Source organism: Streptomyces sp. NPDC043867, from assembly GCF_056435845.1.
The window spans coordinates 57,672-151,257 of the sequence record NZ_JBWKDS010000020.1; the positions used below are offsets into that span (position 1 = coordinate 57,672).

The 93,586-nt window shown below is 70.0% G+C and carries 90 protein-coding genes and 9 pseudogenes (1 of these 99 running past the window's edge); 58 read left to right on the plus strand and 41 right to left on the minus strand.

Translation table 11 applies throughout. The features are described from left to right. The 3 genes and pseudogenes from AC069T_RS20750 to AC069T_RS20760 form a co-directional block, all read left to right on the plus strand. A protein-coding gene (locus AC069T_RS20750; RefSeq protein ID WP_478784235.1) for a DUF302 domain-containing protein crosses the window boundary here: on the plus strand, positions 1-21 show its 3' end. 366 nt of this gene lie to the left of the window's left edge; only the last 21 of its 387 coding nucleotides appear in the window; its start codon lies beyond the left edge, outside the window; its stop codon occupies positions 19-21. Between the two features lie 251 nt (positions 22-272). Further along, a pseudogene (locus tag AC069T_RS20755) lies at positions 273-332 on the plus strand (hypothetical protein); the annotation flags it as partial. A gap of 46 nt (positions 333-378) precedes the next feature. After that, positions 379-525: pseudogene (locus tag AC069T_RS20760) on the plus strand (DUF4396 domain-containing protein); the annotation flags it as partial. Positions 526-732: 207 nt separating this feature from the next. On the opposite strand, the gene AC069T_RS20765 reads toward AC069T_RS20760, so the two are convergent. Beyond that, entirely contained in the window at positions 733-1,665 is a 933-nt protein-coding gene (locus AC069T_RS20765) for a M56 family metallopeptidase (protein ID WP_478784146.1), read from the minus strand. After that, on the minus strand, positions 1,662-2,036 hold the full coding sequence (locus AC069T_RS20770) for a BlaI/MecI/CopY family transcriptional regulator (RefSeq protein ID WP_478784147.1): 375 nt from the start codon (positions 2,034-2,036) through the stop codon (positions 1,662-1,664). Before AC069T_RS20770 ends, AC069T_RS20765 begins: the two co-directional genes overlap by 4 nt. Before the next feature lie 117 nt (positions 2,037-2,153). On the opposite strand from AC069T_RS20770, the gene AC069T_RS20775 reads away from it, so the two are divergent. The 5 genes from AC069T_RS20775 (at position 2,154) to AC069T_RS20795 (ending at position 6,121) form a co-directional block, all read left to right on the plus strand. Then, positions 2,154-2,822, plus strand: a complete 669-nt coding sequence (locus AC069T_RS20775; protein ID WP_478784148.1) for a DedA family protein — start codon at positions 2,154-2,156, stop codon at positions 2,820-2,822. Next, on the plus strand, positions 2,822-3,427 hold the full coding sequence (locus AC069T_RS20780) for a phosphatase PAP2 family protein (RefSeq protein ID WP_478784149.1): 606 nt from the start codon (positions 2,822-2,824) through the stop codon (positions 3,425-3,427). The genes AC069T_RS20775 and AC069T_RS20780 overlap by 1 nt, the downstream gene beginning before the upstream one ends. After that, the gene (locus tag AC069T_RS20785; protein ID WP_478784150.1) at positions 3,424-4,089 is read left to right on the plus strand and encodes a phosphatase PAP2 family protein; all 666 of its coding nucleotides are present in this window, start codon (positions 3,424-3,426) and stop codon (positions 4,087-4,089) included. Before AC069T_RS20780 ends, AC069T_RS20785 begins: the two co-directional genes overlap by 4 nt. Beyond that, entirely contained in the window at positions 4,086-4,751 is a 666-nt protein-coding gene (locus AC069T_RS20790) for a response regulator transcription factor (protein ID WP_478784151.1), read from the plus strand. Before AC069T_RS20785 ends, AC069T_RS20790 begins: the two co-directional genes overlap by 4 nt. A 95-nt stretch (positions 4,752-4,846) precedes the next feature. Beyond that, positions 4,847-6,121, plus strand: a complete 1,275-nt coding sequence (locus tag AC069T_RS20795) for a sensor histidine kinase (protein WP_478784236.1) — start codon at positions 4,847-4,849, stop codon at positions 6,119-6,121. Here AC069T_RS20795 and AC069T_RS20800 read toward each other — a convergent pair. Then, entirely contained in the window at positions 6,102-6,938 is an 837-nt protein-coding gene (locus AC069T_RS20800; RefSeq protein ID WP_478784152.1) for a COG4705 family protein, read from the minus strand. The genes AC069T_RS20795 and AC069T_RS20800 overlap by 20 nt on opposite strands. 171 nt (positions 6,939-7,109) lie before the next feature. On the opposite strand from AC069T_RS20800, the gene AC069T_RS20805 reads away from it, so the two are divergent. After that, complete coding sequence (locus tag AC069T_RS20805) at positions 7,110-8,144, plus strand: bile acid:sodium symporter family protein (protein WP_478784153.1); 1,035 nt, start codon at positions 7,110-7,112, stop codon at positions 8,142-8,144. Here the strand turns inward: AC069T_RS20805 and AC069T_RS20810 are convergent. Continuing rightward, positions 8,110-9,402, minus strand: a complete 1,293-nt coding sequence (locus tag AC069T_RS20810) for a HAMP domain-containing sensor histidine kinase (RefSeq protein ID WP_478784154.1) — start codon at positions 9,400-9,402, stop codon at positions 8,110-8,112. The genes AC069T_RS20805 and AC069T_RS20810 overlap by 35 nt on opposite strands. Before the next feature lie 182 nt (positions 9,403-9,584). On the opposite strand from AC069T_RS20810, the gene AC069T_RS20815 reads away from it, so the two are divergent. The 9 genes from AC069T_RS20815 (at position 9,585) to lgt (ending at position 19,203) form a co-directional block, all read left to right on the plus strand. Beyond that, the gene (locus AC069T_RS20815) at positions 9,585-10,199 is read left to right on the plus strand and encodes a hypothetical protein (RefSeq protein ID WP_478784155.1); all 615 of its coding nucleotides are present in this window, start codon (positions 9,585-9,587) and stop codon (positions 10,197-10,199) included. Further along, entirely contained in the window at positions 10,199-10,894 is a 696-nt protein-coding gene (locus AC069T_RS20820; protein ID WP_478784156.1) for an ABC transporter ATP-binding protein, read from the plus strand. The genes AC069T_RS20815 and AC069T_RS20820 overlap by 1 nt, the downstream gene beginning before the upstream one ends. Next, complete coding sequence (locus AC069T_RS20825) at positions 10,891-11,601, plus strand: ABC transporter ATP-binding protein (RefSeq protein ID WP_478784157.1); 711 nt, start codon at positions 10,891-10,893, stop codon at positions 11,599-11,601. The genes AC069T_RS20820 and AC069T_RS20825 overlap by 4 nt, the downstream gene beginning before the upstream one ends. Further along, a complete protein-coding gene (locus tag AC069T_RS20830) occupies positions 11,598-14,255 on the plus strand; it encodes an ABC transporter permease (protein WP_478784158.1) in 2,658 nt (885 codons plus the stop codon). Before AC069T_RS20825 ends, AC069T_RS20830 begins: the two co-directional genes overlap by 4 nt. A 116-nt stretch (positions 14,256-14,371) precedes the next feature. Then, positions 14,372-15,136 carry a response regulator transcription factor gene (locus AC069T_RS20835; protein WP_478784159.1) on the plus strand — a complete coding sequence of 255 codons (765 nt, stop codon included), beginning with the start codon at positions 14,372-14,374 and terminating at the stop codon, positions 15,134-15,136. A gap of 301 nt (positions 15,137-15,437) precedes the next feature. Next, the gene (locus AC069T_RS20840) at positions 15,438-16,580 is read left to right on the plus strand and encodes an IS30 family transposase (protein WP_478784237.1); all 1,143 of its coding nucleotides are present in this window, start codon (positions 15,438-15,440) and stop codon (positions 16,578-16,580) included. A 20-nt stretch (positions 16,581-16,600) separates the two neighbouring features. Continuing rightward, positions 16,601-16,909 (plus strand): DF family (seleno)protein, encoded by a 309-nt coding sequence (locus AC069T_RS20845; RefSeq protein WP_478784160.1) that lies wholly within the window; start codon positions 16,601-16,603, stop codon positions 16,907-16,909. 134 nt (positions 16,910-17,043) lie between these two features. Continuing rightward, complete coding sequence (locus tag AC069T_RS20850; RefSeq protein WP_478784161.1) at positions 17,044-17,793, plus strand: transposase; 750 nt, start codon at positions 17,044-17,046, stop codon at positions 17,791-17,793. 495 nt (positions 17,794-18,288) lie between these two features. Further along, positions 18,289-19,203, plus strand: coding sequence for a prolipoprotein diacylglyceryl transferase (gene lgt, locus AC069T_RS20855; RefSeq protein ID WP_478784162.1), 915 nt, complete (start codon positions 18,289-18,291; stop codon positions 19,201-19,203). A 148-nt stretch (positions 19,204-19,351) separates the two neighbouring features. Here the strand turns inward: lgt and AC069T_RS20860 are convergent. The 10 genes and pseudogenes from AC069T_RS20860 to AC069T_RS20905 all read right to left on the minus strand — a co-directional run bounded on the left by AC069T_RS20860 (position 19,352) and on the right by AC069T_RS20905 (position 26,568). Continuing rightward, positions 19,352-21,182: pseudogene (locus AC069T_RS20860) on the minus strand (phosphatidylglycerol lysyltransferase domain-containing protein). 155 nt (positions 21,183-21,337) lie between these two features. Continuing rightward, positions 21,338-21,580 (minus strand): histidine phosphatase family protein, encoded by a 243-nt coding sequence (locus tag AC069T_RS20865; protein ID WP_478784163.1) that lies wholly within the window; start codon positions 21,578-21,580, stop codon positions 21,338-21,340. Further along, the gene (locus AC069T_RS20870; RefSeq protein ID WP_478784164.1) at positions 21,577-22,077 is read right to left on the minus strand and encodes an inorganic diphosphatase; all 501 of its coding nucleotides are present in this window, start codon (positions 22,075-22,077) and stop codon (positions 21,577-21,579) included. Before AC069T_RS20870 ends, AC069T_RS20865 begins: the two co-directional genes overlap by 4 nt. 586 nt (positions 22,078-22,663) lie before the next feature. Further along, positions 22,664-23,866 carry an MFS transporter gene (locus AC069T_RS20875; protein WP_478784165.1) on the minus strand — a complete coding sequence of 401 codons (1,203 nt, stop codon included), beginning with the start codon at positions 23,864-23,866 and terminating at the stop codon, positions 22,664-22,666. 15 nt (positions 23,867-23,881) lie between these two features. Then, positions 23,882-24,256 carry a fluoride efflux transporter CrcB gene (crcB, locus tag AC069T_RS20880; RefSeq protein WP_478784166.1) on the minus strand — a complete coding sequence of 125 codons (375 nt, stop codon included), beginning with the start codon at positions 24,254-24,256 and terminating at the stop codon, positions 23,882-23,884. Continuing rightward, entirely contained in the window at positions 24,253-24,600 is a 348-nt protein-coding gene (locus AC069T_RS20885; RefSeq protein ID WP_478784167.1) for a DUF190 domain-containing protein, read from the minus strand. Before AC069T_RS20885 ends, crcB begins: the two co-directional genes overlap by 4 nt. Then, positions 24,597-25,055 carry a fluoride efflux transporter FluC gene (locus AC069T_RS20890; protein WP_478784168.1) on the minus strand — a complete coding sequence of 153 codons (459 nt, stop codon included), beginning with the start codon at positions 25,053-25,055 and terminating at the stop codon, positions 24,597-24,599. Before AC069T_RS20890 ends, AC069T_RS20885 begins: the two co-directional genes overlap by 4 nt. A gap of 493 nt (positions 25,056-25,548) precedes the next feature. Beyond that, on the minus strand, positions 25,549-25,872 hold the full coding sequence (locus tag AC069T_RS20895) for an ATP-binding protein (RefSeq protein WP_478784169.1): 324 nt from the start codon (positions 25,870-25,872) through the stop codon (positions 25,549-25,551). Beyond that, positions 25,851-26,054: a hypothetical protein gene (locus AC069T_RS20900; RefSeq protein WP_478784170.1), complete on the minus strand. Its 204-nt coding sequence runs from the start codon at positions 26,052-26,054 to the stop codon at positions 25,851-25,853. The genes AC069T_RS20895 and AC069T_RS20900 overlap by 22 nt, the downstream gene beginning before the upstream one ends. Before the next feature lie 169 nt (positions 26,055-26,223). Then, complete coding sequence (locus tag AC069T_RS20905) at positions 26,224-26,568, minus strand: hypothetical protein (protein ID WP_478784171.1); 345 nt, start codon at positions 26,566-26,568, stop codon at positions 26,224-26,226. A 157-nt stretch (positions 26,569-26,725) separates the two neighbouring features. On the opposite strand from AC069T_RS20905, the gene AC069T_RS20910 reads away from it, so the two are divergent. Further along, complete coding sequence (locus AC069T_RS20910; protein WP_478784172.1) at positions 26,726-27,394, plus strand: winged helix-turn-helix domain-containing protein; 669 nt, start codon at positions 26,726-26,728, stop codon at positions 27,392-27,394. Between the two features lie 3 nt (positions 27,395-27,397). Next, the gene (locus AC069T_RS20915; RefSeq protein WP_478784173.1) at positions 27,398-28,774 is read left to right on the plus strand and encodes a HAMP domain-containing sensor histidine kinase; all 1,377 of its coding nucleotides are present in this window, start codon (positions 27,398-27,400) and stop codon (positions 28,772-28,774) included. Positions 28,775-28,945: 171 nt separating this feature from the next. On the opposite strand, the gene AC069T_RS20920 is transcribed toward AC069T_RS20915, so the two are convergent. Then, a complete protein-coding gene (locus AC069T_RS20920) occupies positions 28,946-29,335 on the minus strand; it encodes an ArsR/SmtB family transcription factor (protein WP_478784174.1) in 390 nt (129 codons plus the stop codon). Positions 29,336-29,430: 95 nt separating this feature from the next. Between AC069T_RS20920 and AC069T_RS20925 the strand changes: the two genes are divergently transcribed. The 6 genes from AC069T_RS20925 (at position 29,431) to AC069T_RS20950 (ending at position 35,891) form a co-directional block, all read left to right on the plus strand. Further along, positions 29,431-31,422, plus strand: coding sequence for a heavy metal translocating P-type ATPase (locus tag AC069T_RS20925; protein ID WP_478784175.1), 1,992 nt, complete (start codon positions 29,431-29,433; stop codon positions 31,420-31,422). Continuing rightward, positions 31,419-31,826 carry a (2Fe-2S) ferredoxin domain-containing protein gene (locus AC069T_RS20930; RefSeq protein WP_478784176.1) on the plus strand — a complete coding sequence of 136 codons (408 nt, stop codon included), beginning with the start codon at positions 31,419-31,421 and terminating at the stop codon, positions 31,824-31,826. The genes AC069T_RS20925 and AC069T_RS20930 overlap by 4 nt, the downstream gene beginning before the upstream one ends. Before the next feature lie 112 nt (positions 31,827-31,938). Then, positions 31,939-32,496 carry a hypothetical protein gene (locus AC069T_RS20935; RefSeq protein ID WP_478784177.1) on the plus strand — a complete coding sequence of 186 codons (558 nt, stop codon included), beginning with the start codon at positions 31,939-31,941 and terminating at the stop codon, positions 32,494-32,496. Positions 32,497-32,578: 82 nt separating this feature from the next. Beyond that, on the plus strand, positions 32,579-32,869 hold the full coding sequence (locus AC069T_RS20940; protein ID WP_478784178.1) for a hypothetical protein: 291 nt from the start codon (positions 32,579-32,581) through the stop codon (positions 32,867-32,869). Between the two features lie 638 nt (positions 32,870-33,507). Then, on the plus strand, positions 33,508-34,611 hold the full coding sequence (locus AC069T_RS20945; RefSeq protein WP_478784179.1) for a PLP-dependent cysteine synthase family protein: 1,104 nt from the start codon (positions 33,508-33,510) through the stop codon (positions 34,609-34,611). Further along, positions 34,608-35,891: an MFS transporter gene (locus tag AC069T_RS20950; protein ID WP_478784180.1), complete on the plus strand. Its 1,284-nt coding sequence runs from the start codon at positions 34,608-34,610 to the stop codon at positions 35,889-35,891. The genes AC069T_RS20945 and AC069T_RS20950 overlap by 4 nt, the downstream gene beginning before the upstream one ends. A 22-nt stretch (positions 35,892-35,913) precedes the next feature. Here the strand turns inward: AC069T_RS20950 and AC069T_RS20955 are convergent, their stop codons facing one another. Beyond that, entirely contained in the window at positions 35,914-36,273 is a 360-nt protein-coding gene (locus AC069T_RS20955) for an ArsR/SmtB family transcription factor (RefSeq protein ID WP_478784181.1), read from the minus strand. A gap of 68 nt (positions 36,274-36,341) precedes the next feature. On the opposite strand from AC069T_RS20955, the gene AC069T_RS20960 reads away from it, so the two are divergent. The 3 genes from AC069T_RS20960 to AC069T_RS20970 all read left to right on the plus strand — a co-directional run bounded on the left by AC069T_RS20960 (position 36,342) and on the right by AC069T_RS20970 (position 39,076). Further along, positions 36,342-37,472: a cation diffusion facilitator family transporter gene (locus tag AC069T_RS20960; RefSeq protein WP_478784182.1), complete on the plus strand. Its 1,131-nt coding sequence runs from the start codon at positions 36,342-36,344 to the stop codon at positions 37,470-37,472. 129 nt (positions 37,473-37,601) lie between these two features. Next, positions 37,602-38,045, plus strand: coding sequence for a hypothetical protein (locus tag AC069T_RS20965; RefSeq protein WP_478784183.1), 444 nt, complete (start codon positions 37,602-37,604; stop codon positions 38,043-38,045). Positions 38,046-38,152: 107 nt separating this feature from the next. Next, positions 38,153-39,076 carry a hypothetical protein gene (locus AC069T_RS20970; RefSeq protein WP_478784184.1) on the plus strand — a complete coding sequence of 308 codons (924 nt, stop codon included), beginning with the start codon at positions 38,153-38,155 and terminating at the stop codon, positions 39,074-39,076. A 314-nt stretch (positions 39,077-39,390) separates the two neighbouring features. On the opposite strand, the gene AC069T_RS20975 is transcribed toward AC069T_RS20970, so the two are convergent. The 5 genes from AC069T_RS20975 to AC069T_RS20995 all read right to left on the minus strand — a co-directional run bounded on the left by AC069T_RS20975 (position 39,391) and on the right by AC069T_RS20995 (position 42,484). After that, complete coding sequence (locus tag AC069T_RS20975) at positions 39,391-39,660, minus strand: sulfurtransferase TusA family protein (protein ID WP_478784185.1); 270 nt, start codon at positions 39,658-39,660, stop codon at positions 39,391-39,393. Continuing rightward, entirely contained in the window at positions 39,657-40,322 is a 666-nt protein-coding gene (locus AC069T_RS20980; RefSeq protein WP_478784186.1) for a class I SAM-dependent methyltransferase, read from the minus strand. The genes AC069T_RS20975 and AC069T_RS20980 overlap by 4 nt, the downstream gene beginning before the upstream one ends. 191 nt (positions 40,323-40,513) lie before the next feature. Next, positions 40,514-41,125: a GNAT family N-acetyltransferase gene (locus tag AC069T_RS20985; protein WP_478784187.1), complete on the minus strand. Its 612-nt coding sequence runs from the start codon at positions 41,123-41,125 to the stop codon at positions 40,514-40,516. A 62-nt stretch (positions 41,126-41,187) separates the two neighbouring features. Further along, the gene (locus AC069T_RS20990) at positions 41,188-41,478 is read right to left on the minus strand and encodes a cupin domain-containing protein (RefSeq protein WP_478784188.1); all 291 of its coding nucleotides are present in this window, start codon (positions 41,476-41,478) and stop codon (positions 41,188-41,190) included. 82 nt (positions 41,479-41,560) lie between these two features. Continuing rightward, positions 41,561-42,484 carry a LysR substrate-binding domain-containing protein gene (locus tag AC069T_RS20995; protein WP_478784189.1) on the minus strand — a complete coding sequence of 308 codons (924 nt, stop codon included), beginning with the start codon at positions 42,482-42,484 and terminating at the stop codon, positions 41,561-41,563. 84 nt (positions 42,485-42,568) lie between these two features. Between AC069T_RS20995 and AC069T_RS21000 the strand changes: the two genes are divergently transcribed. Beyond that, on the plus strand, positions 42,569-43,483 hold the full coding sequence (locus AC069T_RS21000; protein WP_478784190.1) for an EamA family transporter: 915 nt from the start codon (positions 42,569-42,571) through the stop codon (positions 43,481-43,483). A 193-nt stretch (positions 43,484-43,676) separates the two neighbouring features. Here the strand turns inward: AC069T_RS21000 and AC069T_RS21005 are convergent, their stop codons facing one another. Both AC069T_RS21005 and AC069T_RS21010 read right to left on the minus strand, forming a co-directional pair. Further along, entirely contained in the window at positions 43,677-44,663 is a 987-nt protein-coding gene (locus AC069T_RS21005; RefSeq protein ID WP_478784191.1) for an amidohydrolase family protein, read from the minus strand. A 50-nt stretch (positions 44,664-44,713) separates the two neighbouring features. Next, a complete protein-coding gene (locus AC069T_RS21010; protein ID WP_478784192.1) occupies positions 44,714-45,808 on the minus strand; it encodes an amidohydrolase family protein in 1,095 nt (364 codons plus the stop codon). Positions 45,809-45,939: 131 nt separating this feature from the next. Between AC069T_RS21010 and AC069T_RS21015 the strand changes: the two genes are divergently transcribed. After that, complete coding sequence (locus AC069T_RS21015) at positions 45,940-46,443, plus strand: TetR/AcrR family transcriptional regulator (protein ID WP_478784193.1); 504 nt, start codon at positions 45,940-45,942, stop codon at positions 46,441-46,443. Positions 46,444-46,699: 256 nt separating this feature from the next. Here AC069T_RS21015 and AC069T_RS21020 read toward each other — a convergent pair whose 3' ends face one another. The 5 genes from AC069T_RS21020 to AC069T_RS21040 form a co-directional block, all read right to left on the minus strand. Then, a complete protein-coding gene (locus AC069T_RS21020) occupies positions 46,700-47,347 on the minus strand; it encodes a CoA transferase subunit B (RefSeq protein WP_478784194.1) in 648 nt (215 codons plus the stop codon). After that, entirely contained in the window at positions 47,347-48,102 is a 756-nt protein-coding gene (locus tag AC069T_RS21025) for a CoA transferase subunit A (protein ID WP_478784195.1), read from the minus strand. Before AC069T_RS21025 ends, AC069T_RS21020 begins: the two co-directional genes overlap by 1 nt. 188 nt (positions 48,103-48,290) lie before the next feature. After that, positions 48,291-49,922: a bifunctional 3-(3-hydroxy-phenyl)propionate/3-hydroxycinnamic acid hydroxylase MhpA gene (mhpA, locus tag AC069T_RS21030; protein ID WP_478784196.1), complete on the minus strand. Its 1,632-nt coding sequence runs from the start codon at positions 49,920-49,922 to the stop codon at positions 48,291-48,293. A gap of 7 nt (positions 49,923-49,929) precedes the next feature. Beyond that, entirely contained in the window at positions 49,930-50,856 is a 927-nt protein-coding gene (locus tag AC069T_RS21035; RefSeq protein WP_478784197.1) for a VOC family protein, read from the minus strand. Positions 50,857-50,889: 33 nt separating this feature from the next. Further along, positions 50,890-51,732, minus strand: a complete 843-nt coding sequence (locus tag AC069T_RS21040; RefSeq protein WP_478784198.1) for a fumarylacetoacetate hydrolase family protein — start codon at positions 51,730-51,732, stop codon at positions 50,890-50,892. 420 nt (positions 51,733-52,152) lie between these two features. On the opposite strand from AC069T_RS21040, the gene AC069T_RS21045 reads away from it, so the two are divergent. From AC069T_RS21045 to AC069T_RS21055, 3 genes are all read left to right on the plus strand, one after another. After that, the gene (locus AC069T_RS21045) at positions 52,153-52,815 is read left to right on the plus strand and encodes a FadR/GntR family transcriptional regulator (protein WP_478784199.1); all 663 of its coding nucleotides are present in this window, start codon (positions 52,153-52,155) and stop codon (positions 52,813-52,815) included. 470 nt (positions 52,816-53,285) lie between these two features. Then, on the plus strand, positions 53,286-54,557 hold the full coding sequence (locus AC069T_RS21050) for an MFS transporter (protein WP_478784200.1): 1,272 nt from the start codon (positions 53,286-53,288) through the stop codon (positions 54,555-54,557). A gap of 73 nt (positions 54,558-54,630) precedes the next feature. After that, the gene (locus AC069T_RS21055; protein ID WP_478784201.1) at positions 54,631-56,232 is read left to right on the plus strand and encodes a carboxylesterase/lipase family protein; all 1,602 of its coding nucleotides are present in this window, start codon (positions 54,631-54,633) and stop codon (positions 56,230-56,232) included. Here AC069T_RS21055 and AC069T_RS21060 read toward each other — a convergent pair. Next, positions 56,233-56,466: pseudogene (locus AC069T_RS21060) on the minus strand (transposase); the annotation flags it as partial. It abuts the gene before it with no gap. A gap of 266 nt (positions 56,467-56,732) precedes the next feature. Here AC069T_RS21060 and AC069T_RS21065 point away from each other — a divergent pair. The 8 genes and pseudogenes from AC069T_RS21065 to AC069T_RS21100 form a co-directional block, all read left to right on the plus strand. Beyond that, positions 56,733-56,849 (plus strand): annotated as a pseudogene (locus AC069T_RS21065) (serine hydrolase); the annotation flags it as partial. Continuing rightward, positions 56,828-57,109, plus strand: a complete 282-nt coding sequence (locus AC069T_RS21070) for a serine hydrolase (protein ID WP_478784202.1) — start codon at positions 56,828-56,830, stop codon at positions 57,107-57,109. The pseudogene AC069T_RS21065 and the gene AC069T_RS21070, both read left to right, overlap by 22 nt. Positions 57,110-57,133: 24 nt before the next feature. After that, positions 57,134-57,505, plus strand: a complete 372-nt coding sequence (locus AC069T_RS21075) for a hypothetical protein (protein ID WP_478784203.1) — start codon at positions 57,134-57,136, stop codon at positions 57,503-57,505. 378 nt (positions 57,506-57,883) lie between these two features. After that, the gene (locus AC069T_RS21080; protein ID WP_478784204.1) at positions 57,884-58,060 is read left to right on the plus strand and encodes a hypothetical protein; all 177 of its coding nucleotides are present in this window, start codon (positions 57,884-57,886) and stop codon (positions 58,058-58,060) included. 178 nt (positions 58,061-58,238) lie between these two features. Further along, the gene (locus AC069T_RS21085) at positions 58,239-59,360 is read left to right on the plus strand and encodes a cation diffusion facilitator family transporter (protein WP_478784205.1); all 1,122 of its coding nucleotides are present in this window, start codon (positions 58,239-58,241) and stop codon (positions 59,358-59,360) included. Between the two features lie 12 nt (positions 59,361-59,372). Then, a complete protein-coding gene (locus AC069T_RS21090) occupies positions 59,373-60,026 on the plus strand; it encodes a class I SAM-dependent methyltransferase (protein WP_478784206.1) in 654 nt (217 codons plus the stop codon). Between the two features lie 756 nt (positions 60,027-60,782). Next, a protein-coding gene (locus tag AC069T_RS21095) for an IS5 family transposase (protein ID WP_478784207.1) occupies positions 60,783-61,627 on the plus strand; the annotation gives its coding sequence in 2 pieces (ribosomal slippage) (positions 60,783-61,113 and positions 61,113-61,627; 846 coding nt in all). Between the two features lie 739 nt (positions 61,628-62,366). Continuing rightward, positions 62,367-62,720, plus strand: a complete 354-nt coding sequence (locus AC069T_RS21100; protein WP_478784208.1) for a hypothetical protein — start codon at positions 62,367-62,369, stop codon at positions 62,718-62,720. A 64-nt stretch (positions 62,721-62,784) separates the two neighbouring features. On the opposite strand, the pseudogene AC069T_RS21105 reads toward AC069T_RS21100, so the two are convergent. Then, positions 62,785-64,019: pseudogene (locus AC069T_RS21105) on the minus strand (IS30 family transposase). 33 nt (positions 64,020-64,052) lie between these two features. Here AC069T_RS21105 and AC069T_RS21110 point away from each other — a divergent pair. Beyond that, positions 64,053-65,528, plus strand: a pseudogene (locus AC069T_RS21110) (ATP-binding cassette domain-containing protein); the annotation flags it as partial. Positions 65,529-66,158: 630 nt separating this feature from the next. Beyond that, a complete protein-coding gene (locus AC069T_RS21115) occupies positions 66,159-66,320 on the plus strand; it encodes a hypothetical protein (RefSeq protein WP_478784209.1) in 162 nt (53 codons plus the stop codon). A 159-nt stretch (positions 66,321-66,479) separates the two neighbouring features. Here AC069T_RS21115 and AC069T_RS21120 read toward each other — a convergent pair whose 3' ends face one another. Both AC069T_RS21120 and AC069T_RS21125 read right to left on the minus strand, forming a co-directional pair. After that, positions 66,480-67,478, minus strand: coding sequence for an alpha/beta hydrolase (locus tag AC069T_RS21120; RefSeq protein WP_478784210.1), 999 nt, complete (start codon positions 67,476-67,478; stop codon positions 66,480-66,482). A gap of 28 nt (positions 67,479-67,506) precedes the next feature. Further along, positions 67,507-68,829 carry an MFS transporter gene (locus AC069T_RS21125; protein ID WP_478784211.1) on the minus strand — a complete coding sequence of 441 codons (1,323 nt, stop codon included), beginning with the start codon at positions 68,827-68,829 and terminating at the stop codon, positions 67,507-67,509. A 102-nt stretch (positions 68,830-68,931) separates the two neighbouring features. Here AC069T_RS21125 and AC069T_RS21130 point away from each other — a divergent pair, with 102 nt between their 5' ends. The 5 genes from AC069T_RS21130 to AC069T_RS21150 all read left to right on the plus strand — a co-directional run bounded on the left by AC069T_RS21130 (position 68,932) and on the right by AC069T_RS21150 (position 73,971). Then, on the plus strand, positions 68,932-69,651 hold the full coding sequence (locus AC069T_RS21130) for a GntR family transcriptional regulator (protein WP_478784212.1): 720 nt from the start codon (positions 68,932-68,934) through the stop codon (positions 69,649-69,651). A 153-nt stretch (positions 69,652-69,804) separates the two neighbouring features. Further along, positions 69,805-70,857, plus strand: coding sequence for a TauD/TfdA family dioxygenase (locus AC069T_RS21135; RefSeq protein WP_478784213.1), 1,053 nt, complete (start codon positions 69,805-69,807; stop codon positions 70,855-70,857). A 2-nt stretch (positions 70,858-70,859) separates the two neighbouring features. Further along, complete coding sequence (locus AC069T_RS21140) at positions 70,860-72,272, plus strand: MmgE/PrpD family protein (RefSeq protein WP_478784214.1); 1,413 nt, start codon at positions 70,860-70,862, stop codon at positions 72,270-72,272. After that, entirely contained in the window at positions 72,269-73,639 is a 1,371-nt protein-coding gene (locus AC069T_RS21145; RefSeq protein WP_478784215.1) for an acyclic terpene utilization AtuA family protein, read from the plus strand. The genes AC069T_RS21140 and AC069T_RS21145 overlap by 4 nt, the downstream gene beginning before the upstream one ends. Further along, the gene (locus AC069T_RS21150) at positions 73,636-73,971 is read left to right on the plus strand and encodes a DUF4387 domain-containing protein (protein WP_478784216.1); all 336 of its coding nucleotides are present in this window, start codon (positions 73,636-73,638) and stop codon (positions 73,969-73,971) included. The genes AC069T_RS21145 and AC069T_RS21150 overlap by 4 nt, the downstream gene beginning before the upstream one ends. 314 nt (positions 73,972-74,285) lie before the next feature. Here the strand turns inward: AC069T_RS21150 and AC069T_RS21155 are convergent. The 5 genes and pseudogenes from AC069T_RS21155 to AC069T_RS21175 all read right to left on the minus strand — a co-directional run bounded on the left by AC069T_RS21155 (position 74,286) and on the right by AC069T_RS21175 (position 80,531). Further along, positions 74,286-75,161, minus strand: a pseudogene (locus AC069T_RS21155) (3-hydroxybutyryl-CoA dehydrogenase). Next, positions 75,158-76,339 carry an acyl-CoA dehydrogenase family protein gene (locus AC069T_RS21160; protein ID WP_478784217.1) on the minus strand — a complete coding sequence of 394 codons (1,182 nt, stop codon included), beginning with the start codon at positions 76,337-76,339 and terminating at the stop codon, positions 75,158-75,160. Before AC069T_RS21160 ends, AC069T_RS21155 begins: the two are co-directional and overlap by 4 nt. 169 nt (positions 76,340-76,508) lie before the next feature. Then, positions 76,509-78,494 carry an acetoacetate--CoA ligase gene (locus tag AC069T_RS21165; protein ID WP_478784218.1) on the minus strand — a complete coding sequence of 662 codons (1,986 nt, stop codon included), beginning with the start codon at positions 78,492-78,494 and terminating at the stop codon, positions 76,509-76,511. Between the two features lie 112 nt (positions 78,495-78,606). After that, complete coding sequence (locus tag AC069T_RS21170) at positions 78,607-79,566, minus strand: VOC family protein (RefSeq protein WP_478784219.1); 960 nt, start codon at positions 79,564-79,566, stop codon at positions 78,607-78,609. Positions 79,567-79,667: 101 nt separating this feature from the next. Continuing rightward, positions 79,668-80,531 (minus strand): fumarylacetoacetate hydrolase family protein, encoded by an 864-nt coding sequence (locus AC069T_RS21175; RefSeq protein WP_478784220.1) that lies wholly within the window; start codon positions 80,529-80,531, stop codon positions 79,668-79,670. Positions 80,532-80,647: 116 nt separating this feature from the next. Between AC069T_RS21175 and AC069T_RS21180 the strand changes: the two genes are divergently transcribed. Continuing rightward, positions 80,648-81,328 (plus strand): GntR family transcriptional regulator, encoded by a 681-nt coding sequence (locus AC069T_RS21180; RefSeq protein ID WP_478784221.1) that lies wholly within the window; start codon positions 80,648-80,650, stop codon positions 81,326-81,328. Positions 81,329-81,501: 173 nt separating this feature from the next. Next, a complete protein-coding gene (locus AC069T_RS21185) occupies positions 81,502-82,845 on the plus strand; it encodes a PucR family transcriptional regulator (protein WP_478784222.1) in 1,344 nt (447 codons plus the stop codon). Between the two features lie 13 nt (positions 82,846-82,858). Here AC069T_RS21185 and AC069T_RS21190 read toward each other — a convergent pair whose 3' ends face one another. Further along, positions 82,859-84,067, minus strand: a complete 1,209-nt coding sequence (locus tag AC069T_RS21190; protein WP_478784223.1) for an acyl-CoA dehydrogenase family protein — start codon at positions 84,065-84,067, stop codon at positions 82,859-82,861. 309 nt (positions 84,068-84,376) lie between these two features. Here AC069T_RS21190 and AC069T_RS21195 point away from each other — a divergent pair, with 309 nt between their 5' ends. Beyond that, the gene (locus tag AC069T_RS21195) at positions 84,377-84,946 is read left to right on the plus strand and encodes a flavin reductase family protein (RefSeq protein WP_478784224.1); all 570 of its coding nucleotides are present in this window, start codon (positions 84,377-84,379) and stop codon (positions 84,944-84,946) included. 107 nt (positions 84,947-85,053) lie between these two features. On the opposite strand, the gene AC069T_RS21200 is transcribed toward AC069T_RS21195, so the two are convergent. Continuing rightward, a complete protein-coding gene (locus AC069T_RS21200) occupies positions 85,054-85,908 on the minus strand; it encodes an IclR family transcriptional regulator (RefSeq protein ID WP_478784225.1) in 855 nt (284 codons plus the stop codon). Between the two features lie 60 nt (positions 85,909-85,968). On the opposite strand from AC069T_RS21200, the gene AC069T_RS21205 reads away from it, so the two are divergent. The 5 genes from AC069T_RS21205 (at position 85,969) to AC069T_RS21225 (ending at position 90,239) form a co-directional block, all read left to right on the plus strand. Beyond that, positions 85,969-86,928, plus strand: coding sequence for an amidohydrolase family protein (locus AC069T_RS21205; protein WP_478784226.1), 960 nt, complete (start codon positions 85,969-85,971; stop codon positions 86,926-86,928). Positions 86,929-86,962: 34 nt separating this feature from the next. Next, positions 86,963-88,390: an amidohydrolase family protein gene (locus tag AC069T_RS21210; protein ID WP_478784227.1), complete on the plus strand. Its 1,428-nt coding sequence runs from the start codon at positions 86,963-86,965 to the stop codon at positions 88,388-88,390. Positions 88,391-88,581: 191 nt separating this feature from the next. Next, complete coding sequence (locus AC069T_RS21215) at positions 88,582-89,163, plus strand: nuclear transport factor 2 family protein (protein WP_478784228.1); 582 nt, start codon at positions 88,582-88,584, stop codon at positions 89,161-89,163. 561 nt (positions 89,164-89,724) lie between these two features. Then, complete coding sequence (locus AC069T_RS21220) at positions 89,725-90,066, plus strand: diguanylate cyclase domain-containing protein (RefSeq protein WP_478784229.1); 342 nt, start codon at positions 89,725-89,727, stop codon at positions 90,064-90,066. Beyond that, on the plus strand, positions 90,063-90,239 hold the full coding sequence (locus AC069T_RS21225) for a hypothetical protein (RefSeq protein WP_478784230.1): 177 nt from the start codon (positions 90,063-90,065) through the stop codon (positions 90,237-90,239). Before AC069T_RS21220 ends, AC069T_RS21225 begins: the two co-directional genes overlap by 4 nt. A gap of 374 nt (positions 90,240-90,613) precedes the next feature. Here the strand turns inward: AC069T_RS21225 and AC069T_RS21230 are convergent, their stop codons facing one another. Together AC069T_RS21230 and AC069T_RS21235 are read right to left on the minus strand one after the other, a co-directional pair. Beyond that, on the minus strand, positions 90,614-91,183 hold the full coding sequence (locus AC069T_RS21230) for a dihydrofolate reductase family protein (protein WP_478784231.1): 570 nt from the start codon (positions 91,181-91,183) through the stop codon (positions 90,614-90,616). Between the two features lie 371 nt (positions 91,184-91,554). After that, a protein-coding gene (locus tag AC069T_RS21235) for an IS5 family transposase (RefSeq protein ID WP_478784232.1) occupies positions 91,555-92,363 on the minus strand; the annotation gives its coding sequence in 2 pieces (ribosomal slippage) (positions 91,555-92,013 and positions 92,016-92,363; 807 coding nt in all). Positions 92,364-93,211: 848 nt separating this feature from the next. Between AC069T_RS21235 and AC069T_RS21240 the strand changes: the two are divergent. Then, positions 93,212-93,438 (plus strand): annotated as a pseudogene (locus tag AC069T_RS21240) (IS5/IS1182 family transposase); the annotation flags it as partial. Positions 93,439-93,586 lie beyond the last annotated feature (148 nt).

Below are 93,586 nucleotides of genomic sequence, written 5' to 3' on the forward strand. Positions count from 1 at the left end.
GCCCTGAGCTCCCTCACCTGACCCGCATACGCCCGCCTCGCGTCCTCGGGGCGGACTCGGGAGACGAAGGGCAAGCGCACGTCTCTCGCACATGCCCGATGGGAGAACGGCTGGGAGCCGCGTCACGCGGCCGGTGGAGTCCTGGCCGGTGCAGTGAGCAGCGGCCGAAGCCGGATCGTACGATGGCCGCATGCCCTGTACCGTCGAGCCGCCGCCCTATCGGGCGCGGGTTCGTGCTGCTGGTCCTGGCAGTGCTGACCGGTGTGCTGGCGATGCACGGGCTGGGCCCGGGGCCGGTGAATACCGCGTCGGCGGGCAGCAGTCATGGGGTGGTGACAGCCCACGAGGAGGCCGTCCAGGCGGGGGACTGTGCGCACGCCGCGCGCGAGGGGCGCCCACCTGTCGGACGCGCTGTTCTGGACCGCACTGCTGGGCGGCTTCGCCGTGGCCTTCTTCATCACGACTCCGGTCAACAAGTGGATGATCGGCCGCGGCAAGGGCCACGCGGTCGTCCACGCCTACCACTGGCCACTGCCGCTCGACACCTGCGCCCGGCCACACCGTGAAGGTGCGGCCGGGCGCGTTCGCAGTCAGGGGCGTTAGCTGGAGATGTACCCGGGGGCTTCGACGGCAGCCGCCCCGGTCGCCGGCCCCGCGGCGTGAGGAGGCACTGATGTCCAGCACCGTAGGCTTCGCGAGTAGCGGGAGGGTACGTTCCTGCGCCGCTGCCGGTCAGTCGCTTTCGGTCTCGCCTTGGGCGATCTCCACGCTGCCGTGGAGACTCGTGAGCCCGGCGGCGGTTCCCGCGCCGGCGAGGGCCGAGGAGGCGAGCAGCAGGCAGGCCGCGGCGGCTGCCGTCCTGTGGCGGGTGGCCGTCGGCTGGAGCAGGGCTCTTACGCGTTGCGGTACGGGGCCTCCTGCGGCTCGTGCGGCGAAGGCGGGGCGGCTGGCCCTCTCGGCCTTCCCTGCGAGGGCTGCGCGGCCGATGGCCCGGGCCGTCAGGTGCCGGTCGCCGACAGTGGTCGCGGCGGCTTCCTCGGCGACGCGTTCGACGGCCAGGCCGATGGCGTCACGCAGGGGCCGCATCGCGGGATGGCAGCGGGCGGCGAGGTCGGCGGCGGCGAGGAAGTAGTGGTGGCGGCCGGCAAGGTGGGCCCGTTCGTGGGCGAGCAGGGCCTCGCGCTCGGGTCCGTCCAGGGCGCGCAGCATGCCGGAGGTCATCACGATGCGCCCCGGGTTCCCCGGGAGCGCGTAGGCGTCGGCGTCGGGGCGGTCCAGGACGCTGAGGTCTCCTGCGGTGGGTGCGTTGCGCACCTGCGCGTGCGCGGTTCGGTACTGGCGGAGCTGACGCAGCGCCGACCGGGTCACGGTGCAGGCGCAGACGGACAGCGCTCCGACGGCGAGGGCGGTCGCCGGATATGTGACCACGGCGGGCGCGACGTTCAGGGGGTGGATCAGGTGGCCGAGGCGGGCCAGGGCGGACACGGTGAGCGCGCCGGCGAGGAGCAGGCCGCCGAGTGCCGCCAGCCAGCCGCCCGCCAGCACGCACGCCGTCGCGGTCAGTGCCCACATCGCGGCCGCAGGCCGCAGGCGGCGAGCGGCCCACCGCACAAGCGCCGGCGCCGCGAGGGGCATCAGTAGCGGCACGAGCAGCGCGGCGATCACCGCCCGCCACCGCTCTCCAGGAGGTCGCGCAGTATGCGCTCATCCTCGGGGCCCAGCTCGGAGACGAACCGTGCCAGCACGGTCTGGCGGTCGCTGTCCTTGTCGAGCTCGTGGTGCATACGCCGGGCGGTCAGGCCTTGGGCGTCCTGGACGGGGAAGTAGGCGAATCCCCGGCCGGATCGTTCCCGGCCGACCGTCCCCTTCTCGAAGAGGCGGGACAGGATCGTCGTCACCGTCGTGCGGGCCAGCTCCACCGGCAGGCTGCGCTGCACCTGTCCGGCGGTCCGGGGGCCGTCCGCGGCCCACAGCGCCGCGAGCACGCTCGCCTCGAGCTCTCCCGCCCCTCTGCGCTCGGCAGCACCCTCCGCCATTACGTTTTCCTCATCTCCTGATCGTCTACAGTTCAGTAGACCGTCTACTGGATTGTAGTCGACCGGTTGTTTCCTCCGGCTGCCCCCTGCCCGCCTTCAGTGAGAGGCCACCCACTCATGGCCGTATCCGTCCTCGCCGCGCCGGCGCTCGCGGTGAACCTGCTCGATGCCCAGTCGTTGCTGGCGACGTTCGGTGTGCTGGGCGTCGCGGTGGTGATGTTCGCCGAGACCGGGCTGCTGGTCGGCTTCTTCCTGCCCGGCGATTCCCTGCTCTTCACCGCGGGCCTGCTGTGCGCGGGCACGGCGGACAAGGCCGCGACGCTGTCGCTGCCCTGGGTGCTGGTCGCCTCAGCGGCGGGCGCGCTGGCCGGCGCCCAGGTCGGCTACCTCATCGGGCGCCGGGCGGGCGCAGCGGTCCTGTCTCGGAGCAGGTTCAAGCGCCTGCACGAGGGCGCCGAGCGCGCCGAGGAACTGCTGGAGCGGTACGGACACGCCAAGGCGATCGTGCTGGCCCGCTTCGTCCCGGTCGTGCGCACGGTCCTGAACCCGCTCGCCGGGGCGCTGAACATCCCGGCCCGGGTCTTCACCGTCTGGCAGGTGGCGGGCGGCCTGGTCTGGACGGTCGGCCTGGTGCTGGCCGGGTACGCGCTCGGCTCCTCCATCCCCAATGTCGACCGCTATCTGCTGCCGATCATTGCCCTGATCGTCGCCGTGTCCCTGCTGCCGCTGGCAGCCGAACTGCTCCGCTCCCGGCGGGCCGCCAAGCACCGTAATGAGGCCCTTTGATGAATCTCGCGTACGACGGCTCGGCCATCGACGGCCCCGCCTACCTCGACGTGGTCGACCTCGCGCACCGCTCCCCGGGCTGGGTGGACAGTTTGATCACCGGCTGGTCGGCCTACGGGCTGGGGCTGTTCGCGGTGCTGATGCTCGCGGCCTGGTGGCCGGCCCGACGCGGCAGCCGTCCGGCGGCGGTCACCGCCCTGGCGGTCCCGGCGATCACCGTCTTCGCCTACGGTGTGAACGACCTGGTCAAGCTGGCCGTCCGGGAGGACCGGCCGTGCCAGAGCCTGCACGTGGCCACCTTGGAGGCGTGCCCCGCCCCGGGCGACTGGTCCTTCCCCAGCAACCACGCCGCGATCGCCGCCGCGGCGGCCGTCGCGCTGCTGTTCGTCTCGCGCCGGCTGGGCGCCCTCGCCCTGCTGTCAGCGGCCTTGATGGCCGTCTCCCGGGTCTGGGTGGGCGCGCACTACCCGCACGACGTCCTGGCCGGATTCCTTGTCGGCGCCGCCGTGGGCCTCCTCGCCACGTGTAGTGTGCGCCGCCACCAGGACGCCCTCGCCGAGCGGCTGGGCCGCGGCCCGCTGCGTCCTCTCCTGGCCGCGCCGTGACCAGCCGCGGGGCCGCCTACCGGTTCGGCTGGGTGGCCCTGGCCGCCGCGGCGGCCCTCGCGCTGCTTACCGCGGGGGTGCTGCAGGCATCGGACGGGCTGCTGCCCGCCGACGCGGCCCTGCACACCTGGTCCCTGCAGCACCGACCCGCCCTCGCCGTGGCCGTGGCGCGCGCCATCACCGCCACCGGCACCGGGGTAATCCCGTACGTCCTGGTCGTCCTGGCGGGTCTGGCCGTGGGCCACACACGGCGCCAGCGTGTCAGCGCCGCCGCCGGGGCCGCCCTCGTTCTCGGCGCCGGCCAGGCTCTGCGGTACGCCGCGATGTCTCTGATCGCCCGACCGCGCCCGCCGGCCGGGGAATGGGTGTCACACGCCTCCCGCTGGTCCTTTCCCTCCGGCCACGCCACCACCACCGCCATGACCGCCGGGCTCCTGATCGCGGCCCCGCTGCTGCGGGGCTCCCGCCTCCCTCGGCTGCCGCTCGTGGTGATCGGATTGTGGGGCGTCTCGGTGGGCCTGACCCGCGTCTACCTGGGCGTGCACTGGTTCTCCGACGTGGTCGGCGGCTGGCTGTTCGCCACCGCCTGGCTGGCCCTGACCGGCGCCGTCTGCCTAGGGCGCACCCGGGCCACCGCGGCCGGGGACGGGAGCGCTCCTTGACCGGGCAGCGCATCCTCGTCGTGGAGGACGACCACGCCCTGCGCGACGTACTGCTGCGGGGCCTGCGGGACGAGGGCTTCGCACCGGTGCCTGCCCAGGACGGGGCGAGCGCCCTGCGCCTGGCCGCCGACGGCTATGACGCGATGGTGCTGGACGTCGGACTGCCCGACGCGGACGGCCGGGACGTATGCCAGGCACTGCGGGCCAACGGCTACCTCGCCCCCGTCGTCTTCCTCACGGCCCACCACCAGATCACCGACCGCCTCGCCGGGTTCTCGGCGGGCTGCGACGACTACCTCACCAAGCCGTTTCACCTCGCCGAACTCGCCGCCCGCCTGCGCGCGGCCCTGCGACGGGCCGGCCCCAGCGCCCCGGCCACGGCGGGGGACCTGGTGCTCGACCCGGTGCGCTTCACCTGCACCGCCACAGGACAGTGCGTTGCCCTCACCCCGACCGAGTTCCGGCTGCTGGCCGCGCTCATCGCCGCGGCCGGCGGCCTCGTGCCGCGCCGGGACCTGGTCCGGGCCGGCTGGCCGGAAGGTGCCTGGGTCAGCGACAACACCCTCGACCAGTATCTGAGCCGCCTGCGCCGCAAACTCCGTACCGCCGGCAGCGCACAGACGATCACGACCAGCCGCGGCATGGGACACCGCCTCTCGTGAGGACCCGCATAGTGGCGGTGCTCCGGTACGGCCCGGGCCCCCGCACCCTGCGCGGGCGGCTCTCTCTGGTCGCCGTCACCGCCGCCGCGCTCCTGATGGCCGTCCTGACCGTCGCCTTCAATGGCGTCGTCCGCCAGCGGCTCCAGCAGCAGGCCGACGACCACCTGCACACCCGGGCCGCCGCCATCGCCGCGACCGTGGACACCACCGGCGCCACCCCCCGCGTCGTGGAGATGCCGAACGACGACCTGCTCGACGCCGACGTGTGGATCTACGCCGGCCCGGTGGCGCTTGAAACCCCGCCGGGCACCGCGCCCGACAGCCGCATCACCCGGGCCGCGGACGCCCTCGCCGGCGCGGGCCGCCGACGCTGCACCACCCTCGACGGCCCGCAGCCGGTCCGCCTGTGCGCCCAACCCGTCACCGGCCCCGGGAACGCCACCGCGGTCACCGCCCTCGGCCTGGCCCCCTACCGAAACTCGGCCGACACCGTGCTGTACGCGTCCCTCGTACTCGACGCGGCCATGCTCGCCTGCACCTACGCACTGACCCGCCTCGCCGTGGGACGGGCACTGCGCCCCGTCCGTACGATGACCGACCAGGCCACTGCCTGGAGCGCCCTGGCCGCCGACGACCGCTTCGGCGCCAGCATCCGACCGGCCGAACTCGCCCGGCTGGGCGCCTCCCTGGACGCCCTGCTGGACCGCATCCGCGCCGGGCTGCGCCACGAACAGCAGCTGACCCGGGAGCTCTCCCACGAACTGCGCAACCCCCTGGCCCGGATCACCGCCGAACTCGACTGGTGGCGCAGCAGGCCCCGCACCGCCGCCGAAACGGAACAAGCCTGCGCGGCGATCGACGACGCCGCGCGGTCGATGCGCACGATCTGCGACACCCTGCTGGACGACGCCCGCGGCGCCGCCCGCGCGCTGCCCGGCACGGCACAGGTGCTGCCCGCCCTGCTCCGCCTCACAAGCCGTTCCACCGGCCAAGTGGAGGTGGAGGTGGAGGTCGAAGCCGCGGACGAGGGCCTTACGGCCGGCGTACCGGCCGCCGTACTCGAACGTACGGTAAGCCCGCTGCTGGACAACGCCCTGCGCTACGCCCGCACCCGCGTGCGGGTGGTGGCCCGCCGGGAGGAAGGGAGCGTGGTCGTCGAAGTCACCGATGACGGCCCCGGCGTGCCCCCGGCCTTCACCTCGGACCTGTTCCACCCCGGGCGGCGGGCCGATCCCGGCGACGGTCACGGCGGAGCGGGCCTGGGGCTGCCGCTCGCGCGACGTCTCGCCCGCTCCGCCGACGGAGACGTCCGCCACGACGCACGGCACGGTCCCGGGGCCCGCTTCGTCGTCACACTGCCGGCCGGGTGACCTGCCCCTGCTCCTGCTGCCGCTCCGTCACATCGCGCCGCGACACGGCCAGGTACACCACCAGGGCGAGGATCACGACCAGGAACAGCACGCTCGTGATCATCGTGCCCAGGCCCAGGCCGCCCTCGTCGGCCGGCTGGGAGAGGAAGTCGCCGGCCGAGGCGCCCAGCGGCCGGGTCAGGACGTAGACCGTCCAGAAGGTCAGCACCGCGCCCAGCCCCAGCCTGAAGTGGGCCAGGGCGACCGCCACGATCACCAGGGCGAACAGCAGCGCCGCCACCCAGTAGCCCAGGGACAGCCGCTCCGCCAGCAGGTCACCGACAGCCGTGCCCAGAGCGAACGTGAGCAGTACCGCCACCCAGTAGAACGCCTCGCGGCGCGGCGTGTCGACGAGGCGGATCGACAGCGTGCCCTCGGTCTTGAACCAGATGAGGAAGGCGGCCGCCAGCGCCACGGCGAATACGGCGGTCGTGGCCTCCAGCGGCACGCCCAGGTTGTCCGTCAGATTGTCAGTGATCAGCGTGCCCACGACGCTGACCAGCACCACGACCGTCCAGTAGATCCCGGGCCGGTAGGCGGAGGTGCGGAACTGCGCGATCAGGGCGACGGCCAGGAGCGCGCCCATCACCAGCGAGGTGCCCGTCAGCCCCATGCCCAGCCGGCCGTTGAGGAAGTCCGCCGCCGTCTCACCCACCGTGGTGCACAGCACCTTGATCACCCAGAAGTAGGCGGTGATCTCGGGGACCTTGTTCCAGCGCACCCCGGCGGTACCGGTACCGGCATCGGGGGCCGGGGACTGCTGCGTCTCGTATGTCATGCCGCCAGACGGTGCCAGGCGCAACCTGAACGCATCCTGAGCGCGTACACCGGCGGCGGCCGTGCACAGCCCGGCGGGTCCGTCCCCGTGGATAGCCTCCCGGCCATGCCGACCGCGACCGAGCCCGCGCCCGTACATCCGGAGCCCGTAGATACCGCTCCCGCACATCCCGTGACCAGGCTCCTGGAGTTCCTGCGCAGACGGCTCGGCTGGGCCTCCTGCGCCGCGTACACCGGCGCCGCGGCCCTGCCCGCGCCAGGTCTGTGGCTGCGCCACGTCCACGGCCTCCCCGTGGGCGCGGGCCTTCGCGCCGACGTGAACACGCCGCAGACCCTGCTCGCCGTCGTCCTCTTCGCTGCCGGGCTCCGCGCCTGCCCGCACGCGCTGGCCCGGATGCTGCGCCGCCCCCGCATCCTGCTGGCCGGCCTCGCCCTCCACCTGACGGCGCCGCTGCTGATCATCCCCGGCATCGCGTTCGCCTTGCGCTGCTCGCCCGACTCCGACGGCGGAAGCGGCATGATCGCCGCGATGATTCTGACCGTCGCCATGCCGGTAGCCGCCGGCGCCACCGTGTGGAGCGGCGGGGGACGCGGGGACGAGCCGACGATACTGGGCCTGGTCCTCGCCTCCACCCTCATCAGCCCGCTCACCGTCCCCGCGACGGTCGCTGCCTTGACCCCGCTGCTCAGCGCGGACTACGCCCACACCCTGGCAGCCGCCGCCCAGGGCGTGGGCAGCGGCTTCGCTCTCACCGGGGTCCTGCTGCCCTGCGCCGCCGGCATCGCCAGCCGCCTACTTCTGCGGCCGGGCCTCCTGACGAGGGCCGCGCTGCCCGTCGCGGCCCTCGGGGCACTCCTCGCCTCACTCGTCCTCACCTACGTCAACGCCAGCGGCGCCATCGGCCAGTTCCTGGCCCACCCCCGCCCGCTCCTCCTCCTGGCGGGCGCCGGCACCGCCGCAGCTGTCTGCGGCCTGTCCTTCGCCTGGGGCCACCTCGCGGTGCGCGCCCTGCACCTGGAGGCCCGCGCCGGCACGTCGGTCACCCTGGCCTGCGGGATGAGCAACAGCAGCGCGGGCGCCGTCCTTATCACCACCGCGATGCCCGACCGGCCGCAGATCCTGCTGCCCGTCCTGGCCTACAGCCTCCTCCAGAAGCTCGCGGCCAACCGGGTCATGCGCGCCCGGACTGTGGGAGCAGCAGCGTGAACCGGGTGGGCGCGGTCCCGCTCAGCGCGAGCCGGGCCCCGGCGGCCCCGGCCAGCTCCCGGGCCAGGGCAAGGCCGATGCCCGAGCCGGGCCCGGTGGTCGCACCGCGTGCGAAGACGGCCTTCGGGTCCAGGGCGGGCATTCCCTCGTCGGCGACGTCCAGGGCGAGCGCGGAACCGAGGTCGCGCAAAGTCACCGTGACGGTTCCGCGGCCGTGTCGGCGGGCGTTGTCCAGCAGGATGTCGAGGATCTGGTCGGTGGTGCGCCCGGGGACGGGCAGCGCGGCCTCCGCCGGATCGACGGTAACCGCGAGGCGACGGCCGTCCTCGGCGAGCGGCCCGTGCCAGCGTCGCTCTGCACGGTGCAGAAGTTCACCGACGGGCTGCAACGAGGCAAGTGCGTCGTTGACAGGTTCGGCCTGGGCTAGCTGGAGGACCTCGTCGATGGTGTTGTTCAGGTGCGTTGCCTGGTCGAGGGCTTCGCCGATGGCGGCGCGCAGGTCTGTACCGGGGCTGGTGAGTGCCGCTTCCAGTGCCAGTTGCAGGCCGGTGAGCGGGGTGCGGAGCTGGTGGGAGGCGTTGGCGGTGAAGTCTCTCTCTCGCCGCAGTAGTTGCGCCAGTTGGTCGACCATCGCATTGTGCGTGGTGGCCACTTGGTCGATCTCGGGGATCGCGCAGGCAGGTGCCCGGGCGCTCAGGTCGCCGTCGGCGACGGCCTGGGAGGTGCGGGAGAGAGCTTCCAGAGGGGTGCTCAGGGCGCGGGCCTGGCGGCGGGCGACGAGGACGGCGGCGCCGAGCGCCGTCAGGCAGGCGGCCAGCAGGACGGCCCACGCCAAAAGGACGCGGCTCCAGACCTTCTGGGCAGGGACGGAAGCACGCACCACGCCGATGACACGTTCGTCGTGGGAGACGGGGACGCCGACCGCCAGTGTGGCGCCGGTGCGCTGCTGCACCACGGTTCCGGCGGTGGCACGGCGGGTGACGTCATCACCGCCGCTGGGGCCGGTGCCGGCGCGCAGGCGCAGTTGAAGGTCATAGACGCCCAGCTGTCCCTCCGCTTGCCCCGGAGGCAGTTCGATGGGGTCGCCGGTGGTGAAGTCGGTGCTGACGCTGGCGGCTGCGGCCATGGCGTCGCGCTGCAGTTCGCCGCGTTCGTCGGCGAAGAAGGATGCCTGGATCACCACGGCGAGGGGCACGGCGAGCAGGACAAGGGCCACCGCGGCGGCCATCAGGGCCACGCGGACCACACGCTGTCTCATGTGCTCATGATGGCCGGGCCAGGGCCTCGGATGATGGCCGCGCCAGGGCCTTGGACTGTGCGTGGCAGGCCCGTGGGGGCGGTTTTGCCGTCGTCTAACCGTGCTCGGGCATCCCTGTTACCGGCTGCTGCCTAGCGTCGCAGGTATGGCAGTCGGCCCCACTCGTGAAGGGCACCACGATCATGCGACGCACACTTGTTCTCTCTCTTGCCGCCCTCGCGCTGACCTCAGGAGTCGTGGCGGGATGCAGCTCCAGCAGCAGCGGTACGTCACCGGGCACCCGTGGCGCGGTGACCAGTTCCGGCACCGTGCCGGGTCCGGCGGAGTCCAATCCGGCCGGTGACATCCCCGACAACCAGGCATACGTCGCCTACCAGCCTGCCCAGGGCGGTTTCACCGTCAAGGTCCCCGAGGGCTGGGCCCAGAGAACCGTCGGCGGCGCGGTGGTCTTCACGGACAAACTGAACCGGATCGAGATCGCCTCCGCCAGCGCCCCGAGCGCCCCCACCGTTCAGTCGGTGAACGCCACCCTCGTGCCTCAGTTGCAGCAGCAGGTGCCCAACTTCACGGTGGGCAAGGCGACTGTCGTTTCCCGCCCGGCCGGGCAGGCGGTCCTGCTCACCTACCAGGGTGACAGCGCCTCCGATGCGGTGACCGGCAAGGTCGTTCATTCCGCGTTCGAGCGGTACAGCTTCTACCAGGGCGGCCGTCAGGTGGACCTGACGCTGTCCGGGCCGGTCGGCGCCGACAACGTGGACCCCTGGCGCACCGTCACCGACTCCTTCCGGTGGCAGTGATGACCACCACCGCGACACCCGCCCCGCCCGCGGACACTGCCGCGCTGACGGCGCGGGACCTGTACCGCTTCTACCGGGCGGGCGAGGAGGAGACCCTGGCGCTGCGCGGAGTCGCCCTTGAGGTGCGGCGCGGCGAGAGCGTCGCGGTCATCGGGCCGTCCGGGTCGGGCAAGTCGACCCTGCTGGCCTGCCTGGCCGGGCTGGACGAACCCGACGGCGGCACCGTCCACATCGGCGGGGAACGCATCAGCCACCGCCCGGAGGCCGAGCGGGCCCGCCTGCGGGCCCGCCGCATCGGCGTCCTGCTGCAGACCGGCAACCTCATCGCCCATCTCGACGTGGCTGCCAACATCCGCCTCGCACGCACCGCCGCCCCCAACGCGAGCAAGCAGCCCGTCACGGAGCTGCTGGAGCAGGTCGGGCTCGGACACCGGGCCCACGCCCTGCCCCAGGAACTGGCCGGCGGTGAACTGGCCCGCGCGGGGCTGGCCGTCGCGCTGGCCAACGACCCGGACATCCTCCTCGCGGACGAGCCGACCGGGGAACTCGACGGCATCACCGAGCAGCGGATCCTGGCACTGCTGCGCGCCCGCGCCCAGGCAGGCGGCGGTGTGCTCCTCGTCACCCACAGCCCCGAGGCCGTCAAGATCGCCGACCGGGTCATCACCTTGCGTGACGGAAGGATCGGGTCATGACCAGCGAACAGGAGGTGCTCGTCCACTGCCAGGACGCAGCCCGCACCTACGGTCAGGGGCCGGCCGCAATCGTCGCGGTGCACGGCGCGACCTGCAAGGTCCGCGCCGGTGACCGGATTGCGATCACCGGCCCGTCGGGTTCCGGCAAGTCCACGCTGCTGCACCTGATGGCCGCACTCGAGGAACCCACCACCGGACAGGTGACCTGGCCTGGCCTCGCCGAAGGACCGGTATCGGGTCAGGTGGGGGTCGTCTTCCAGGGGTCCAGCCTGATCCCGGCCTTGGACGTGGCGGAGAACGCCGCGCTGCCGCTGGTCCTTGCCGGCGTCCCCGAGGAGCGGGCCCGCCGCCGGGCGATGGATTCCCTCGCCCTGGTGGCCGCGGCCGATTTGGCGGACAAGCTGCCCGAGGAGCTCTCCGGCGGCCAGGCCCAGCGGGTGGCCATCGCCCGCGTGCTGGCGTTGGCACCCCGCCTGGTCCTGGCCGACGAACCCACCGGACAGCTCGACCGCACAACCGGCCAGCACATCATCGACGTCCTCCTCTCCGCCGCCGACGACATCGGCGCCGCCCTGGTGGCCACCACCCACGACCCGACCGTCGCCCGGCGTCTTGCCGAGCAGTGGGCGATGCACGAAGGCCGCCTCCTGGCCAGCCACGATCCACGCCCGCAGACGGCGGCGGCACCGCAGGGAGACCCGTCATGATCATCACCTGGATCGGCGGGCTGCTCCGCCGGCGCATCGGACGGCTGATCGCCACCGCGTTCGGCATCGCTCTGGCCGTTGCCCTCGTGGCATCCCTCGGCTCGTTCCTGACCGCTTCGAAGTCGACCATGACCGACCGCGCGGTGCGTTCGGTCACGGTGGACTGGCAGGTCCAGGTCCAGCCCGGCGCCGGCCCCGGCGCGGTCCTCGCCGCCGTCCAGGCTGCGGGCGGCACCAAGAGTGCCGAGAGTGTCGGTTTCGCCCGCAGCACCGGCTTTATGGCCACCGTCGCCGGCAGCACGCAGAGCACCGGCCCCGGCGTCGTTCTCGGCCTTCCCGACACCTACCGGGCAACGTTCCCCGGCGAGATCCGGCAGCTGACCGGCGCCTCCTCCGGCGTTCTGATCGCCCAGCAGACCGCGGCGAACCTGCACGTGGCCGCCGGGGACACGGTCACCATCACCCTGCCTGAGGCAGGGCCGGCGAAGGTGACGGTGGCCGGAGTGGTGGACCTGCCGCAGGCCGACTCCCTGTTCCAGAAGGTCGGCGCCCCGCCCCAGTCCCAGCCCGCCGCCCCGCCCGACAACGTCATCCTGCTGCCGACCGGCATGTTCAACACACTGGCCGCACCCGTCAAGGCCGTCGACCCGGCCGCCGTCACCACCCAGATCCACATCGCCCGAAACGCACCCCTGCCCGCCGACCCCGCCGCCGCCTACACCTCTGTCACCGCCGCGGCCCGCAACCTGGAAGCCCGCACCTCCGGCGGCGCGGTCGTCGGCGACAACCTCGGCGCCGCCCTCGACGCCGCCCGCAAGGACGCCCTCTACGCCCAGATCCTCTTCCTGTTCCTCGGCGTGCCCGGCGCGGTCCTCGCCGCCCTCCTGACCGCCGCCGTGGCAGGCGCCGGCGCCGACCGCAGGCGTCGTGAGCAGGCCCTGCTGCGCACCCGCGGGCTGCGGCCCCGCCAGGTCGCCGTGATGGCAGGTACCGAGGCAGGGATGGTCGGCGTCGCCGGCGGCCTGATCGGGGTGGGCATCGCCGCCCTCGCCGGCCAGGCCGCGTTCGGCATCGCCTCGTTCGGAGCGAGTACCGCCTCGGCCGCGCTCTGGTTCGCCCTCGCCCTGGTCCTGGGCCTCGCCGTCGCGGCCGCCGCCGTGCTGGTGCCCGCCCTGCGCGACCTGCGCACCGGCACCGTCACCGCCGCCCGAAAGGTCGTCGGCCGGGCCCGCTCTCCCCAGTGGATGCGCTTCGGCATGGACTTCATCCTGCTGGCCGCCTCCCTCCTCGTCTTCCGCGCATCCAGCGGCAACCAGTACGCACTCGTCCTGGCCCCTGAAGGTGTGGCAAGCATCTCCGTGTCGTACTGGGCCTTCCTCGGCCCGGCCCTGCTCTGGCTCGGCGCCGCCCTCCTACTGTGGCGCCTGGCGACCCTGGTCCTGGCCCACGGCCGCAAGCCTCTGGCCCGCCTGGCCCGCCCCCTGACGGGAACGCTCGCCACCACCACGGCGGCGAGCATGTCCCGGCAGCGGCGCCCCCTGGCCCGCGCCATCGTCCTGCTCGCGCTCGCCGTGTCCTTCGCCGCCTCCACCGCCACGTTCAATGCCACCTACAACCAGCAGGCCGAAGTCGACGCCCAGCTCACCAACGGAGCGGATGTCACCGTCACCCAGTCTCCGGGCGTCAGCACCGGCCCCGACGAGGGATCCGCGTTGAAGGTGGCCGGCGTACGGCACGTGGAGCCCCTCCAGCACCGCTTCGCCTACGTCGGCGCCGACCTGCAAGACCTCTACGGGGTCCAGCCCTCCGCCATCACCGCCGCCACCTCCCTCCAGGACGCCTACTTCGCCGGCGGCACCGCCAAGAGCCTCATGAACAAGCTCGCCGCTCGGCCCGACTCCCTCCTGGTCAGCCAGGAAACCGTCAAGGACTTCCAGCTCACCCTGGGCGACACCGTCAACCTGCGTCTGCAGGACAACCGCACCAAGGCCCTGACCACCGTCCCCTTCCACTACGCGGGCATCGTCAAGGAATTCCCCACCGCTCCCAAGGACAGCTTCTTCGTCGCCAACGCCGACTACATCACCAAGACCACCGGCAGCAACGCGGTCGGCGCGTTCCTCATCGACACCGGCGGCACCCACCAAACAAGCGTCGCCACCACCCTGCGCGGCCAGGTCGGCACCACCGCAACCGTCACCGACGTCACCCAGAGCCGCTCCAACGTCGGATCCAGCCTCACCTCCGTCGACCTCGCCGGCCTCACCCGCATCGAACTGGGCTTCGCCGTTGTGCTGGCCGCCGCCTCCGGCGGGATCGTCCTGGCCCTGGGACTCGCCGAACGCCGGCGCACCTTCGCCATCACCACCGTCCTGGGCGCCACCCGCCGCCAGCTGCGCGGACTGGTCCTGGCCGAAGCAGCCGTCATGACCGCCGGCGGCCTGGCCGGCGGCGCCGTCATCGGCTGGGCCCTGTCCCAGATGCTCGTCAAGGTCCTCACCGGCGTCTTCGACCCACCCCCGGCCGCCATCGCCGTACCCTGGACCTACCTCGCCCTCACCACCCTGGCAGCCATCGCGGCGATCGCCGCCGCGGCCCTGAACTCCGCCCGCCGCTCCTCCCGACCGGCCGTCGAAGAACTCCGCGAACTGTGAGGGCCACCCCGACGGCCGGGGCGGGCACCGCTATCCCCCCAGCGGCGCCCGCCCCGGTCTCTCCACCCCAGTGGCGCCGCCCGCCCGCGCCTCCGACAGCCCCTACGCTGAGCGGCATGCGCACGCCCGCGCCCCGGGAGGGCACCCACGTCCTAATCGTCGAGGACGACGACACCATCGGCCGCCACCTCGAAGCCGGACTGCGCGGCAACGGCTACCACACCACCTGGTGCCGTACCGGAGTGAGCGCCCTGACCGAAGCCCGCACCGGCGGCTACGACGCCGTCCTGCTGGACCTCGGCCTTCCCGACGCCGACGGCATCGACATCGCCCGCACCCTGCGCGGGCAATTCCCCGACCTGCTCATCGTCATCCTCACCGCCCGCAGCAACGAGATCGACGTCATCGCCGGCCTCGATTCCGGAGCCGACGACTACCTCGTCAAACCCTTCACCCTCACCGTGCTCCTCGCCCGCCTGAGAGCCCACCTGCGCCGCCGCCCACAAGCCCCGGCCCAGCCAGAGGGCCCCCTGCACATCGGCGACCTCACCCTCGACACCACCGCACGACGCTGCCTCCTGGCAGAAACCGAAATCACCCTGCGCCCCAAGGAATTCGAACTACTCGCCACCCTCGCCCAGCACGCCGGCGCCGCCGTCTCCCGCGAAACCCTCATGGCCCAGGTCTGGGACGAGAACTGGTTCGGCCCCACCAAAACCCTCGATGTCACCCTGGCCTCACTACGCCGCCGCCTGACCGAGGCCGCCGCCACCTCACCCACCCCCGTGAACCTCCCTCAGATCACCACCTTGCGCGGCCACGGCTACCGACTGGAGATCCACCCACCCCAACGGGCGCCCGAAGCAGGCACCGACACATGACACGTCCGCGCCGTACACAGCGCAATACAGAAAGGCCGACCGCCCGTTCGATGAGTACACGGCACGGCCCAGAGAGCAGACCACGCCGGTACGGCTGTGTAGGACCTGCTCTGGTTCGGTCTGCCAGTCCTTGAGCCTTTTCAGAGTGGCCACCGATGGGGTGCTTCCGTTCTAGTGGTCGTCGCAACACCCCAGCTCAGGGGATGCGATGGACTTCAAGATCAGAGAGAACCGGGGCAGTCAGGGCCGCAAGCCTCTGGTCCGTGAGCGGGAGGAATACTTCCGGCTCATGGACCAGGGGCTGAGCAGTCGAGAAGCATGCCGTGCGGTCGGCATCAACCTGCGCACCGGGAAGCGGTGGCGAAACGGGCGCGGGGCGACCACCGGGGAGAAGGCGAGACCCAGGGTGCGGCGGCCGATCTCGCCGGACGGTCCGTCGCGGTACTTGCGTGAGGCTGACCGCCTTCACATCGCCGACCGTCTGGTCGAGAAGGCATCCATCCGGCAGATCGCCGCCGAGCTCGGCCGCAGCCCTTCCACGATCAGCCGGGAGATACGCCGCAACGGCATGCCGCTGCGTGGTGACGCGTCCCAGTGGGCCTACCGCCCTCACGCTGCACAGAGCCGAGCAGAGGCCCGTCGGCCCCGCCCGAAGGCCGGGAAGATAGGGCAGAGCCCCGAGCTGCGAGACTTCATCCAGCGCCACCTCGAACAACGGTGGAGCCCGGAGCAGATCAGTCAGGTTCTGCGGACACGCTTCCCCGACCGGCCGGAGATGCACGTGACCCACGAGACGATCTACCAGGCCCTCTACGTCCAGGGCCGCGGAGAACTCCGCCGCGAACTCACCAGCGCCCTGCGGACAGGACGAGCCCGCCGGCGCCCCCATCGCCAGGCATACAAGCGGCAGCCCCGGTTCACCGCCCCCATGGTGATGATCAGCGACCGGCCCGCCGAGGTCGCCGACCGAGCCGTTCCCGGCCACTGGGAAGGCGACTGCATCGTCGGCGCCGGCCACCGCTCCGCGATCGGCACCCTCGTCGAGCGCACGACCCGGTTCACCATGCTGGTGCACCTGCCCAACGGACACCGGGCCGAACACTTCCACCAGGCCCTCACGGCCACCATCAGCCAACTGCCGCCTCATCTGCGACGGTCGCTGACCTGGGACCAGGGCAACGAGATGGCCAGCCACCACGTCTTCTCCACGGCCACCGACATGCCCGTCTACTTCTGCAATCCCGGCAGCCCCTGGCAGCGCGGCTCGAACGAGAACACCAATGGCCTGCTCCGGCAGTACTTCCCCAAGGGCACCGACCTCGCCCGGCACAGCCGCGAGGACCTGGCCACGGTCGCGGCCGAGCGGAACAGCCGTCCCCGCAAAACGCTCGACTGGGAAACACCAGCTCAGCGGCTTGCCGAGCTGGTCAACACCCTGGCTTGACCCAGAGGCATCATGGTGGCGTGGACATCGAACTTCTGTACTTCGCCGGCTGTCCGAACTGGACCGTCGCCCAGGAACGCCTCACCGAGGCGCTCACCGCCGCAGGCCGCTCCAACCTGGACGTGAAACTCCGCGCCGTAGAAACGGATGAAGAAGCCCAGGCACTGCACTTCCCCGGCTCTCCCACGATCCACATCAACGGCCAGGATCTATTCCCCGCCGCCGCTGAGACATACGGCCTGACCTGCCGCGTCTACTCGACGCCGGGCGACCTCGCAGGCGCGCCCACCGTCGAACAGCTCGTCCAGGCCCTGACCCAGACCTCCTAAGATCGCCGCAACACTCAACGGTGTTGCGACGACCCCTAGAATCCGCCGTGACGACGAGGGGGCCGCAACGCACGAGGCACCCGTGCCGTTGAGGGAGGTGTTCGACGTCTCAACTCATCAGCGCAGGTGCCTCGTTGGTTCCCTATCCTGCCGCACTCGACCTGCCGCACGCACTGGTCGAGTGGGTCACCATGCTCATCGTCACCCGCGAGGGTGACCGCCGCTGCAAGCTGCCTCCGCACCAGCGTGCCCTGGTCGGTCTGGTGTACCTGCGCCGGCACGACACGCTCGCGCAGCTCTCGGCAGGGTTCGGCATCTCCGTCGGGACCGCTCACGCCTACGTCAGCGCCGTCATCGACCTGCTCGCCGCTCGCGCGCCAGGCCTGCTGAAGGTACTGCGGGAGACGGACCCCGACTTCGCCCTGCTCGACGGGACCCTCACCGAATGTGACCGCGTCGGCGACGGCCAGGCGGACTACTCCGCCAAGCACCGGCGTCACGGCGTGAACGTGCAGGTCGTGACCGATCCGACGGGCCGACTCCTGTGGATCTCGCCCGCGCTGCCGGGCCGCACCCACGACCTCACCGCCGCCCGCACCCACCGGATCATCAGGATCTGCGACCGCCAGGGCGTCCCGCTCGTGGCCGACCTTGCCTACCTGGGCGCCGGCCCCTGGCTGACCACAGCAGTAAAACGCCGGCCCCACCAAGAACTCACCGACACCCAGAAGACCGTCAACCGCGCGATCGCCCGGACGCGAGTCCCGGTCGAGCGAGGCGTCGCCCGGCTCAAGAACTGGCGGATCTTCCGTCACGCCCGCTGCAGCCCGAATCGAATGACGTCAATCGCCAAGGCCATCCTCACCCTGGAGCGGCAGCGCTGAAAAGGTTCCTTGATGAGGAGCTATACGTGGCACGCCATCAGAGGCAAGGCCCGCTCGACGCGAGGGACCACCGGGCCACCGGTATTCGCCGACCGACGTGCAATCCTTTTCACCGGTGCGGCTGCAGCGGCCGCAAGACGGGCGCCCGATGGTCGACACCGCTGCCCGCGGACACCGCGATCGACCAGGCCGTGCCGTCCTCGTAGACCGACGGCTCCGGACGCTGCCGGGTTGATCGCCCGTGCCGGGACGTCGGCAGGTCTCCGTTCCCGCGAAGGCCCAGTCCTCGGGGGAGCTGATGGCGCCGTCGTCGCGACGGCACGACGGGGCCTGACCGCCTTGACCCGTCTGGAAGGTCTTCCCCCATCACGCGCTCGGCCCGCAGCCCCCGCCCGGCCACCGGGGTGGCCGCAGGCCCGGTCGCCCGGTCGGTAGCCTCGCCCCGAAACCTCCGGCGGGTGCGCCGAGTTCCGCACGCGCTGAAAGGCCGGCTCCATGAATCTGGCGTACTTGCCCAGTCCCTCCCAAGGCGTCTGGTATCTGAGGCCGGTTCCCCTGCGCGCCTACGCGCTGTGCATCATCGCGGGGATCTTCCCAGCCCTGTGGCTCACCCGGCGCCGCTGGGCAGCCCGCGGCGGGCACCGCGACGACATCTCCGACATCGCCATGTGGGCAGTCCCCTTCGGTGTGATCGGCGGCCGCCTCTACCACGTTTTCACCGACCCCGAGCTGTACTTCGCCGCAGGGAAAGAGCCGATCAGGGCCCTGTACATCTGGGACGGCGGCCTGGGCATCCCGGGCGCGGTGGGTCTCGGCGCGGTAGGCGCCTGGATCGGCTGCCGCCTCCACGGCATCAAACTGGCCGACTACGCTGATGCTCTCGCCCCCGGCCTCATCCTCGCCCAGGCCATCGGCCGGTGGGGCAACTACTTCAACCAAGAGCTCTACGGCGGCCCCACCACCCTGCCCTGGGCCCTGCGCATCGATCCCGCCCACCGCCCCGAAGCAACGGCTGACATCGCGCTCTACCACCCCACGTTCCTGTACGAGTCACTGTGGAACCTCGTAGCCGTCACCGTCCTCCTCTTCCTGGACCGCCGCTACCAGCTGCGCCACGGACGGCTGTTCGCCTGCTACGTCCTCGCCTACACCGCCGGCCGGTTCTGGATCGAAGGAATGCGTTCCGACTTCGCCAACACGCTCCTGGAACTACGCGTGAACGAATGGGTCTCCCTCCTCGCATTCACCGGTGCGGTCATCTACTTCTGGGCCTCCCACAACCGACGCTCCACCGGCCCCACGCAGCTGGACACCGAGCGGTCACCGGCCGATCCGGCAGTGGCTCCGGCGTCGGAGCCGGTCACGGAAGACACCGACGATTCAAAGGGCAGTTCGCCACCCCAACAGTGACGATGAGCCCTCGGGGAGGGACCTCACCGCCCGGTACGCTTCCGCCGGCCGCTTCGCGTGTCGGAGGCCCCGTACCCGTGGAGCCGCCTTGGCCTGAAGGGCCCACCAGACTCCGCGGAGCCGGGCTACCCGGCTCCGCGGTGCATCCTCACGGCCGGGACCCAGCCTGCGGCTCGCCGGTCGTGTGGCGGCGGCGGAAGAGGTCGGGAAGGCGTGGAGCGTTGACGAATCCCTCGACTCGCGCACTGGCGAGGGCGATCCGAGGCAGTTCACTGCCTTTGGCGAACAGCAGGTAGCGGGGTTCCCAGATCGGCCGGTATTTGGCGTTCGCCCGGTACAGGGATTCGATCTGCCACCAGCGGGAGAAGAAGCCCAGGATCGAGCGCCACAGCCGCAGTACCGGTGCCCGCACCCAGCCGGGAGCCGCGCTCGAACACGGATCGGAACATCGCGAAGTTCAGCGACACCCGCTCGACGCCAAGCCGCGGGGCGTGCGCCAGCACCTCGGTGACCATGAACTCCAGGAGGCCGTTTTCCGAACTGCGGTCGCGCCGCATCAAGTCGAGCGACAGCCCGCTCTCCCCCCACGGCGCGAAGCTCAGCAGAGCCCGCAACCGGCCGTCGCCATCGCGGCACTCCACCATCACGCAGCGCCCGTCCTGCGAGTCGCCAAGACGCCCCAGGGCCATCGAGAAGCCGCGTTCGGTGGCGCCGTCGCGCCACCGGTCGGCCTTGTCCACGAGGTCAGCCATCTCGGCATCCGGAATGTCCTCGTGGCGGCGGACGCGGACGGTGTACCCGGCTCGCTGCACCCGGTTGCACGCCTGGCGCAGTCCGCGCATCGCCCGGCCCTCCAGCGTGAAGTCGGCCCGCTCGACGATCGCTTCGTCGCCCAGCTCCAGAGCGTTCAGGCCGTGCCGGGTGTAGATGCCGCCCGCCTCCTCGGAGGCACCCATCACGGCGGGTGCCCACCCGTGCTCACGCGCTTCCGCCAGCCACCGCTCGATCGCCCCGGGCCACGCCTCCGGGTCCCCGATCGGATCACCGGAGGCGAGCGTGACCCCGCCGACCACGCGGTATGCCACGGCGGCCTTCCCGCTCGAGGACCAGATCACCGACTTGTCACGGCGCAGGGCGAAGTACCCCAGCGAATCGCGCTCCCCCTGCCTGTCCAGCAGCTCCCGCAGCCGCCGCTCGTCCTCGCCGCCCAGCCACTCCCTGCCACGCGGGGCCCGGAAACACACGTACAGGACCAGCAGGAGCGTCAGCGCGCTCAGCACGTTGATCGAGGCGTCCACCCAGCCCGGGACCGTGATCACGTCCTGTGCCCGCTCCGGCGGCTCCAGCGTGATCATCCGCATCAGCGTGTAGCCGAGCCGGTCCCACCACGATGCACCCGCCACCGTATTGGTCCAGGCGATCAGCGCGGTGCCGACAGCGGCGCTGACGGCCACACCCCCGGCCGCCACACCCGCTGCCAGAGCGATGTTCGAGCGGTCGCCCTTGGCGACGAACTCCTTGCGGCCCGCCAGCAGCATCAGCAAGAACAGGGCGGTCAGCCCGGCGGAGAAGTAGTTGAAGGGATGACGACGGTAACTGTCGCCGGGTTCGGACACGGCCAGCAGCAGGATCATCGAGGTCAGCGTCAGTCCGGCCAGACCAAGGTTGAAGATCCACGCGGCGCGCTTACGCCGGCGCATCACCACCGCGAGGAACAGCGACAGCACCACCGACACCAGACCCGCCGTCGCCAGGTAGGGAGTAAAGTACCGGCCATCGGCATTATGGAGCCGCACCTGCGTTCGGAACGGTACTGACAGGACCGCTACCAGATTCAGCGCGGCGACCAACCGCAGATACCAGACCGAGGCGTCGGCGGCCCGCCGCCGCCAGCCGACAGCCGGGGCGGGCTGGGAACCTCCGCTGCCCGGCCGCTTGTCGGCGGGTGGGCAGCGGAGGTCAGGACGGTTGATGGGCACGAGAACGCGTCACCTTCCGGAGTCTGCGGCATGGCGCGCATGGAGAATGAGAGCGAGAGGCAGCCCAAGGTGCCACAGGGCAGCCCGACGGCATGCGCGCCTCGCGGCGCCGCGCGCCTCCTGGCTCCCATACTCCTACCGCACTGCCCTGATGCCTACAGCACTGTAGACGAATGCGAGGTCGCGCCCAACCTCTGCGGGCCCGGCTGCGGCTGTCCGGTCGCTCCGCCACCGCCTGCACCAACAAGCCCTCGCCGGCGTGCAGCCCGGCCGGTCTGCGCCGCCTGCTTCTCACCGTGTGGTGTCAGCGGGACGTCGGCCCAGCCGGTGAAGCGGCTTACCGCGTTGGTGGTGCCCTGCCCATGGCGGAGCAGAATCAGCGCGCCCGGAGCATTCACGTACGGTCCCCTGCCAGCAGGCCGTCGGCCCGGGTGCGGGATGCCTCGATCTCGGCGTACGCGGCGTCCCTGCCTTCCCAGTGGGAGCCTTCGACGGACTTGCCGGGCTCCAGGTCCTTGTAGACCTCGAAGAAGTGGGTGATCTCCAGTTTGTCGAAGGTGGGGACGTCATCGATGTCCGGCATGCCGGCGTAGCGCGGGTCGTGGGCGGGCACGCACAGGACCTTCTCGTCCGGGCTCTTCTCGTCCGTCATGACGAACATGCCCACCGCCCGGCATTCGATGACACAGCCTGAGAACGTGGGCTCACCGACGAGCACCAAGGCGTCGAGCGGGTCACCGTCGCGGCCACGCGTGCCGTCGATGTAGCTGTAGTCGGCGGGGTAATTGGTCGAGGTGAACAGCAGCCGGTCCAGCCGGATGCGGTGGAGGGCGTGGTCCATCTCGTACTTGTTCCGGCACCCTTGAGGGATTTCCACCGTGACGTCGAAGTTCATGACGGCCTCCTGCTCATGGGATGCGGTTCGGCCCGTCCGGCAGCGCCAGTCGTGGCGTGCCCGCTGCGTCGCATGCATGTGCGGCCTGTTCACCCAGAGGGATGAGGTCCCCGTCCAGGCTCAGGTCGTGCAGTCGTACGGACAACCGGCGGTGGGCCTCGTCGTGCAGCTCGCCGCCCTGCGCGGCAGCACCGGGGATGGGAGCAGCCTCCCCACGGGCGGCGACGGCCCAGTCTGCGAGTGGGTGTGCGGCCGCGGCCTCGTCAAGGAGCGTGGCCAGAGCCGCAAGCCGGGCCTGCCAGGTGGGCGGCGCCGGGGCGGGACGCTTCGGCCACCAGTTGGTGAGGGCGTGGGCGGTTCGGCTGAGCGTACCGGCCTCGTGAACGTGCGCGGGGCGACCGGGTGAACGGGGGCGGTGTCATGGTTCTTCCTGGTCGCAGCTCGACAACCAGGGACCGGCAGCGGCCACAAGCCGCGGTTGCGGTGAGCCCCATCACCGGCACGCTCGGCGCACACCTCCAGTCTGCCCCTCTCCAGCAGCTTCACGGCCGTGACGGCCCCGAGCTGTGACCCGAGCCGACCGCGATCAACGCTGTCGTCGGCGCATGACCGCCAGCAGACCGAGGGCGAGGACCTGGATGGCGATGACGGTCGTGATCAGTGCCGGAATCGAGTAGCCGTAGAGGGCGCCGGTGAGGGCGCCGCCCGCCAGGCTGGCGACACCGACCACCCCGGCAAAGATCCCGTACGCCGTCGCCCGGCGTCCGGTGGGGACGAGGTCCGCGACGGTGGCGCGCAGGGTGGATTCCTGGATGCCGAGCGCGGCCCCCCAGACCAGGGACCCGGCCACCACGAGCGGCACGGTGTCGGTGAAGGCCAGCGCGGGCACCAGGGCCGCGAGGAGCGGAAGTACTACGAGGACGCGGGGGCCGATGCGGTCGTAGAGCCAGCCGGTGGCCAGGGCGGCGGCCGCGTCGAAAGCCATCGCGGCGGCGTAGAGCACCGGTACCCAGGCCACGGGCATCAGTCCGCGCTGGACCAGGTGGAAGGAGAGCACCCCGAAAGTGGCGAACCCGGCCGTGGTCGCCGCGGTGAACGCGGCGTAGGTCCAGAACGCGGCGGGCAGCCGCCCGGCCTCCTGCGTCGAAACGGTGCCGGTGGGGGTGAGGTCTCGTTCGTAGGCTTCGGGATCCGGTACCCGCGAGCGCAGCCACACCAGCAGGCCCAGCACCGCGACGCCCGGCAGGGCCAGGACGCCGAGCGCCGGCCCGTACGCGCCGCCGGTCACGGCCAGCACCCCGGCCACGACCAGCGGGCCGATCAGCGCGCCGATCTGGTCCATCGCCTCATGCACGGCGAACCCGCGCCCGCGCCCGGTCACCGCCGTCGCGTGGGAGAGCAGGGTGTCCTTGGCCGGGCTGCGGACAGCCTTGCCGACCCGCTCGGCGATCACCAGCGCACACGCGGCCCACAGCACTCCGACCACGCCCAGCAGCGGCACCGCGACCACGGTCAGCGCGTACCCGGCGATCGCAAGCCCCCAGAAGCGGCGGGTGCGGTCGGCCAGCGGTCCCGAGACCAGGCGCAGGCCGAGGGCCGCCGCCTCACCCGCCCCGGTGACCACACCGACGACCAGCGCGGAGGCGCCCAGCGAGGCGAGCATCGGACCGGTGACGGCACGCGCCCCCTCGTAGACGACATCGGCGAGCAGGCTGACCGTGCCGAACCAGACGATGAAATGCCAGGCCCCCATCGGCGCGGCCACGCCCCGCGCTGTCCCCCCAGCCATGGACCCTCTTCTCTTCTAAACCCACAGGGCAGTCGCCACGGCGACGCCGAGGAATACCGCGCCCAGCCCGGTGACCACGCTCGCGATCACATTGGCGGCCGCGTAGAACTTCGCGCCGCCCTCGACAAGCTGCAGCGTCTCGTAGGAGAACGTCGAGTACGTCGTCAGTGCCCCGCACAGCCCGGTGCCGACCAGCAGCTGTACGTGGGAGGAGGCCGCTCCGGCGGTGACCGCGCCGGCCAGCAGGCCCAGCACCAGGCAGCCGGTGACGTTCGCGGCGAAGGTGCCCCAGGGGAAGACGGCGTCGTGCCGTTTCTGCACGGCCCGGTCGGTCAGGTACCGCAGCGGTGCGCCGATCGCACCGCCGATGATCACCAGCAGCCAGTTCACTTGTTCTTCTCCCGGCCCACGTAACGGATGACCTCGCAGTCGTCCAGGATCACCAAGCCTTCCACCACCAGCTCGTCCAGTTGCGGCAGGAACGCGCGGACGCGCTCTTCGCTGTCGACGATCACGATGGCGACCGGCAGGTCCTCGCTCAGCGACAGCAGCCGCGCGGTGTGGATCAGGGAGGAGGCGCCGAACCCCTCGATCCCCCTGAACACGGAGGCGCCGGCCAGTCCGGCCTTGTGCGCGCGGTGCACGATCTCCGTGTACAGCGGCCTGTGATGCCACAGGTCGCTCTCGCCGATGAAGATCGTCACCCGTAGGGCCGTGCCCGTCAGCCTCGTCATCGTGCCCTCCATGCAAGGACGCGGCGTGTGGTCCGCACCGCCAGCCATACGGCGCTCAGCGCCGCCAGCAACGTCGCCCCCAGATACGCGAACCCCCGGGCCGCCTCGCCCCCGTCCACCAGACGCTGGATGTCGAGCGCGTAGGTGGAGAAGGTGGTGAAACCGCCGAGGACCCCGGTGCCGAAGAACGGCCGCACCAGCCGGTGCGCCGCCCACACGTCGGCGATCACGACCAAGAACACGCCGATCACCGTGCAGCCCACCGCATTGGTCCACAGCGTCGCCCACGGAAACCCGCCCGCGGCCGTCGGCCATATCAGCGACACCCCGTACCGGGCGGACGCCCCCAGCGCCCCGCCTGCCGCCACCACGGCGATGACAGACCACTGCCCGTGAGACGAGCGCAGCGCGGGGGGCTGAAGATCGGGATCGGCGTCCGAGGGTGCCGGCGTCATCGGCGCCACCTGGTGTTGAGGGGTTCGGTTGGCCATACCTCTCCTACTCGCGCGGCGCCCACGGACAAACGGAGGCGCGTGCCGTCACAAGTAGGGACCGTTGGCGGCACCGGTGCCGCGGTTCGGGTACGGCGGGCCCCACCGCCGCGCGGCGGCCCGACAGGCCGCCACCGTCATCAGGATAGCTCCCCTCCTTGGCTTGCTTCCGGCAGAGCCACGCCCGCGCGATGGTCGCCAGCTCGCCTGGCCCTTTCATGGCCAGCGGCAGCACGGACACGGCGACGATGGCGATCAGCATGAGGTAGTCGGCCCGGCGCTCGCGACGTGGTCCTGGCCCGGCGCCACGCCGAGTCGCCGCGCTCCTCGCGGGCCCAGCTGACGCTGGCCGCACGAAGCGGCCTCAGCCCGGCCCGCGCATCCCGGCCGGCACGCGTGCCCTGAGGTGGTCCCGGCCCGGGCACCGGACCGGACCCCAGACCTGGCCACGGCGTGGTCAAGCCGCAACCCAGCTGGCCCAAGCTTCCAGGACCCGGCCGGACGGTACCGCCGCCCCGTCGGGGACGGACAGACCGACATGGACCGTGCGGCCCCGTGCCGTGTGGCTTACCTCCGTCCACAGTGCGAGGCCCTCGACGATCTCCATCCCCCGGCCGTGCTCGTCAGCGTCGTCACGGCTGTACGGAGGGATGTGGGCTGCCTCTGCTCCGGAGTCGGATACCGAGATGCGGAGCATGCCGGGGTCGAGGCTGACCAGCACCGTCATGTCCGCGTGTCCGTGCTCGGCCGCGTTCGCGGTCAGTTCGTCGACCACCAGCACGGCGGAGTCCTGGACGTCCTGCGGCACCAGTGGCGCAGCAGGTCGGCGGTGAACTGGCGGCAGGTGCGCACGCACTCCGCTTGGGCGGGCAGCGCGAGGAGAACCTGGTACGGACGCCCGCAGGCGAGGCGCCGCCCCAGGGGCTGGCTGGCAAGGGGACGCAGTGCGTCGGAAACCGGCATCGGATGTCCCCTTTCAGCGTTGACGGATCGGGCGGCCCCGGATGGATACCCGGGCCTACGGCACCCGCCGGGCACGGGCCGGTGGCAAGGAGCCGGAGAGCATGGGCAGGCCGCGGTGCCCGCCGGGACCTTGACCAGGTCGCAGGCGGGCGCCACGGCCCGTTCGGGGTTACTCCTTTCCGACGAACTGGTGGTCGACGGAGCTGTTGGCGTCGGCGTGGCCGCCTGGGCCGTCCTCGACGCCGTTCTCCGGGGCCTCACCGGCCCGCTCCTGCTCCTGTCCGTCGCCCTTCATGCCGTTGCCAGGGGCGTTCTGGTCGCCCTGCTGGATGTTGTCGTGGTCCGGGCCGGTGGAGTTCTCGTCCGGGTCCGGTGTCGTCTGCGTGACCGCGGCAGCCGGCACCGCGGCGGGCGCGGCGGCGGTGGCATTCGCCATCGCGATCCCGCTGCCCGCACCGCCCGCGATCAGGGCCGCGCTTGCGATCAGGGCGATCCTGCGTCGGGTGATCGTCATCGTTGTGTCTCCTTCGACTGGTAAGCAGGTGTCCTTGATGGACACCTCCCAGCCTGCGGACCAGGCGCTGAGAGGAGCCTGAGAGCCGGCGCCGCTCTCAGGCTCCTCTCAGCAGGCGGCCCCTAGCGTGCGGCGTAGGGTGAAAAGGGAGGCCGTCATGCGCGTGCTGGTGGTCGAGGACGAACGCGCCCTCGCGGCGGCGATCGCCCGCCGGCTCGCCGAGGAGGGCTTCGCGGCCGACATCTCCCACGACGGCATCGACGGGCTGTCGCGGGCCACCCACGAGACGTACGACGTCATCGTCCTGGACATCATGCTGCCGGGCCTGTCCGGCTACGAGGTGGTCAAACGCCTCCGGGCGGCCAAGGTATGTACGCCCGTGCTCATGCTGACCGCCAAGGACGACGAAGCCGACGCCCTCGACCTCGGAGCGGACGACTACCTCAGCAAGCCCTTCTCCTACGTCGTGCTCCTAGCCCACCTGCGGGCCCTGCTGCGGCGCGCGGCACCGGCCCGGCCCGCCGTACTGACCGCGGCGGACCTCGCCTTGGACCCGGCACGCAGGCGGTGCCACCGTGCCGGGCAGGAGATCGCCCTGACCGCACGGGAGTTCGCCCTCCTGGAGTTCCTGCTGTGCCGCCAGGACGAAGTGGTCAGCAAGACCGACATCCTCACCCACGCGTGGGACGAGAACTTCGACGGCGACACCCACATCGTCGAGGTGTACATCGGCTATCTACGGCGCAAGATCGACGCGCCGTTCGGATGCCAGACGATCGAAACCATCCGCGGGGCGGGCTACCGGCTGCACGGCACCGAGGGGTGAGCCGTGAGCACCCGCATCACCAGGTGGTGGGCCCGAAGGTCGCTGCGATTGCGCCTGACCGCAGCCGCCGCTGCGGTGACCGCGGCCGGACTGGCCGCAGCCGCCGTACTGCTGGTCACCTGGCTCCACAGCAGCCTCATCGGCGGCCTCGACCAGACCGCCCTGCAACGCGCCCAGGTCATCGCAGCCGCCATCGACACCGGCAAACTCACCACCTCCCTCCCCGCGTCCGCCGAAGGCGACACCGCCGTGCAAGTCGTCGACAGCAAAGGCGCGGTACGGGCCAGCTCCACCAACCTGGAGGGCGAACAGCGCCTGTTCACTTTCACCGCCAGCGCCACCGGCGACCCCCAGGCCCGCACCGTGCACGGGCTGCCGCTCGGCGACAACGGAGCCTGGCGCACCGTCGCCATCTCCGCCGGCCAACAACCCGACCCCGTCACCGTGTACGTCGCCGTGCCCACCGCCACCGTGGACCGCAGCCTGGGGCAGCTCACCACCGCACTGGCCACCGCCGTGCCCGTCATCGTCGCCCTGCTCACCGCAGCGGCCTGGCTCCTCACCGGGCGCGCACTCCGCCCTGTGGATACCTTGCGCGCCCAGGCCGCCGCCATCACCGCCCCCGATCTCAGCCGCCGCCTCGACGTCCCGCCCACACACGACGAACTGGGCCGCCTCGCACGCACTCTCAACGACCTGCTCGGCCGGCTGGACGCCGCCACCAGCCAGCAGCGTCAGTTCATAGCCGACGCCGCCCACGAACTGCGCAGTCCCCTCAGCAGCCTGCTCACCCAGCTGGAGGTAGCCGTCCGCCACCCTGACACCGCGCAATGGCACACCCTGGCCCCCGACCTGGTGGAAGAGAGCGAACGTCTCTCCCGCCTCGTCGACGACCTCGTACAACTCGCTCGCCTCGATGCCCGCCCCCGCCTGCGTCGGCGTCCGGTGGACCTGGACGAGATCGTCTTCGACGAAGTACGCCGCGCCCGCCAGCGCTCTCCTCTGGCCATCGACGAACGGGCGGTCAGCGCGGCCCGGGTCTACGGCGACGCCGACGCCCTCGCCCGCGTCGTACGCAACCTCCTCGACAACGCCACGCGCTACGCCACCAGCCGCATCGACATTCAGCTGGCCGTCATCGGCGGCACCGCCCGCCTGGTCATCGCCGACGACGGGCCCGGCATCCCCCCAGGTGACAGGCAGCGCGTCTTTGACCGTTTCACCCGCCTGGACGACGCACGTGCCCGGGACGCCGGCGGAAGCGGCCTCGGCCTGGCCATCGTCCGCGACATCGTGGCCGCCCACCACGGCACCACCCGCATCAATGACAACGCCCCCGACGTCCGCGTCCTCGTACACCTCCCCGCCAACGACAGCTGACCGCTTCCCGATAGCGGCCCGTCCGGCGCAGTCCGCCCCCGCGGCCACATCGCCCATCCATACCCTCCGCGGGGTATTCGGGCTCCGCGCTCACAGTGGGTGGGGTGAGTTGCAGCCGCGGAAGCTACGCATCCCGGCGATCTCGACGGTCTGGGAGGTGATGACGGGCGGCTACAGACGTGCCGCGGCGGACGCCGCCTCAGAGGCAGGTTCGTCACGCAGTCCGAGCCGCAGGTGCTCGACGTGGAACAGGGCCTGGTCGAGGAGTTCGGCGACGTGGTGGTCGTACAGCGCGTAGACGATCGACCGCCCTTGGCGCTCGCCGGTGACCAGTCCGAGGTTGCGCAGGAGTCGGAGCTGGTGGGAGCAGGCGGAGGCTTCCATGCCGACGGCCTCGGCGAGGTCGCCGACCGAGCAAGGGCCTTCCTGGAGGCGCGCGAGGATGTACAGCCGCGACGGCGTGGCCAGGGCCTGAAGGGTCGCGGCGACGTCTGCGCTCCCCACGGCGTCCAGGCGTTCGCGGGTGGTGGCGGTGTTCTTGTCGTCGACTCCGTGGCCCATGGCTCCCATCCTACCCGTGACAAATGAAGACCTGTTCACATGTTCCTGTACGGTGGGTGCGTTGCCTTCCCCTGCCCGTGAAGGGTTGTTTTGTCATGCCTTCTGTTCTGCTCCAGCGTCCCGAAAGGGCGACGTCGGCCGCTTCGGGTACGGCGCCGCGGCGCCGTACCCGGGTGTTCGCGCTGGCCGAGGCGCGCTGGGCCGCAGCCGCCCTGGTGCTGTTCCTGATTGCGCTGCCGCTGCAGCTGACCGGGGCCCCAGGGTGGGCGTGGGGTCCGCTGTACGCACTTGCGTATGTGACGGGCGGCTGGGAGCCGGCCTGGGCGGGGCTGACGGCGCTTCGGGAGAAGACGCTGGATGTGGACCTGCTGATGATCGTGGCCGCGATCGGTGCGGCCTCGATCGGGCAGGTGATGGACGGCGCGCTGCTGATTGTCATCTTCGCGACCTCCGGCGCGCTGGAGGCGCTGGCCACCGCACGGACCCAGGACGCGGTTCGCGGCCTGCTCGACCTCGCGCCGGCCACGGCCACCCGGCTGGCCGATGACGGGAGCGAGGAGACCGTCGCCACCGGGGAACTCGCCGTCGGCGACACGATCCTGGTCCGTCCCGGTGAGCGCGTCGGGGCCGATGGCCGGGTGCTCGAGGGCGCCAGCGAGGTCGACCAGGCCACCATCACCGGCGAACCGCTGCCGGTGGCGAAGGAGGCCGGGGATGAGGTGTTCGCCGGCACCCTCAACGGCACCGGCGCCCTGCAGATCAAGGTCGAACGGGACGCCTCGGACTCCGTGATCGCCCGGATCGTGGCCATGGTCGAGGAAGCCTCCGAGACCAAAGCGCCCACCCAGTTGTTCATCGAGAAGGTTGAGCAGCGCTACAGCCTGGGCATGGTCGTCGCGACCCTGGCGGTCTTCCTGGTACCGCTGGGCTTCGGCGCGGATCTCACCGGTTCGCTGCTGCGCGCGATGACCTTCATGATCGTCGCCTCGCCGTGCGCGGTGGTGCTGGCCACCATGCCGCCGCTGCTGTCCGCGATCGCGAACGCCGGACGCCACGGCTTGCTGGTGAAGTCCGCCGTCGTGATGGAGCGCCTCGGCCAGATCGACGCGGTCGCCCTGGACAAGACCGGCACCCTGACCGAGGGAACTCCGAGGTTGACCGCCGTCCAGCCGCTGGCCGGCTCCGGCCTGGACGAGAACGCCCTGCTGACGCTGGCGGCCGGGGCGGAGCATCCCAGCGAGCACCCGCTGGCCCGCGCCGTCGTCGAAGCGGCACGCACCCGCGGCCTGGTGATCCCGGCCATGCGGGGCTTCACTTCGGCCCCCGGGACCGGAGTTGCCGCCACCATCGACGGCCACACGATCGCGGTCGGAGCCCCCGCACGCCTCCTGGAGGGCACCGACGCGGCTGCCGTCGAAGCCGCGGCGATCGCCGCAAGCATGGAGGGCGAGGGCCGCACGGCCGTTCTCGTCCAGCGTGACGGCGTACCCGTGGGCGTCCTGGGCATCGCCGACCGGCTGCGCCCCCACGCCGCCGCTGCCGTTGCCGCCCTGGCTGCGCTGACCGGCAGGGCGCCGATGCTGCTGACCGGCGACAACCCGCGCGCCGCTGCCCTGCTGGCCGCTCAGGTCGGCATCAGCGACGTCCGTGCCGGACTGCTGCCGCAGGACAAGGTCACCGCCGTCCAGGAGCAGGAGAAGGCAGGGCGCAGGGTGCTGGTGGTCGGAGACGGCGTCAACGATGCCCCCGCGCTGGCCGCTGCCCATTCCGGCATCGCGATGGGGCGGGCCGGGTCCGATCTGGCCCTGGAGACGGCCGACGCGGTGGTCGTCCGCGACGAACTCGCCACCGTTCCCACCGTCGTGGGCCTGTCCAGGGCCGCCCGGCGCCTGGTGGTGCAGAACCTGGTCATCGCCGCGGTGTTCATCTCGGGACTGGTCATCTGGGACCTGGCCGGACACTTGCCGCTGCCGCTGGGCGTCCTGGGCCACGAGGGATCGACCGTGATCGTCGGCCTCAACGGGCTGCGGCTGCTGCGGGACACCGCCTGGAACCGGGCCACGGCACCCGCCGGGGGCGACCGGTGAGCCGCCGCAGCAAGAAGGCCGCCGCCGTCCCGGGGGCGGCACGGCCCACGGTCACCGTCTGCCGGGGCTGCTGCTGCGGAACCGCCGCCAAGGTCCCGCGCCTGGACCACGACGCGCAACTCATCGACTTGCGCACCCTGCTGGCCGGAGTGGCGATGGTGCGGCGGACCGACTGCCTGGACGCCTGCGAGCGCGCCAACGTCATCGTCATCCAGCCCTCCGCCGACGGACGCAGAGCCGGCGGGCGCCCCGTGTGGCTCGGCCAGGTCAACGACCCCGGCGCCGCCGCCGACATCACCGCCTGGGTCAACAACGGCGGCCCCGGCCTCGCTGACCCTCCCGACACCCTCGACCTCTACACCTTCACCCCCTCCCGCCGCATCCGGCACGAACTCGACGACTGAACGCCCCCGAGCTGCCGATGCTGGTCGGTCGTTTCCTGAATGCGTTTCCCGGCCAGCCCCGCTGGGCGATACTTGGACGGACATGCCCATCTGGACCGCTGTATCTCATACCGTGGCCAGCGCCGCTGTTCGCGCCGCGCTGTTCACGGTGCTCAGCAGTGCCATCGCGGCTGTTCTGCACCACGGGACGGCCGATTCCGCCGTCTCATGGCCTGGGCTCGCTCTGGCTGCGGAGGTGATGTTCCTCGGCGCCGTTCCCGCCTTCCTGTTCGGCTCACCCCACGCGATCACGGCCGTCGTGGTGATGGTGCAGGCGGTTCTGCCGGCCCGGCTCAACAGCGTCGAGAGCGTGGTGACGCCGGGCGGCCATCACCAGCTGCCGCCTGTGTGGCACCACAACAGCTCCCTGATGGCTCTGCTGAACATCGCTGCGGCGATGTGCCTGGCCTGGTTCCTCAACGGTGCGTGCGCTCTGCCCGCACAGCTGGTCCATGCCTGCACCGCTCCCGCCCGGCAGCTCACGACGCAGCTGGCCAAGCTGGTCGCGCTGTTCGCGCCCGCGTCGTACGAGCCGCACACACCTGCCCGACCCGTCGTGGTCCTGCGAGCCCTTTCCTCCCAGACCGCGCACCTCACCCTCCGGCATCAGAGGGTGCCCTGCGGGCCGTAACCGTAGACGTCTCTCTGCGACTCCTACGTGCCGCACCCGGCCGTGACGCACCGATCCGTCCGCGACGACCCGGAGTTCCCGCATGCCCTCTCACCTCGCCGAGGTGTGCCGGGCAGGTTCGCCCTGCCCCCTCACCCTGGCGCATCCCGCCGGCCCCCACCCATCGCGCACCGATGTCTACCGGCCGGAGCCTCCCGGCTCCGAGAACGAATTCCTTGAGATCCTGGCCTCCGCTCAGACGCTCATCCTCATCACCATCGCCATCCTGGCCGTCGGACTGCTCTTGACGATCACCTGGTCGAACCGGCGGGAGGCCCGCCGCGCCAGAAGGGAGGGGCCGGCCGCGCGGAGCGCGGAGCGACCCGAACGCTGAACCGTCCGGACAGACGTGACGTCGAACCACCCTGCGCAATGTGACTTTGAGTGGCTGTCGAGATACTTTGTGTGAATGATCGGTTCGGCGTCGCACTCCTTCACGCATCACCGCGTGCGGCGCAGCGGCGTGCTCGTCGTGCTGATCTGGGTGACCTTCCACCTCCTGGACTGCATGCATAGCCACGGAGCGGCATTCGAGGGTCAGCACCACGCGCTGAACACGCTTCCGGCGGCTGCCGCCCCCCTGACCGCACCCGCCGGCGGAGACACTGCCTCGTTGCCGCAGCACGCGCCGTGCTGCCCCGAGACGGGCGACCACACGGTGGACCGCGTCCGCGCCGACGCCCCGCCTGCGCCCGTACTCGGGGGCGCACTCCCGTCAGACGACCGGCCGAACGCCCCCGCCGCGCTCACAGGTGCTGGCACTGCCCGGGCCCCCGGCCACGGCGCTACCGGAGGACGCTGCATTCTCACGGCCCTGTGCGTGGCTCGGACCTGACCGGTCCCGCGCAGCCGCCGTGCCTCACGCTGTCCGGCGACGCCGGAGGGATCCGGTCGGCTGTGTCCGCGCCCTGATCCGCCGATGCCCCGAGCCTGACCATGCCGGCCCGGGGCGAGGAGCCGTGACACCCTTTCATGAACGTTTCCGCGTATGCCCCTGCCCCGACGTCCGCCCGCGGACCCTCCGACCTGGTCGGCAACACCCCGGTCCTGTGGATCGGGGAACCCTTCGCCGACGCCGGCCGCGGTTTTTGGGCCAAGCTCGAAGGCGCCAACCCCGGCGGCATCAAAGACCGCCCCGCCCTGCACATGGTGGCCCGAGCCCGAGACCGGGGCGATCTGGCCGACGGTGCGCCGGTCATCGAATCCTCCAGCGGCACCCTGGGACTCGGGCTGGCTTTGGCCGGCATCACCTACGGACACCCGGTCACCGTGGTCACCGACCCCGGCCTGGAACCGCCGATCCACCGCGCCCTGAGCGCTTTCGGTGCCCGCGTCGAACTTGTCACCGCCGCGCACCCGGTCGGGGGCTGGCAGCAGGCCCGGCGGGAGAAGGTCGCCGAGCTGCTGGGCGAGCACCCGGGCGCCTGGTGCCCGGACCAGTACAACAACCCCGACAATGCCGCCGCCTACGCGCCCCTGGCCACCGAACTCATCGCTCAACTGGGCCGCATCGACGTCCTGGTCACCTCCGTCGGCACCGGCGGCCACTCGGCGGGAATCTCGACCGCACTGCGCCATACCTTCCCCGACCTGGCGCTGATCGGAGTGGATGCGACCGGCTCGACCATCTTCGGGCAGCCCGCCGGGCAACGGCTGATGCGCGGGCTGGGCTCCAGCATCTACCCGGGCAACGTCGCCCACGAGGCGTTCACCGAGGTCCACTGGGTCGCCCCCGCCGAAGCAGTGCACTCCTGCCGCCTCCTAGCCCGCCACCACTACGCCTCCGGCGGTTGGAGCGTGGGAGCGGTCGCCCTGGTCGCCGGCTGGGCCGCCCGCACCTACCCCGCCGGCACCCGGATCGCCGCGATCTTCCCCGACGGACCCCACCGCTACCTCGACACCATCTACAACGACGGCTGGTGCCACGGCCACCACCTCCTGGACACCCCAGTCCCGGACGAGCCCGACGAGATCACCGACCCTGGGGAGCGCACGGTGACGTCCTGGACGCGCTGCACCACGGTCACCGACCCCGCCCTGGCTGCCGCACGCGCCCTGCTGGCCGGTGCCCGGTGAAACGGCTGCGCGCCCAGATGCGCTCCTTCGACCCCAGCCTGCGGCTGCTGATGGTCAACCAGTTCGGCATCAACCTCGGCTTCTACATGCTCATGCCCTACCTCGCCGACCACCTCGCCCACGGCCTGGGCCTGGCCGCCTGGGCGGTCGGCCTGGTGCTCGGCGTACGCAACCTCTCCCAGCAGGGCATGTTCTGGCTCGGCGGCACGCTGGCCGACCTGATCGGCTACAAGCCGATGATCCTTACCGGCTGCGCCCTGCGGACCGGAGCGTTCGTGCTGCTGGCCGTCGCGGACACGCTGCCCGCGCTCATCATCGCCTCCGCCGCCACCGGGTTCGCCGGCGCGCTGTTCAACCCGGCGGTACGGGCCTACATCGCCGACGGCGCCGGTCAGCGCCGGGTGGAGGCGTTCTCCTGCTTCAACGTCTTCTACCAGGCCGGCATCCTGCTCGGCCCCCTCGCCGGACTCGCCCTGCTCGCCCTCGACTTCCGCCTCGTCTGCGCCGTCTCGGCCACCGTGTTCGGGGGGCTGGCCATCATCCAGGCCCGCGGACTGCCCGCCCGGCGCCCGGCAGCGGACCCGCAGCGCACCAACGGCTGGCGGGGGATCACGGCGGACTGGCAGGCGATCGGCCGCAACCGGCCCTTCCTGTTGTTCTCCGCCGCGATGGCCGGCTCCTACCTGCTGGCCTTCCAGACCTACCTCGCCCTGCCCCTCCAGGCCCGCACCCTCCTCGGTGACGGCAGCGGCACCGCGATGGGCATCGTCTTCGCCGTCTCCGCCCTGGTCGCCGTCGCCGGACAGCTGCGGCTCACCGACTGGGCCAGGAAACGCCTGGACGCACCGAAGGCCATCGCGATCGGCCTCGCAGTGATGGGCGCGGCCTTCGTGCCCATGCTGCCCGGCCCCCACGGCCCCGCCCACGGCCTGGGGGCGGCACTTGGCCTCGCCGGGCTGCTGGGGTGCGCGGCACTGCTGGCCGCCGGCTCCGCGCTGCTGTACCCGTTCGAGATGGACACCCTGGTCCGCCTCTCAGGCGAGCGCCTGGTCGCCACCTACTACGGCGCCTACAGCACCGTGGCCGGCATTGCCGTCGCCGTCGGGAACCTCGCCGTCGGCGCACTGTTCGACCTCGCCGCCCGCACCCACGTCCCGTGGCTTCCGTGGGCGGCACTGACCGCGCTCGGGCTCGGCTGCGCCACCGCCCTGACCGGCCTGCACCGCACCGGACACCTCCACCCCGCACCGGCCGCAGCACCAGCCCCGGCCGCGGCGTGAGACCACCGGCCAGGCGCGCACATCACGCGTGGGGTGCGCGCCCGGTCAGCCGGTGATCAGCCACATCGAGCGCCTCCGTGACCAGCCGGCGAAGATGCCCGTCGCTCAGCGCGTAGATCACCCGGCGTCCCTCCTTGCGGGTAGTCACCAGACCCGACATCCGCAGCCGGGCCAGATGCTGGCTCACCGCCGGCCGCGCCGCATCCACCACCTCCGCCAAGGATGTGACATCCGCCTCATCTGAGGCCAGGGCGTGCAGCAGCGCGAGCCGGGTGCGGTCGGCCAGAAGGCCCAGGATCTCGGCCGCGACCCGGAAATGCTCACCGCCCGGGTCTTGCGGGTGCGAACCCTGCGCAAATGATAGGTGCATGCGTGCGTTCATACGCACATAATAAGGGGGTGGGACGTCCCCGCCCACTTCCTTGCCCTTCTGTTGAGAGCGAGCATCTTGTGAGCCAGCAGCACCACCACGGTCACGACGAGCCGGGAACCGGCCACGACCACGGGTCGGGGCACGGCCACGGAGCGGACGCCGGACACGGCCATGAGCACGATCACGATCACAGCCACGAGCATGGGCATGGGCACGGTGCCTCGCGGTGGTCGCGGATCCGGCACCAGGTCTCCCACCTGGTCACCCCGCACAGCCACGAGGCGATGGACAAGGTCGACTCGGCGATGGAAACCTCCAAAGAGGGGATGCGCACGCTGTGGCTGTCGCTGGGCATCCTGGGGCTGACCACCGTGATCCAGACGGTCGTCGTCGCCGTGTCGGGGTCTGTGGCACTGCTGGGCGACACCATCCACAACGCCGCCGACGCCCTGACCGCCGTACCGCTGGGGATCGCGTTCGTGCTGGGCCGGCGGGCGGTGAACCGCCGCTACACCTACGGGTACGGCCGCGCCGAGGACCTCGCCGGCATCGCCATCGTCCTCACCATCGCCGCCTCCTCCGCCCTGGCCGCGTACGAGGCCGTCGACCGGCTGCTCAACCCGCGCGACGTCACCCACCTGTGGGCGGTCGCCGCCGCCGCGGTGGTCGGGTTCATCGGCAACGAGTGGGTGGCCCGCTACCGCATCCGCACCGGCCGCAAGATCGGCTCCGCAGCCCTGGTCGCCGACGGCCTGCATGCCCGTACCGACGGCTTCACCTCCCTCGCCGTCCTATTCGGCGCCGGCGGCGCGGCACTGGGCTGGCGGGCCGCCGACCCCATCGTCGGCCTGCTGATCACCGTGGCCATCCTGATGGTGCTGCGCGACGCCGCCCGGCAGGTCTACCGCCGGCTGATGGACTCCGTCGACCCTGCCCTGGTCGACACCGCCGAAGAAGCGCTGCACGCGGTCGATGGCGTCCGCGGGGTCGGGCAGGTCCGCATGCGGTGGATCGGCCACGCCCTGCGCGCCGAGGCTGACATCGTCGTCGACCCCGACCTCACCGTGGTCCAGGCTCACACCCTGGCCGTCGCAGCCGAACACGCTCTGATCCACGCCGTACCGCGGCTGACCGCCGCCACCGTGCACACTGACCACACCACCCACGAGGGCGACCCGCACGCCACCCTGGCCCACCACGCGGGATGATGCGAGAAGGAAATATCGTGGTGGCCGCAGCCGCTTTGATGCATCGGCGCCGGGTACCGGGCCGGGGTACGGTCGGGACGCAGCGACGGCGCATGGACTGGGTTCGATGACGTGGGGAAGGTAGCGGTGATGGCAGGCAGCGGACAGGCGCGCAGGCGGGGTGTCGCCCGGCTGCTGGCGCAGTGCGTGGTCCTGCTCGGCCTGTTCCTGATGCACGGCGCCCCGGCCACCGCCGCCGAAGGCTGCCACGGGGTGTCCGCGCCTGCGGCCATGCACGAAGACACCGCCGCAACCGCGATGACACCCGCACAGCCCACGACGGCCGCACAGATGGAACATCGCGACAGCCAGCACGCGACGGGCGCCTCAGCGCCCCACGGTGAGATGTGCGTGTCGACCCCCGCACGCGAGAGAATGCCGCTGCCCCTGGGCGGCCTGCTGGCCGTCGTCGTCGGCCTCACGGCCCTCTTCCTCGCGAGCCGGCCCCTGGCCCCCGGCCGGACAGGACGGCGCGGACCACCGCCGTCCCATGGGCGAAGTCTGCTGCTCCAGGTGTGCATCGCGCGGACGTGACAGGACCCGCCGGAACCCGGTTACCACTGCCGGGGCCCGGCGACGAGTCCTGCCCATTCCCGCGCGCCCGCCCGGCGTGGTGCGCCCACCCGGAAAGACCACCTGCGATGTTCCCTTCCTCCCGATCCACTGTCCGCCATCGTGCCCTCGCGGCCGCCGGCACCGCCGCCGTCCTCGGCCTGACTCTGGCCGCCTGCGGCTCCTCCGGCGACTCCTCCATGCCCGGCATGGACCACGGCACCAAGACCTCCACGTCCGCTTCGGCGAGCGCCTCCCGCTCGATGGGTGACATGCCCGGCATGGACCACTCGGCAAGCGGCAACGGCCTGTCCGACAACAAGGACGGCTACCGCCTCACCAGCACGGACACCACCCTCACGGCGAGCAAGCAGACCAGCTACCGGTTCACCGTCACTGGCCCCGACGGCAAGCCCGTCACCGGCTTCGCGCCCGAGCAGACCAAGCAGATGCACTTCTACGCCATCCGCTCGGACCTCACCGGCTTCCAGCACATCCACCCCACCATGGCCGCCGACGGCACCTGGAGCGCCGACCTGACCTCCCTCGACCCCGGCTCTTGGCGCATGTTCACCTCCTTCACTCCCGACAGCGGCAGCGGCAAGGGCAAGGACTTCGTCCTCAGCCGCACCGTCACCGTGCCCGGCACCGAGACGAAGACCCCACTGCCGGCCCCGGCCGAGACCACCGAGGCCGACGGGTACACCCTCACCGTCAAGGGCACGCCGAAGGCCGGAATGGCGGGCCCGCTGACCGTCAACGTCACCAAGGACGGCAAGCCCGTCACCGACCTTGAGCCCTACCTGGACACCTACGCCCACCTGACCGCCTTCCACGAGGGCGACAGCGAGTTCGCCCACCTCCACCCCGAAACCGAGGCCAAGGGCGGCAACGGCGGACCGGACCTCTCCTTCCACGCCGAGCTGCCCACCGCCGGGAACTGGCGGCTGTTCCTGCAGTTCCAGACCGGTGGCAAGCTCCACACCGCCGCCCTCACCCTGAACGTCGGCTGACCCACCGGGCCGGGCGCCTCCCAGCGGCGGCGCGCTCCCAGGACGTACCGCTGCCGAAACTCCAGGAACTATCCACGCCGTACTGCACGCATTGTCGATCGCCGGCTCGGCTACGACACGGCGCGCCGGAGCGGTACCGCGCTGCGGGTGGGGGCCGGGCGTTCGGCCTGAGCGACGGCGCCGCCATGCGCTACGTCACCCGCCCACCCCGAATGCACCGCGAAGCTGTCCCGGTGCGAGCGAGCGCCATGCGGGTTCGGCCGTCAGGCAGGTCATGCGGCGCTGGTCAGGTGTCGGCCGGGTGCCAGGGGGCGTCAGGGTGGGTCCGGCGTGCTCCCCGGAGCGAGTTGGAAGGCGAAGACCCGGTGGTCGTCGTCGGGGACCCGGCCGAGGTAACCGTGCCCAGGCATGTGGCACCAGGCGGGCAGGTCGAGCGGGGCGGCCGGGTCGGTGGCGATGACATGCACGACGGTGCCGGGGCCAGCGCCGTCAATCGGCGCGCGCAAGCGCAGCAGCAGGGTGACGCACAGCAGGCCGGTGCCGGCCACGACAATGTCGGCTGCGGGTGAGGGAGGGGCGGTCATCGCGGCAGGGTCTGGGTGACGTGCCACAGGCGGCGGGGCAGGTCGCCTTCCTCGAAGGCACGGACCTCCTCCAGGCTCCAGCCCTCAGCGAGGGTGTCGACGAGAGCGCGGGAGAAGAAGTGGACGGCGAACCCGCCGTGTTCGTAGATGTCGTCGCCGTGGGCGGTGCCGGTGCCGTAGTGGGCGTCGCCGGTGTGACGGACGGTGTAGACGAAGGTGCCGCCAGGCCGCAGGACACGGCGAATCTCGCCGACGAGGATCCGGATCTCGTCGGCGGACAGGGCCATGCACAGCAGCATGTGCGCGAAGACCGCGTCCACGGAGGCGTCCGGCAGCCGGAGCGGCTCGCGGACGTCGTGCACGGCCGTAGTGACCTGCCCGGCGGTGCCCTGGGCGAGCGCGCCCCGGCGCAGCTGCTCCAGGCCGATCGCCGAGAAATCGGTGGCGTGCACGGTGAAGCCCTCACGCGCGAAGTACAGGGCGTCGCGGCCGTGGCCGGCGCCGAGTTCGAGGACGTCCCTTGCGCCGGCGGCCCGGAAGGCGGTCGCGGCGTGGACGGCCGGTGCGGACGGCTCGGCGCCGTACATGCCCGGGTGGGCGGAGTACGTGCTCTGCCAGTGCGCCCGCTGCACCTCGGCCAGGTCCTGCTCGTCGCCCGTCACGTTCTTCCGCCCTCGCCCTGCTGCTCAGTGGGCCGATCGTAAGCCACCAAACTGAGCACGGTGACGATCCCGAGTCTGAAGCAGTTGCGGCAGGAAGTAGCGCTGAGATTGATCATGATCCTGGGCTGAGGGCCCTTGGCGTTGGCTATTCGGCCGCCGGAGCGTGGTGAGGACCTACCGCCACAGGGCCGTCACTGCCCCGCCGGCCGCCACATCGTGGTGACGACGTGCCCGGTGGCGACGGTGATGGTGTCGCGGGGGATGAAGCCCGCCTTCTCGTAGCGGGCGATGTTCGCGGGGTTGGACGATTCCAGGTAGGCGGGGGCGCCGAGTGCGTCGATGCGGGCGAGGCTCTCGGCCAGCAGACCCATGCCCAGTCCCTTGCCGCGGTGGTCGTCGTGGACGCCGAGCAGGGTGAGGTAGAAGCACGGCTCGGCGGGGTGGGCGGCCTCCAGCTGACTGTAGATCGCCAGGATCGCCTCGGCCGCCTCTGTCCCGGCGGCCTGCGTCAGCAGTTCCTCCAGGCCCGCTTCCTCGTGCGGGGTGAGCTCGGTGCCGTTCGGTGGGATCCACACCGCCGCGGCTTCCAGGCCCGGCGTTACCAGTGTCCATGGGTAGCGCTGTGCGGAGGTGACGTACAGGCGCCACATGGTGGCCGCCTGCAGGGCGCGCCGTGGTGCGTCGCGGAAGGCCGGGCCCCACAGCGGGTCGTGGAAGAAGGCGGTCGTCATCACACTGACGATCGCGTCGAGGTCCTCAGGGGTGGCAACCCTGGCGGGGACGGGAAGGTAGGCGCTGGTCATCGCCGTACCGTAACCGCGCAGTGCCGCTTGACGCTCGACGGATTTCGTCGCCCGGGGCGGGGTTACTTCTTCTTCATCTCGATGTCGACAAAGGCCAGCGGCTCGGTGCCGTCGTTGACGACCTCGTGTTCGCCGCCGGATGGGCGGGCGTAGGACTGTCCCGCCCGCAGCTGCGAGGAGGTGACCGTGCCGTCGGGGGTGATCACGTCGGTCCGGCCGTCGGTGACGGGGACGACGACGTAGTCGTGCTCGTGCACGTGGCGGCCGGTGCTCTGGCCGGGCTCGAAGTCCCAGCGGGTGACCCGCACCCGCTCGTCCTCATGCTGCACGCTCGCGCGGGCCGTACTCGTCATGACCGATCTCTTCTTTCGGGAACCGCACCAGTGGCACGGGCGGGTGGGCAACATCCCCGGTGGCAGGCTAGCTGGCAGGTTTTCACGGTGGCCGGGCAGGGATGTCGCCGGCTGTGGTCGCGGCACGTCGGACGAGCAGATCGGTGACCAGGGTCAGCGGGGGCCAGGTGAGCCGGCCGTGGCGGGCCACGGCGTGGGCCCGCAGCATCACCTTGGGGTCGGTGAGCGGTATCAGGCGGACCTCGGGGAAGGTCTGGGTGCCGATCGGCAGCAGCCCCACGCCCAGCCGTGCGGTGATCATGCCTTGGACCAGGTCGAGGCTGTCGGCCTGGTGGGTGATGCGGGGGGTGAACCCTGCCATGGAGGCCAGGGTGCGGATGGCCGTTTCGTCGGCGGTGTTGCGGGAGTTGACGATCCAGTCGTGCGCACGGAAGCGGGCGAAGACTTCCAGCGTGTCCGCAGCCTGGGGCACATCGGCGTGGTCGGGGATGCCCAGGCCCCACGGGGCTGTCCACAGTGCGGTGGTGTGCACCGCGGGATCGGGATCGGCCGGGGCCAGGTTGTAGTCGTAGGTCAGGGCCAGGTCCGTCTCGTCCGCGGCCAGGAGCTGCAGGGCTTCGGCGGGTTCGTGCTCGCGTACCAGGATGTGAAGTCGTGGATGGGTGCGGGCCAGTTCGGTGACCAGGGGCAGCAGGTGGGCGCTGATGGCGGTGGCGAATCCGGCCACCCGCAGGGTGCCGTTGGGCTCTGCCCCGGGGGCGAGGTCGAGGCGGGCGGTTTCCACCGCGGCGAGGATCACCGCGGCGTGCTCGGCCAGGCGGCGGCCTGCCGGGGTGAGCCTGACCCGCCGCCCGTCCGGCTCGATCAGTGCGACGCCCATTTCCTTCGCCAGGACGCTGAGCTGTTGCGAAACCGTCGAGGTGGTGGTGCCCGTCACGTCGGCGACCGCGCGCATCGAGCCCAGCCGGGACAGTTCCACCAGCAGACGCAGCCGTCGTGTCTCCATGGCCCCATTGTCCAGGTTTTCCTAACGGACTGTCCATGATCGGCACGTGGACGCGAACAATGCCCGCAGCCTCTACTGGAGCCCATGAGTGCGCAGACACCTCCACGCCGGCCGCGACCCAGCGACGCCCGGACCGGGCTGATGATGGCCCTGGCCGCCATGTCCGCCGTCCAGCTCGGCTCCGCGTTGACGGTGCCCCTGTTCGACCAGCTTGGCGCACTGGGCACGGCCGGACTGCGCCTGGGATGGGCCGGTCTGCTCCTGCTCCTCCTCGTCCGGCCCCGGTGCCGCGACTTCACCCGCCAGGACCTGATCGCCTGCACCGTCCTGGGCGTGGCGACCGCGGGGATGATGATGTTCTTCATGCTCGCCCTTTCCCGCCTGCCGCTGGGTACTGCGAGCGCGCTGGAGTTCCTCGGTCCGCTGGCAGTCTCCCTGCTGGGGCCCGGGCGGGGGCGCAAGGTGTGGGCTGCGGCGGCTGCGGTCGGCGTGGTGCTGCTGACCGAGCCCTGGCACGGGGGCCTTGATCCGCTCGGGGCGGGGTACGCGCTGGCCGCCGCGGCCTGCTGGGCCGCATACATCCTGCTGACCCAGCGCGTCGGCGACAGCGTCACCGGCCTGAAGGGCCTGGCCCTGTCCATGCCCGTCGCCGGCGTTCTCGGCATGTTCATCGCCGCGCCCACCGTCTCGGCCCACGTGACCTGGCCGGCCCTGTGGATCATGCTCGCCCTGGCCGCCCTGAGCCCGGTTCTGCCTTTCGCCCTCGAATTCCTTGCCCTGCGCCGGCTGACCACCTCGGCCTTCGGCACCCTGATGAGCCTGGAACCCGCCATCGCCACGCTGATCGGCCTGCTCGTCCTCGGCCAGATGCCCGGGCTGGCGCCCGCCGTCGGCATTGCCTTCGTCGTGATCGCCGGCATGGGCGCAACCCGTACCGGCGCCCGCCCGGTGCCCGACACGCTGCACGCGCCAGAGCCCCGCGTGCAGCAAACGGCGTGAGCAGGGGTCAAGGGGCCCACCCGTCAAAGGCACCAGCATCGATTCAGAGAGCCATGGGCTTTCTATCGTGGCTACTGGTGGCAGAAAGATTGCCGAAGCAGCGTTTGGTGACAAGCCGCCTGCGTCGCTGGTGACAATCGACTCCGATGAGCACTTCATCCGGTTCTGCCGGTGACACCTGCTGAGCTTCGGTTCACCTGTCGGTGCCCGCCTCTTCGGCGAGTGTCGCGAGGCGTGGGAAGAGGCGGTGGGCGTTGTGGGTGGTGAGGTCCTGCCAGGTCGTACCGGCGGGCTGCGGTGCGCTGTTGATGGAGGCGATCTGTGCGTCGACCCCGGGTGCGGGGGTCCAGCAGTAGTCACTGCCGTACAGGAGCCGCTCGTGGCCGAAAGCGCGGGTGAGGGCGGGGATCTGGTGGGGGAAGGGGGTGCCGGCCATGTCGAACCACAGGCGCCCGATCTGTTCGGGGATGGGGTCGAGGTCGGGGTCGCCCTTGGCGAAGACCTTGCGAAACAGCTCCATGCGCTCGCTCAGCAGGGGCAGTGCGCCGCCGCCGTGGGAGAAGATCCACGGAATGTCCGGATAGCGCTGGAAGACGCCGTTGAAGACGAGGTCGCTGACGGTGCGGGTGGAGTCGAAGATGAACTCCAGCATCGGCCGCGGGCGGCCCAGGGCGATGTCCTGGGCGTGCTGCGGTGAGGTGGGGTGGACGAAGACCGGGGTCCGGCGCCGGTTGAGCTCCGCGTAGAGCGGCTCGTAGCGGGCGTCTCCGAGGTAGATACCGTGGGCGTTGGTTTCCACGGTGACGCCGTCGCTGGCGAGGTGGTCCATGGCGTAGACGAGCTCGGCCAGTGCTCCGTCGACGTCGGGCAGCGGCAGGGAGGCGAAGTGTCCGAACCGGTCGGGGTGAGCGGTCCGGACGGCGGCCCCGGCTTCGTTGACGTGGCGGGACAGGGCGCGGGCGTGGGCGTCGTCGCCGAAGTGGGTGCCGGGTGATGAGATCGACAGGAGCGAGGTGGAAACCCCCCAGCGGTCCATCAGCGCGAGGTGTTCCTCGGCGCTCCAGGTGGGCCAGGTGTCCATGCCGTCGGGGTGGGTGTGCCCGGCGCTCTGCGCGGCGTGCACGTAGTGGGGGGTGAGGAAGTGGGCGTGGGTGTCCACCAGCGGGGCGGGGTGCGGCATCGCTCTGGCCTGCCTTTTCGAGCGTGAGGGCCCAATCGTGGGTGCGGTGATTAGGCGGGGGTGTGTTCGGTGCCGCCGCACCAGATGCGGGTGATGTTGCGGGTGGTGCGGATGTCGGTGAGGGGATCGCCGTCGATGAGGATGAGGTCGGCGCGCAGACCGGGGGCGATGGTGCCGCGGTCGGTGAGACCGAAGTGCTGGGCGGGCAGGCTGGTGGCCGAGCGCAGAGCTTCAGCCGTGCTCAGTCCGGCGTCGACGAGGAGTTCCAGTTCGTGGTGCAGGCTGGGCCCGTGGGCGACCTGGAAGGGGACGCCGGGCTGGGTGTTGGCATCCGTTCCGGCCAGGACAGGCACCCCGGCCCGATGCAGGGCCGCCACATTGCGGGAGGCCACCGCGAAGGCGGCTGCCACACCGCGCGCGGCCGTGGTGCCTTCCATCATGGTCAGAGTGGGGATGACCACCCGGCCCCGGGAGAGGGCGGAGCCGATTTCTTCGGGCGTGAGGGGGCAGTCGACCGGGATGTGAGTGATGAAGTCGACGCCGGCGGTAAGGGCCATGGCGAACGCGCCACCGTTGGTGGCATGCGCGACGCTCTTCCTGCCGTGCGCGCGGGCGGCGACGACCAGGGCGTTCATGGTCGCCTGGTCCGGGCCGCCCTGCCCGGGCGCTTCCGCGACGATCTTGATGTAGTCCGCTCCCGCACTGACCTGGCCCGCGACGAACTCACCGGCCTCCTGCGCGTTGCGCACGAAAGCGCTGCGGGCCATGCCGGGAATCCTTGCGTGCGGGCCTCCTTCCCCGATGGCGGGCGTGCCGGCGCTGCGGATATCGGTCGTTCCCACCGCATCGCGCAGGGATGCCAGCAGCTGCGCGGGCCAGGTGCCCATGTCGAGGGCGGTCGTCACGCCGTGGGAGCTCAGCTGCGCCAGGCTCTCAGGTCCGTGCAGATGGACGTGCGCGTCGATCAGGCCGGGCAGGAGAATCGCGCCGCCGGCGTCGATGGTGCGGGCCCCGGCGGGGTCGGTGCCGATCACCGTGCCGTCGATGACCACCGTGGACGGCTCGGTGAGCTGCGTCCCGTCGAAGATCCGGACATGGTGCAAGGCGATCTTGTCGGCGTTTCGGGGGGACGGTGTCTGAGGCATGCGTTGCTCCTGGATGCGAGGACTCGTCCCGGTTCCCGTCTTACGGTCCTGCGGGACAGTGTGAGACTTACAGTACACAGTGTCCTGAAGATAGGGTCGGGTGTGGAGGTGGGGCCGGGATGGATCCTCGTATGGAGCGCACGCGGCAGCATGTTCTCGGGTGCGCCCGGGAGATTTTGGTCGCCCAGGGGGCGCAGGCAGTGACGTTCAGCGCGGTGAGCCGGGCGGCGAGGGTCTCGCGCAACACGTTGTACCGGCACTGGGCCACCAGTGAGCAGCTGCTGGTCGATGTGACCTTGCGCTATTACCTCGATGACCCGTCGCAGGGGGAAGTCGGTGGTGCTGCGGACCTGCGGGCGTTTTTGCAGTCGATCCGGGGCAGTCTCGAGGCGCCGGGTACGACGGCGGTGCTGTGTGCGCTGATTGCGCAGGCCGACCGGGATCCGGTGAGTGAGCAAGTGTTGCGGCAGGTCGCCGGTGTGCGCCAGCGGGCGCTGATCGAGGCGGTGGGTCCTTTGACCGATGCTCAGTTCGCGCGGGTGGTGGGGCCCTTGTTCTACCAGGCGCTCATCGCGCGCCGCCCGGTGGATGACGCGTTCCTCAAGGCGATCCTGGAGGGCTTGTCCGCCTCCTGATGGTCCAGTGGGTGGAAGGGGTCCGCCCCGGCCGGGCAGGCAGGGCAGCCTCGATGGACACATCGCGGCCGGGGCGGAGTTCATGTGGGCAGTACACCCGCGGCTCCCCGCCGGGATGCGTGAGGCGGATGTCGGAGCCGGGTCGGGCGCACCTGTGGCGTCGCCCCGTCCGTACTGCTCCCGCCGGTCCGGTGGCTGTCCGGGACACCGGACCGGCGGGAGGATCTATAGGGTGCGCCGTCGGGTCCGCCGTCCCTCAGCTGAGGGCGGGAGCCTCCACTCGGACGGGGGCGTCCGTGGCGGCGAGGACTTGTTCGACGGTGACGCCGGGGGCGGTCTCCACCAGGACGAGCCCTATGTCGGTGATGTCGAGGACGGCGAGGTCGGTGATGATGCGGTGGACGCACGCCTCGCCGGTCAGTGGCAGGGAGCACTCCGTGACGATTTTGGGGGTGCCGTCCTTGGCGGTGTGGTCGGTCAGGACGATGACCCGGCGGGCGCCGTGGACGAGGTCCATGGCCCCGCCCATGCCTTTGACCATCTTGCCGGGGATCATCCAGTTGGCCAGGTCGCCGATGGCGGAGACCTGCATCGCGCCGAGGATCGCGGTGTCGATGTGGCCGCCGCGGATCATGCCGAAGGACAGGGCGGAGTCGAAGTACGCGGCTCCCGGCAGGACGGTCACGGTTTCCTTGCCGGCGTTGATCAGGTCCGGGTCGACCTGGTCCTCGGCCGGGTAGGGGCCGGTGCCCAGGATGCCGTTCTCCGACTGCAGGACCACGTGGACGCCTGTGGGGACGAACCCGGGAACCAGGGTAGGCAGCCCGATGCCGAGGTTGACGTAGTCACCGTCGTTCAGCTCGGCCGCGGCGCGGGCCGCCATCTCGTTGCGGTTCCAGGCCATCAGGCGCGCACCGTCCTCTTCTCGATCTGCTTGTCGACGGCCTGCTGGGGGGTGAGTTCCACGACGCGCTGCACGAAGACGCCCGGCAGGTGGATGTCGTCGGGTGCCAGGGCGCCGGGCTCTACCAGCTCTTCCACTTCGGCGATGGTGATGCGGCCGGCCATGGCGGCAAGGGGGTTGAAGTTGCGGGCCGTCTTGTCGAAGACCAGGTTGCCGTGCCGGTCCCCCCGCTTCGCCCGGACGAGGGCGAAGTCGCAGGTGATGGCGTGCTCGAGGACGAAGGGCCGGTCGTCGAAGAGGCGGGTCTCCTTCGCCGGGGAGGCGACGGCTACGGCGCCGTCGGCGGTGTGCCGCCAGGGGATGCCGCCGTCGGCGAGCGGCGTGCCGACTCCGGCGGGGGTGTAGAAGGCGGGGATGCCGTGACCGCCAGCGCGCAGCCGCTCGGCCAGCGTGCCCTGCGGCACGAGCTCCACCTCCAGTTCACCGTTCAGGTACTGGCGGGCGAACTCCTTGTTCTCCCCTACATACGACCCGGTGACCCGAGCAATGCGGCCGGCGCCCAGGAGTACGCCCAGGCCGTACTCGTCGGTGCCGCAGTTGTTCGACACCACCCGCAGTCCCTTTGCGCCCTGGACGTACAGGGCGGAGATCAAGGTGGCCGGGATGCCGCACAGGCCGAACCCGCCCACGGCCAGCGAAGCGCCGTCCCCGATGTCGGCCACGGCCAGTGCCGCAGAGGCAGCTGTCTTGTCCATGAGGTCCCTCTGAGTTCCTTCGGTCTTTGGCGTCGGTGGCGTGTGCGCCGTGTGGTGTCCGGGCCGCGCGGCAGCGGCGGCGGGCCCGGACACCGGGCGGTACCCGGCGCCTGAACAGGCGCTTGGGTACCAGCGGTGACGCGGGCCGTGCGGTGACCCGTCCCACCGCGGTCTGCGGCAAGGGCCGACTACTCCACGGCCATCAGCGGCTCGGGTGCGGGGCTGATGGCGCCCGGGCTCTGGGGATGGTGCAGCTGCTCGCGCAGTTGGCCGATCAGCTCATGCAGCTCCGCGCCGGTGGAGGCGGCGCCGAAGAGGTAGAAGTCGGGGCGGACGATCGCGGCGACGTGGCCGTGTTCGCGCATGTGGGGCAGGAAGCCGCCGTCCGCGTCCAGGTAGCCGTCGGAGGGGGCGTGTTCGCTGTACAGGGCCACGGTGGTGGCCTTGATGCTCTTCAGGAACCTGCGGTCGGCATCGTCGAGGGCCTGGGCAGGCTCGTGGCCGTCGGTCAGGAGGGTGAAGCCGCCGCCTGTGAGGCTGTCCAGCAATGCGGTCTGTCCTTGGTGGGTGACGCGGTGCTGGGGGGTGAGGTGGCCGACGTTCGGGGCACGCTTGCCGTCCGCACCTTGGCGCAGGACGCCGTCACCCAGTACGGGCGGCGGGGGAGCGGGCAGCGCGTACCGGGGGTCGGCGCCGGCGGCGATCATGCGCTGGTCGCGGGCGGCGGCCTCTTCGGGGTCCAGGACGCAGATGACCTGGCCCAGGGCCATGGACATGCCGATGGCGTGCTGGACGTGGTCGCTGCGCTCGCTGGTATAGGTGTCCAGGAGCTCTGCATCCGCCTTGGCGTCCAGGACCAGGCTGAGTTTCCACGCCAGGTTCATTGCGTCGCGCATCCCTGAGCACATGCCCTGGCCAGCGAAGGGAGGCATTTGGTGGGCGGCGTCCCCGGCCAGAAGCAGCCGTCCTTCACGCCAGCGGTCGACCCAGCGGGCCTGGAAGGTGTAGACGGTGTGGCGTTCGATCGTCGTGTTCTTCTCGTTCCGCCCCCACGGCTCCAGCAGTTTCCAGGCGGTGTCGAGGGTGTTGAGTTCCTCCACGCTCTCGTGGGGCAGGCGCAGGAACTCCCAGCGGCGGCGTCCGGGCCCGCCGGAGACGATGGTGGTGGGCCGGGCCGGGTCGCACAGCTGCCAGTTCATCGGCGACCAGGTCGCCTGCTCGTGCGGCTGGGTGTCGACGATGAGCCAGTCGTAGAAGAAGCCCAGGTCGGTGACGGTGGTGGACATGCGGGTACGGACGAAGCTGTTGGCGCCGTCCGCTCCGATGACGTAGCGGGCGCGCACCTCACCGGGCCCGCATGGCCCGGAGGTGACCAGGCGGACGTGATCCTGAAGGTCTTGCAGGTCGACGGCTTCGCAGCCGCGGGCGACGGTGACCGTGGGGAGGGCTTCGGCTGCCTTGGCCAGGACGGCTTCGAGCTGGGGCTGGGAGAAGAAGCTGGCGGTGGGCCAGCCGGACGGGCCGTTGCCGGACCAGTCGATACGGACCAGGGACTCGCCGGCGTGGTTGCGCCACTCGTAGTGGTCGGGGACCGGGTCGGTGACAGCACGGACTGCTTCGCCGACGCCTGCGGCCTGGAAGATGCGGCCGATCTCGTCGTCGAAGTGCACGGCCCGGGGGAGGTCGTAGGGCTTGGGCCAGCGCTCCAGGGCGATGACGTCGTGTCCGGCGCGGCCCAGAAGCAGGGCCAGCATCTGCCCGATGGGGCCGAAGCCGACGATCGCCACGTCATGGACGGCGGCGGAGGGCTCTCTGGTCATGTCGGGGTTACCTCGTCTCACTGTGGGTGCCGGTCATCAGCGCGGCGAGATCTTCGGGGGCCAGGAAGGAAGGCGGGGGCGGGGGGCCCCAGTTGAACAGGCCCTTGGCGCCTTCGAGGATCTCCGGGGTCCACAGCTGGTCGTCGACGATGCAGTCCATGTCGGAGTAGTACTCGCTGAAGTTGCCGGCCGGGTCCTTGAGGTACCAGAAGAAGTTCGAGCCCGCGTGGTGGCGGCCCAGGCCCCAGATGTGCCGCTCGGGGTGGTCTTCCAGCATGGCGGTGGCGCCGCGGCCGACCTCGTCGATGTCGTCGACCTGCCAGGACGAATGGTGCAGGAAGGCGACCGGGGCGGCCAGGACCAGAATGTTGTGGTGGTCGGTGGAGCAGCGCAGGAACGCCCCGTGGTCCTTGATGTAATCGGATGCCTTGAAACCGAGGCCGTCGCGGAAGAACGCGGTCGTCGCGTCGAAGTCGGTGGTGCCGACGACGGCGTGGCCGAGCTTGCGCGGCCGTACACGGTCGGTGCGCAGGATGCCGGGTGCGCGGGCGCCGGTGCGCTCGGTGCGTCCGGGCCCGTTGTAGAGGGTGGCCGGCACCGGTTCCTGGACCAGGCGGGGGGCGACTTCCAGGACGGCACGCACGCCGGTGGGCTTGTCGTAGGCGGTCAGCGTGGTGCCCGACATCTCGCTGACCGTTCCGAGGCGGTGCAGGCGTGATGCGGCAGCGGCGAGGTCGTCCGCTGTGTCGGCGCCGATGCGCACCTCGACGAGGCGGCGGCGCGGGGCGAAGACGATACGGAGCTGGCGCCCGCCGTCGCGGGAGGCGAACCAGCCGTCCGTGTCCGAGGCGAGGCCGAAGTCGGTGTAGTACGCGGCGGTCTCCGCCACGTTGGGGACCCCCATGGTGATGGAGGTCAGACGGTGCAGTGCCATGAGAGCAACTCCCTTGTCCGTCGGGCCGGCCGGTCAGCCGACGAAGGTCTGACGCAGCTCGCCGATGCCCTCGATGGCGGAGACGAGTTCGTCACCGTGGGACAAAAACCGTTGCGGGTCGCGGCCCAGGCCGACGCCGGCGGGGGTACCGGTGAAGATGACGTCGCCGGGCAGCAGCGGCAGGACCGCAGACAGGCCGGCGATCAGCGCGGGGACGGAGAAGATCAGGTCACGGGTGCGGCCCTTTTGGACTTCCTCGCCGTTGATTGCGCACCGCAGTTCGAGGTCGTCGGGGTTGTCGAACTCGTCCGGAGTGACCAGCCACGGCCCGATGGGGGCGAAACCCGGGTAGGACTTGCCGAGGCTGAACTGCGGAGCGGGCCCGGCGAGCTGCACGACACGCTCCGAGATGTCCTGACCTACGGCGAGTCCTGCGACGTAGCTCCAGGCGTCGGTCTCGGTGACCTGCTCGGCGCGGGCGCTGATGACGGCGACGAGTTCGACCTCCCAGTCGGTGTGGCCGCCCTCGGGCAGCTTCACCTCGGTGACCGGGCCGCTGATGCTGGTGACGTACTTGGTGAACACCGGGGGCAGGCCGTCGGGGGCGACGAACCCGGACTCCGCGGCGTGATCGCGATAGTTCAGGCCGATCGCCAGCGTCTGGCGAGGCGCGGGAGCGGGGGACCCCAGGTCGGAGGCTTCGAAGGAGACACCGGCCGACAGGTCGGCGCCGGCAGCCCAGGTCCGGAACTCGTCCCACCGCTCGTAGACGGCCTGGGGGTCGGCGGCGAAGGCGCCTCCGCTGGCCTGCTCGACATCGATCGCACGGTCATCGGCGATCAGGGCCAGGCGGCCGGAGAGGTTGGCGATACGCATGGAAGCACTCCTGACAAGGAAAGGCGGGCCCTGAACGTGACGGCTGTGACGTCGAACGGCGGGACCACGGAGCAGCCGGCCCGGAGGAACAGGGAGTCCGCCAGCGACAACGAACCCCTTGTCTCACCCGCCGGGTATTCAGCATGATGATTACCTTGATGTTGCGTCGGCGTTACCCGTGACGTCAAGAGTTGCAGCGATAACCTTCATGATGAATATGACGAACCTCTGGGAGAAGCCTTGACGACCACACCGGACAGCGCAGGGGAAACACCCCAGCGGGCCCTCGCCCAGAGTGGCTCTGACCTGCACTCCTACCCTTCGCCTCGGACCGGGGCCGCGTCCTCACCAGCGACCCGGAAGTCCGGTAACGCCTCCCGGGCTCCTTCGGCAGGCCGGGCCGAAGGAGCGGCCGAGCACGTGGCGGCGCTGGTCAGTGCGGCCGAGCCGGGGGCGCGGCTGGGGACCAAGGAAGAGCTGCGGAGCCAGTGCGGGGTGTCGGTAGGGACCTTCAACGAGGCGCTGCGCCTGCTGCAGTCCCGGGGGCTGGTCACCGTCAAGCCGGGGCCCGGTGGCGGCCTGTTCAGCGCCGAGCAGTCCCCCATGGTCCGGCTCGGGAACTCCGTCCTGGCCCTCGACGCGCAGCAGAGCGACGTCGCGAACGCCGTGCGGATCCGCGACGCCCTTGACCCCCTGCTGATCGAGGACGCCCTGTGGCACGCCTCGCCCGCCGACATCTCCGGCCTCAAGGACCACATCGCGGCCATGGAAGCGGCCGTGGGCACCGCTGACCCGGTGGCGTTCGTCCACGCGAACTGGCGGCTGCACGCAGCCATCGCGGCGATCAGCCCGAACGCCCTCCTCAGCTCCCTGTACTCCAACCTGCTGGACCTCATCGAGGCCCACACACTGGCGGTGCTACCGGCCAGCGAGGAGCCGCTGGAGCACTACATCGCCCACCGGCACGAACTCCACCGCGATCTCGTCGACGCCCTGGAGCGACGCGACCGTGACGCGGCGCTCCGCCTGATCCGTGAGCACAACACGAGTCTCCAGCCCGAGGAGCCCGCCGCAGAGCGCTGAGCAGGCAACTTCACCCACCACCCCACCCTGAGCCCGGTCCTGTTCCAGGACGGGGCTTTCCCTTTTCACAGCTAGCGGGATTGACAGCCGACCGCACGCCCCCTCAACATCACACCCAATCCACCGCAGCCGGTGAACGCACACGGACGACCCCTCAAGCAACGGTCCGGTCCCCGCGTTCACCGCCGCACCGGAGCATGTCCTCGACGACGCTCAGCGACGCTTCCTCGACGACATCGGCACCCCTTTCCCGCCCCCTGGCCACCAGGCGTCGGACAGCGCCGCTTTATCGACTCGACCACCGCCCTGCCCCTGCCGGACGGTGCCGTGGCGCGCCGCGCATCCAGGCCGCCGAACGGTCGCCGGCGGACCCCGCCTCCCGTGACGATCCGCGAAGTTCTACGCGGCCCCCCGCCGCTTAGCCGCGGACTGCAGTCCGCATCCCTTCCCTGCCCCCGAGGAGTCCACCCATGAACAGCACCCTTGGCATGCCCACATCGAAGAAGCGTCCACGCGTCGCGGTGATCCTCGGGCTCGTCATCCTCTGCATCGAGGGATACGACCTCTTCATCCTCGGCGCCGTCGGACCCTCCCTCCTCGCCCACCCCGACTGGGACGTCACCAAGTCCACACTCGGCCTGCTGGGCAGCCTCACCGCCCTGGGCATGCCGCTCGGATCCATCGCCGCGGGCTGGGCGGGCGACCTCTACGGACGACGCCTGCCCATGATCGCCGGGCTCGCGTGGCTGTCGCTGTGGATGCTGCTCAGCGCGGTCGCCGGCAACCTCGAATTCTTCGCCGCCACCCGCTTCGCCACCGGCATCGGACTGGGCGCCCTCATCCCCCTGGTCACCGCCTACGTCAGCGAATCCGTACCCCCCGCCCGCCGCTCCCTGCAGGTCGGCACCGCGCTCACCGGCGTCGCCATCGGCGGACTCATCACCGGCATCCTGGGCCGCGCCCTGCTCCCGGCCTTCGACTTCCACACCCTCTTCCTCTTCGGCGTCCTCCCGCTCGTCCTCGTCCCCCTCGTGTGGAAGCTGGTGCCCGCAGGCGTCCAGGAGCACCCGGCCGAGGCCGACCGCTCAGGCGAGAGCACCGTGCCGGCCAACCGGCTGGCGCAGCTGATGACGCCACAGCACCGGCGGGCGACCCTGCTGTTCTGGGCGGCGACGTTCACCGGCCTGGTCCTCGTCTACGGAGCAGGCAGCTGGCTGCCGACTCTGATGGTGAATGCCGGATACGACCTCAGCTCGTCGCTGGAGTTCTCCATCACCTTCAACATCGGCGCCGTCGTCGGCACCCTCATCGCGAGCATGATCGCCGACCGGGGGTTCATCAAGGCCGCCACCGTCACCAGCTTCGTCCTCGCCGCCATCGCCATGATCGTCCTCAGCACCCCCCAGCCGCGCCCGGTCCTCCTCCTGGCATCGGCCATCGCCGGACTCGGCGCACTGGGCACCCAGAACCTCATCAACATCTTCGTCGCCCGCTACTACTCCGCCCACCTGCGCGGCACCGGCCTCGGCTTCAGCCTGGGCGTCGGACGCCTCGGCGCGATCGTCGGCCCCAGCTACCTCGCGGCCGCCACCGTCCTGATCACCTCACCCAAGGCCGGGTTCTACGCCTTCGTCATCCCCGCCCTCCTCGGCGCCCTGATGACCAGCCTGTTCAAGTCCCCGCGCCAGGCCAACACCACGGACAAGGACGCGGCAAAGGTGGCACAGCCACTGGTCGGCTGAGTGCAACCGCCCGCCGCCTCCGCACCACCGCGCCCACGCCGTCCGGCCATCGCCCACTCCCACGGAGCCGCACATGCATCCACGTGTCATCCGCCCCCTGCGTACTGCACTGGGCGCATCCCTGCTCGCCTCTGTCCTGGTTGCCGGCCCCGGGACGGCCGCCGCCCAGGACAGAGATGTCGTCACCACGGCCTCCGGACAGCTGCAGGGCACCGTGCCGGACGCCAACGGAGTCAGCGCCTACCACGGCATCCCCTACGCAGCCCCTCCCACCGGAAAGCTGCGCTGGAAGTCCCCCCAGCCCGTGCCGCGGTGGAGCGGCATACGTCAGGCCACCACCCCCGGCCCCGCCTGCTACGGCACCAGCCAGCCCGGCGCACCGGCCACGGCGATGAGCGAGGACTGCCTGACCCTCAACATCTGGACCCCGCCCCGGGACAGCCAGCCCAAGGCGGTCATGGTGTGGCTGCACGGCGGAGGCTTCCAGTTCGGCTCCGGCTCCGACCCCAAATACAACGGAGCCGCCCTCGCCGCCCGCGGCGTGCTCGTGGTCAACGTCAACTACCGGCTCGGCGCCTTCGGATTCCTCGCCCACCTCGACCTCGACAAGGAAGCAGGAGCATCCGGCGGCTACGGACTGCAGGACCAGATCGCAGCCCTGCGCTGGGTCCAGCAGAACATCGCCTCCTTCGGCGGCAACCCCGGCAACGTCACCCTCTTCGGCGAATCCGCAGGCGCCCACGCCGTCGGCCTGCTCATGTCCTCCCCCCAGGCCACCGGCCTGTTCAGCAAGGCCATCGCACAGAGCGGCGCCTTCTGGGACAACCAAACGGGCTCTATCCCCACCCACACCGAAGCCCTCACCCAGGGCGCCGCCCTGGCCACACGGCTCAACACCCCCACCGCCGACGGGCTGCGGGCCATACCCGCCACCCAGCTCCACACTGCGAGCACCACAGCAGCCCCCTTCGGGCCCAGCATCGACGGCCACGTCCTCACCGACTCACCCGCAGCCGTCTTCGCCCGCGGACGCCAACAGCGCGTACCGCTCCTGGCCGGCTACACCGCGGCGGAGAACTTCCCCATCTTCGACCCCTTCGCCCTGCCCCACGCCACCCCCACAGAATTCAGGGCAGCAGCAGAAAAGCTCTTCGGCACCGGCCGCATGCCGGAGTTCAACAGCCTCTACCCCTCCACCACCCAAGCCCAGACGGACGCCTCGGCCGGACAGCTCATCGGGGACATGGCCATCACCGAGCAGACCTGGGAGATGCTCGGACTGCACCAGCGCACCAGCGCCCGCGACGTCTACGCGTACAAGTTCACCTACACCTCCCCGTACTCTCCCGCCGCCGCCCATGTCTCGGACGTGCCGTTCGTCTTCGGCGACCTCCTCCCCCAGTACTTCGCCCCCACAGCACCGGCCGCGACCACCGCTGACCGGACCTTCTCCCACACCGTCATGAGCTACTGGGCCAACTTCGCCACCCGCGGCAACCCCAACGGCACGGGACTGCCCGCCTGGCCCACGTACCAAGGTGCAGGCAGAAGCCTCATGAACCTCAACGCCACCTCGGCAGCGGTCGCCGAACCGGATAGCGCACGGCTTCGCTTCATCGCCTCCTTCCGCGAGAACGGACGGTTCCCCTCCGCTTGGCGCACGGCAACCAACTGAGCCGTCGGCTTCCCACTTCGCGTAGTAGTCGTAGACAGTCTTGTAGGGCGGGACGTGCGGCAGGTACTCCGACGGCATGCCGGTGCGGTTGACGTAGAGGATCTCGCGCAGGTCGTGCACTCGGGCTGCCGTTCCGGGGCCGGTCCGTCTCGCCCGCCAGTTGTTGAAGACAGGTTCGATCAAGGCCCAGCGGGCGTCGGACACGTCACTGCGGTACGGACGACGAACACTCACACTTCACCCAACGACCACCAACGCCGCTAGTCACAAAATCATCCCGGGAGTTCGGTGGTCCCGCGGCGGTGGACTCCCAGCAGGAGTCCGCGGGGTCCGTGCAGGATCGCGCCGACCCGAGCGCGGCGTTCGGCTCCGGCGGGCGGGTCGTGCGCGGACGGCTGCTGGCGGAGGTGCGGCTGTGCGCGCGGTAGAGGCGGACGGAGACCGGATGCAGCGCTGACGAGAATCCGATTGTCACCGGCGCACACGACCCCGACAAATACGTGGAGGTCGGGTCCTTCACCAAGTTCATCACCGAAACCATCCGTCAACAACTGGCTGGACAAGGGGTGCTGACGCCTGACGACCCCGTTGAGCGATGGCTCGGCGCCCCGCCCGGAACTGGGATCACCCTGCGTCATCTGGCGGAGCACACCTCAGGTCTGCCCCGGCTCCCCCTCGTACATCCCGCCGCGACCCGTCCCGGACGTTCACCGACGACCGGCTGCGCGAGCTGTTCACCGGCCTCGACCTGCTCGCCGTCGCCCCCGCGGGACAACGCCAGGAGTACTCCAACCTCGGCTATGCCGTGCTCGGCGCGGCGCTGGCAGCGGCGAGCGGGCAGGAGTACGAGGAGCTCGTCGCCGGACTCGTGTTGTGACCCTTTGGCCTGGCGCCGCACGCCATGAGCGCCACACCGCCGCAGCACAGCCGGCTGCTGCCGACCAGGTGGTTCGGCCGCACGGTGAAACCGTGGACCATGACCGGCGCAGTCCTGCCCGCCGGCGGCCTGTGGGCGACTCCCCGCACGCTGGCGCGCGTGCTGACGGCTCTCGTGCTCGATCGTTCACTTGGAGCCCCGGGGCTCGGATGGCAACGCACGGGGTCGCTGCCCGTGGTCTGGCACAACGGGGCGACAGGCACGGCATCCGTCTTAGCCGGCGCCGTCCCGGACGGGCGCTGGACCGTGGTACAGCGTCTGAGCGGTGACTCCGACGTGACGGATCATGCCGGCCTGGACTACCTGCGCACAGCACAGGCGCAGCCGAAGGAGTGAAGCCGTCTTCGGTCCCAGGAGCAGGACGAGCCCCAGGCCGCTGCCACAGGCGAGCACGACGGCACACCATTGGTGGCGGTCGAGCACTGTCTGTTCCATCCGCAAGGTGGCGGTCAGCCGACCGACCGGGTGGGGTGGACGGTCACGAGACCCTCCCCGTGCGGGATCACGACTCCGCGCTGGTCGTGGCAGTGGCCTGCGGTGAGACGGCGCTGCCGGTTTTCTCGGTCGGGCAGCCGACCCGAGGTGGCGGGCAGCGTGCCGGTATTTCTCCAGAAGGAGTACTACGACCAGCACTTTTCGCTATGCGCTCCGAGGTCGTCGTCGTTGACCCGGCCCGTTGGGCAATGGTTGAGCAATCTTCGTCGGCCGGGTGCGTTGGAAGGCCATCCGGAGTGGGAGACGGCACTCAGGGAGATCGAGGAGCACTGGAACCCGGCGTGGCCGGCGGACTGGCAACGCCACTACGCCGCGCTGCGGGAGTGGGTGCCGACGAAGACCAGGCTCTGCAGCGAGGCGCTGCGTGGTTGCGGCACGGGATCCGGCCGTTTCTGAGGTCGCCCATCAGCCGGGCGGACTCTCCCGTGCAACGTAGTGCCGCCCGGTCGGGGCGGTGTGAGCTGGACAATGACGGCCAACTGCCCCCGGCGGGCTGTTGCGCATGCATCGCACCTGGTCACCGGGTGTACGACGGTTGTAGCTGCAATCGAATCCCTGTGCCACGGTGAGCTGTATGGAGGGGAATCAGCACACCCATACACACGATCAGCACGATCACGGACACCACCACGGTCCTGCCGGTGCGGGCCATGGGCATGACCACGGCGCTCCCCGGCCGGCGCGTCTGCGGCATCAACTCGCGCACCTGGTCACGCCGCACAGCCATCAGGCCGCCGACAAAGTGGACGCGGCGATGGAGACCTCCCGCGGGGGCATGCGGACCCTGTGGATCTCACTGGTCATCCTCGGTATCACCACCGTCGTCCAGGGCGTGATCGTCGCACTGTCGGGGTCGGTGGCCCTGCTCGGTGACACCATCCACAACGCCGCCGACGCACTGACCGCCGTCCCACTCGGTATCGCCTTCCTCCTCGGCCGGCGAGCGGCGAACCGCCGCTACACCTACGGCTACGGTCGGGCCGAGGACCTGGCGGGCATCTTCATCGTCGCGACCATCGCCGCGTCCGCCGCCCTGGCCGCCTACGCCGCCGTCGACCGGCTCCTCAACCCCCGCGACATCACCCACTTGTGGGCCGTGGCCTGCGCCGCCCTGACCGGTTTCATCGGCAACGAATGGGTCGCCCGCTACCGCATCCGCACCGGCCGACGCATCGGCTCCGCTGCCCTGGTCGCCGACGGCCTGCACGCCCGCACCGACGGCTTCACCTCCCTCGCAGTCCTGCTGGGAGCCGGCGGCGCCGCCCTCGGCTGGCGCGCCGCCGACCCCATCGTCGGCCTGCTCATCACCCTCGCCATCCTCACGGTCCTCAAGGACGCCGCCCGCGAGGTCTACCGGCGCCTGATGGACTCCGTCGACCCTGCCCTCGTCACCACCGCCCACACCGCCCTGCAAAGCGTCGACGGCGTCCTCGACACCGGGCAGGTACGGATGCGGTGGATCGGCCACGCCCTGCGCGCCGAAGCCGACATCGTCGTGGACGCCGAGTTGACCGTCGTCCAAGCCCACCACATCGCTGTCGCCGCCGAACACGCCCTCATCCACGCGGTACCCCGGCTGACCGCCGCAACCGTGCACACCGACCACACCCCCGTCGAAGGAGACCCCCACGCCACCCTCGACCACCACACCGAACACCCGGCGCGCGCGGCCCGGCTCGCTGTCAGTGGCCGCTGAAAGGATCACCGGATGACGAACTCCGCCGCCATCAGCGCCTACTGGGACGCCGCCGCCGACGCCTTCGACGAAGAACCCGACCACGGACTGACCGCCGAGCGCACCCGCGCCGCCTGGGCATCCCGCCTGAGTTCCTGGCTGCCGAGCACCCCCGCGAGCGTGCTGGACGTGGGGTGCGGCACCGGATCCCTGTCCAAGCTCATCGCCGAAGCCGGCCACCAGGTCACCGGCGTCGACCTCGCACCGAAGATGGTCGAACAGGCGCAGGCGAAGCCGCGGGCGGCCAGCCTGGAGGGCCGGTTCCTGGTCGGCGACGCCGCCAACCCGCCCACCGGCGAGAAACGGTACGACGTCCTGCTCTCCCGGCATCTGGTGTGGACCCTGCCCGACCCCAAGGCAGCCCTTCGCGAGTGGACCGCTCGGCTCCGCCCCGGCGGCCTGCTGATCCTGTTTGAAGGCCGCTGGCGCGAAGCCGGACAGAGCGGCGTCCCCTACGTCGCCGGCGCCGACACCCTGCCCTGGCGCGGCGGCATCACCGTCGAAGATCTCACCGCCGCCGTACGCCCGCTCGTCGTTGACGTGCGCGTTGAGGACCTCAGCTACGACCCCGACCTGTGGGGCGGGCCGGTCACCGACGAACGCTACGCGCTCATCGCTCGCATCTGACCAACCTCGCTGCAGCCCGGTGACCGGGCATCACCGGCGCTGGGCTGCAGCAGTCCCGTCTCCTACGACTCCGCCACTCAAGCAGCTCGGAACGGCTACTGATGGAGATGACCCCGCGGAGTGATCACTGGGCAGCTCCAGCATTGCTTGCCAACAAGCGTGCCGAGTTACCAACTGTTCTGCGTGGTCACAGCCCGCCAGGCGCTGTGGCCGTCGAGCGGGCGCCAACTCTGTCCACAGGCAGGCTTTTCCGTCGTCTGGGGTGATCCCCCAACCGCTCTGCGGTTGAGGGCAGGTCATTGCGCAATGGAAGGGACGGTGGTCGTGGCGCGCTTAGGGCTCTCAGCGAGACACCGAGAGAGGTGGACACGCACTTCGCCGCGTTAACCCCGTGGTCACAGGCAGGATGCAGGTCGCCAGCAGGGTGCCGAAGAGGGCCAGGCGCTCAGTGGTCAGGGACAGACGGGGCATGGGGGAGTTCTCCTGATCTCGGTTCGAGTAGAGGGGGAGGCGGGCCGTCTCGTGCCGATGCTGCGGTCTTTGATCAGACGAGGAAGAAGCCGCTGCGGTCGTCGAAAGAGGCGCATCCCGGGCTGTGCAGGGGGTGCGCCTCTTGGCTTGTGTGATCACCCGTTGTCCGGGTGGAGCGGGCTCTGCAGGATGCTGGAGGGTGCGTCGGCTTGTGACGGAGTTGGCGCACCCGGGACGGCCTGCCCTAGGCAGTTTTGTTTGGATCAGTCGGTCGTTAGTCCGGGTGTGCGGTTGACTGACCTGCAGTGGGCGCGGATTGAGCCGTTGCTCCCGGACCGAACGCCGAAGCGAGGTGGCCGCTGGCGGGACCACCGCGAGGTGATCGACGCGATCGCCTACAAGTTCCAGACCGGAACGCAGTGGGTTCACCTGCCGGAGAAGTATGGCAACTGGCGAGGTGTCTACAACCGGCTGCGGATGTGGGCCGTGGACGGCACCTGGGAGCGGGTGTTCACCGCTTTGGTGGCCCAGGCCGACGCGGACGAGGACCTGAGCTGGGCCGTGTCGGTGGACTCCACGATCGTGCGGGCTCACCAGCACGCGGCCGGGGCCCGTAAAAGGGGGCCCCGGCCGGCGAACCCGGCGACCACGCCATCGGCCGGTCCCGCGGCGGACTGACCACGAAGATCCACCTCGCTGCCGATGCCCGCTGCCGACCTCTGGCGTTCGTTCTCACCGCGGGCCAGGCCGGTGACGCACCCGCTTTCACCGATGTCATGGCCCGTCTGCGCGTTCCTCGTCGGCGAGGACGGCCCCGCACCAGGCCGGACCTGGTCCTGGCCGACAAGGCGTACTCCTCCCGAGCGATCCGCGAGCACCTGCGCAAGCGCGGCATCCGGGCAGTGATCCCCGTCCCCGCTGACCAGCGCGCACACCGGCTACGTCGGGGCAGCCGCGGTGGCAGGCCACCGGCCTTCGACCGCGAGACCTACAAGCAGCGCAACACCGTCGAGCGGTGCATCAACCGCCTGAAGCAGTGGCGAGGCATCGCCACCCGCTACGAGAAGACCGCCACCATCTACCTGGCCGGACTCCACATCGCAGGCATCTTCCTCTGGTCCGCCCGGTGATCCAAACGAAACGGCCTAAGTCTGGCGGTGCACGCACGGGCTAGCGCCGCTTCCGCTTCGTAGTCCCGCGCGAGACGGCGGTGTTCCATCAGTCAGCCGAAGGTCCGCTCGATCACCCTCCGTTGGGGCAGCGGCTCGAAGCCTTTCGTCTGAGTCCGTTGCACGACCTCGACGTCGATGCCGTAGCAGGCGCCGTTATTGAAGTTGCTGCTCTGGAGCCACCGTCGGCCCAGACTTGGTGACACTGGGGTGGTGCGCCGCCAGGTCGTCGAGCAGATGCTTCCCGCCGGATGGTGTCGTGGACGTTCGCGGCGGTCGCCAGGACGGCCAGGACCAGGCCGAGGGTGTCGGTGATCAGGTGCCGTTTGCGGTCACCGACGGCGGAGTGCGATCGGTGCAGGCTGCAAAAGTGCTCGCGCCAGGAGCGCACGCCCGCCGTTGTGCGGAGCGCTGGCCTCGTACAGCGGCGGATTCGGGGGATCGTCGCAACACGTGATCACTGACGTGTGGTGGCGAGCAGTGCATGCAGGCGCTGGAGCGTTTTGAGTGGGCCGTTGTTGAGTTCGGCAGCAGCAGCGTCCAGCTCCTGGCGGCTGCACCCGGCCGATGCGTCTCCAGTTCCTCAACCACGAGCTCACGTTGAAAACAGGTCAACCTCATACAGGGCGCCTTGACGGGGTGCGGAACTCGGGCCCTACTTGTCGGTGCTCACGGCATAATGCCGATCAAAGGGGACCTAATGGGAAAGATCACGCGATCGAGGCGGACTGTCACGCTGGCGGTTGCCGCCGTCGTCGGCCTTGCCCTTCCGGGAGGTGCGGGTGCGGCGGATGGCTCGCCCCAGCTCATGACGAACTCGGCCTGTAACGACGGCAAGGCGACAACGTTCGAAAACGTGGTCATCCGCACCGATACCAGTACCAGTGCCGCTGTCGTGACCACTGCCCTGAAGGGGCAGACGTGGGCCTGTGGCATAAATAGCGTCATTCTGGGCGGCCGGTATACCGCTTGCGGGACATCGAACGGCAACGGTTGGTTCTACGTCTACAACGCCAACTACGCGGGCTATAGCGCGTCAGCTTGTTGGGGATGACGCTACCCGCGTGACACCTCCCACCGCCGAGAGGCGCATTCCGGCGGTCGTCGCGTCACTGTGATCAACTGGCTGTCTCCAGGAGCTTTGCGAGGCGCTCGGCTGGGGTGTCCCAGTCGAGCGTTTTGCGTGGTCGGCTGTTGAGTTCGGCCCGACGGCGTCCAAGTGCGCACGAGTGTGGATGGCCAGATTGGTGCCCTTGGGGAAGTCCTGGCGGAGCAGGCCGTTGGTGTTTTCGTTCGAGCCGCGCTGCCACGGGCTGCCGGGGTCGCAGAAGTAGACCGGGACGTTGGTGGCCATGCTGAAGCCGCGGTGGGCGGCCATCTCGGTGCCCTGATCCCAGGTCAGAGATCGCCTCAGATCGGGTGGCAGGGGGCCGATCGTGGCGATGAGGGCGTCGCGCACGGCTGCTGAGTTGTAGCCGTCGGGCAGGTGGACGAGCAGCAGATAACGGGTGCTGCGCTCGACCAGAGTGGCGATCGCGGAGTGATTCCTGCGGCCGAGGATCAGGTCGCCTTCCCAGTGCCCGGGGACGGCCCGGTCGGCCGCCTCCGGTGGCCGTTGGCTGATCATGACCTTGTCCTTGACTGACCGGAAGCGCCGACGGTCGGCCAGGCGACGAGGGAGCCGTCTGGCACCTCCGGTGCGCAGAGTTCGGGTCAGTTCACGGCGGAGTTCTGTGCGGCCTTGGGTGTAAAGGGCCTGGTAGATGGTCTCGTTGCTCAGGTGCATGTCTGGCCGATGGGTGAAGCGTCTGCGCAGAGCGTGGCAGATCTGCTCCGGACTCCAGCGCAGGCTCAGGTGCGACGGGATGAAGTCGTGCAGCTCCGGGTTCTGGCCGATCTTACCGGGCTTGGGGCGAGGCCGGCGGGCGTCGGCGCGACGCTGGGCGGTGTAGGGCCGGTAGTGCCAGCGGCCATCGGCAAGGAGGGTGCCGTAGCGGCGGACTTCGCGGCTGATCGTCGATGGGCTGCGGCCCAGTTCGACGGCGATCGCCCGGATCGTGGCCTTCTCCAGCAACCGGTCGGCTATGTGGACGCGGTCGGCCTCGCGGAGATAGCGCGAGGGATCGCTCGATTCATCGACAGGTGCCACATTGAGCGGTGGATAGGCCTTGATCCGACCCGAGGCACCTCGCCCGTTGCGCCAACGTTCGCCGGTGCGGGTGCTGATGCCGACGGCCCTGGCAGCCTCGACAAAAATCATTCCTTGATCCACAAGCAGGAAGTATGTCTCCCGCTCTTGGACCAACGGCCTGTTGCCCTGGGGCCTTCTCTTCTCACGAAATTCGACGTCCATCGCCACCTCTGAGCCGAGGTGTTGCAACGATCGCTAGAACCCAGACTCGTCGCCGAGGCCGCGGCGAACAACAAGCCGGGGTACAACGACCAGTACGACATCGCCGACCGCGGCGCGCAGGTCACCGACCTCGTGGCGGAAGCCCAGGACGTGCTGGCCGCCACCGCGACCCTCGCCGCCGGCGCGACCGTCCTCACCGTGATCCACCCGATTCTCCTGCCTCTGCTTCTCCTGGCGTGCCTGTCGCAGGCCGCCGCTTATGTGCGCGCAGCCCGCGTGGTGTACCTCGCGAGCTTGGCGACGTCGGGGGGCCGGCGGATGCTGCACAAGCTGCGCTGGCACATGTCCTACATGGAGTCCAGCGAGGAGATGCGGGCCTGCCTGGCCGGCCCGTTCCTCCTCAACCGCTACCGGCGCCTGGCCGCCTCTGTCAACGTCTCCGAGCGCGAGGCCGCGAACACCGGTGCCTGGATGGGCCTGGCCGGTGCGGCGGCCGGCGGAGTCGCCTCGGCCGCGGTCTGGGCGACCCTGCTGTGGCTCCTGGTCTCCGGCCGGATGGACCTGGCGGCGGGCGGCGGCGCGGTCTTCGCCCTGCAGACGGCGACCGGCTCCGTACGCGGCATCATCAACGGCGGGGCCCGGCTGGTGCGCACCGGCTGGTACGTGCAGGACTGGCAGAACTTCATCGACAACGCGCACGGGCAGGCGATGGTGGCCTCGCGCGGCTCCGAGGTACTGCCGGCGCCGCCGGAACGATTCGAGGTCCGCGACGTCACCTACCGGTACGACGGTGCGGAGAAGGACAGCCTGGCCGGGGTGTCGCTGAAGGTACGACGCGGGGAGATCGTGGCGCTGGTCGGGGAGAACGGGTCGGGGAAGACGACGCTGTCCCGGCTGATCTGCGGGCTGCTGCTGCCGACCTCCGGGGAAGTTGCCTGGGACCACACGACCACCGCGCGGCTGGAGCCGTGGGAGGCGTGGAAGCACGTAGCGGTAGCACCGCAGCGGTTCACCTGCCTGCCGCTGACGCTGCGCGACAACGTCACCCTGGGGCAGGGCGACACCAGCGACGCCGCGCTCATGGCGGCCTGCGAGGCGTCTGGCGCCGCGGACATGCTGCCTGCCCTCCGTTCCGGCCTCGACACCCTCCTGACCAGCGAGTGGTTCGGCGGCCACCAGCTGTCCGGCGGGCAGTGGCAACGCGTCATCCTGACCAGGGCCTTTCACCGGAAGGCCGAGCTGCTGGTGATGGATGAGCCCACGGCCGCGCTCGACGCCCGTGCTGAGCACCACGTCTTCACCGGCCTGCGGAACCTGGCCAAGGACCGCGCCATCCTTCTGATCACGCACCGGCTCGCCAACGTCGCCGTGGCCGACCGGATCGTCGTCCTCGACCAGGGCCGCCTCGTTCAGGAAGGCACGTACGCGCAGCTCACCCGCGAACCCGGGCTCTTCCGGACCCTGTCTGAACTGGAGCAGCGCACCGGCGGCGCGCCCGATCCGACCTGATCCCCCGCCCGCAGTCCTGAACCGACTCCGGCCGTCCGCCAACGGCCGGGGTCGGCCGACCCGCCGGCCTGGTCGGCCCATCCGGCACCCGACGACCAACCCGACCGACAACCCCGGGAGGAACCGTGTTCCCCGATCTCACCGCATCTGATGGCGGTGTGCCCTGCCGCTCCGCCGTCCCGCGCCCGGGCGCGAGGTGTGCCGGATGAGCCCGACGAAGCCGCTGGCCGCGGCCCTGAAGCGTTGGGCGGAACAACGGATCGGCCCCGTCGTGTCCGTCCGCGACGCCTCGCACAACTGGGACCGCTCCCGGGTGTAGGACTTGGAGGGCGAACGCGGGGTGCACCACTACCTGAAGGTCTCGCCTCGGCGAAGTTCTTCACCCGTGAGAGCCGGGCCTACCGTCATATCGTCCCCGCCCTCGGACACACCCGGGCGCCCCACCTCATCGACAGCCTCGCCCAGGACCTGGCCCTGCTGCTCACCGCGGCCCCCGGCGCCCCAGCGAAGGAACTCGGCTTCGGCGCCGCCGGGTGGCGGACCGTGCACCAGCAGGCCGGAGCGCTCTGCGCCCGGCTCCACGAGGCCGGGCCTCTCGACTGCGGCGACCGGGGGGAGGCCGAAGCCTCCTTGTCCGCCGCCGCTGACGGAGCGGAGAAGTACCTGACTCGCGCCGGGGACCGGCTCAACCAGGACGAGCAGCAGCTGATCCGGGACCACGCCGCCCGTCTTCGCCGCGCTGGCCCGGTGCCCATCGGCTACATCCATGGCGACAACCAGCCGATTCATTAGGCAAGCGGTGTGTCGGATTACGTGTTGTCGGGGCCCACACAACTATCTCCGCGGTCATCGTCGCCCTAGCCTCGCCTCGGTAGGCATCTCCTCGCCTAGTGAGGCCAGCAGGAAGCGCGCGCCTGCTGTCGGCCGAGGCAGGCTTCATGACGGTCGGCATTAGAGGCCAGAGCGGTGAAGCCATTGGCTGAGGAAGCGAGCGAGGTGGTGGTTGTTCAGTTCCATGGCCATCAGGTGCCCGTTGCCGTGGATGCCGTGTTCGGCCAGGCGTGCATGAGACACCGGTACCCCTGCGCGTTGGAGGTAGTTGGCCGTCAGGTGGTCGTAGGTGGCGTGGTAGGACGCCTCCCCGGTGACGAGGAGCACGGGGATCTGCGCCAGGTTGACCAGCGGGCGGGGTGCGCTTTCCGCCAGACCGGCCGGATCAGCCGGTCCGTCGATTGCCGGGCCATAGTCGAGCGGAGTGGCAGTGATGCCGTAAGGCCGGACCTTCGGTCCGTGAGAGTCGGCCGCGGTGACGTCGCGGAACGGGGGGCCTTTCGGCTCCAGGGCCACGATCGCCCGGACGAGGTCGGGGCGTTGGTCGGCGATGTGCCAGCCCAGGGGGCCGGACTGGGAGTGGGTGAGGAGGTAGGCGGGTCCGATGCGCTCCAGAAGGGCGGCGCCGGCCGCGCGCGTGGCTGTCTCGGTGACTGTTGGGTCCACCAGGTGCCCGACCTGGCCGGCGTAGAAGGCATCGAAGACGGGATCTCCGATGCGACCGGTGCCGGGCCACTGGGTGTGGAGCTTGGACTGGGGCCATCCGTCATGGTCGGCGGTGGCGGTGAAGGCCCATTGGAGCAGTTCCGCACTGTGGTGAGTGAGCGGCCCATGCACCGGTTCGTAGTAGCGGGAGCGTCCGATGCCGGGCTGGTCCATGAGGTAGACCGTGTGGCCCTGGGCGGCCAGGAGTTCCGCGAGTCCGGGTCGCCCGTCGGGTGTCTCCAGGAAGGTCGCGCTGGTCTGGGCGGCACCGTGGATCATGACAATCGGCGGTTGGCCGGAGAGGCCGGTACCGAGGCGGTGGACGTGGCACTGTCCGACCATGGTGTGGGTGCCGTCACCGGTTTGGACGTACTGTCCTCCGACGTACATGTGGTGAGTGGAACGTTCGTTCACGAGCGGGCTCCGTTCTGCGTCCGTCGTCTCAGTTCACATCGGTGCGCTCTGCGCGGTCCGGCAGCGCAGGGTCGATCTTGGTGGTGGCCCTGCGGCGTGTGCGGGAGACCTGGCCGAGGGCGAACAGGGCAAGGGCGGCGACGAGTGCGGTGTCGATGTAGAAGGAGGGCCAGCCTCCGAAGTCGATCAGTGCGCCGACCAGTGCCGGGCCGAAGGTCCAGCCGGTGGCGTTGCCGACGCCGAACAGGGCGGTGTAGGTTCCCAGGACTTTGGCCGAGGGGGCGAGGTCCCACAGGACGACCACGGCGTTGACGGCGAAGGCTGTGTATCCGATGGCGGCGAGCACGACGGCGATGCTTGTCCCGGCGGGGGTGCGCAGGGTGGCGCCGATCAGCATGGCGACGATGAACAGCATCAGGCCCCAGCGAATGACGCGGACGCGGCCGACTTTTCCGGCGAGCAGTGCGACGGGGAAGGCGGCGAGGATGAAGGCGATGCCGCCCGGCAGGCTGAGTCCGCCGGCTTCGCCCTTGGTGAGGCCGAGGACTTCGGTGCCGTATGGGGTCAGCAGGGTCCGGGACGCCGACCATGCTCCAGTGGCCAGGAAGATGGTGAGCAGCATCCATACCCGGCTGCGGTTGCGGTCCAGGATGAGTTCTTTCAGTACCACACGCAGCGCGCCTGAGGTTCGGGTCTGTTCGGGTGTGGGGTCGGCGAGGGCGTCCTGATAGGCGGGTGAGCGGCTTTCGTTGACGGTCAGGGCCAGGACGAGGACGGCCAGGAGCATGAGTGCGGCGGGGACGGCGAAAGCGGCTTTGAGGTTGCGGTCGACGAGCAGGACGCTCACGAGGGAGGAGACCACGACGGTGAGGGCGGCGGCGATCCTGATCAGCGCATTCGCCTTGCTGCGGTGTTCGGAGGCGACGAAGTCGGGCATCAGCGCTTCCGATATGGGGCGGTAGCAGTTGGCGACCAGTGCGTAGAGGAACATCACGCCGAGCAGGGCGGGGAGCGACGTGGCGAAGGGCAGGGCGAGGAAGAGTCCGGCCGCCAGCGGCGTGAGGGCGACGATGTAGGGGATGCGGCGGCCCCACCGGGTCCTGGTGCGGTCGGAGCGGTTGCCCATCCAGGGCTGGACGAAGATGCCGAGGGCGTTGTCCAGGCCCATGAGGAGGCCGACCACGGCGGCGCTGGAGACGTAGTCCCGGACCAGGGGCGGCACCTGCGCGTCGTAGAAGTTCCAGGTGGATTCCTGGGCGAAGACTGCCAGGGAGATGAGCGCTGGAACCCGCCAGTTGAAGCGATTGTCGCTGGTGGGAGTGGCCTTGCTGGGTGCGGTGCGGCTCGGCATTGAGAGCTCCGGGGGTAGGGCAGCGCCTCGCTCTATTATGCAGCAAGTTGCAGGGAGGTTAGTTTTGCTATTTGCGATGCGGCGATCGTGTAGGATCACGGCATGATGGTCAAGGTCCTGGGTGAACTGAAAAACGAGTCGCTGGCCGACCGCGCCTATGACGCCCTGCGCGAGGCCATCGCGGTGGGGGAGCTCGAACGCGGCGCCCGCATCACCGAACGCGGTCTCGCCGCCATGCTGTCCGTGAGCGCGACCCCCGTCCGCGAGGCGCTGCGACGCCTGGAGCAGGACGGGCTGGTGGAGAGGGCCGGGCCGAAGACTCTGCGCGTCGCGGAGATGCCGCCCTCCACTCCGCAGGAGATGGCGGAGGTGGAGGCGGCACTGCGCGGCCTGGTCGCACGCTTCGCCGCGGGCAAGGCAACCGATCGTCAGCTGGACGATCTGGATACCCTGCTGGACAGGGCCGACGAGATCGCCGTGACCATCGAGCAGCGGCGCGAAGCGGGCCTACCCGTCGAGTCGCAGGTGCGTGCACTGATGCTGGTCCTGCGCTCGTTCGACGCCGCGATCGAAGCCTGCTGCGGAAATCCGGCGCTCATCCGGCTGCTCGTCCAGACCAGGGCGTTCACGCCCCAGGAGCGGATCCAGCGGACGATCGAGCGGCTGGACGACGCCGGCTTCCACGGGGCGGACCGGTACACCGAGCACCGCCGCCTCGTGCAGGCCCTGCGCGCCCGGGACGCCGCAGGGGCCGAGGAACTGGCCCGCGGCCACGTGGCACAGACCCTCGCCGATCTGACGGCCGAGAAGCCGCAACCCTAAGCGGGGCACTCAGCAGCCCGTCTGCCCCCGGGCCGCGCCCGGGGGCAGACGCATGCCGGACCTGCGGGGCACCCCCCGATGCCCTTGACATCGGCGCCGCATCAGGATCAGGATGCTATAGCAGAGTGCAAAATAGAGAACATTGGAGTTCCCATGACGCACCAGCCTCTCGGTAAGGACACCGCATGGCTCCCCGCCGACCTCGAGGATCAGGACCGGTGGATCCACGCCCTGACCCCCGCCGAGATCGCCGACGTGGACCAAGCACTGAAGGCCGCGCAGAAGGCAGGGCAGTCCATCGAAACGCTCACCCGCGACTCCTTCCCCCTGACCGTCCTGCCCCAGACTCTGCGCCTGACCATGGACCGGCTGGAGAACGACCTCGGCCTGTACGTTCTGCGCGGACTGCCCGTCGAGCCGTACACCAAGGACGAGCTGCGGCTCATCTACTGGGGCATCGGCCTGCACATGGGCACCGCGGTGACGCAGAGCTTCAAGGGTGACGTGCTGGGCGACGTGAAGGACTTCGGCCAGTCGGCCTCGACCGCTTCAGGGCGCGGCTACATGTCCAAGGAGGACCTCGGCTTCCACACCGACACCTCCGACATCGTCTCGCTGTTCGTCCTGCGGACCGCCAAGAGCGGCGGGCGAAGCCTCTTCTGCAGCTCCGTCGCGGTCGCCGACGAAATCAGGCGCACCCGGCCAGACCTCTTCGACGTGCTCCAGCAGCCCTTCTACTGGCACTGGAAGGGCCACGAGCAGCCCGGCGAAAAGCCCTACTACCAGCAGCCCGTCTTCACCCTCAGGGACGGGAAGTTCTCCTCCCGCTGGGTGGCCACCCACATCCTGTCCGCGCAGGAGTTCCCGGAGGTGCCGCGCCTGAGCGAGGTCCAGATCGAAGCGATGAAGCTGGTAAACGCTCTGGCTAGCGATCCGCGGTTCCACACCTCGATGATGTTCGAGCCCGGCGACTTCCAGTTCCTCAACAACCACGTCGTCTACCACGCGCGCACCGAGTTCGAAGACTGGGACGAGCCCGACCGCAAGCGCCATCTGCTGCGGCTGTGGCTGTCGGTGCCCAACACCCGCAACCTGGACGAGGGCATGAAGGCGATCTACCGGGACGTGAACGGCGGCGCGGTGCGCGGCGGGTTCCCCTCCCACACCGGCCAGCTGGTGTTCGAGACCAAGGCATCGGAGTTCTGATCATGTTCGGTACTGACGCCGCATCCGGTGCTCCGCACACCCGCAGCACCCTTCTCGAACAGCTGGCCGACCGGGTGGCGCAGATGACCTTCGACGACATCGACGCGCGAGGCCGCACCGTGGCCCGTACCGCGTTCACCGACACCCTCGGCGTCGCACTCGCCGGGTCCACCTCGCAGGCCGTGCGCCTGGTGCGAGCCGCCTCCGTGTGCAGCAAGCCCGCGGGAAGCCTCATCCTGGGCACGTCCCAGCGCGCGGACGCCCTGGACGCCGGCCTTCTCCACGGCATCGCCGCTCACGCGCTCGACTTCGACGACGGCAACCTCACGCTCGTCGGACACCCCTCCACCGTCCTGGTCCCCGCCGTGCTCGCCCTCGGCGAGGAGACCGACGCGACACTGCAGGACGCCGCCACGGCCTACGCGGCCGGCTACGAGGTGCTCATCCGCCTGGCGGGAACGGTCAACACCGCCCACTACGTCAAGGGCTGGCACCCCACCTCGACCCTCGGCGTGGTCGGCGTCGCCGCCGCGGCTGCCCACCTGCTACGCCTGGATGCCGCACGCACAGCCGTCGCCCTGGCCATCGCGCTGTCGAGCGCCGCGGGCATCAAGGCCAACTTCGGCACAATGACCAAGCCCTTCCACATCGGCCAGGCCGTCCGCAACGGGCTGCTCGCCGCCCGGCTCGCCGCCGCCGGATTCACCTCCAACCCCGAGGCACTGGAAGCAGTCCAGGGCTTCCTCAACGTGTACAACGGAGCAGGGTCCTACGACACAGAGGCGATCACCGCCGGCCTGGACAATCCGCCGCTGCTGAACACCGAGGCCAACCCCATCAAGGCGTACGCCTGCTGCCACAGCACGCATGGCGCCATCGAGGCGGCCCGGGAGATCCGGGAGCAGGCCGGATTCCGCGTGGACGACATTGAGCGGATCACCGTCATCGTTGACGAGAAGCGCATCCCGCACACCGACCGCCCCGTCCTGGCCGAGGCACTCTCGGTCAAGTTCAGCCTCCAGTACGTGGTTGCTCGCATGCTGCTGACAGGCGCGGTCGGCCTGGCGGACTTCGAGGGCGACGCCCACCGCGACCCGGCCGTCCTGTCCCTGATGGAGCACATCGAGGTGGCGCCCGCACCCCCACGCGGAGAGAAGAACTCCTTCGGCGCGGTGGTCCGGGTGAAGCATGCCGACGGCGCCATCCTCACCTCCGTACGCGATCCCGAGCGCGACGGCTCCGGCACCGAAATCGACCCGCCCCGGCTCTGGGCCAAGTTCACCGACTGCGCGGAGCAAGTGCTGCCACCGGACACGGTGGGCGAACTACGCGCACTTCTGCAGGACTTCCCCGGGCCCGGGACCGTACGCGGCCTTATGAAGCTCGCCGAAGTGCACGGCGGGGACGCCCGATGAGCAAATCCGTACGCGTCCTGGTCCCGGTGGGCATGCTCGGGGCCGGATTCCCGGCACAGACCGTGACCCGCGGCATAGCCCTCGGCGCGGACATCATCGCCGTCGACGCCGGCTCCACCGATTCGGGACCCCACTACCTGGGCACCGCCACCTCCAAGGCCGCCCGCGCCGCCGTCGCCCGCGATCTCGGCATCCTCATCCCCGCAGCCCGCACCGCCGGCATCCCTCTGGTGGTGGGATCATGCGGCACCTGCGGAAGCGACGACGGCGTCGACTGGGTCCACGACATCGTCACCGAGATCGCCGCAGCCCACAGCCTCACCTTCACCGTCGCCCGCATCTACAGCGAACAGCGCGCCGATGACCTCAAAGTCCGCCTCAGCGACGGGCTGGTCCGCTCTCTGGAACCTGCCGGACCGCTCTCGGCCGACACCCTGCGCCGGTGCAGCCACATCGTGGGGCTCATGGGGCATGAGCCGCTGGCCGACGCCCTGCGCCAGGGCGCCGACGTCGTCCTGGCGGGCCGCTCCACCGACACCGCGCTGGGCGCCGTTCTACCCCTGATGCACGGCATGCCTCCCGGGCCGGCCTGGCACGCCGCGAAGATCGCCGAATGCGGCGGTCTCACCACGGAGAATCCCCGTTCCGGCGGCGTGCTGTTGAGCGTGGACCACGGCGGATTCACCATCGAGCCCCTGGCTCCCGAAACCCGGTGCACACCGCGCAGTGTGGCCGCCCACATGCTCTACGAGAATGCCGACCCGTTCCGCATGCGGGAGCCCAGCGGAACCCTGGACACCCGCCACGCCCGCTACACAGCCCTGGACGAACGCACCGTACGGGTCGAGGGATCACGCTTCGAAACAGCCGAGCAAGCCACGATCAAGCTGGAGGGCGCCGCACCGGCCGGCTACCAGACCATCGTGATGTCGGCCATGCGCGATCCCCGCTATCTAAAGCGCCTGGACGAATGGTGCACCGGTGTCATGGCCTACCTGCACAGCAACATCCCCTCCACATTCGATATCGGCCCGGACGACTACGATCTGCACCTCGTCCGCTTCGGCCACGACGCCGTCCTCGGCGATGCCGAACCCCACCGCGACCAAGCCCCCCGAGAGGTCTGCCTGGTCCTCACCGTCACGGCCGCCACCCAGGAAACGGCCACCCAGATAGCCAAATTCGCCAACCCCGTCCTCCTCCACGCCCCCCTGGGCGACCGCACCTCCTTCCCCACGTTCGCATTCTTCGGGTCCCCCGCCGAGACCGAACGCGGCCAGCAGTACGAGTTCGTCCTTCAGCACGCGGTCGACGTGGCCGACGAGCGAGAACTCTTCCGCACGACCCTGGGCAAGGTGGGAACATGACATATCTGAGCGAAGTGGCAACCGACATCCGGTCGAAGAACGCAGGCCCCTTCTGGATCACCGTCGATGTCTTCCTGCCCGACGGGGAGACCTACCACCGCGTCAGAGCCTCCCCACTGACTGATCCCGCCACCGTCGGCCACCATTTCGGCGTACACCCCGACCACGTCCGGGTCTTTCCTCTCCCCGAGCTGCACGTGATCAAAGTGTCCGTGCCCCGGCCCCGCCCCCAAGGCTCACACGGCGAGCGAGACATGCACGGCGGACAGCAATTCGTCCCCCTTCTGAACATCGAGATCGACAGCCAGCACACCCCTGAGATGCAGGTTTGATCCTCTGCGAGCGCCGTTCCCCTTGAAGACCCAGGGCTCGCGCGCAACGGACGTCATCTGCTGATTGACCGGCGCGGGCCGAGAAGCGACCACCTGCTGCGGCCCGGCCGCCATCCCTATAGAAGCGTGTGCCTCGGTCATACGTTGTCACGTGCGGGCGGCAGGCAGCCGATTCATTAGGCAAGTCTCTTGTCGGGCCAAGCTGTCGGCTCGTAGAGAAGCTACGTGGAGTGTTGCCGCGCGCCGCGAACTCCCGCAGCTCCCGGCTGTGGGCACGTCACTGCCTCTCTGTCAGATGTGCAAGCAGAGGGCGCTTAGGTAAGCGGATGGTCGTAGAAGCCGCGGCCGCACTTGCGTCCGAGGTGCCCGGCCCGCACCATGCGCGACAACAAGGGCGGTGGTGCTTACAAGGGCTCCCTGAACTCCGCGTACAAGGAATCGGCGATGGCCAGGGTGGTGTCCAGGCCGATCTGGTCGGTCAGGGCGAGCGGTCCCATGGGATGGGCACAGCCGTGGACCATGCCGTCGTCGATGTCCCGGGCAAGGCGAATCCGGATTCGAACATCCGGATGGCGGCGAGCAGGTAGGGGATGAGGAGGGTATTGACGACGAAACCGGCCCAGTCCCGGGAGGCGATAACATGCCGTCCCAATATATTAGAGGCAAAACGGCCAATGCGCTCCCGCGTTCTGTCGTCTGTAGTGAGTGCTGGCACGAGCTCTACCAGGTCGAGGACCAGCAGGGTCGAAGAAGTGCAGGCCCATGACCTGACCGGGTCGGCCGGTGGCTGCGGCAAGTTTCATGATCGGTATCGACGAGATGTTGGACGTCAGCAGAGCGTCGGCCCGCACCATGATGCGGTCCAGCGCCGAGAAGATCTCGAGCTTCAGGTCCTCGACTTCCGGGACGGCCTCAATGGCGAGGTCCCGGTCAGCAAAGTCATCGAGGTCGGTGGTGAAGCGCAGCGGCCGAAGTGCGGAGTCACGGTCAGGAAGGGTAATTTTGCCGCGAGCGGCTGCCTTGCCCAGTGACTCTTCGACCCTCTTGCGTCCGGCGGTCAAGGCCGCTGCATTCACCTCGTACACCAGAGTGTCGAGCCCGTTCCGTGCGCAGAGTGCGGCGATGCCGGAGCCCATGAGACCGCATCCGACTACGCCGACAGTGCGGATGACCATGACGGTGCCGCTCATCGGACTCCCTTGTGACTGAGCACTCTGCGGGCCATGACGACACGCTGGACTTGATTCGCGCCTTCGTATATTTGGGTGATCTTCGCGTCGCGCATCATGCGCTCGACCGGGTAGTCGCGGGTGTAGCCGTAGCCGCCGAGGAGCTGGACGGCGTCGGTGGTGATCTCCATGGCGGCGTCGGAGGCGTAGCACTTGGCGGCGGCGCCGAAGAAGGTGAGGTCCTCCTTGTCACCTCCGGCGGCATGGCGCTCCGAGCGGGCCGCGGCGGCGTAGGTGAGCTGGCGGGCGGCCTCGAGCTTCATGGCCATGTCGGCGAGCATGAATTGGACGCCCTGGAAGTCGCCGATGAGCTTGCCGAACTGCTTGCGCTCCTGGACGTAGCCCTTGGCGTAGTCGAGGGCGCCCTGGGCGATGCCGACGGCCTGGGCGGCGATGGTGATGCGGGTGTGGTCCAGGGTCTTCATCGCGGTGGCGAAGCCGGTGCCCTCGTCGCCGATCATGCGGTCGGCGGGGATGCGCACGTTGTCGAGGTAGACCTCGCGGGTCGGCGAGCCCTTGATGCCGAGCTTCTTCTCGGGCGCGCCGAAGGAGACGCCCTCGTCGGACTTCTCGACGATGAACGCGCTGATGCCGCGGGTGCGCTTCTCCGGGTCGGTGACGGCCATGACCGTGTAGTACTCGCTATCGCTGGCGTTGGTGATCCAGCGCTTGAGGCCGCTAAGCACCCAGAAGTCGCCGTCACGGACCGCGCGGGTCTTCATGCCGCCCGCGTCGGAGCCGGCGTCGGGCTCGGACAGGGCGTAGGAGAACATGCCCTCTCCCTTGGCGAGCGGGGCCATGTACTTCTTCTTCAGCTCCTCGGAGCCGGAGAGGATGACCGGGAGCGAGCCGAGCTTGTTCACCGCGGGGATGAGGGAGGAGCTGGCGCACACCCGCGCCACCTCCTCGATCACGATGACCGTGGCGAGCGCGGCGGCGCCGGCGCCGCCGTACTCCTCGGGGACGTGGATGGCGTGCAGGTCGGCGGCGACGAGGGCGTCGTGCGCCTCGCGGGGGAAGCGGGCGTCCTCGTCCACGGCGGCTGCGTGGGGGGCGATCTTCGTGTCGGTGAGGGCGCGGACCGTCTCGCGGAGCATGTCGTGCTCTTCGGACAGCCGGTACAGGTCGAACTCAGTCATGGTGCCTCGTGTGTCGATGTGCAAGGAGTGCTGATGGCTGTGTGGTGTCGATTACCCGGGCGCGGAAGCGGAGCGGAGTGGTAGTGGGATACCGGGTTTCGAGTGTCGTCCTATGAGCGGTGTGATGCGTGGTCAGGAGGAGGGCAGCCGCCTCGGCGTGTGTTCCCGCTCAGGAGTGTGTGTGGTTGGTGGGTGCGAACTGGATGAAGTACTTCAGTGCGTCGATGTTGTCGACGGCTTCGCGCCCAGCGACTTCGTCGAGGCGGGCACCCTGCAGTAGCCGTTTGACGGGGATTTCCAGTTTCTTGCCGGTGCGTGTGTGGGGCAGGCGGGGCACCTCGATGATGGCGTCGGGGACGTGGCGAGGTGATGCCTGGATGCGGATCGCGGTCGTGATGGTCGTCCGGAGTTCTTCGGTGAGTGTGTGCTCGGGTTCCATGACGACGAACAGCGGCATCCAGTAGCCATCATCGGGTAGTTCGGCTCCGATGACGAGACTTTCGCGGATGCCGGGCAGGGGGTCGACGACCGCGTAGATGTCGGCGCTGCCGAGGCGGACGCCTTGGCGGTTGAGGGTGGAGTCGGAGCGGCCAGAGACGATCACGCTGCCCCGGCGGGTGCGGGTCATCCAGTCACCATGACGCCACACTCCGGAATAGGCGTTGAAGTAGGCAGCGCGATAGCGAGTGCCGTCTGGGTCGTTCCAGAAGTACAGCGGCATGGATGGCATCGGGCGGCTGACGACGAGTTCCCCCACCTGGTCGGTCACAGGCCGGCCGTGGGCATCGAACGCCTTCAGCGAGACGCCGAGCATGGGCGCTGAGATTTCGCCCGGCCAGACGGGGGTGGTGGGGGCGCTGCCGGCGAAGCCGCTGACGATGTCGGTGCCGCCGCTGGTCGAGGCGACCTGAACGTGCGGGCCCACGTGGTCATGGACCCAGTAGTAGGACTGCGCGGGAAGAGGGGCGCCGGTGGAGCCGAGGATGCGCAGTTCTGAGAGGTCCAGATCCCGGCCCGGTTCCACGCCGGATTTGGCGCAGCCTTGGAGGTATCCGGGGCTGACGCCGAGAACGGCGGCGTGATGTTCGGCGGCCAGTTCCCACAGCCTGCCGGGTCCGGGATGGGTGGGGCTGCCGTCGTAGAGGACGATGGTGGCCCCGAGGAGCAGCCCGGAGACGACCATGTTCCACATCATCCAGTTGGTGGTGGTGTACCAGAGGAAGCGGTCGCCCGGTGAGAGGTCGAGGTGCAGACCGAGGAGCTTGTGATGGTCGAGGAGTACTCCTCCGTGGCCGTGGACGATGCCTTTGGGCGTGCCGGTGGTGCCGGAGGAGAACAGCACCCAAAGAGGCGCGTCGAACGGCACATGTTCGAAGATCGGGTTCGCGGGATCGGATGTCGCCTGCTGCCAGGAGAAGGTGTCGGGCTCCTCCAGCGGCGGCAGGTCCAGGTTGGGCACCTGGATGGTGGCTCGCAGGGTCGGCAGGGACCTGCGCAGTTCGCCGGCTTCCGTTCGCCGGTCGTGGCTGCGGCCGTTCCATCGGTAACCGTCGGCGGCGATGAGGACGACCGGCTCGAGCTGAGCGAAGCGTGCCTCGGCTCCCGAGGAACCGTAGTCCTGGCCGCAGGCAGACCACACGGCGCCAATACTGGCAGTGGCGAGGAATGCGACGGCGGCATGGATGGTGTTCGGCAGGTATCCGACTACCCGGTCGCCGACTGACACCCCTTGCGTGCGCAGCCATGCCGCGAGCGCGCCGACCTGCGAGCGCAGTTCCTGCCAACTGGTCTCGGTGGTGGTGCCGTCTTCGCCGACCGAGATTACTGCGATCTGCGCGTCGTCGCCGTGGCGTAGCGCGTGTTCGGCGTAGTTCAGGTGGGCGCCGGGAAACCATCGGGTGGTCGGCATGGGCGCGTCGTCCAGTACGACGTCCCATGCACCGGTGGCGCTGATGTCGAAGAACTCGCCGATGGCCGACCAGAATCCGGGCAGGTCCTGGATGGACCATCTCCACAGGGAGGTGTAGTCGGCGTGGGTGACGCCGGTACGGGCGCTGACGAAGTCGGTGAACTGTGCGATACGCGACTGCGCCGTAACCGCGGGATCGGGCGTCCAGATCGCTTCCACCGCGGTCTCGGGCTGGGGGGTGTTCATCGGTCGCCCCCGGGGCGAGCCACGGTCCGTCGGACTTCGGTGACGCGGCGGTCAGCGGCCGGACAGGCGTCGCCCGTCGTGCTGGTCCTGGTCTGCTGTTGCATGGGGGTCCTCACTGTGCCGGAGTGTGGGCGCCGGTCATCAGGGCTGCCAGGTCCTCGGGGGCGAGGAACGAGGGGGGCGGGGGCGGGCCCCAGGCGTAGAGGCCCTTGGCGCCTTCGAACACGCCGGGCTTCCACAGGGCGTCGTCGACGATGCAGTCGAGGTCGGAGTAGTACTCGGAGAAGGTGCCGGCCGGGTCCTTGAGGTACCAGAAGAAGTTCGAGCCGATGTGGTGGCGGCCCAGGCCCCAGGTGTGGCGGTCGGGGTCGGCCTCCAGCATGGCGGTGGCGCCGCGGCCGATCTCGTCGACGTCGTCCACCTGCCAGGAGGTGTGGTGCAGAAAGGCCACAGGTGCTTGCTGGACGAGGACGTTGTGGTGGTCGGTGGAGCAGCGCATGAAGGCGGCCAGGCCCTTGACGATGTCGCTGACCTTGAAGCCGAGGCCGTGCTGGAAGAAGCGCTGGGAGTGTTCCTGGTCCGTGGAGCCGAGGACGACGTGCCCGAGCTTGCGCGGCCGGACCGGCCCTTCGCGCAGGATGCCCGGCGCGCGTTCGCCGAGGCGGGCGGCGGTGCCCGGTGTGTTGTACGAGGCGGCCGGAAGGGGGGTCTGTCGTAGTCGCGGGGCGAGCTCCACGCGCACGAGGACCTCGGTGCCGGGGTCCATGGCTGTCACGGATTCGGCCGTGCGGTGGACGGGGACGTCCAGCCGGGTGAGGGAGGCGGCGACCCGGTCGAGGTCGTCGGGGTCGTCGGCGCCTACGCCGAGTTCGACCAGGCGGCGGCGGGGGGAGTGCACGATGCGCAGTTGCTCGCCGCCGTCGGCGGTCGACAGCACGTGGGAGGGCTGGGGTGCTCTCGCCTCGTCGGGGACTTCGGTGGTGGGCGTGAGGCCGAAGTCGGCGTAGTAGGCGGCCGTCTGCTGGACGTTCGGCACACCCATGACGATCTGGGTCAGTCGGTGCAATGACATGGTTGCGGCTCTTTCGATTCGACGAATAAGCGGGGCGGGAGCCGGTCTGGGCGGTGGCGGAAACCCTTGCGGTTGACCGGCGTGCGAGTCCCTTCGGGGTTTCAGGGGGCGATCATCGAGGTGCGCAGGGTGGCGATGCCTTCGATCCAGGTGACCAGCACGTCCCCCGGAGCCAGGAACTGCTGCGGGGTGCGGGCACCGCCGACACCGGCCGGCGTGCCGGTGAAGATCAGGTCGCCCGGCAGCAGGGGGCACACGGCCGACAGGCGGGTGATGAGCTCGGGGACGTCGAAAACCATCTCGGAGGTACGGCTCTTCTGCAGGATCTCGCCGCCTTCGAGCCGACAGCCCAGCTCCAGGTCGTCGGGGTCGTCGAATTCATCGGTGCTGACGAGCTCCGGGCCGACCGGTGCGAAGCCCGGGTAGGACTTGCCGAGGGAGAACTGCGGGGCCGGCCCGGTCAGCTGCAGTCGCCGTTCGGAGAGGTCCTGTCCCACGGTCAGCCCGGCCACGTACGACCAGGCGGTCTCCCGGGTCGCCCGGTGACAGTGGCGGCCGATGACGGCGACGAGCTCGGCCTCCCAGTCGACCAGCCCGTCGGGGAGAGTGACGGCCGAGTCGTGGCCGGTCAGGGACGTGACGAACTTGGTGAAGACAGCCGGTTCGGACGGCACGTCCAGCTTCGACTCCGCGATGTGGTCCCGGTAGTTCAGACCGACCGCGAAGATCTGGGCGGGCCGGGGAACGGGCGGCCCCCACACCGCGCCGGCGTCCGTGCCGACCTTCGGGGCCTCCGCTGCGTCCGGAGACGTCAGGAACGTGCGCGCCCAGGAGGAGAACGCCTCCCAGTCGGCCAGCGCGCTCTGCGCATCGGGACCGAAACGTCCCCCACTCGCCTCTGCGGCGTCGAGGTAGCCCTGCGGGCCCTTGATGGCCAGTCGTCCGTCGATGTTTGCCAGGCGCATGAGGTCCTCCATGCCGTTGCGGGTGTCTGCCGCGCAGCCTTCACCCAGAATTTCGTTAAAGCAAGAAATTAACGATAATTATTGAAGTTGTCGTTCTGCTGTTACGGTGGTTGGTCATGGCTGGTGAGAAGGCAACTAGAGGCGGCGTCGTCTACGCGCTGATCCGCGAGGACATCTTCCAAGGAGTGCTTCGGCCCGGGCAGCGGCTGCGTCTGGTGGAGTTGGCCCAGCGCTTCTCGGTCAGCCAGTCGGTCGTGCGGGAAGCCCTCACCCGCCTGTCGGAGCAGGGCCTCGTCCACGCCGCCCCCCAGCAGGGTTTCCGGGTGGTCACGGTGTCCCTGGAGGACCTGAACGAACTCACCGAAGCCCGGATCGAGATCGAGACCCTGGTACTGCGACGGGCGATAGAACGCGGCAGCCTCAGGTGGGAGGCGGACGTGGTCGCCGCCCACCATCACCTGGCCGGCGTTACCGCGGTGCGACCGGACGGCACCCTGAACAGCGAGTGGTTCACCGTCCACGAGCACTTCCACAGCAAGCTGCTCGACGCGTGCGGCAACGGGCGTCTGCTGGCCGCCGCTCTCAGCCTGAGGGATGCGGCCACGCTGTACCGGCGCTGGTCGCGACCCGTGGGTCACGACACCGAGCGCGACGTGGCGGCCGAGCACCGTGAACTGCTCGACGCGGTGCTGCGCAGGGACGCCGACGCGGCGGCCGGACTCCTCGCCCGGCACATTGACCGCACCTCCCAGGCCCTGCGAGCCGTGATCGAGGACGACACCGCCGAGGTGGCGTAGCCCGGCAGGGCGACGACGACGCCGACACCGGCCGACCAACCCCAGCCCTGTTGGACGGCAGCCGACCGGGACGCGCAGTGGCGCTTCCGCCGGCGTCGTTCACGGGGATGGTCCGATGACGGCCAGCGAGACACGGCAGCGCATGCTGCTCTCACGACGGCAAGGACGGCGTCATGACGGCTCACCACACACCCGGCCCCAATGACTGGATTTATGGGATCGCTCCCGACTGTGGGGACGCACCGCGTACTCCCGCCAGCTCGGCGCACAGCATCACCGCAGCGACGAACCGCCTCGGCCCCCAGCCCGTCGCCTGGGCTGTCGCCGTCGGCGACGAGCTGGCCCGTGTCATCACCCACGAGGTTCCCGAACTGGGAGGCGGCCCGGCGCCCTACGAAACCCTCCGGATGGGCACCGAAGCCGCGACGTTGTACGCGCTGCTCCTGCTTGCCGACCCTGCCGTCGACCAGGCCATTCCCGAGGAATCCTTGCTGGGAGACCGCGAATTCGCACGTAGGCGCCTCGGCCTGGACAAGGTGCTGCGCGGAATCCGCGTCGCCCACGCAGCCCTGACCAAGGCCCTGATGGGGCAGTGCCAGGAACTCACCCCGCCGTCCGAGCACGCGGAACAGCTCCGCCGCGTCTCCGAGCTGCTCTTCGGCTTCGTCGACGCGTTCTCCTCGCGGATGACGGCCGAGTACCTGGACGAGCACGACCGCTGGCTCACCAGCGGCGCAGCAGCCCGCGAGGAGACCGTCCGCTCGATCCTCGAGGACAGACCGGTACGGCAGGAAGCCGCGAAGAAACTTCTCGCCTACCGGCTGGAGGGCCGCCATCTCGCCGTCATCGCCTGGTGCGACAACCCAGCCGCGGACGCCACCACCGATCTGCAGCGTGCGGCGACCGAGCTGCTGCACAGGCGCTCCTGCACGTCGACCCTGGTCATCCCCACCGGCCGGACCACCGTATGGGCGTGGGGAGAACTGCACGCCACGCCCCCGGCCAACCCATCGGACCCATCGCTGAACCCGGACGACGTCCGCTTCGCCTGCGGCTCGGTACGCGAAGGACTGCCAGGCTTCCGCCAGTCGCATCAGGACGCCCAGAACACAGCCCGGGTCATGCAGCTCAACCCCGGCGGGACGGGCCAGGTCGTCGATTACCCGGATGTCGATCTGGCGGCCCTGCTCTCGGCCGACCTGCCCGCCCTGCGCCGCTTCGTGAGCGACGAGCTGGGGGCACTGGCGGCGGATGACCGGCACGCGGACCAGTTGCGCCGGACGCTGCATTTGTACTTGCGCAACGAGCGCAGCCTGACGACCGCTGCCGGACAGCTGCACGTGGCGCGCAACACCATCACCTACCGGGTCAAGCGCGCTCAGGAACTGCTCGGGCACGATCTCACCGCCCGATTGCCCGAGCTGATGACGGCCCTGGAGGCCGCGCAGACGCTGGGCCCTGCAGTACTCCGACCGGAAAAAGACGGCGCGCATGACGATCCTTACCAACGTCCGTGACAGATCGGGTCTCTCAGATCAGCGGAGTGACCTGCTCTTCGATGCCCAGCAGCGCCCGCCCGTACAGTTCCCCGGCGATGGCCGGGTTGATCACCGCGTGCCGGCTGCCCGTCTCCTGGTCCCGCCAGATCCGCTGCAGCGGGTTGGCCTCGGCGAAGCTGCCGGCGCCCTGGATGCTCAGCAGCAGATCCAGCGCTTCACGGGAGCGGCGGGCCACGTAGCCGGTGTCCATCCGCACCCTCGCCCGCGTCTCGAACGGCATGTACTCATCCCGGGCCGCCCAGGTGTCGATGTCCTCCGCGGCCCGCATCAGATGCAGGCGGGCGGTGTCGATCAACTGGGCCGCCTCGGCCATCTGGATCTGCGTCGAGGGGGCCTCACTGGCCCGCTCGTAGAAGGTGTAGGAGATACCCCTGCCCTTGGCGAGGGAGGCGCTCACCACGTCCATCCCGGCCTGAGCCAGTCCCACCTGCGGTCCCGCCAGCACCAGCGCAAGTACCGGAACCAGCGCGGAGCGGTACAGGGCCTCGCCCTTATGCTCGGTGGGATACACGCCCTCTACGCCCTGGGTCACGGACAGGATGCGGTGCGCGGGCACGAAGACCTCGTCGGCGACGAGGGTGTTGCTGCCCGTGCCCCGCATACCGGCCACGTACCAGGTGTCCTCGACCGTCAGTTCGGCCATCGGGATGAGAGCGGAGCCCTGGTCGATCTGCTGTCCTGATGCGTCCACGACGGGGACGCCCAGGCACGCCCACTGCGAGTGCAGGCTGCCCGAGGCGAAGCCCCAGCGGCCCGTGACGACCAGCCCGCCCTCCACGGCCCGGGTGGTGGCGCTGGGGGCGAGCACGCCGCACACCCGTGCGTCGGGATTCTCGCCCCATACCTCCTGCTGGGCCCGCTCGGGGTAGAGGCCGACCATCCAGTTGCAGACGTTGATCAGCGTGGTCACCCAGGCCGTCGACCCGCACCCGCGGGCAAGCTCGGAGGTGATCTCCAGGAAAGTCCTGATGCCGGCCTCGTGGCCGCCCAGACGCTGCGGCACGGCCAGCCGGAACAGCCCCGCCTCGGACAGGGCAGCGATATTCTCCTCGGCCACCTTCCGGTCCGCTTCGGTGCGGGCTGCGTTCTCGCGCAGCAGGGGCACCAGTGCCGCCGCACTCTCCTTCAGCGCCCCGGCGGACGCGGTGTTCGTCTGCGGAGCGGTTGCCGTCGTGGTCATGGGGTCCTCCGGAGTTTCACGGCTCATGTGGCGCACCTCACGTGGCAAGGTGCCGCTACCGGCATTCCACGCCTGGGCCGCACCGCTGTCGTGTGTCCGGGGCCGCAGACTTCGTCCGGCCGGTTGGGCTGCGGGACCAGTTCGGTGGTCATTTGGGCCCGGGGCCCAGGACCGCGCGCCTGAGTTGAGCGTCCGGCCCAATGCCATGCGGAGGTAACCGTGGATTCACTGAGAGGAAACCCGCGCCGCCGACGCCGCGAGCGATCGCACGCGGCGCACGGCCCGACTCCCACTTCCCTGGAGATCGCTGTGTCCACCTCTGCCCTTGCCGCACCAGACCTGCCCGCCAGCGCTACGGCCGACCCCGCGGTGATCCGCCGGGTACTGGGTCATGTGCCGACCTCGGTGTGCGTGGTGAGCGCCACGACGCCGCAGGGCCCAGTAGGAGTGACGGTGGGCAGCTTCACCTCCGTCTCCCTCGACCCGCCGCTCGTGGTCTTCTACTGCGGACGGCAGTCAGCCAGCGCGGAGGCGATCATCAGCACCGGGCACTTCTGCGTGAACGTGCTGGCCGAAGACCAGCAACAGGTGTGCGCGGCCTTCGCCGGCCGGTCCGCCGACCGGTTCGCCACCGGAGATTGGCAACTGACAGGCCAGGCGGCCCCGCGGCTCGGCGGAGCAGCGGCCTGGATCGAGTGCGCCGTCGAGGGCAGTTTCCCCGCGGGTGACCACGTAGCGGTGGTGGGCCGGGTGCGGCAGCTGGCCGCACCCGGCACGCCCCGCAAACCCCTGGTCTTCCACCGCGGCCAGCTGGTTCGCCTCGATCGCGCCTGCGGCATGCATGTGCCCACCCATTCCTTCGACTGGTGGGACATCTAATCCCCAGGCCGCACACCGCACCGGTGCTCAGGCACGACGGCGACCGACACGCCGAGACCGGTGGCAGGAGACATCCGACGGCGCGGTGCAGCAACCGTCCGGAGCCTTCACCGTCGTATGCCCGCACCGTCAAAGGGCACGGCCCGACCACCGTCCTCGGCGAGCCGACGCGAGACCGCACGGGCCGTGGCCCGTACGGCCGGGCCATAGCCCGCATCCATAAACCCGGGGCTGGGCGCCACCACCGACAGCGCGGCCACCACACCGTTTTCGTCCCGTATCGGTGCGGCCACGGTGCTCAGCGGCCAGGGCCGACTCTGGTGACCGAAGGCGTAATCACCGCGCCGAATCTCTGCCAGCAGACGGCGCAGATCGGCAGGGGAACGGACATCGTCAGGCCCGTGCGCAGGCTCATAGACGCCGATGGCGTGCTCCTGGTCGGAGGACGGTGCGAAAGCGAGCAGCACGAGCCCGACGCCGGTGGAGGTCAGCGGAAGCCGGCCCCCGACGCGGTAGCGCACCGCGCTCGCGTCGAGCGCCGAAAGCCGCTCGATCAACAGCGCTTCCCCCTGGTCGCGCACCGCGAGCAGTACGTGCTGGCGGGTGACGTGGAAAAGATCTTCCATGAAGGGCATCGCAAGGGAGCGCAGCCCGTGACCACGCGGTGCCAGGGAGGCGATCTCCAGCAGCCGCAGCCCCACGGTGAAACGGCCGTCCTCCAGGCGTTCGAGCGCACCCACGTCGATCAGCATGCGGGCCAGCCGCAACGTACTGCTGCGGGGGATGCCGCTCCGCTGCGCGAGTTCACCGAGAGTCTGCGCACGATGGTCATTGTCGAACGCGCTGAGCAGCGCAAACGCCCGGCGGATCACAGGCGGCCCCTCCGGAGGTCTGCCTCCTCGGCGCGGCAAGGAGTGGCCGTCCGGAACATGCGTTTCATTCATCGGAATCACCAGCGCCATCGTACGACCACCGTTCCTACGGTGACGGGTGTACCGAAATACGACAAGGGAGGCCCTCTCATGGCACCGACCGGACTCATCGACGTCCACGCCCACTTCGTCACCGACGGCTACGTGGCAGCGGCGCGGTCCGCGGGGATCGAGCACCCCGACGGGATGCCCGGCTGGCCCACGTGGAGCATCGAGAAGCATCTGGAGCTGATGGAGCGCGGGGGGATCGAGAAGTCCTACCTGTCGGTGTCCTCCCCGGGGGTGCATTTCGGCGACGACGCCGCGGCGCGCGCCCTGGCCCGTGAGGTCAACGAGTTCGGCGCCCGGGTCCGCGCGGAGCACCCGCAGCGCTTCGGCCACTTCGCCTCCCTCCCGCTGCCCGACGTCGAGGGATCGCTCGCCGAGGCCGCCTACGCGCTCGACACCCTCGGCTCCGACGGAGTGACCGTGGAGAGCAACCATCACGGCCTCTACCTGGGCGATGCAAGCCTGGAGCCACTGTGGGCGGAGCTCGACCGCCGAGGTGCTGTCGTCTTCGTCCACCCCACATCGCCGCCCCACGCCGAGGACATCTCCCTGGGCCGGCCACGGCCGATGCTCGAGTTCCTCTTCGACACCGCCCGTACCGCGAGCGATCTGCTCTTCCACGGCGTGCTCGCCCGCCATCCGCACATCCGCTGGGTGCTGACCCACGGCGGCGGCGTGCTGCCGCTGCTGGCCGACCGCCTGGAACTGTTCCGCACCCTGGTGGACGACGGTCCCGCGAACGCCGCGACTGCCCGAGAGCAGCTCGGGCGCCTGTGGTACGACATGGCCGGCACGCCGTTCCCGCGCCAGATCCCAGCATTCGACGCGGCGTTCGGCACCGAACGCCTCCTCTACGGCAGCGACCACTGCTGGACCCCGGCCGACGCGGTGCTCGCACAGATCGCATCCGTCGACTCCGCAGAGCAGCCCTCCGCGACCGAAACCTGGCGGTCACTGACCACCGGCAACGCCCACCGCCTGTTCACCGCAGACGCCCGTTGACCACCACCCGCCGCCCCAAGGAAAGGGAAACACCGTGCCCGCACACCCCCCACTGCTCCTGAGCTCAGCGACCGTCATCGACACCCGCGACGGCTCGCTCCACCCCGAAATTGACGTGCTGATCCAGGACGGCGCCATCACCGCCGTCGGACGCGGCCTGACCGCACCGGACGGCGCCACCACCGTCGATGCTCGCGGCCGCTACCTGGTCCCGGGCTACAACGACATGCACGCCCACCCGCTGGGCCGCGGCGGAAACCTGGCGGCCACACTGCAGCTCATGCTCGCTCACGGCATCACCGGCTACCGCCAGATGTCCGGCGACCTCGACCTGCTGCACGCCCGCGCTTCGGGCACCCTGAAGTTCCCCCAAGCCTCACCGGCCCTGCTCGCGATGCCCGGCCCGCTCCTGACGACGATGAACACCACCACAGCCGAACAGACCGCCGTCACGGTCCGCGCGCAGATAGAGGCCGGTGCGGACTTCGTGAAGTCGGCTGCAATGACCAAAGAACGCTTCTTCGACGCGCAAGCCGAGGCACTCCGGCTCGGCGTCCCGATCGTCGGCCACCTCCCGGGAGGCATCGACGTCCTGCGGGCCTCACGTATCGGCATCAAATCCATCGAGCACTTCGGCTCCGGGATCGGCGTACTGGCCTGCTGCTCCACCGACGAACACGAGATCCAGCAGGCCGCCGGGGCACGACAACGGCTCAGCCTGCCGAACGTCAAGCTGCCGTTCATGGACAAGGTGGTCGACGCCATCTCCAAGCAAGTGGTGATCAACCCCGTCAACCTGAACAAGCCCGAAGACATCGCGCTCGTTGACCATGCGGTACGTACCTACGACGAAGGACGTACGCACGAGCTCGCCGAACGCTTCGCGGCGGACGGCACCTGGCATGTGCCCACACTGATCCGGCAGAAGACCAGCAAGCTCTGCGACGATCCCGCCTTCGCCGCCGACCCCGACCTTCGCTACATCTCCCGCGCCACACTCAAGACCTGGAAGAAAACGGTCACGACATACCGCAAACGGTTCTCTCCCGAGCAGCGTGCCACCCTCGCCGCCTCCCACCGGTACGAATACGACATGGCCAGGATCTTTGATGCCGCAGGCGTCAAGATGCTCCTCGGCACCGACTCCTCCGGAGCCATCTGGGTCATCCCGGGTGCCGCACTCCACGACGAGATCGACCTGGCCGCCGAGGCCCAGATCCCTGCCCTGCGGCTGCTGCAGATGCTCACACTGTTCGCCGCCGAGTTCCTCGGCACCACGGACCACATGGGCACCGTCGAGGTCGGCAAGAACGCAGACCTCGTCCTCCTCGGCGCCAACCCACTCGACGACGCGGCAAACCTGCACCGCATCGTCGGCGTGGTCCGCGCCGGCACTCACTATTCCGAACACGACCTGACGATCATGAAGGACCAGATCGCGGCGGCCCGGTCCATCGACTGATCCGTGCCGGCAGACAGCCAACTCCAGCCCGGATGCCACTGAAGGTCCGGACCACTGCCGCTTCGTCTCACCGCTACGCCGGGCCTACGTCCGCGGGCGAGCGGAACAGAACCCGCGCGCGCCTGCGCCGAAGCGCTTCCGCCTCAGCTCAGCCGGCCGCGCGCAGCAACCCTCCACGAAATGAGAACTGCATGACGGACATCGACATCATTTCCCAGACAGTGCTGCTGGAGCGCCAGGGGCGCGACCGCGGCTGGTGGGACCAGATGAGGGCCTGCTTCTGGGCCGACTCCACCGTGGCCCTCAGCTGGTTCCAGGGCAGCGGGCCGGGCTTCGTGGACGCATCCGAAGCAATGTCCGGCCGCGGGGACGCCAGCGTCCACCGCCTGTCCCCGCCCACCGTCCAGATCGTCGGCGACCGCGCTTTCGTGGAAATGCCCGCGGGCATCGAGGTACGGACCGACATCAACGGCGCCACCGCCGACCTCGCCTCCTACACGCGGATCATCTACCGCCTCGAACGCCGCGACAACCACTGGCGCATCAGCGCACTGGAGTGCATCTACGAACGCGACACCCTCACCCCCGCCATCCCCGGACAACAGGTCACCATTCCTCCGGCGGAGCTAGCACCGTACCGAGTGCCGTACGCGATCCTCAGCTGGCACCTGGCCCGACGCGGATACGAGGTGAATGCCAACCTTCTCGGAGACGACCAGCCTGAACGCACTGCGGCCTTCTATGCCGACACACTGCGTTGGCTGCGAGGCTGAAGCTGCCTGCGCCCCAGTTTTTCGCGCATGCGCGGTGAGGGACGCCCATGCCTCACGGAACTGTACGCACCTTGTAGTCGTAGGCGGGGCAGCCAGCCAAGGTCCACAGCTCCTACGCGACGGTGCTGCTGGCGGGCCTGTGCCTCATGCGCCTGGGCCATGGGTACGGCCTTCATGCCCGCGATGCGCCTAACCACCCGCGACGGCTGCGTCGCTTCCGCCATAAGTTCAACACCTGCCAGCAGATCGGCGGCTTGATCGACGCCGCCCTTCTGTTGATAACAGCCACCAACATCGCGCACGTGGTCAGCACCAGGTTCACCGACCGGGGGGTGTGCCGCGGCCCCTTTCGCTCGCCAGTCGGGCAGCTCTTGCAACCTCGGTGACGAACCCGGCCATCATCGCCCACCCCGGGGGCGCCGAAGCAACCCTCACCGCCTACGAACAGCCCCTGTTCCCGCGCAGCGTGTCCTTCTATGAGGACGCCCGCGCCATCATAGACATCTGCCTGGACGACCAGGGACGACAAGGACATAGCCCGCCGCTTTCCGCTGCAGCACCGTGATCTCAACGCTGTTCAGAGAAGAATTCGCCGTCATCCTGGCGCTGCACACCGACCACCTGGAGCAGCACCTCGCGCAGCTGGTCCCCATGCTGCACACCCCCGTCGTCCTCGAGGACGGCCGCACCGTCGACGTCGCCGCCTCGGTCGGCGCCGCGACCCCGCACGCGGTCGGCTCCCGCGACCTGACCGTGCTACATCGGGCCGCCGACGCCGCCCTGTACGACGGCAAGCACTCGGGACGCGCCGTCCTTGCGACCGCCGCACACGCCGTCACGCCGTCCGTCAACGGCCGGCGCGCGGGCAGGCCGGGAACGGCCGTTTGGGGGCGAGCAGCATGAGCACGGTGACCCTCCCGCAGGGTGACTGGATCCGCGGCATCAGCATCCGGCTGCCGTACGCGGGCTGCGTCCTCGCCGGCGCCAAGACCGTGGAAAACCGGCCAGCCCGGTGGCGGACTGGCTGGGTGCAGCTCCACACCAGCAAGAACATCGATCAGCCCGCCCCCCCGTAATCCACTGATCGGCCGCACGATCTGCGGCCGCAGGCTGGTCACGGGCGCGGTGGTTGCCGTCGCCCGGATCACCGACTGCCACCAGGACCGAGGGCGCTCCGCCTGCTCGGAGTGGGCCCATCCGGGCGCCTGGCACCTGGTGCTCGACGACGTCCAGGAGCTGCCTCTGCCTGTTCCCGCGCGGGCAGGTTGTGACCTGGAGGTCGTCTCTAGTGCCACGTCAGGCAACGTTTGCCCTGTCCGCTCCCGGCACCTCGGGGCGATGTTCCCCGTCGATATGTCCGCCGTTCGGGGGCACGGCCAGCGCGGGGCAACGCGACCCCGAGCCGTCGTTCCGTCGCGAGGCAGCGGCCAACGCGCCAGGACAAAGCACGTCAAGCTGTAACTCGCGTGGGCCGGTATCGCAGGGCTACCGCCCCCGACCGGAACTCATGGCAGTCCACGAGTTCGAGCTGGATGCGCTCGCGCAGACCGGCGAGCAACGTCGGCCCGTGTCCGGCAAGGACCGGCTGAACAAGGAACTCGTACTCGTCGATCAGTCCCAGATCTGCCAACGCCAGGGGGAGCGTCACGCCACCCACCCACAGACCCTCGCCTGACTCCTGCTTGAGCCGCTGAACCGCTTGCCCCAAGTCGCCTCGCACCAGGTCGGCATTCCAATCGACCCCGCTCAGCGTGCTCGACACGACGTACTTCTTCGCCCGATCGATGGTCTCGGCGAACGGGATCTGCCACTCATCCATCCAGTCAGGCCACGTGCCCGTGGCCGGCTTCCGCCACGCCGACTCCATCATCTCGTAGGTTACCCGGCCGAATAGCAGGGCACCGGCTCGCTCCATCTCAGCGGTCCAGTAGCGCATCAACTCCTCGTCCGGGGGGAGCCCTGCCTCGTGATGGCAGCAGCCGTCGAGCGTGACGTTGATCGAGTATCGAAGTGGTCTCATCTCGTTGCTCTCCCTTGATGCGCGCAGCGCGTTTTCACCGGACCGTATTCAGACGACTGCCGGCGCCATTTCTCATCGGTGCCGCGTCACCTGCCGCCGGCTCAGGTCAACGACCAACGTCGCAAACGTTGCCTGACGCGGCACTAGATCTGCTGGTGCAGGTCTTTCAGCAGCTGCCGGGCTTCCGGCCGTGATCGGCCGCCCTCGCAAGAAGTCGTTGTCCGAGCCAGGCCTGGTAGCGGCTCCCGGCCCGGTCCTTGACTGGCGCGACAGCCAGCACTTCGACCGCTGGCAGGACCGCCCCTGCGCGCTGTGCGAGCAGCCACGCCGATGCGCTCCCACTACGGGGAGCCCGCGCATAAGACGTCGTTTCACTTGGTGAGTCGACGGTGGTTGATGAGGCTGGTGGCGATGGCGGTGAAGGCCAGGAAGTGTTCGGGCTTGCGTTCGTAGCGTCGGTGAAGTCGGCGGCATCCACCGAGCCAGGACATGGTGCGCTCGACCACCCAGCGGTGTTGGCCCAGCCGTTGTGAGTTCTCCACGCCGCGGCGGGCGATGCGAGGAATGACGTTCCGCTCGCGGAGCCATCGGCGTAGGGAGGGATAGTCGTAGCCCTTGTCCCCGTGGAGTTTCACCGGCCTGCGGCGCCGTGGTCCGCGAGGGCTGCGGACGGGCGGGATCCCCATGACCAGCGGTTGGAGGGCCAGGCTGTCATGGGTGTTGGCGGCCGAGATGGCGACAGAGACGGGCAGGCCGGCACGATCGACGACGAGGTGGATCTTTGATCCCAACTTGCCGCGGTCGGTCGGATTCGGTCCGGTCAGCTGCCCCCTTTGAGAGCGCGGACGCTGACGGAGTCAACAGCGAATCGGGACCAGTCCAAGGTTCCCTGGGCACCGAGCTCGTCGAGAATGACGCGGTGCAGACGGGCCCACACACGCTCCTGACTCCACCGCGCGAAACGTCGGTAGACGGTGGGCCAGGCCGGCCCGAACACCGGCGGCAACTGCCGCCAAGAGCACCCCGACGTGGCCACGAACACGATCGCGGTCAGGCATTCACGATCCCCGGCCCGCCTACGGCCCCCGCCCTGCGGACGCACCACCACCGTCTCCGGCACCACCCGCCGAAACAACTCCCACAACTCATCCGAGACCAGATGCTCAGCAAGACTCGTCATACCAACCCAACGACATCCTGCACCAAAGGAAACGACGTCCTATTGTTTCTGGCGCACGTGGAGCAGATTCCTTCGCGCTGCTGTACGTGGGCCGGTCGCGGTGCGCATTCGTGCCCATTGACACAACGGGCACGGTGAGGCTCGTGGTTGCCAAGCCAGCCCTCCTCAAGCACGATTCCGCCCAGTTCAGCCACCCGTTCCCGGAAAGCTGCCTCGGCCTCCTGGGAACGCCCCTGGTGGGCGCAGGTGCGGCAGAGGCCCTTGCCGGCCAGGACATTGGTCGGATAGGTCGCGTGCTCGTGTCCCGCCCCGCATCTCACCCGGTGAGGTTTCCGGGTGCCGAGCTACTCGGGTTCGAGGACCTCGCCACCCAGGTCGGCCACGCGCGCTCGGAACAGTGCGTCGGCTCGCATGGAGCTCGCCTTCGACGCGCTCACGATCCACTCACCCTGTGCGAGGCAGGAACGTTGCCCACCTCTGAGGGCGGCGTTGTCGCCTGATCGTCGGCAGGGTGGTGCTTGTCAGCCGGAGTGGTTGCGGGCGTCACGCCGCTGGTCATGTCTCCCAACGTGTATCTCCCCATGACGGGGGATCATCGCAGGGGCCACTGACATCCGAGTTCCAGGCCGCACTCTCGCCAGCCCCGTTCAGGAGCTGGCCAAGAGGCATGGCTGCGGTGTCGTCGGTCCTGCGGATCACCGTGTAGACCACGTCGGGCTCAGCAACGGCCGTACCGATGTGAACGCCGCAGCACGAGACGACGCTGCCCTGCTCGTCTGAGACGAGGAAGCCCGTCGGTCCTGCAGGGTGCCGGGGTCTTGAGCGTGGGGTGCCGGCACATGCTGGTCATGATGGTGCCCAGCCGTCGCCCTGGAAGTAGTGGTGCCGTCGACATCGGTGAGGCAGGCACGCGGGAGCACATACGATCCCACAAGCAGGCCGGGCCTGCGTCGAGCACGTCTTCGCCCGCATGAATGCATGGAAGATCCTCCGCGCCTGCCGTCTCAAGGGCGACGGCGTCCACCACGCCATGCTCGGCATCGCCCGGCCACGCAACCTCACCCTCGCCGGATAAAAAAGTGGCCCGTACCTCGGGCGATCACAGCCCAGTCCACTCGGAGATCTCTTAGACCGTGTCCTATGTGGAGCTGGGTCGTTGGGCTTGGTTATGGGGCGGGGTACGTGGAGTTGGATTGTTCCGGACGGGCTGTGGGAGATCGCGG

Excerpts from the sequence above, each read along its gene's own strand:
- AC069T_RS20770 (WP_478784147.1), bottom strand. The coding sequence starts at position 2,036 with ATGGCGGAGGGTGCTGCCGAGCGCAGAGGGGCGGGAGAGCTCGAGGCG.
- AC069T_RS20775 (WP_478784148.1), top strand. The coding sequence starts at position 2,154 with ATGGCCGTATCCGTCCTCGCCGCGCCGGCGCTCGCGGTGAACCTGCTC.
- AC069T_RS20780 (WP_478784149.1), top strand. The coding sequence starts at position 2,822 with ATGAATCTCGCGTACGACGGCTCGGCCATCGACGGCCCCGCCTACCTC.
- AC069T_RS20795 (WP_478784236.1), top strand. The coding sequence starts at position 4,847 with ATGGCCGTCCTGACCGTCGCCTTCAATGGCGTCGTCCGCCAGCGGCTC.
- AC069T_RS20800 (WP_478784152.1), bottom strand. The coding sequence starts at position 6,938 with ATGACATACGAGACGCAGCAGTCCCCGGCCCCCGATGCCGGTACCGGT.
- AC069T_RS20810 (WP_478784154.1), bottom strand. The coding sequence starts at position 9,402 with ATGAGACAGCGTGTGGTCCGCGTGGCCCTGATGGCCGCCGCGGTGGCC.
- AC069T_RS20815 (WP_478784155.1), top strand. The coding sequence starts at position 9,585 with ATGCGACGCACACTTGTTCTCTCTCTTGCCGCCCTCGCGCTGACCTCA.
- AC069T_RS20820 (WP_478784156.1), top strand. The coding sequence starts at position 10,199 with ATGACCACCACCGCGACACCCGCCCCGCCCGCGGACACTGCCGCGCTG.
- AC069T_RS20825 (WP_478784157.1), top strand. The coding sequence starts at position 10,891 with ATGACCAGCGAACAGGAGGTGCTCGTCCACTGCCAGGACGCAGCCCGC.
- AC069T_RS20830 (WP_478784158.1), top strand. The coding sequence starts at position 11,598 with ATGATCATCACCTGGATCGGCGGGCTGCTCCGCCGGCGCATCGGACGG.
- AC069T_RS20835 (WP_478784159.1), top strand. The coding sequence starts at position 14,372 with ATGCGCACGCCCGCGCCCCGGGAGGGCACCCACGTCCTAATCGTCGAG.
- lgt (WP_478784162.1), top strand. The coding sequence starts at position 18,289 with ATGAATCTGGCGTACTTGCCCAGTCCCTCCCAAGGCGTCTGGTATCTG.
- AC069T_RS20870 (WP_478784164.1), bottom strand. The coding sequence starts at position 22,077 with ATGAACTTCGACGTCACGGTGGAAATCCCTCAAGGGTGCCGGAACAAG.
- AC069T_RS20875 (WP_478784165.1), bottom strand. The coding sequence starts at position 23,866 with ATGGCTGGGGGGACAGCGCGGGGCGTGGCCGCGCCGATGGGGGCCTGG.
- AC069T_RS20885 (WP_478784167.1), bottom strand. The coding sequence starts at position 24,600 with ATGACGAGGCTGACGGGCACGGCCCTACGGGTGACGATCTTCATCGGC.
- AC069T_RS20890 (WP_478784168.1), bottom strand. The coding sequence starts at position 25,055 with ATGACGCCGGCACCCTCGGACGCCGATCCCGATCTTCAGCCCCCCGCG.
- AC069T_RS20900 (WP_478784170.1), bottom strand. The coding sequence starts at position 26,054 with ATGCCGGTTTCCGACGCACTGCGTCCCCTTGCCAGCCAGCCCCTGGGG.
- AC069T_RS20905 (WP_478784171.1), bottom strand. The coding sequence starts at position 26,568 with ATGACGATCACCCGACGCAGGATCGCCCTGATCGCAAGCGCGGCCCTG.
- AC069T_RS20910 (WP_478784172.1), top strand. The coding sequence starts at position 26,726 with ATGCGCGTGCTGGTGGTCGAGGACGAACGCGCCCTCGCGGCGGCGATC.
- AC069T_RS20920 (WP_478784174.1), bottom strand. The coding sequence starts at position 29,335 with ATGGGCCACGGAGTCGACGACAAGAACACCGCCACCACCCGCGAACGC.
- AC069T_RS20925 (WP_478784175.1), top strand. The coding sequence starts at position 29,431 with ATGCCTTCTGTTCTGCTCCAGCGTCCCGAAAGGGCGACGTCGGCCGCT.
- AC069T_RS20940 (WP_478784178.1), top strand. The coding sequence starts at position 32,579 with ATGCCCTCTCACCTCGCCGAGGTGTGCCGGGCAGGTTCGCCCTGCCCC.
- AC069T_RS20945 (WP_478784179.1), top strand. The coding sequence starts at position 33,508 with ATGAACGTTTCCGCGTATGCCCCTGCCCCGACGTCCGCCCGCGGACCC.
- AC069T_RS20955 (WP_478784181.1), bottom strand. The coding sequence starts at position 36,273 with ATGAACGCACGCATGCACCTATCATTTGCGCAGGGTTCGCACCCGCAA.
- AC069T_RS20965 (WP_478784183.1), top strand. The coding sequence starts at position 37,602 with ATGGCAGGCAGCGGACAGGCGCGCAGGCGGGGTGTCGCCCGGCTGCTG.
- AC069T_RS20970 (WP_478784184.1), top strand. The coding sequence starts at position 38,153 with ATGTTCCCTTCCTCCCGATCCACTGTCCGCCATCGTGCCCTCGCGGCC.
- AC069T_RS20975 (WP_478784185.1), bottom strand. The coding sequence starts at position 39,660 with ATGACCGCCCCTCCCTCACCCGCAGCCGACATTGTCGTGGCCGGCACC.
- AC069T_RS20985 (WP_478784187.1), bottom strand. The coding sequence starts at position 41,125 with ATGACCAGCGCCTACCTTCCCGTCCCCGCCAGGGTTGCCACCCCTGAG.
- AC069T_RS20990 (WP_478784188.1), bottom strand. The coding sequence starts at position 41,478 with ATGACGAGTACGGCCCGCGCGAGCGTGCAGCATGAGGACGAGCGGGTG.
- AC069T_RS20995 (WP_478784189.1), bottom strand. The coding sequence starts at position 42,484 with ATGGAGACACGACGGCTGCGTCTGCTGGTGGAACTGTCCCGGCTGGGC.
- AC069T_RS21000 (WP_478784190.1), top strand. The coding sequence starts at position 42,569 with ATGAGTGCGCAGACACCTCCACGCCGGCCGCGACCCAGCGACGCCCGG.
- AC069T_RS21005 (WP_478784191.1), bottom strand. The coding sequence starts at position 44,663 with ATGCCGCACCCCGCCCCGCTGGTGGACACCCACGCCCACTTCCTCACC.
- AC069T_RS21010 (WP_478784192.1), bottom strand. The coding sequence starts at position 45,808 with ATGCCTCAGACACCGTCCCCCCGAAACGCCGACAAGATCGCCTTGCAC.
- AC069T_RS21015 (WP_478784193.1), top strand. The coding sequence starts at position 45,940 with ATGGAGCGCACGCGGCAGCATGTTCTCGGGTGCGCCCGGGAGATTTTG.
- AC069T_RS21020 (WP_478784194.1), bottom strand. The coding sequence starts at position 47,347 with ATGGCCTGGAACCGCAACGAGATGGCGGCCCGCGCCGCGGCCGAGCTG.
- AC069T_RS21025 (WP_478784195.1), bottom strand. The coding sequence starts at position 48,102 with ATGGACAAGACAGCTGCCTCTGCGGCACTGGCCGTGGCCGACATCGGG.
- mhpA (WP_478784196.1), bottom strand. The coding sequence starts at position 49,922 with ATGACCAGAGAGCCCTCCGCCGCCGTCCATGACGTGGCGATCGTCGGC.
- AC069T_RS21035 (WP_478784197.1), bottom strand. The coding sequence starts at position 50,856 with ATGGCACTGCACCGTCTGACCTCCATCACCATGGGGGTCCCCAACGTG.
- AC069T_RS21040 (WP_478784198.1), bottom strand. The coding sequence starts at position 51,732 with ATGCGTATCGCCAACCTCTCCGGCCGCCTGGCCCTGATCGCCGATGAC.
- AC069T_RS21050 (WP_478784200.1), top strand. The coding sequence starts at position 53,286 with ATGAACAGCACCCTTGGCATGCCCACATCGAAGAAGCGTCCACGCGTC.
- AC069T_RS21055 (WP_478784201.1), top strand. The coding sequence starts at position 54,631 with ATGCATCCACGTGTCATCCGCCCCCTGCGTACTGCACTGGGCGCATCC.
- AC069T_RS21070 (WP_478784202.1), top strand. The coding sequence starts at position 56,828 with ATGGCTCGGCGCCCCGCCCGGAACTGGGATCACCCTGCGTCATCTGGC.
- AC069T_RS21075 (WP_478784203.1), top strand. The coding sequence starts at position 57,134 with ATGAGCGCCACACCGCCGCAGCACAGCCGGCTGCTGCCGACCAGGTGG.
- AC069T_RS21085 (WP_478784205.1), top strand. The coding sequence starts at position 58,239 with ATGGAGGGGAATCAGCACACCCATACACACGATCAGCACGATCACGGA.
- AC069T_RS21090 (WP_478784206.1), top strand. The coding sequence starts at position 59,373 with ATGACGAACTCCGCCGCCATCAGCGCCTACTGGGACGCCGCCGCCGAC.
- AC069T_RS21100 (WP_478784208.1), top strand. The coding sequence starts at position 62,367 with ATGGGAAAGATCACGCGATCGAGGCGGACTGTCACGCTGGCGGTTGCC.
- AC069T_RS21125 (WP_478784211.1), bottom strand. The coding sequence starts at position 68,829 with ATGCCGAGCCGCACCGCACCCAGCAAGGCCACTCCCACCAGCGACAAT.
- AC069T_RS21130 (WP_478784212.1), top strand. The coding sequence starts at position 68,932 with ATGATGGTCAAGGTCCTGGGTGAACTGAAAAACGAGTCGCTGGCCGAC.
- AC069T_RS21135 (WP_478784213.1), top strand. The coding sequence starts at position 69,805 with ATGACGCACCAGCCTCTCGGTAAGGACACCGCATGGCTCCCCGCCGAC.
- AC069T_RS21140 (WP_478784214.1), top strand. The coding sequence starts at position 70,860 with ATGTTCGGTACTGACGCCGCATCCGGTGCTCCGCACACCCGCAGCACC.
- AC069T_RS21145 (WP_478784215.1), top strand. The coding sequence starts at position 72,269 with ATGAGCAAATCCGTACGCGTCCTGGTCCCGGTGGGCATGCTCGGGGCC.
- AC069T_RS21150 (WP_478784216.1), top strand. The coding sequence starts at position 73,636 with ATGACATATCTGAGCGAAGTGGCAACCGACATCCGGTCGAAGAACGCA.
- AC069T_RS21160 (WP_478784217.1), bottom strand. The coding sequence starts at position 76,339 with ATGACTGAGTTCGACCTGTACCGGCTGTCCGAAGAGCACGACATGCTC.
- AC069T_RS21165 (WP_478784218.1), bottom strand. The coding sequence starts at position 78,494 with ATGAACACCCCCCAGCCCGAGACCGCGGTGGAAGCGATCTGGACGCCC.
- AC069T_RS21170 (WP_478784219.1), bottom strand. The coding sequence starts at position 79,566 with ATGTCATTGCACCGACTGACCCAGATCGTCATGGGTGTGCCGAACGTC.
- AC069T_RS21175 (WP_478784220.1), bottom strand. The coding sequence starts at position 80,531 with ATGCGCCTGGCAAACATCGACGGACGACTGGCCATCAAGGGCCCGCAG.
- AC069T_RS21180 (WP_478784221.1), top strand. The coding sequence starts at position 80,648 with ATGGCTGGTGAGAAGGCAACTAGAGGCGGCGTCGTCTACGCGCTGATC.
- AC069T_RS21185 (WP_478784222.1), top strand. The coding sequence starts at position 81,502 with ATGACGGCTCACCACACACCCGGCCCCAATGACTGGATTTATGGGATC.
- AC069T_RS21190 (WP_478784223.1), bottom strand. The coding sequence starts at position 84,067 with ATGACCACGACGGCAACCGCTCCGCAGACGAACACCGCGTCCGCCGGG.
- AC069T_RS21200 (WP_478784225.1), bottom strand. The coding sequence starts at position 85,908 with ATGGCGCTGGTGATTCCGATGAATGAAACGCATGTTCCGGACGGCCAC.
- AC069T_RS21205 (WP_478784226.1), top strand. The coding sequence starts at position 85,969 with ATGGCACCGACCGGACTCATCGACGTCCACGCCCACTTCGTCACCGAC.
- AC069T_RS21215 (WP_478784228.1), top strand. The coding sequence starts at position 88,582 with ATGACGGACATCGACATCATTTCCCAGACAGTGCTGCTGGAGCGCCAG.
- AC069T_RS21225 (WP_478784230.1), top strand. The coding sequence starts at position 90,063 with ATGAGCACGGTGACCCTCCCGCAGGGTGACTGGATCCGCGGCATCAGC.
- AC069T_RS21230 (WP_478784231.1), bottom strand. The coding sequence starts at position 91,183 with ATGAGACCACTTCGATACTCGATCAACGTCACGCTCGACGGCTGCTGC.